This is a genomic window from Plesiomonas sp. ZOR0011 (assembly GCF_000800945.1).
Classification (GTDB): Bacteria; Pseudomonadota; Gammaproteobacteria; order Enterobacterales; family CAMTGL01; genus Plesiomonas; species Plesiomonas shigelloides.
This window is the reverse complement of the sequence record NZ_JRKB01000034.1, coordinates 1-115,343: the sequence shown is the minus strand read 5'-3', so window position 1 is coordinate 115,343 and position 115,343 is coordinate 1. Positions and strand designations below refer to the sequence as shown.

Genomic DNA, 115,343 nt, shown 5'->3' with positions numbered 1-115,343 from the left:
CGCCTTTAGCATCCAACTGTGCTTGCAGCTGCACGATGAACTTGTCGACCACCTGATGGATGATCTCCGGTGTCAGATGGTTAAACCAGATGATGTTGTCCAGACGGTTACGGAACTCTGGCGAAAACACCTTCTTGATTTCGCCCAAGGCATCGATGCTGTTGTCCTGCTGCTTGAAGCCAATGGATTTGCGCTGCGTTTCCTGCACACCGGCGTTGGTGGTCATCACCAACACGACGTTACGAAAATCCGCTTTGCGGCCATTGTTATCGGTCAGCGTACCGTTATCCATCACCTGCAACAGCAGGTTAAAGACATCAGGGTGCGCTTTTTCGATTTCATCCAGCAAAACCACCGAGTGAGGATGCTTGATCACCGCATCGGTCAGCAAACCGCCCTGATCAAAGCCGACATAACCTGGAGGCGCACCAATCAGGCGACTGACTGTGTGACGCTCCATGTATTCGGACATATCAAAGCGCAGCAGCTCAATCCCCATGGCGCGCGCCAGCTGTACGGTGACTTCGGTTTTACCCACCCCAGTTGGGCCAGCAAACAAGAATGAACCCACCGGTTTGTTGTCTTGTGACAACCCCGCACGGCTCATCTTGATGGCTTCAGTCAGCACTTCAATAGCTTTATCTTGACCAAAGACCAGCATTTTCAGCTTGTCATCCAACGAGCGCAGGATATCGCGATCACTGGAAGACACTGATTTTTCTGGAATGCGGGCAATACGCGCTACTACCGATTCAATGTCGCTGACGTTAACGGTTTTCTTGCGTTTGCCGGCTGGGGCTAAACGGCAACGAGCACCGGCTTCGTCAATCACGTCAATCGCCTTATCCGGCAGATGACGCTCATTAATGTACTTAGCGGACAGCTCCACCGCAGCACGGATCGCTTTGCTGGTATAGCGAACATCATGGTGCGCTTCGTATTTTGGCTTCAAGCCCATCAGGATCTTCGTGGTTTCGTCTACTGACGGCTCAATCACATCAATCTTCTGGAAGCGACGCGCCAGAGCACGGTCTTTTTCGAAGATGTTCGAAAATTCCTGATACGTGGTAGAGCCCATCACCCGAATCTTACCGCCCGAGAGCAGCGGTTTAATCAGGTTCGCGGCATCCACTTGTCCACCCGAGGCCGCCCCAGCACCGATGATGGTATGAATTTCATCGATAAACAGGATGGCGTTCTCTTCCCGCTCCAGTTGACGCAAGATGGTTTTAAAGCGTTTTTCAAAATCGCCACGGTATTTGGTACCCGCCAGCAACGAGCCGATATCCAGTGAGTAAATCACGCAGTTGAGCATGATTTCCGGCACATCGCCTTCCACTATCCGCCAGGCCAGACCTTCGGCAATCGCGGTTTTACCCACCCCAGCCTCACCGACCAACAACGGGTTATTTTTACGGCGACGGCACAATACCTGAACAGTACGCTCCAGCTCTTTATCGCGGCCGATCAACGGATCAATACCGCCAACACGGGCCAGCTGGTTCAAGTTAGTGGCAAAGCTTTCCAGACGCTCTTCGCCCTCTTCGCCAGAATTGGCGGCCGACGCAGCGTTGCCCGGCGCACTGCTGCTACCGGTGGAATTGCTTTGATTAGGTGCTTCTTTACGAATGCCGTGCGAAATGAAGTTCACGACATCCAGACGGCTGACATCGTATTTTTTGAGCAGGTAAGCGGCCTGAGATTCTTGTTCGCTAAAGATAGCCACCAGCACATTAGCGCCGGAGACTTCACTACGACCGGAAGACTGCACGTGGAAAACCGCACGCTGCAGTACTCGTTGAAAACTTAAGGTCGGCTGCGTTTCACGCTCACTGTCTTCTTCGGCAATGAGTGGTGTGGTCTGTTCGATAAACACCGACAGATCGTTACGCAGCATATCCAGATTGACGGAGCAGGCTTCCAATGCCTCACGGGCTGAACTGTTATCAATCAGTGCGAGCAAAAGGTGCTCGACGGTCATGAACTCATGCCGTTGCTCACGCGCTTTGGCAAATGCGAGGTTCAGACTTAATTCAAGTTCTTTATTGAGCATAGGCACCTCCCCTAGACGCCGAGATAGATGCCGGGAGCATGGCTAACAGCAGTTAACTTTTCAGTTTTCCGGTGTCAGGCTTTTTCCATTGAACACAGCAATGGATGGTCGTGCTCACGGGCATACTGATTAACTTGCACAACTTTTGTCTCTGCTACCTCAGCAGTAAAAATGCCACAAATTGCTTTACCCTGATAGTGCACAGTCAACATTAATTGTGTCGCCTTCTCTATGTCCAAGCTGAAGAACTTAGCCAACACTTCGATAACAAAATCCATCGGGGTATAGTCATCGTTGTTCAGTACAACCTTATACATAGACGGTGGCTTAACCGTTGTTTTTTCTTCGTCCCTGACGAGCTCATCAATTCCAATCCAGTCTAAATTACTCATAACTCTATCGTAGTCTTTACGGTCATCGGATGCGAATGAAATGTTAATTTCGGTGAAATTTTAGTGAAGACATCCTCAATGCGACCTTTGTCGCCTTGACGTTACGATCAATTCTACTAGAGTGTATCGCTAAGTGGTGTGTATATTTCGACCAATCAGTGGCTTTTTGTCTCTGATGGCCGAATTTGTTGTTTTACATCACGGGTATGTCTGTATGGTATCACTCGAGGGATGTAGAGGTATGGAAACGGGTACTGTTAAGTGGTTCAACAATGCCAAGGGATTTGGTTTCATCTGTCCGAGCAATGGTGGTGACGATATCTTCGCCCACTATTCCATCATCCAAATGGATGGCTATCGTACGCTTAAAGCAGGACAAGAGGTGCAATTCGAAATGCACCGCGGCCCCAAAGGTTGTCATGCAACCAATATCATTGTCCCCTCGACAGAAGCTGAGCTGATCAAATAATCGGCGGCTTTCCTGTGTCATTCAAAAAAGCAGACTTTAGGTCTGCTTTTTTATTATATTATTTTGTTCTTTCGTTAAAGAAAAATAATCTAAACCAACAAGCTGTGCCTTTTAAACACACAAACCAACATAACCGAGCCTAACATCACGCACTGATGTTTCTGTTCTGTGTGTTCTGTTGCCGCGTGTGAAAGCGCTCTTTTCGCGTTGCGCGTGCTTGCATACACTGCCTAGCATCCGGATGATACCGGCGGTCATCACTGCGCCAGTCAGTATTTTAATCAAACCGGTAACACCTTAATTTTGCGCAGACTCTTTAACCCGGAAAGGATCTCTGTAATGAAACCTTCGCTGTCTGAGATTTATGTACACCCCATCAAATCCACCCGCGGCATTGAGGTATCCAGTGCCCAAGTGGTGGAAAGTGGTTTGGCGTTTGATCGCATGATGATGCTGGCCGATCCCGATGGGCGTTTTGTGACCGCGCGTGAGATGCCGCAATTGGTGTTGTTCCAAACAGCGCTATTACCAGATGGTGTGGTGATTCATAGTCCGGATGGCGACAGTATCGCGGTGTTTTATCGCGATTTTACTCAGCGAGCCCCTTCCGAAGTGTGGGGAAACCATTTCGCCTCATTGGTAGCGCCAGAGACGGTGAATCTGTGGCTGAGCGAGAAACTCGGACGCGCACTTTGTTTGCGCTGGACCGGTTTTCATTCCGAACGACGGGTGGAAGGTCACGCCGAGCAACCGCTCTCGTATGCCGATGGTTATCCGCTGCTGCTGATTTCTGCTGCCTCCCTTGACGCTTTACAGCAGCGCTGCTCACCGCCTCTTACGATGCGCCAGTTCCGCCCGAATTTGGTGGTGCGCGATACTGAGCCATTTGCTGAAGATAGCTGGAAGGTGATCCGTATTGGCGAGGTAATTTTTGATGTGGTCCAACCCTGTGGCCGTTGCATTCTGACGACGGTGAATCCGGCCGATGGTACGCTACATAACCAACGCGAGCCGCTGCATACGCTGACCCAATTTCGCCGTTACGGTAATGATGTCGATTTTGGCCAAAACCTGATTGCCCGTAATCAAGGGTTGGTGCGTTTAGATATGCCGGTCGAAGTGCTGGAAACCGCCGAGCCGCGCGTTTATCCGGATAATGCCCATCCGCTACCGGCGCATACACACGAAGAGCGTCTGGAACCTCTGCATTCGGTGTTAATCGAAACCCACGGGATTGCCAGCGGAGATATCGCGTTTACCGGCAACAATCACCACACGCTGCTCGATCAGCTGGAAGCACACAATGTGCCTATTCCGTCATCATGCCGCGCAGGACTGTGTGGCACGTGCCGTGTTACGCTGTTGTCTGGTGAAGTGACCGCGCTGACCAATTCAGCCGTACGCGGGGATAAAATTTTGGCCTGTAGCTGTATTCCTCGCACCAATTTACAATTGAAATTGCGCCGTAAAGTGCGTGAGTAATTGAGCATTAGAGCAGTAAACCGACGCAGAAGCGCGGATAACCGAGAGCAAGCATGCAATTAAAACCCTTACACAAAGGACGCTTTCAGGATCACTGGCAAGATAATCATTCCCTGATTGAGCAGGTGGTGCTTAGCTGTATTTCTGAAGAGAAAATCATCGAAGAAAAGTCGCCACTGATGAGTCAGGGGCAACAGCTAAATTATCTGACGCTGGTGCGAAGCGGTAAGGTGTCGATCGGTTACACCGCGCAAAATGGGCGCAGCTTTCAGCTCGGCACCATGGAGTGCGATTATCAGGTTTTCGGGGAGATGGAGTTTTTTAGCGGCTATCGCTGTCAGCTCGATATCATCGCCGAAGAGACGCTGACAGTAGCCTTTATCTGCGCCGATAAATTGCAGCAGGCGTTGGTGAAAAATCCACAAGTCGCCCTGTTCTTTGCCAGCGCCATTGCGATCGATTATCAGGATACGGTGAATATTCTGATCCATCGCATGCTCTATCCTATCGCTTATAACGTGGCTTACGATCTGTACCAGCAATATCTGCGGGATTTCCCTGTCGGCGGTTTTACCAAAAGCTATATGGAAGCCGAACGTTTCGGGACGACCGATCGCGTTTATCGCCGCGCCGTAAAAGAGCTGACTGACTTAGGATTGGTGGAGCGCAGCAAGCAAGGGCTCAGTATCACGGATATCGACGCCCTTAAGCGTTATCTGGCGCTCTAGCTGCTCCTGTGGTGTACAGCGAAGTATTATCTGCGCAGCTATCACCTATGCAGTGATGCAAATGGCATGCGTTCGCACTGGCTTTTCATCCCTTCCCTAACAAAAACACCGGCCAAAAGCCGGTGTTTGTTTTTTGCAGTTATCGCATAGCAGCTTAAATCAGTTCGCGGCCTGCTGCGGCTGTGGCGAAGCGGCTTTATGCAGACGGAATGAACCAAGCAGCATCAACAAGATCACCGCGTACAGCATTGGGATAGCGTACATCACCGCTTGCAAACCAATCACTTTTTCAAACACTGCACTGATTGCGGGGCTGAACATGGCACCGGCACTGCCACTGATCAAAATGTACGACACGTTCTTGCTGCTTGGTTGACGCACAAACGACACGCCATAAGCGATAAAAGCGTTATACAGCGCAGCGCAGACAAAACCGTAGCCGTAGGTGTAGTAAGACAGCATGCCCACATCAGACGTGTTCACAATCAAGGTGGTGATCACCAGTGCCAGCGCAATCACTGCTAGCAGAAAGTGATGGATCTTAACGCGCGTTACAATGGCAGTAGATGCCAGTGCGCCCAGCAAGGCGGCGGCCCAATATTGCGTGATGATGTTGCCGGCATCTTCAAACGGAATATCGAACTTTTGCTTAACAAACAGCGGCGCCCAAGTCAGGAAGGTATACAGCGCCAGCATGCCCAAGAACAAGCCAAAGCCACCGCTTAACAGGCCAAAATTCCACTCCGATTTGGCGTTATCACTGCTTTCGGCACTTTGCTCACAGCGGCGGAAGTTAGTGAGCGCGGCAATCAGCATGGTGACTAGCGCTACGCCGCCCACGGTCAGGTAGCTGTAGCTCCATGACATAGAACGGGTCAGTGTATAGGTGGTCACCAGTGGGAATACGACCCCTGCCACGTTAAAGGTAGCATCTTGTACCACCAGCATGGTACTTTGCAGTTTATCTTTCCATACTGCCACCACAATGGTACCGGCAATACACAAGCCAACACCGCCGCAAAAACCGATCACGGTCATAGCAGCCATCACGACGGCCAGCGATCCGGTAAGATGCAGGGTCAAGGCGCTCAGCGCAATCAGTGTATAGCTGAGTAAGGTAATGCGTTTGATACCGATTTTTTCAATCAGGAAAAAGGCGGCGATGGTGCCCGCCAGAGCGCCGCCATTAAGCAGCGAGAAAATGGCCGCCACATCGTTCACCGGCGCAGCAAATTTTGCAGCAATCGGCTCTATCAGCATGCCAAACTGGGTGGCAAACCCGGCCATAACAAAGTTTGCCAAGAAACTGATGGCGGTAAGTGAGAGTTTGTTTTTCATTGTTATTATCCCGTACTGATGTTGAAGGGTACGATATGGCGACCTTAGCTATCGCGACATTAGCGCGACAAATTAGCAGGACAACGCCGTCTCCAGCGCCAACTCAATCATGTGATTGAATGACAGCTGACGCTCTTCGGCGGTGGTCTCTTCGCCTGTCAGACAGTGGTCAGACACGGTGAGGATCGCCAGCGCTTCGATACCCTGCTGATGCGCCAGACCGTACAGACCGGCCACTTCCATATCGATACCCAGTACGCCAAATTTCTCCAGCGCAGGGATCAGATTTTCGTCTGGATCGTAGTAGAGATCGCCAGTGAAGACGTTACCGGCACGCACCGGGATCTCCTTTTCCTTCGCTAAGGTGTAGGCGCGGTGCAGCAGGTTGAAATCTGCAGAGGTAGCCATGTGGTATCCGGCACTGCGCTTGGCGTTGGTTGGCGAGTCAGTACCGGCGGCTACGGCCAGAATCACATCACGCATCTGCACATCACGCTGGGTCGCGCCTAGGCTTCCGATACGGATGATACGCTTGACGTTAAAATCATTCACCAGCTCATGGGCGTACAGCACCATGGAAGGGATCCCCATGCCGTGGCCCATCACAGAGATCCGCTGACCTTGATAAAAACCGGTATAACCAAGCATGTTACGGACATTGGTCACTTCACGAGCGTCGGTCAGGTAAGTTTCGGCAATATAGCGGGCGCGCAGTGGGTCACCCGGCATAATCACGGTTTCGGCAAAATCACCTGGCTGAGCATTGATATGTGCTGTCATTTACTTCATTCCTCTTACAACCAATTCGGTGCATCTCTACCGGTTATCTATACCCTTCCTACTTGAAGTGTTTGGGTATGCAGCGTGTTTGCTTTGCTAAAAACACGAATAAAACACACGAAAGAGCAGATACATCACTCGGTAGCGCGAACATGGCTGCAGTGTACGGCTGCCCTGACTGCGTTGCAGAGGACATATGTCCTGTCTGGCGGATCGGCCTCTCATTTCACGGATTTTATTCCGCATTGCAGCCAAATCACCGGATAAATGAGAGATTCAGTGGAAAGGGAAAGATGAGAAAGCAACGGCGGCCCATGAAAGCGCCGCCGTTGTCTTACATTGAGTTAATGTGTTTTACACTTCAAGCGCCTACCCTAAGCCTCGCCCTGTGCACGCATGATGGCAATTATGTATGTCATGTATGAGGTGAGTTGCGCTATGGCGAGTAGCGCGGTGGTGAGTCAGCCTCAGGCCTTAACCGGTTCGCCGGACACCGTTTTATGCCCTTCTTGCAAATGCACCACATCCACCAAATCATCACTACTGACTTGGAACGCCTGACCAAATCCTTTCACGTACAGACCTTGCTCTGGCACCATGCGGAACAGGATAAAGTCTGCCATTTGCGACAAATTGGCCACGATATCACCGTGACGAGCTTCCAGCGCTGCAACGGCCTCTTGCCAACTTGCTGTATCACGCTCCACTTTCTCAACACGCGCATCGAACGTCAGACGCTTACGGGCAAACAGCTGGCGCGACTGACTTTCATCCTCAATCATCATCAACGACGTACGCGGCACCTGCTGTAAATTGCGCGCATGCCGTGCAATTTCTGAAATCAGCACATAATAGCCATCCGCCAGTTGCACAAAGGGCGCGTAGCTGACATTCGGCATGCCATCGGCATCCACGGTCGCCAGCACCACGGTGCGGCATTCGTTACGAAACTCAGCGATTTCTGGTTGCAGGCGATTTTGCAGACGCTCTTGACGTTCGTTGGTCATGACAATGTCTTCCTTCATTCAATACTTATTAGTCTAATTTACTGCCCTGATAAGGCTATTCACGTTGTCGATTTTTATTATCATTCGCGTTGTTTGGCCCGGCGCAACGCCGAGCCAAACAACGCGAGGTATCCAACCCGATAGATGCCACTTAATAGCGATGTCACTTAAGCGAGCGCGATTAGTCTGCTGCCGGCTGCGGCTGGGCAATCAAGCGCACACGCAGCTGCTCAAACAGCGCAACTTGTTCCGGCAACAGCTGACGCTGTTTGTCTCGGCCTAAGTACACTTTGAACATAGTGCGGCCGTTAGCAGCAAAGAATTGCAGGCTATAACTGGCCTTGCCCATAAACGGTTTGGCCAGCAACGCGATGTGTGACACTTGCGATAACAGCAGGTGGCCATGCAAACCGGTTCCCTCTTTGGAGTACAGGTTGAAATAGCCGTGCCCCGGTTTACCGGCAGGGAATGCCCCTTTGAATTCAAAAATGCTGCCTTCGGACTCCACGATGGTGGTCAGTGGGCCCCAACCGGTCAGCTCTTCCAGCAGCGATTGCGCCCAGCTACCATGCGCCATCACCGCCATCTCTTCGGGCAGTGCAGCAACCAGCTGATATTCACTGACGCCAAAGCGCGCAGCTAACTCTTGTGTACTGGCACTCATCTCTTTTTCTGACAGCTCCGCCAATTGGCGGCACAGCTGACTGTGAACGGCATCATTTTTCGTGCCTGCATCCGCTTTAGGCGCGGTGTCAGCCAGTACATCCGTATGAGACATGTTTTCTCTCCGTATTCATTCAGGTTTCATTGCGACCCGATGAGAGCGCAATTTTTGCGCTCTCATCGGGTCAGAAAAAGGGGGACAAAATAGCCGTAACTGGTCACTCAGGCGGCTAAGGGCGGCGATAAACGCAATGCGTTAATCAGCCCTTGTGCCATGTTGATATTCCAGAAACTACCGGCCGTGGTTAGACGCGCTTGGTCTGCCTCTAACGCCAACAGCCCACGCTCTTGCCACTGTGTTAAAAGTGGGCTGACGTAGTCATACAGCGCCATACCACTTAGGCTATCTAACTCGCTGCGTTGCAGTCGGCCACGATCGAAACCGGCTTTAATAGCACAGTGCAGCGCATGCTGCGGATTAGGGCTCATCATCATCGCCACCGGATAACGCTCTTCGCGGATGGCTTGGTGATAGCTCTCAAGATCGCGAGTTTGCATCAGGGCAAAACCGTCAATAAAGCCACCCGCGCCAGCCCCCGCCGGCAACACATCGGCGGTCGTTTTCGCCAGATGGTTGTAGCGGCTGCGTTCGCGTGCATCGCGCGTCCAGTGATTGACACTGATTTGCTGAATGCCGTGCTGCTGCATAAACGCGACGCCTTGGGCGTACATACGCGATTTTTCAGGTGTCGCGGCCGGTGACGGCAGACGGTTTTCCTCCACCAAACGCGCCATCGGAGTGCCTTGCATCTCAATCAGCTGATACAGGTCTACCCCATGTGCGCCGCTGTGTAGGAAGTCCTGCAGGTCTTGCTGCCACGCCGTGGCCGATTGATGCGGTAAACCAAACATCAGATCGACGATAATCGGCGCACGGTCCAGTGCCACCAGATGACTCACGGTCTCCAGCAACTTTTCGCGCGGATCGAGCCGCTTGGCTTTACGTCGAACATCGGTATCGAAACTCTGCACCCCGAACGAGAAACGGTTCACGCCGCCATCAACTGCAGCATGGTATTTCTCATCGCTAAAGCGATTGAGGCGGCCTTCCAGCGTAATCTCACAATCGTCGGTCAGCGGGAAATGCGCTTTAATCAGCTGGCCGAGGGCAAAAATTTGCTCGGCAGTCAGATCCGTCGGCGTACCGCCACCAATGTATACGGCGGAAAACGGTGCGGCTTGTGTCCACGGCATCGCCGCTTTGCGTTTTAGCTCTTCGCTCAGCGCCGCGAAATATTCGGCCACCAGCGCAGGACTGGCGGCATACTGAAAGAACGAGCAAAAGGTGCAGCGCACCCGACAAAACGGGATATGGATGTACAAACAGCGCGGACGAATCGCCGGCGTGTCTTGCATCAATAACTGCTGCAGTTGCCCTTGCGCCGCCGGAGGTGGCAGCGGTCGCCCGCTGCCTCCAGCATGTGCCTGACGTTTGCCGGTAAAGGCATACGCCAGAGGGTCTGGGCTGTGATGGCCCAGAATGGAGTCATCCAAAACAGATAAATCAATCATCATCAGAAGGAATACCGCACACCAACCTTAAAGTTACGACCGGCGGAATAGAGCTGGTCAAAGGCCTGACGGTAATATTCGTCAGTCACGTTATCGATACCCACATCGACTTTGACTGCTTTGAGCGCGCCCGTTTGTGGCTGCCAAGTGGTGTAGAGATCCACCAAGGTGTAGGACGGATACACATTGGTCACGTTAGATGGCAATTCATCTTGTGATTCGTAATGGCTGACGTTCACGCCCGCTTTCAGGTCGCGATCCATAAAGTAGTGGCTCACGCCCAATACCCACTTATGCGCCGGTATGTTATTCAACGGCTGGTTGGTTTTCTTGTCGCGCCCTTCTGTCTGGGCATAGCTCAGGCTGGTTTCCAGATCGCGCCAGTTATAACGCGCGTCTAACTCAACCCCACGCAAACGCGCATCGGTCACGTTCACGTATTGGGTGGTGAACATGTTGACCTGCTGGTCAATGTAGTTGCTGACGTTGTTATGGAAGTAAGTCGCGCCAAACGCTAACTCATCGTCGGCCAGCACGTTGTTAAAGCGCATCTGTGCTGAGATTTCTTTGTTTTTGGCGGTTTCCGGTTTCAAATCGGGATTGGCTTTAAACACGTTGCAGCCCATCGGGCCCATGCAGAAGTGAGTACCGGTGGTGTACATCTCTTCCATGCTCGGAGCACGGAACGCTTCGTCGTAACGGGCATTTAAGGTCAGCCAATCGGTCGCCGCCCAGCGCAGGCCAACGGATGGTGACAGGTGATCTTCGCTACGCTCGGAGCCGGCGATATTCTTGTCTTCGGCGGTAAAGTGGTCATAACGCAGACCCGGTAACAAGTTCCACTGGCTACCTAATGGAATATCGGCCTGAACATAACTGCCCCAGACTTTGCTGCGGCCATCGGCTGGAATCGGGCGATTCTTCCCTTCCCGCTCGCCTTGGGTTTTATCTTCATAAATATCGCCGCCATAGGTCAGGCTCAGCAGATCAAACTGCGAATGGTTACTGATATTCAGACCCAGTGTGCGGTAATCCACCTTATCGCTTTGCTTTTTCGTGACGCGATATTCATCAAATTCCGTTTTGTTCACATAGGCAGTTACGCGTGCGTCCAACCAACGGCTATCGGTTGGATTCAAGCGATAATCCAAGGTGGTATTGAAATCACGGGTTTTCTGCTGCACCAGCGGCACTGAGGTACTGACCATCTGTGATGGGTTGCTCGGTGCGTTCTGATGGGTTTCGGCTTGGCGAACTGACAGCTCCAGACGCTGCGCGTCATCTGCCTGCCAGCCCAATTTGGCTAACCCACCCTGATTGCGATAGGCCGAGTCAATCAGGTGCTCGCCGTTCCCCAAACGCAGGTTATTAGCATCGGCGTAGTAGCCGTTCAGCAAGAAATCGACGGAATCCCCCAACAGGCCATACACAGCACCGCTGGTTTTGGTTTCATCATTGGCGCTGGCGTAACCTTGTTTCAGATAGCCACCCACACTCTGATCGCCTTGCAGCATATCGGGGGCAGAAATAGTTTGCTGCGCGACCACGCCACCCAGTGCGCCACTACCCCACAGGGAGCTGGTCGGCCCTTTGATCACTTCGATGGATGACAACATTTCAGGATCCATGAAATAAGTCGCACGGTGTCCCGAGGTAGTGTTCTGACGCACGCCATCCACCACCTGCAAAATGCGGTTGCCACTTAAACCCCGTACTGACTGGCTTTGCGCATTAGCACGAGGACCGCCACTGACATCCACGTTAGGAATGTACTTCAGTGCTTCAGCCACGCTGGCCGGTTGTTGTTGCTGAATTTGTGCCTGCGTCACCACCGCAACCGAGCGCGTTTCTTGTGACAGCGCTTTATTTTCACGGGTTGCCGTAACCAGGACTTCATTGAGCTGAGTCTGAGGCTCAGCCGGTGCGGCGTTGGCGGCAAATGAAACCGCCACGCTGTTCAGAATTAACAGACTCAGTGCAGAGCGTTTAAAGCCGGAGTGTTTAGCGGTCATCGCGGCTGTCGCGCTGGACAGTCGACCGGAAGATTGCAGATGGTTGGCCACTGGCATTAATTCCTTTTAGTTCATGATGAAAAGAGGAAAAACAAGCAATGTGTTAGCGGTGGCGAAGCGTAACCGATCATTGAATGCGAATGCAAATAATTTTCATTTGATCTCAAGTGTCATCAAAATGTATAGTGCAGCCATTCTTGATTACTGACTGTTTTCTTTGCTGATAAGTCTGGAAGACCGGAGTTACCCATGCCGCTGACGTTGCTTACTGCTGGCGCTCACCTTCGCCGCAATAAACGCCTTTTACTGGCGTCAGGTTTATGTATGTCTGCCCACGCCGCCTTACTGCTGTTTGGACTGCAGCCAACCCAAACCCGCGCCGTCACCTTGGACTCGCTCAGTGCAGGCCCCGCATTGGTGCTCAATTTGGCCGTCACCGGCGCACAAAGCGGTGCCGCAGCCTTAGCCGACGTACAGCCTGCGCCACAAAAGACTGAGCAGAGAAAAGTCGTTGAACCGAGCGCCGTGCCAGCCAAAGCCGCTGAAACAGCAAAAACCGAGCAAGCTAAACCCAAGCAAGCTAAACCGGTCTTGAAAAAAGAACCTGCGCATAAAAAAGTAGCGCCGAAAATTCCAGAAGAAAAAGCCCCAAAAAAGACAGTTAAAAAGACAGAGAGAAAATCAACAGACAACACAGGACAGCACAATCCTGTCACGGCTAGCGCAAGTGCGACTACAGCTCACTCGTCGGCCACCACGCAGTCAGCTAGCGGAGCATCGAATACCGCCTCCCGCACTGCACCAACCTCGGCCGCACAAGCCCGTGGCAGCAACAGTGAACCGCGTTTTCGCTTTCCCCCTTCGGCGCCGGAATACCCGAAAGCCTCACGCATGCGCCGTCAAGAAGGCACTGTATTGCTGGAAGTGAAATTGGGAACTCAAGGCGAGCAATTGCAAGTCGTACTGCTGAAAAGTAGCGGTTTCCCCCTACTGGATCGCTCGGCATTAAAAGCCGTAAAGGGATGGCAATTCTTGCCACAAGAAATCAACGGCCAAGGTGTCAGCCATGTGGTGCGAATTCCCGTGCGCTTTGAGCTGACCTAAAGCTGACATAAAGACACAAAATTACGTACACCCACTTCTATTTAGACTTAAACAGGCTGTAAACCATGATTCTTGCGCAACTTGAACACCAACTCGGCAGCATGATGTGGCCGCTGCTGACCTGCTCTTTTCTGACCGGCGTGATTTTGCTGGATCGGCTGTTTCGCCTGCTGCAAGCCGGTCGACTTGGCCAACATCATCTGACCGCGCAGCTGTTACCCGGGCATAGCAATACCCTTAATAGTGTATCGGCCAGCCAGCTAGATACGATGCAGCAATCATTGCAGCAACGCCGCTCGTTATTACTGCAAGGGGTCGCACTGCTGCTAACGCATCGCAACGAAAATAAAGCCTTACGCGAAGAAATTGCCGCGATCTGGCTGCAATCTAAGCGCCGTCAGCTCAGTAGTGGTCTGAAATTACTTAATCTGATTGCCGCCATCAGCCCGCTTCTAGGTCTGCTGGGCACCATTTTGGGTTTGATTCAGATGTTTCAGGATATCGGCGCGAGCAACAGTCCAGTGACTCCTGCGTTACTGGCCGATGGTTTAGGCGTTGCGATGTACACCACCGCCGCCGGTCTGTTTATTGCGCTACCGGCGCTGGTGGGTGCACAGCTGATCAGTTTATGGATTGATCGCCTGATTAACGGCGCCGAACACGGCATGAACCAATACAACTTGTGGCTGGAAGGGATCCCGCTGTGTGAGGATTTCACGTCATGATCCGCGATCGCTCAGCGCCAGAAAGCAGCAGCCTGGGGATAGATCTCACCCCACTGCTCGACATCATCTTTATCGTACTGGTGTTTTTATTGCTGACCGCCAATGTACGTATTCAGAGCATGGACATCACCTTGCCGGAAGTGGCTGATAGCACCCAACCGGCACAAACGGTACCGGAAAGTCTGACATTACACCTGTTTGCCGATGCGCCTTACTGGGCGCTGGGCGAGCAAAAATTCACGGATTGGGATGCCTTCAGCAACGCTATTTTGACCGCACGCGCCCAGCCGCATACCTCCGGCGCTCAGCCAGAGATTATTATCGCCGCCGATCGCGATGCCAGTACTGAACGCTTATTGAATTTACTCAATTTCCTGCAGCGACAGAACATTCCTGCCGCGCAGATTTTAACCAAGGGATCAGAATGAAACAGATGCGCCTTTCTCGCTACGCCCTGCTGGCTTGCCTCAGCCTACCAACCGTTACTTTGCACGCGGCACCTACCGATAGCGCGGCAACAAACACACATCCCGTTACAGCTTCTGCCATACCACCTACTGGACCACAGAGCACGCCTAAGATCGCGCCAACGCGCGTGATCAGTGCTGGCAGTAATGTGACAGAAATTATTGTGGCGCTGGGCGCTGGCGATGTACTGGTGGGGGTTGATAGCAGCAGCCGTCTTCCTGCCGACAGCAAAGCCGCAACGCTGGGCTATATCCGTCAATTACCGGCCGAAGGCATGCTCGCCCTGCGTCCTGATTATGTGATTGGCTCAGATGAAATGGCACCAGCCTCGGCACTGACAGCACTGCAACAGGCCAAAATTCCCCTGACCGTGTTGCCGTCCGATACCACACCAGAAGCGCTCAAAGCGCAAGTGACGCAAATTGCTGCCCTGCTACATAAAGAAGCCGCAGGCCAAACACTGCAAACTAAAATCGATCAGCAGCTCGAACAACTCGCACAAACGCGTGCTCAGTTGCAGAGCAAGCAACACGGCAAACCGCTCAAAGCCGTGTATCTGCTGCTGCATGATGGTCGCCCACCGATGATTGCAGGCGGCAATACTCCCGCCGATACTCTACTGACCTTAGCCGGCGCCGTGAATCCGGCCGCTTCGGTGCGTAATTACCAAACGGTGTCAGCCGAAAGTCTGCTGGCCATGCAGCCGGATTTGATTGTAGTTAGCGAGCGCAATTGGACTGGCGATGCCGACTCTCTGCTGGCCAAACAACCGTTACTGCAAAACACACCGGCTGGACGCAATAAAGCGGTGCTACCGATTAACGGTAAAGCGTTGATTGGTGGGATCGGCCTGAGCACCTTGAGCGAAGCCCAGCGTCTGGCCAATCACCTGAATCAGCAGTAAACGGAACGCCCGATGTTACGACTGAAACTCTCTTTGCTCGGTAGCAGTGGCTTGCTGCTACTGAGCTTCATGTTGCTGCTGTCAATTGCCACCGGTCCGGTGCGCCTGCCGTTAAGTGAGAGCCTGCACGCGCTGCTCTCGTTACCGAGCCACGCCAACGATCTGAGCACACAGCAATTGATTATTCAGACCATCCGTCTGCCGCGCACCCTGCTGTGCATCAGTGTGGGGGCGATTTTGGCACTGGCGGGCGCGGTGTTGCAGGGGCTCTTTCGTAACCCCTTGGCTGATCCGGGCATTATCGGTGTCAGTGGCGGCGCGGCGCTGGGGGCGGGATTGTCGATTGTTTTGCTTCCTGCCGGCGTGTCGCTGGCCGGTTTGAGTATCGCCGGTTTCAGTCTGGGTTGGTTGTCGCTCGGTTATACCGCGCTGTGTGCGTTTTTATGTGGGATGCTGACCACGCTGCTGGTCTACCGTATCGGGCGCACACCGTTTGGCACCTCGGTCAATATGATGTTATTGGCCGGCGTGGCCATCGGCGCAATCGCATTTTCCGGTCTGGGATTATTGAGCTATCTGGCCGATGATCAGCAACTGCGCGATCTGTCGCTTTGGCAGATGGGCTCCCTCGCCGGTGCCCGTTGGGACACCTTACTGCTCAGTAGCCTCACCCTGCTGGTGTTGCTGGTCGGGTTTTATCGACAAGCCCCTGCGCTCAATGCCCTGCTGCTGGGGGAGTCCGAAGCACGGCATCTGGGCGTTAATGTCGAGCGGCTCAAACGTCGCTTGATCATCGGCTGTGCGGTGGGTATTGGCGTTTCAGTGTCAGTCTCAGGGATGATTGGGTTTATCGGTCTGATCGTGCCCCATCTGGTGCGCATGCTGTGCGGCCCGGATTATCGTAATTTGCTGCCGCTGAGTGCGCTGTGTGGCGCAATCTTATTGCTACTTGCTGACTTACTGGCGCGCCAACTGGCGGCACCGGCAGAAATTCCGGTCGGGATCATCACCGCGCTACTCGGCGCACCGTTTTTCATCTGGCTGCTGATCCAACAAAAAAGGAGCGCCGCATGACCGTGGTCGAATTGCGCAATCTGACCTTACAACGTGGTCGACGCCAGATTTTATCGCAGCTGTCGTTAGACTTGCGAGCCGGTGAGCTCACCGTACTGCTCGGCCCAAACGGCACCGGTAAATCCACCTTACTCAAGTGCATCAGTGGCGAAATGGCGGCACAAGGTGAAATTCGATTGTTTGGTCGACCGCAGTCGCAGTGGCCAGCATCCATACTCGCCCGCCGGATGGCCATCTTGCCGCAAAGCTCGGCACTGTCATTTTCGTTTTTAGCCCGCGAAGTGGTGGCGTTAGGTCGTTTGCCGCATGCATCAGGCAAAATCGCCGATGAGGCCATTATCCAGCGCTGCCTGCAAGCGGTCGGGGCGGAACATCTCGCCGATAGCGCCTATACCGTGCTCTCCGGCGGGGAAAAACAGCGCATTCACTTTGCGCGCGTCCTCGCACAGCTCGATGAGCATATAACGGAGTCGCCGCAGACCGAGCGCGAGCCTACTGCCGCAGCACCGAAACTCTTAATGTTGGATGAACCGACGTCGGCACTGGATTTAAGCCACCAGCATCAGACACTGCAAACGGCGCAGCGCCGCGCGCGACAGGGTGATGCGGTGCTGGTGATTTTGCACGATTTAAATCTGACGGCGCGCTATGCCGATCGGGTATTGCTGCTCAATCATGGGAAGATTCAGGCCGATGGCTCACCAGAAGAGGTGTTGACTGCTGAGTGTATTAAGCAAATTTTCGCTTTCGACGCGCAGGTGTTCCGTCATCCAGAAACCGGGCGCCTGCATATCAGCTAACGCGCCAACATAGCGATAACGCAGCGCAGGCGACAAAATTGAGCGCTAAAAATACAAAAGGTGGACAGCATCCTCATGCCATCCACCTTTTTTCATTGTGCTGTGTGAAAGTACTTTTTGTATATTTAGCAAGCTATTTAGTCAGCTATCTAGTGAGCTATCTATCGTAAGCACGGCACGAATAGCGCGTGATTAACCTTCGAGCAGTTTAGTTAACAGCACGCCACTGTAGAGCGACTCTTTCACCAACCCCGCCCCCGGCATGGTGCCTTCGTTATAAAAACGGGTCGGCTCCAACGTGAGGTTTTGCGTATACAGTGGATAGGCATTGGCTTCCAACGTGCGCATAATCACCGGAAACATAATTGACTGCGCCTGACTCAACGGCGAGCCAAACAGTACTTTTTCTGGATGGAACAGGTTCACCAACATGCTGAGCAGCACACCAATGCGCTCTGCCGCTTCGGTAAGTAAATTCAGTGCCAGCACATCACCGTTTAATGCCGCTTGGCACAGGTTCGACACGTTCAGCGTCTGATGTCGCAACACGCTCTCTTCGCCGCACTCTAAACGCTGCCGCGCTTTACGCAGCAATGCTTGAATATTGATTTCCGTTTCCAGACAGCCACGATGCCCACACTCACACTGCTCCCCTTGCGGGTTCACCACGATATGGCCAGCTTCAATCAGATTACGGTATTGGCCGTGGATCAGTTTACCATCAATCATCACCCCAACGCCGACGCCATGATTGATGCTTAGCTGAACCACGTTCTGACAGCCTTGTGAAGGCCCAAACAGCGCTTCGGCCATCGTCCACGCACACACATCATGTCGCAGCAGCACTGGCAGACCGGTTTTCTGCTCCAGCTCCGCCGCCAGCGGCATATCCTTCACATGGTAATATGGCATCTGGTGCACAATGCCGCGCGTCGCATCAATGACGCCGGGCAACGTAATCGCAATGGCGCTCAAACGCTCCAATTTGTCCTGATGACGGGTAAAGAACAGGTCAATTTCACTGACTAAACGCTTTAATAAAGCCGATTGCTCGCGCTCAATAATATCCAGCCGCTCTTCAATCAGCAGTTCGCTGCTCAGCTCATGCAATGCGAGGGTGAGATAGCCGCGTCCAAGACGCGCGGAGAGAAAATGCCAGCCTTCCGTATCCAAAATCAACCCGACCGCTGGGCGGCCACGGCTACCCGGTTCTTGGAATTCATCTTCCTTAATCAGGTGTGCATCCAACAACTCACGGGTGATTTTGGTAATACTGGCCGGAGCCAGATTAGCCTGCTTCGATAACTCAATACGGGAAATGGGTCCCAACTGATCAATCAGGCGATACACAGCTCCGGCATTAATTTGTTTTATTTGATCGATATGTCCGGGATTGTGCCCTTCCGCCATTTTAGTCCACTCCGACAGGGTATTTCATACCTCGAAATAATTAAGCCGTCATGGTGTTGGCTTTAAGGAACAGCGTCAACCCCGCTATCGTTGAAGCGTGACCAAGTTTACAACCAGCGCACCTTCTCGCCTTTCGACCACTGGCGGACCGCTTCGTTATAGCGCTGTTCGACCTTGTGCCGACGTAATTTCAGTGTCGGGGTCAGATCGCCACTGTCGATAGTCCACGGCTCGGAAATCACCGCAATCCCACTCAGTACCTCGTGCGGTTCGAGCTGCGCATTCACGCTTTCTAGATGTTCGGTCAACGCTTTGGCCAACATCTCCCGTGGCAATGCCAAAGAACTGGCCGACAGTTGCACCAAGCCCACCGGCTGCGGTAAGCCGCTGCCAATCACACACAACTGCTCAATAATCTCCAACGAAGCCAGTTTAGCTTCCAACACCACCGGCGAGACATATTTGCCTTTTTCGGTTTTAAAGATGTCTTTCAAGCGACCAGTAATCCGCACATAGCCTTGCGCATCAATTTCACCCAGATCGCCGGTATACAGCCACTCATCTTTGATCGCCAAAGCGGTTGAGATGTCATCCAGATAATAGCCCAACATGGTGCCGGGGCTGCGGGTCATGATCTCCCCTTCCTCCGACAACATCACTTCCACGCCTTTCGAGGCATGGCCAATCGAGCCAATTTTATCAGCACGGAACGGATAATTGATGGTGCCGTAAGCTAAGTTTTCCGTCATCCCCCACGCTTCGGTGATATTCATCCCCAAACGGTGATACCAATGCAGCAGCGATGGCGCAACCGGCGCGGAGCCGCAGCCCAACACACGGGCGCGGTGCAAGCCTAATTTGCGTTGGATGACGTACTTAATCAGGTTATTGACCAGCGGAATAGACAGCAGGCGCTCCAACTTCTCTTCCGGCATTTTTTCCAAGATGCGCGAACGGAATGCTGACCACAACCGCGGTACAGAGATAAAGATGGTTGGTGCGGTGGCCTTGATGTCATCGACAAACGTATCTAGCGACTCAGGGAACGAAATCGTGCAACCACCATACAAGCTGCCACCGAGGATATACACCCGCTCGGTGATGTGAGACAGCGGCAGATAAGAAAAACCGCGATCATTCGGGCCTAATTGCACGGTTTGCGCCACCGATTTAGCCGCCCAGCCAAAGCGCTCATGACTGTGCATCACCGCCTTAGGCCGACCGGTACTGCCGGAGGTATACACCAGTGACATCAAGCTTTCCGGCTCAGGGATCGGACTTTCTTCCAGTGGCAGGAAATCATTAAGTAGCGCTTGCCACTGATACTGGCAAGGCGCGGTCGGATACGGGAAAGCGATACGTAAAATGTCCGGCGGCAATACCGCTTCGACATTTTCTGGATGATCTAATTTGCCGATAAAAATGGCTTTACTCTCGGAGTGCTCCAGCACATAGCGAATGGTTTCGCTGTTCGCCGTTGGATAGATAGGAACACTAACAAACCCGCCCATCATCATGGCGAAATCGGCGATAAACCATTCGGCACAGTTTTTCGAGAGCAAGGCTACCCGATCGCCCGGCGCAAGCCCCAAGCCACGCAGTGCGCTGGCAATCACCCGCGCTTGACGTGCCACTTCTTTCCACGAGTAGCAATTAAAATGACGATTAACCGGCTGGCGCAGATAGGTTTCATCTGGACGATGCGATTCCCAGTAGTAGAGCATTTCCAGCGGTTGTTTTCTGATGATACTCATAAATGCCCCCGATCACTGGTGTGGTAAAATCGACTTCATGGTTAATCTTTATTTAACATTATAATCACCATTAATCTACTTATGGCAATGAGTCACAACGGTTTTTCACGCTCTTTCCGCTATCCGTTAGCTGACTCGAATCAGGTTGCGATTTATTTGGTAACTTGCCCTCATCTCACCACTAAGCATGCGCATGCATAGCGCAAGCCGCCATCGGCATAGATCACAACCTACAGGTTACGGTAGTCAGGGGGCGATGGGTTTGCGATAATCCGCGACTTGTGCTCAGACTATTCAACCACAGGCTTATTGATCCAGATGCTGTATCCGATTAATGAAGTATTTCAGACGCTGCAGGGTGAAGGGGTATATACCGGCGTTCCTGCGATTTTTGTCCGTTTGCAGGGCTGTCCGGTGGAATGCAGCTGGTGTGATACCAAACACACGTGGCAGCTTGATGCCGATCAACGCTTGTCTGATCCCGCGCTGATCTTAAAAACTGAAGATTCGGCCAGCTGGTGCTCAATGACCATCAGCGATTTACAAACGCTGTTTACCGAGCAGGGCTATACCGCCAAGCATGTGGTGATCACCGGCGGTGAGCCATGCCTGTATGACCTCACCCCGCTGACTACGCAGTTAGAAGCAGCCGGATTCCAGTGCCAGATTGAAACCAGTGGCACTTACGAGATTCGTTGCTCAGAACAGACGTGGGTGACCGTGTCGCCGAAAGTGGGTATGCGTGGCGGCTGCCAAGTACGCACGGATGCCTTGCTACGTGCCGATGAAATCAAACATCCGGTCGCACGCGAAAGTGATATTGAAGCACTGGATCAACTGTTAGCACAGCGCGAGCAAAGCCTCGGCGCCGATGCGGCAAGTGCCCACAGCAAAACACCGGTGATCTGTTTGCAGCCGATCAGTCAAAAGCCGCAAGCCACCGAGCTGTGTATCCGCACCTGTATCGCCCGTAACTGGCGTTTATCAGTGCAAACACACAAATACCTGTCGATTGCCTAACGCATAAAAAAACGGTGTCGCCCACACGAAGTAGGCAGACACCGTTTTTTTGCAGTGCAGTTCGCGAACATAACTCTTCGCGAAAATGGCTCTTCGCAAGAAAATCACTCGCCGCGATAAGTACAACCTGACGTGCAGGTTTCCTTGATCATCACCGCTGACAGCAATGGCAGCTGTGGTTTGAGTTTGTCCCAAATCCAACGCGACAACACTTCACTGGTCGGGTTTTCCAGCCCTTCAATATCATTCAGATAATAGTGATCCAGCTGGTCATAAATCGGCTTAAACACCTGCTTGATGTCACCGAAATCCATAATCCATCCGGTGTGCGGGTCAACTTCACCGCTGATCTCAATGCGCACGGTAAAGGAGTGGCCATGCAGGCGTCCGCACTTGTGCCCTTCAGGGACATGCGGCAGGCGGTGCGCCGCTTCAAACATAAAGTCTTTGAACAAAGTGGTGGTCATCACTCTATTCCTATACAGCAATATAAAGGAACGGCGATGTTACCAGAATTCGTGGGGATGTGCGCCCGTTTGCAGACGCCTTTGCCACCCCATTTATCGAAGCGCGCAGATCTAATCCAACGTTTTGCGAAAGCGGCGCGTCGCAATCAGTAGGCCAAGGATAAAAAAGATCGCCAGCCACAGCAGCTCAAAACGCATATCCCACAGCCCCGCATCGCGCAGCACCACAGCGCGGATCACGCGGATAAAATGCGTCGCTGGTAGCACTTCGGCAATCCACTGCGCAGGCTGAGGCATGCCCTCAAACGGGAACATAAAGCCACTCAATAAAATTGACGGCAACAAGATAAAAACCGTCATCTGCATCGATTGCAACTGCGTTTTCGCCAGCGTGGAGATAATCAAGCCTAAGGTCAAACTGGCGCAAATAAACAGCAACGAAGACAAAAAAATCGCATAAGCTGGGCCGGTAATCGGCACATCAAAAATCAAATGCCCTAACCCCAACACGATCATGACCTGAATCAGCCCCACCAGAATGTAGGGAATGATTTTCCCTAGCATCAGTTCCAGTGGCCGGATCGGGGTGTTGATCAGCAGCTCCATATTGCCGCGCTCGCGCTCACGCACAATCGCCGCTGACGTGAACATAATCATGGTCATGGTCAAGATAATGGCCGTCAGACTCGGTACCACATTCACCGCGCTACGCTGCTCAGGGTTGTAATATTGCGCGACAGCAAACACCGGCACCTGCAAGTTCGGATTCTGATTTTGCAGTTCTGCCAGCGACATATTGCGCAGCTGACGTACCGCCGAGGCCACCATCAAATCCGAGCCGTCCACCAGCCATTGGCCTATCGGTTGCACCGTATTTTGCGTACTAAGCGCAAAGTGTTGTGGTGTCTGCACATAATCGTTATAACGGCGCTCCAGATCTGGCGGTAGCACCAATACCGCACGTACTTTTCCCTGTCGTAAGGCGTTTTCTGCATCGGGAACTTGAATGTAATGCGCCTTGATATCCACCACCTGCGTCACCGCCACCATCTGCTGCAAGATCCGACTCAGCGAAGTCTGGCTTTGATCCACCACCGCAATCGGAATGTGCCGCACATTGGTGTTAATGGCATAGCCGAATAGAAACAGCTGAATCAGCGGGATCATGATCACCATGCCAAAAGTCATGCGATCGCGCGATAACTGACGCAGCTCTTTGCGCACCACGGCGCTCATCCGCAGTAAAAATAAGCGTAACCCGCAGATCATTGGGGAATCAGACATTTGAGTTGTCTCCCCTGTCTCGCTTAGTGTTATCTGAGGGTTTATCTGAGATTATCGCCTCACGCGATCCTACTGAAGACATAGTTTGCGGGCCGGTCGCCAGCACAAACACGTCTTCTAGACTGGGGCGAACTGGCTGAATGGTGCGAGCGTCAGAATCAGCGTGCATGCTGTTAGCAACTATCTCAGCATGATGTTGGGCATCCATCTGAGTATCAAATTGCCGCACCTGCTGCTGTAAAAATGTCAGCGGCTCAGCTTCAGCATGGCTCACCAAGACCCGTAACCGCGCCCCCAGTTGCGCGGCAGAAATCACCGACGTTAGCCCCAATAAATGCAGTTTGAGCTGACGCAAATGCGCGCCATCAATCTCAAAGACCGCCCCGCCCATCTCACTCATCAACTGCGCTGGCGCGCCGGTCAAACGCATGCGGCCATCTTGCATGATGCCGATGCGATGGCAGCGTTCGGCTTCGTCCATATAATGGGTAGCGACCAAAATCGTGGTCCCCGCGGCGGACAGGTCAAACAGTTGCTCCCAAAATTCCCGCCGATTTTGCGGATCAACCGCAGCCGTCGGCTCATCCAAAAATAACAACTCGGGTTGATGGATAACTGCTGCGGCAAGGGCCAAGCGCTGTTTTTGTCCACCACTGAGACTCCCCGCCAATCGGCGTTGTAACGCCTCTAGTTCATACTGACGACACAGTTCGGCCACCCGCGCTTTACGCACGGCGCCGCGTAAGCCATACACTTCGCCGATAAAATGCAGGTTTTCGGCAACGGTCAGATCGTCATACAGGGAAAACTTTTGCGTCATGTAGCCAATGCGCGTGCGCACCCGCTCACCACCTTGGGGTAGAGATTGACCCAGCACCTGCACACAGCCCTCGCTCGGCGACAGCAAACCGGTCAACATGCGGATAGTGGTGGATTTGCCACAGCCATTCGGGCCGAGAAAGCCAAATATTTCTCCGCGCCGAATATGCAGGTTCAGATTATCTACCGCCGTAAACGCACCGAAACGACGCGTCATTCCTTGTGTATCAATGACGGTATCGATAATGGTTTTAGGCACTGCATCTGCAGTATCCGATGCGCTCACGGCCCCCATCATGGCAAGATCACCTGCGCCGGAATACCCGACGGCAAATCACTATGCTCTGGCGACAGTTGCACTTCGGCCAAATACACCAAACGCGCTCGATCTTCGCGATTGAGGGCATAGTAAGGGGTAAACGCCGGATCATGGGCAATTTTGCGTACCTTGCCGGTCATCGGCTCGTTGATGCCATCGACCCGTACTGGCAACGTCATGCCCACATGGATCTGCGTGCGAAATGGCTCGGGAATATAGACGCGCGCATAAGGCGCTTGGTCGGCCAACATCACCACCAGCGTATTACCGGTTACCGGACGGTCGCCCAAATGAAATGGCAAACTTTCAACGATTCCGTCACGTGTCGCCACCACCGACAGCTGTTGCAGTGCAATCTGACTTTCGGCCAATTTAGCCTGTGCGGCAGCAACATTAGCGCGCGCCTGCGCAATATCTTCCGGACGTGACCCATTTTTCAGCGCCAGCCACTGCTGATAAGCCGCATTAACCTGCGCTTGGCTGTTATTGCGCGAGGCCAAAGCCTGATCCAACTCCGCTTGCCCCACCGCTTTACGCGAAAACAGCTGCACCATGCGCTGATATTGCAAGATACTTTCTTTTTCCAACGCTTGCGTACCGCGCCAATGCGCCTCCGCGGCCGCAATATCTTCACTGCGCGCACCTTGCTCTAATTTTTGTAAATTCGCCTGCGCGGCTTGCAGTGAGGCGGAAGCTTGCTCGACCAAAGTTTGCTGATGCGCGGAGTCTAACTGCACTAGTAATGTTCCGCGCGTCACAACCTGCCCTTCTTGCACCGGCATGGCAATCACGGTTTCGGCGGCCATCGCCGGATAAGTTAGTCGATCGCGCTCCAAGGTTCCCAGTGCTTGTGAGGATGGCGCAAAATCGCATCCCCCCAATAACAGCAAACACAACGCTGCGAATACTCCGCGTTTCAGATAATCACGTTTCACAGTACGCATTTCATTACGCATCACTGTTGTCCTTGCTTACGCCTATCAATACAAAACGAATTGGCACACAACAAAAAAGCCGCATCGTCAGCAGATGCGGCTTTTATCACTCTCTATCCATCACGGATGCACGCAGCTACCTCGCTTTGTGCATACTATAGACGGTTGATTTTCTGACGTCCTGTTGCTGATTCACATTTTATGTTGCATTTAAAGTGATCATTATGAGCGCTGTATGTCTTTCGCCATGCGCAGGCCATTGGCAATTACCAGCAAACTCGCCCCCACATCGGCGAATACCGCCATCCACAAGGTTGCAACACCGGCCATCGCGAGGGCAAAAAAGACCGCTTTAATGCCCAGCGCCATGGCGATGTTAGCTTTTAACACGCGCGACGTACGACGCGCATGGGCAAACAGATCCGGTAATTTATCCAACCGATCTTCCATCAGCGCGACCCCCGCGGTTTCCAACGCAGTATCGGAGCCAGCTGCGCCCATGGCGATCCCCAAATCAGCATGCGCCAGCGCAGGAGCATCATTCACGCCATCACCAATCATGGCGACTTGCTGATAGCGCCCTTGCAACTCGGTAATCCGCTCCAGCTTATCTTGCGGTAACAACTCACCTTGCGCCTCTTCCACGCCAATCTGGCGGGCAACCGCCGACGCTACGCCCTGATGATCCCCTGACAGCATAACGGTATGGATCCCCTGCTGGTTCAACCGACGGATCACCTGCGCCGCTTCCGGGCGAATTTTATCGGCGACAGTTAGAATCCCCAGCAGTTGCGTGGCTGACATCAGCAACAACAAGCCCTGACCTTGCGCTTCCAGCGCGCTTAACTCCGCAGCTTGCGCCGCGGTCAGCACCTGGCGACGCTCCGCCAGACGACGGCTGCCTAGCCAGTAAGCATTGCCTTCGATATGCCCTTGTACGCCAAAACCAACCAGCTCCTGAATCTCACTCGCGTGCGGATTATTCTGCTCACTCGGCTCTTTGCTCAGCGCCTGACGGGCAGCAGCGGCGCGCAATACCGCACTGGCCAATGGGTGTGTGGAGTGCGCATCTAACGCTGCGGCTAACGCCAGAATACGGTTTTCAGTCAGCGAACTGCCTTGTGGGACAATCACCTGTGTCACCTCTGGCTCGCCCAACGTCAGGGTACCGGTTTTATCAAAGGCGATGGCATTGATTTTGGCCGCCATCTCCAGCGGCGCACCGCCTTTAATCAACATGCCGTAACGGGCCGACGACGCCAACGCACTGACCAAGGTCACTGGCGTAGCAATCACCAGCGCACACGGGCACGCAATCACCAGCATCACCAAGGCGGTATACACCGATGATTTCAGCGGCATCACCCCGAACAGCGGTAACAGCACCGCCACCAGCACTGCAGCGACCACCACGGTCGGCGTATAGAAACGGGCAAAACGGTCAATAAAACGCTGAATCGGTGCTTTGCTGGCCTGAGCATCACGCACGGTGGTAATAATGCGCGCGAGCACGCTGCCGCTAGCAGCTGCGGTAGTCTGGATCTCCACTACGCCATCACCATTAATACTACCGGCAAACACCGTGCTGTTAGGCTCTTTACTGACCGGCAAACTTTCACCGGTGATCGGCGCTTCGTTAAAGTGGCTGGTGCCGCTAACAATCATGCCATCTAACGGCACCCGCTCTCCTGGGCGCACGCGCACGCGGGTACCCACCGCCACCTCGGCCACGGGCACTTCAACCCAATTACCCTCGCGCTGAATCCACGCCGTTTCCGGTGCCAAAGCCATCAAGGATTTCACCGCTTCGCCGGCACGCGTCAGTGACATATCCTCCAGCTTTTCGGCCACGGCGAACAAGAACAGCACCATCGCCGCTTCCGGCCACTGGCCAATGGCAATTGCGCCAATAACGGCTACTGACATCAAAAAATGAATGTTCATGCTACCGGTTTTCAAGGCAATCCAGCCTTTCTTTAAGATAGGCAGGCCGCCACAGGCAATCGACGCCAATGCCAGCAGCGCAATCCACACACTGGTATCAGAGCCACTTATGATGGCAACCGCTTCTGCACCAGCGGCAAACACCCCAGATAACGCGAACAAACCACGTTGACGCCAGCTGATTTTACGCTCGGCAGGCATGGCGGCGGCTTGCTCTGCGGTCAGCTCTACCGCTTCCATGCCAACTCCGCGAATGGCGCGAACCACGGGCGTCACGTCATCTAAATCATGACCCATCACCATCACGCGCTCGATGTAGTTAAACTCTAACGTGCGCACACCACTGACTTTGCTCAGCGCCTTTTCAATCAAGCCTGACTCGGTTGGGCAATCCATCGCCAAAATTTGAAATTTAGTCAGGAAACGGGCATCGCCGCCCTCGCCCAAGCTCACACGGCTGGTTGCAGCATGCGGCGCATGATCATGGCCGCAGCATCCGCCATGGGCATGAGTATGTGTATGTTCATGATTGTGCTCGTGCGCATGGTCATGGTCATGGTCATGGTCATGGTCATGGTCATGGTCAGCAGCATGTTGGCCGCACGCGTGCTCATGCGCCGTGGCGACGGTTTGAGTCGCCGCGGTGTTAGTGATTGAACAGCAGGCTCCCGCGCTCTGCTTTTGTGCGGCGTTTGCCGCAGACGTGGCACAGCAAGTACCGGCGTTGGCAGCCTCGCGCATCTGATTATTTTTCTGGCAGCATGAAGTCATTGTCGGCTCCTTCGAAAGGTTTTATGCTTATTCCACACCCTGAAGTCACTTCAGGGTCAAGGCTTTTCGCAAGAAAATTCGGAGGGAAAGATGAGAATCGGTGAACTGGCTCGACAGGCGGGAACGGAAGTCGAAACTATCCGCTACTACGAGAAAGAAGGCTTGCTGTCAGCGCCGGCACGCAATGCGTCGGGCTATCGCATGTACCAATCTCAGCATTTGTCCGAGCTGAATTTTATTTTGCACTGTCGCTCGCTGGATATGTCTCTGGCGGAGATCCGGCAATTGGCCAACTACCGAGATAATCCTGCCCTTGGCTGCGCAGAAACCAATGCGATGATCGACCAGCATATTCAAAATGTGCATCAGCAATTGGATAAGCTACACCGCTTAGAGCAGCAGCTCATTATGCTGCGCGAACGCTGCACTGATGAGTATCCGGCTAATAAGCAATGTGGGATTTTGCAAACCCTGCTCACCGCCGCCGAGCAAGCCCCATCGCCGTGTAAGTGTCGCGGCGTACTGAATTCATTAATTGCCGCAGCTGAAGGTGAGTCTTGCCCTTGTCACAGCGCAGAAAGCTGTTCTCTGCAGCGTGAAGCCGAACGCTGCAGCCATACCGCCTGCCAACACGAATAAAAAACGGCCTTCGCATCCCATCCTTTATCACAAGCAATGTGAATGCGAAGACCGTGGTGATTTTCCGCTTCAATCTACAGCGGCAATGCCGTGCTAACACTCAGTATGGGTTAAACGAGTAACCGCGACTGAACAGAACGGCTTCAGCGAAACTGTTTCATCCGCTGAATAAACTGGTCAATTTGTTCGCGGCCAGTGGCCGGATTCATAAAGACCGCTTTCTCTCCCGGGATATAGGCATACGCGCCTTTAGCGTTGTAAGACGAACGCGCAATAAATTCGACCCAGTTGGTGTACAAACCAAACTTGCCACGCTGCATAAACTGCTCACGGTGGTAATGGCTATTGCGTTTCATCCGCTCCATCGCCTGCGGATCGGTCATGCAGCTTTGCTCCAGCAAAAACTCGGCTTCTGGATCTTGCACGCAATTTGGGTCATACACTTTAAAGCCCACGCTTGGGCCTTGGTTTTCCGGCACCATCAATTTCACATTGCCCAATTGCTGCAGCTGATGACGGAAGTAGTTCGCGTTTTGCAGGCAGTGCGCCAGAATAATCTGATAGCCTTCAATCCCCATATGCTGCAGCGCCGAAAACGCCCCAAACATACCGGCCGCCCCGCGTGAACACTCGATAGTTGATTGCAAGTGAGTTTGACCTTGCAAGTCATGCTCAAAATACGAGAAGTTTTCTGGATCGTTTTCCAGCGCATGCATGTCATCGCGATTTTTGATCATCACCAGACTGGAGGTGTACGGGACATATCCCCACTTCTGGAAATCGACAGTAAACGAATCGGCATATTTAACTTCGCGGAAACGCTCAACATTATGGCGAATCCCCGCTAAGGTCGATTCATTGATCTCCAATGGGTTACGATCAAAATCATAATCAAGGAAGAACAGCATCGACCAACCAACTGCCGCATCTGCGTGAATGTGCGGTTTCACCGCAATATCATATTCATCACACAGACGATTGCGCAGATCATATACAGGCTTGATGCGGTCAACGCCGAACGTATCGGTCGTACCCAGCGTCAACATGATGGCCGGAATTTTACAGTGCACATCAAAGCAAGCACGCATCTGGCGCTCTAAATCCACCAAATCGATGTCATTACTTTCGGTGACTTTGATACGAATGGTTTTATGGCGGATATCGACCCCCAGCAATGACAAGTTCGTCATGTTGGAGTAGTGACCACCTTGGGAATTGATGATGCGATAATCCTGATCGACCCCCATCCCCAAGGTCCGCGCTTCGGGTAGCGATTTACGAATACCCAGCAGATAGCCGTACAGGTTACAGAACGTACCGCCTTGGGTGAACACACCGGTCGCTTGCGCGGGATCATACCCCGCCAGCGTCGCCACTTGGCGGATCACCGTTTTTTCCAAATGGTCCGCCATCCCCGCATATTCGCAATATGCCAAATTCGGGTTAGCCAACGAGCACATCATCGCGCCATACACCGCCGGATCACACGGCATCGTGATGACGTTCTCGACAGAACTTGGGTTTTCCCAATCTTTAGACATCGCCGCCGCAAAGGTCAGCAGCGGATCTGGGCCACTCCCCGGCTGGTGCATTCCCGATTTAACCGCACTGAGAGATTCAATCTCAGCAAAAAACCGCTCCCCTTGCGGATAAGCGCCCAACCGCTCAGCAGGAGCGAGATGTTTTTGACGAAATGCGTTGATTTGCTGGAATCCGGGGTCTTGATACACCGGCCAATGTTTAGGATCACGGCTGAAGAACCAGTCCATCACCTGACGGTAACGACCTGAAAAATAAGATGAAACGTCATTCGCTTCGGCAGAGTTTAGCCACATATCGTGCTGATTCATGAGCATTTATATCCTTGTATCTGAAGCTGCCAAACATCAACAGCCATAACTTTAGCGCTCTAGCACGATTCACTATATACACATCAAATAAACAAAACAATGAATGGCATTTAAACATTATTTCAGCTTATTACTTTGATATAAAAACAAGTTCTAGACATATAAACCACTAAAAACTCAATAACCAGCAACTCCTGCCAAGATCACGGCTAAAAAGTCTCGCAAACAGCAAATCGATGCTGAAAACGACAAAACGCACTTTTAAAATACAATTAGCAGGAATTTGTACTTGAGTCCTGCTGATCGGCAGGTAACATAAGCAGTTATCCTTGCTGAGCACATTCAGTGCCAAACAAAAAGCAAAAATTGGAGTATGAGAACATTATGAGCGTAATGCCTGTAGTTGATGTGTTGCGCGGCCAAGCCCCGGTTGACAGTGAAGTCACCGTGAAGGGTTGGGTGCGCACCCGTCGAGATTCCAAAGCAGGAATCTCATTCCTTGCCGTTTATGACGGTTCTTGTTTTGACCCGCTGCAGGCTGTCATTGCTAATACTCTGCCTAATTACGAGAGCGAAGTACTGCGCCTGACAACCGGCTGTTCTGTTGAAGTCACCGGTAAAGTGGTTGCTTCCATGGGTCAAGGCCAAGCGTTTGAAGTGCAAGCCACTTCTATTACCGTTCTGGGTTGGGTTGAAGATCCGGATACTTACCCGATGGCGGCCAAGCGTCACTCTATTGAATACCTGCGTGAAGTCGGCCACCTGCGTGCCCGTACCAACATCGTGGGGGCTGTGACCCGTGTGCGTAACACCCTGGCACAAGCTATCCACCGTTTCTTCCATGAGAACGGCTATCTGTGGATCTCTACGCCACTGATCACTGCTTCTGACTGTGAAGGCGCCGGTGAAATGTTCCGCGTATCCACGCTGGATATGGAAAACCTGCCACGTACCGATAAAGGCACCGTGGATTACAGCGAAGACTTCTTCGGTAAAGAAGCGTTCCTGACAGTATCTGGTCAGCTGAACGTTGAAACCTATGCGTGTGCGCTGTCTAAGGTATATACCTTTGGCCCAACCTTCCGCGCAGAAAACTCTAACACCACTCGCCACTTGGCTGAGTTCTGGATGGTAGAGCCAGAGATCGCATTCGCGAACTTGGACGATGCTGCCGGTCTGGCTGAGCAACTGCTGAAGTACGTATTCAAAGCGGTACTCGACGAGCGTATGGACGACATGAAGTTCTTCGCCGAGCGTGTAGATAAAGATGCCATTGCGCGTCTGGAGCGCTTCATCGCTTCTGACTTTGCGCAGATTGACTACACCGACGCGATTAAGATCCTGGAAACTTGCGGTAAGCAGTTCGAAAACCCTGTGTTCTGGGGTGTCGATATGGCTTCTGAGCACGAGCGTTATCTGGCGGAAGAGCACTTCCAGTCCCCTGTAGTCGTGAAGAACTACCCGAAAGACATCAAAGCCTTCTACATGCGTATGAACGAAGACGGTAAGACCGTGGCAGCGATGGACGTTCTGGCTCCGGGAATCGGTGAAATCATCGGTGGTTCACAGCGTGAAGAGCGTCTGGATGTTCTGGATGCCCGTCTGGATGAAATGGGTCTGAACAAAGAAGACTACTGGTGGTATCGCGATCTGCGCCGTTACGGCACCGTGCCACACGCAGGTTTCGGTCTGGGCTTCGAGCGTCTGGTGGTTTATGTCACCGGTATGCAAAACGTTCGTGACGTGATCCCATTCCCACGGACTCCGCGTAACGCGCTGTTCTAATACGGTTTATCACATCAGGTCATCCAGTCTTATCGTGTTGAACTGAGACTGCTAAGATTAGACCGTAGAGACGCGTAGATAATAAAAGCCGGCATTGTCCGGCTTTTATTTTTAGATATCACCCTGTTGAGACTATTGGCGAATCATGTCTCACACTCATCATAAACAAAAATGAATAAACCGGATTTATCAATACGCCCGCTATTCGTTTGCACTGCAATTAAAGTGACGAGCCCTTTCATCCCTCTTTTATTTACATTCACAATTATCGAACGCTCATGTTTTATTCAATACGGGTATAAGTCACGAGATTTAAAACGAGATGTCTTCTTTTGATGATGTGAACAAATATTTTCAACGCGAAAGTAAAAGCATTAAATTGATAATTCGCAAAATAAGAGAAGTCGCAATATCAAATAAGTTTCATCGGGGACACAATTAATTACAGTCGGTTTCTCGCTGCAAAGACTGATACGGATGGATGCAATTAGTGACTAGCATCACATCATCACAAATGCGACATTACGCCTCAAGGAAAGTTCCGCACTAATGAGAATGAAGCGGAACTCTACGTCACTGAATGAGGAAATAGCATGAAACGTACTGTTCTTGCAGCCATGATCCCAGCACTGCTGGTAGCAGGCGCAGCTAATGCCGCAGTAATCTACGATCAGAATAACAACAAACTGGATCTGTACGGCAAAATTGCTGGTGAATACCATTTCGTATCTAACCACAATGCTAAAAATATCTATAAGCGTGGTGATGCAAGCTACGTTCGTTTGGGTCTGAACGGCACCACTCAAATCAACGATCACCTGCAAGGTTTCGGTCAAGTTGAATACAACTTGGCGTCAAACGAAGACAACAACTTCAACGGCCCTAACCAAATGCGTCTGGCCTTTGCTGGCCTGAAAGATGACCGTTACGGTAGCATCAGCTACGGTCGTAACTGGGGTGTATCTTATGACGTAACTGGCTTCACTGATATGCTGCCAGAATGGGGTGAAGATACCCAAGGTTACATGCCTGAAGCAACCAACAACTACAGCGGCTCTGCGCCAACCCTGTTCGGTAACGGTCGTTCTGACGGCGTTCTGCAGTATCGTAATAGCTGGGATGGTTTCAACCTGGCACTGCAACTGCTGGCACCAAACGATTCTTATGATGGCGACAGCTCCAACCACAGTTATTCTCAACTGATCGAGAACGGCACTGGTTACGGTATCGCGATGACTTACGACGCCGGCATGGGCGTAACTCTGGGTGCGACTTACAACAACGCGCAGAAATCTGATTGGCAGAAACAAAACCTGGCCAACGATAAAAACGCACAGCTGTGGTCAGTGGGTGCTAAGTACGATGCTAACAACATCTATGCAGCAATCAACTATACCCAAACCAAAAACCAGATGGCTTACAGTATGAAGCCTATCACCGGTAAGAGTGGAAACATCGGTGACGTAAACAGCATCAACGAAAACGCATTTGCTTCTACCAGCCAAGCAGTGTTCGCGGTTGCTCAATACAACTTCGACAACGGCCTGACTCCAAGCATCGGTTATGCTCAAGGCTGGCTGCGTCATCCAAATGGTTACGTAGGCAACCAAGACTACAGCAAGTATGTTGACCTGGCTCTGACTTATAACTTCAACGCTAACATGAATGCGTATGTTGACTATAAGATCAACCTGCTGGACAACAACGAATACACTGCCAACAACGCTCTGTACACTAACAACGTTGCTGCTGTGGGCCTGCAATACACCTTCTAATTTCTCGCTACGCGAAAAATTTAGATATTGCGAGCTGCGCCGATCTCCTACGGGAGATCGGCTTTTTTCGTTAGCCCGCCATGAAGAACCATAATCTCGCTATCAATTCCTTTCTTGCTCACCTTTTGCGCAATAAATAACTTACCAACCACCATTTCTCAGCATGTAATCCTAAGTTTACAGCTGTCATCACACAAATTTGCACGACGTAAAATTTCAGGCTATGTATTCACTGTTTATAGCAATTTAAAGGCATTTAATTTTGATAACTTGGATATAAAAACCGTTTATTCTATTTAGATGCGAAATTCATGGTTTTTATCACTGGCTTAGTCAAATGCGCTCAACAGATACAGCGAGTACTATGCACGTAAAGATTAACCACCTCGGAAACCGTCATGAAATCCGCTGTAGCACTATCCCCTACCGAATCAAAAACTCTCGCTTGGTCCAAGCAAGACTCGCATTGGGTCTTTAGCCTGTTTGGTACTGCCGTTGGCGCCGGCATTTTATTCCTGCCTATCAATCTGGGGATTGGCGGTTTCTGGCCACTGCTGATTCTGGCAGCACTGGCATACCCGATGATCTATCTGGCCCATCGTGGTCTTGCACGCTTTGTACACTCTTCCGCCAATGCTGAAGCAGATTTTACCGATGTGGTGGATGAGCATTTCGGAGCGCGTTTTGGCCGCTTGGTTACCTTGCTCTATTTTCTGTCAATCTTCCCCATCCTGATGATTTACGGTGTTGCGATCACCAATACCACGGATAGTTTTCTGGTCAATCAGCTTGGCATGGCTTCGCCACCACGCGCGCTGCTGTCGGGTGGCCTGATTTTCGCTCTGATTGCTATCATGATTGCCGGCGAAAAAGTGTTGCTAAAAAGTTTTGAAGTAATGGTGTATCCACTCGCCGGTATTTTGGGCCTGCTCTCTTTGTATTTGATCCCACATTGGCAAATGCCAGCACTGAGTATGCCGTCAGCTAAAGATTTTATGACCACATTGTGGCTGGCCATTCCGGTCGTGGTATTTTCATTCAGCTACACCCCGGCAGTCTCTTATTTTGCCAAAGTACAACGCCAACGCTATGGCGCACACTCTGAGGCGAAAACAGATAGCATCATGCGTCGTACCACTACCATGCTGGTCGGTTTTGTGCTGCTGTTTGTGTTCTCTTGCGTACTGACCTTGTCACCGGCTCAACTGGCACAGGCCAAAGCCGAAAACGTGTCGATTTTGTCTTATCTGGCCAACATCATGCACAATCCCGTACTGGGTTTACTGGGGCCGTTGGTTGCGTTTATTGCTATTACCTCTTCATTCCTAGGCCATTTCCTTGGTGCGCGCGAAAGTCTGAATGGCTTGTTGACCAAAAATACTCGCTTATCACTACGGCATGCTGACAAACTAAGCATTGTGATCCTGTTTCTGGCTATCTGGGTCTCTGCTATCCAAAACCCAAGCATTCTGGGCGTAATGGAAGCGCTGTCTGGTCCGGTGATCGCGATTATCCTGTTTATCATGCCGGTGTATGCGGTTTATAACGTCAAATCACTGCATGCCTATCGTCACCGTTTTGGTACCTACTTTACCTTGGCCGTTGGTCTGCTGGCGGTATCTGCGTTAGTGTTTAATTTGTTGTTCTAACCGCATTCCTCTCATCTCCTAGCGAGTTTTTTATCGCGCCCCTTTTTGGGGCGTTTTCATTCTTTGACTCTTCACTTTCTTAGCTATTTTAAGTTTTTCTTCATTTTTAATTTATGCTCGCGCCTTCCTTTTCATTCCTCTTGTTTTTTCATCCTCTATCCCACGCTATTTACTTTCTCTCCTTGCTTTATTTTTCGCATATTTTCCATGCATTCATGAGATTGGATCTAAATAGGGCAATGTGTTTTAAATGGCGAATTTACCAACCCCTTCTATTCTTATTAATGCAACGGCGAATTTGGAATGTACGCCGCAATAAAGCTGTGGTGGGTGCAAAACACCCTAAAAATACAAGGGGTTTAACCATGAAATACAATTCTCTTGCCGTAGTTTTACCTGCTCTTTTGCTATCGTCCACCAGCTATGCTGTTGAACTGTATAACAAAGATGGGAATACCATTGATTTCTATGGGTATGTCATGGGGGATTATCACTTCTCCAAGAAAAATGACATTTCCACACACGGGGATCAGAGTAACTCCCGCTTTGGTATCAAAGGCACAACAGAAATTAATCCTGAATTGAAAGGCTTTGGGCATTTTGAATATAACCAGCCAATCAATAATAACGAAAACTCATTTTGGGGCGAAGAAGGTGAAGTTCGCTTAGGCTATGCCGGCTTAACCCATGATACCTATGGCACCATTCAATACGGTCATAACTGGTCTGTGATGTATGACGTGACCCAGTATGCCGATATGCTGCCAGAATTTGGCGAAGATACGCTGGGTTACTTCTCCGAAGTCTCAGGCAGTACCGTGATAGATCCAGATTCAATGTTCGGTTCAGGCCGTGGTAACGGTATGCTGCAATACCGCTACAGCTATGCTGGTTTTGATATGGGTCTGCAATATCTGGCTAGCAGTACCGGCGTACAGGGCGAAGGTGCCGGCGCCTCATTGCAATACACCTTCGATTCGGTCGGCATCACCTTAGGTGGTGCATATAACGCCGGTAGCAAAGATGTGCAGGCCATTCGTAATCTCGGTGCTCCACTGGCACCAGACTTCAATGAAAGCCGCGCACATATGTGGGCTCTGGGCGCAAAATACGATCTTAACAACATCTACCTGTCAGCGGTGTATGCCGAAACCGACAATCAGCAACCGTATGTTGATATCAACAATAACAACAACTTTGCTGACAAAACACAAGCCTATTTCCTGACCGCGCAATACACCTTCGACATGGGCCTGACCCCAGGTATTGCCTATGCGCAAGGTAAAGCGAAAAGCTTAAACGGTTATGGCGATCAGGATTACAGTAAATATGTCGACTTATCGCTGAACTACGCGATCAATAACCACTTCACCACCTATGTGGATTACAAAATCAATCTGCTCGACAACAACGAGTATACTCGTCAAAACAGTGTGCTCACCGATGATGTGGTCGCCGTTGCGTTCCAGTACAACTTCTGACCAATTCAGCAGATTAACAACAGGGTGACATAAAGGCGCTACGGCGCCTTTTCTTGTGTTTTTTCTTGGCCGGATTGATTGTCAAGACACTATGCAAAAGGTATAAGGATAAAGGAACTTTGTATTACTTGCATGGATGTCACCACATATGTTTGAACACATCATTGCCGCTCCGGCAGATCCAATTCTCGGCCTCGCCGATACCTTCCGCGCCGATCCACGAGCTCACAAAATTAACCTTAGCGTTGGTGTTTACAAGGATGATGCCGGCCAAACCCCGGTACTGCACAGCGTGAAAAAAGCGGAAAAACGTCTGCTGGAAGAAGAAAGCAGCAAAAACTATCTGGGCATTGATGGCCTAGCCAGTTTTGCCGCCTGCACTCAAGCGCTGCTGTTTGGTGCTGACAGCTCCATTGTGCGGGAAAAGCGAGCCAAAACCGCACAAACACCTGGTGGTACAGGTGCACTGCGTGTTGCTGCGGAATTCATCGCTCGCCAAACCTCTGCGAGCACGATTTGGATCAGCAATCCAACTTGGCCTAACCACGCGAGCGTGTTTAAAGCGGCCGGTCTGGAAGTACGTGAGTACGGTTATTTTGATGCCGCCAATATGGCGCTCGACTTTGATGCCATGCTGACCTCACTGGAGCAAGCCAAAGCGGGTGATGTGGTGTTATTCCACGGTTGCTGCCACAACCCAACCGGTATTGACCCAACGCCAGCGCAGTGGGATCAACTGGCCAAGCTGTCAGCAGCCAAAGGCTGGTTGCCACTGTTTGACTTCGCCTATCAAGGCTTTGCTCGTGGTCTGGAAGAAGATGCCTACGGCCTGCGCGCGTTCTGCGCCAACCACAGCGAATTGTTGGTAGCCAGCTCCTTCTCTAAAAACTTCGGCCTGTACAACGAGCGCGTCGGTGCTTGTACTTTGGTCGCGGCCGATCAGGAAACCGCGGAGCGTGCGTTTAGCCAAGTCAAATCGGTGATCCGTGCTAACTACTCCAACCCACCTGCACACGGTGCTGCCGTTGTTGCGTTGATCCTGTCTGACCCGCAGCTGAAGGCAGAGTGGGAAGCAGAACTGACTGAGATGCGTGGTCGCATTCATCAGATGCGAGAACTGTTTGTCGCCAAGCTGCAAGCACTGGGCGCTAACCGTGATTTCAGCTTCATCGCACGCCAAAATGGCATGTTCTCTTTCAGTGGCCTGAATCCACAGCAGGTTGCCCGTTTGAAAGATGAATTTGCAATTTATGCTGTCGGCTCCGGTCGTATCAACGTGGCAGGGATCACCTCCTCCAACATTGATCCGCTGTGTCAGGCAATTGCTCAAGTACTGTAAGTCTGTCGAGCGAGTACTTCTTGAGCGCTCACCTTTGACGCTCACCTAAGATCACCTCGCGCTATTACGGTCAGCTAACGCTGGCCGTAATATTTTGCCTCTAATCCATTCACGCTAGACGCTTCTGACCTATTACCCCGCACACTCACCACGTCGCCTTTCTGAGGGCACAGCTCTAACGTTGCGTACTTTTATCAGCCAGCCAGTGTTTAGCTCGCCACCATAACTCAAGCTAAACAGACATTTTGTCTGCAACGATCTTTTGCACGCAAAAATAACTGTGAAGAACTTCTCAAAATGACACAGATACTTCCATACTCATAACACGCTTGTCATTCAGGAGAGGCCGATGGAAAGTTTGCACATGCGCCCCGTGATCAAAAAGCATTGTCTGACGCTGCTGCTAAGCGGCACCTTACTCTGCTTCTCGGCAGTGTTCCTGATGTATATCAGCGAGCATGGCTGGCTGTTTCTCCTGCTGATGCTGTTTCCAGCCATTTACCTGTCATGGCATGGCTTTAAACGTTGGTTAGAGCCGGATATTGGGCTGACACTGTCGGTCGGGCACATTCAATATCATCACCGCCATGGCGGCTGGGCATTACCGTGGCAGGAAATTCAGAGTATTGGTGTACCACGCCAGCAAGTGGGGCTGGATTGGCAACCGCTGGACTATCTCGGCGTGCGTGTTAGAAACTACACCGCGATTTTAGATCGCATCAGCCCTGATTTGATCAATAGTCTGATTAGCGAACAACGCGATCTGATTGATATTGGTATGTCGCAAGAGGAGTTTAGCGTCCCGTATGACGGCACGCTGCTGTATGACGACACACCAGTGGTGCTGCAGCAAGAAATTTACACCGGTACAGAAGCCATGCTGCTGAACCGGATGCGCCACTGCCGGCGTTTACTAGGCTACGATCTTTATATCCCCATCACTGCGCTGGATCGCTCCGCGCAGGAAGTGATTACCCTCTCGCGCAGCTATCGTGAACACGCCGAGCGCAGTGCTTATCAGTATGCTGACGGACAGGTGATCCCCGCCGCCGAATCCGGCTTAGCGCTACAACACCTGCACACTGATCAGCATACTGAATAATCATCGCGTAAGACGATGCACAGTCTTACCAGGCTGGCATATCCTCACCGACAAAAGGATTTGTCCGTTTCTCATGACCGATGGTGGATGACGGACCATGCCCCGGCACAAACACCGTATCATCACTCAATGACCACAATTCACTGCGGATCGACGCCAGCAGCTGCGCATGATCGCCCATCGGGAAATCCGTGCGACCAATACCGCCTTTGAACAACACATCGCCAACGAACGCCATCTTCTCAGCCTGATTCACAAACACCACGTGACCTGGTGTATGACCTGGGCAATGACGCACTTCTAAGGTCATTTGACCGATACGAATTTCATCGCCGCCATTCAGCCAATGATCTGGTGTCAACGCGCCACAATCGGCCAAACCAAACATCTGCGCCTGCTGCGATAACCCATCCAGCCAAAACTTATCCGCCATCTGCGGGCCATAAACCGGCACTCCATAATGGCCAGCCAATTCCGCCGCTGCGCCCACATGATCCAGATGACCGTGCGTCAGCAAGATATGCGTCAGGGTTACACCGGTCTGTTCAATAGCGCGTTTTAAGGCTGGGGCATCACCACCTGGGTCAATTAACGCCGCTTGCAGCGTCTGCGAACACCAGATCAGGGAACAGTTTTGTTGAAACGCGGTAACCGGCAAAATCGTAAATTTCATGCTAAACCTGAGAAGAAAAAAGATCTGAATTCAGATTCTGCAATTTTCTGTCCCCGAAAAGCAATTTCTTCTACCACTTTTCCTGTCCTGCTCCATAGTATTAACGTGGATAAAAGGAATTTGTGCCATGTTTGATGCAGGTTATACAGAACAAGCCGTGCCGGCCGCTGAAATGCAATACTGCATCAGTATGGCTAGCCGTCTCTACAACGTACCGGGCATTTTGCTCAAAGCCATTTCACAAGTGGAAGGCGGCAAGAAAGGCACCATCAGTAAAAACAGTAATGGCTCTTACGATTTGGGGCCCATGCAGATTAACACCATACATTTACCTCGCTTAGAAGCGCAGTTTCCCGGCCTAACGTGGAAAGCGCTTGCTAGCAATACCTGCCTGAATGTGGCGGTCGCGGGCGCACTCTTGCGTGAACACCTGACCCAATGTCAGGAGGATGTGTGGTGCGCGGTGGGTAACTACCACTCCAAAACGCCCAAATACCACATTACCTATCGCACCAAAGTGGTCAATGCCTACCTCAGCTTGCTCATTGCCAAGCAAAACAAAAATACGGTCAAAAAAGCACGCCCTCGCCCCGATACTCAATCTTAATACCTAAAAAGCCCCATAGCCGTAGGTATTGATACACGCGTTCAGGCGTTTTCTATATACCCAAACAACTTGAAGTTGCAGGTAGGCGGCAAGTGAGTGAACCCCCATGAGCATAGGCAAACTATGTGATTGGGGTGAACGAACGCAGCCAACACCGCTGCAACTTCAAGTAGGAAGGGTATAGATTGAAACGCGAACTGCACCATTAATTTGGCCATAGCCGTTATTTTGACCTAAGCCGTCCCTATCATAATAACGGTGGCTAGCGCGTTATTTTTTATTCCGGAGCGAGAGACAAAAATAACGCGAATTTCTCATTCCCTCAGCACTCTCAATTTTTTTCGCCAATTTTTGTTAACGAATATTTATTGCACTACTCTGCTACCAAAATCCCTGTAACATTAACGGATATGTCATATTTTTAACGTAAATAATATCCGTTACTGCCGCTGACTTGGAGCTTAGGGATGATTAATGTGGATGATGTACTTCATAAATACGCACCAACACTACCACAGCGTACATGGCTGTACCGCCCGGTGAGTTCCGTGCTGAAAAATCTGCTGCATGAAGACGATTTTCAGCAATTTGCGCGCACCTATCCGGACGTCACCGGATTTGAGTTTGTTGAGCAGGTTTTACGCTATTTTGATTTTCACGCTACGGTTCGCGATAACGCTCTAGAAAATATACCGGTCACGGGCCGAGTCGTTATCATTGCTAACCACCCTATCGGCTCATTGGATGGCCTTACTCTGCTGCGTTTGGTTGGTCAGCTGCGTAAAGATGTCAAAATCATCGCCAATAACATGTTGATGCAATTAGCACCGCTGGAGCCATTATTGCTGCCGGTTAATAACATGGGCGGCAAAACACCGAAAGAAAACCTTAACCAGATCCACCAGTGGCTAGAGCATGAAGGCGCGGTGATTATTTTCCCTGCCGGTGAAGTATCACGTCTGCGCCCTAACGGGGTGCGCGATACACGCTGGCATAGTGGCTTTTTGCGGATCGCCAGCCGCGCTCAAGCGCCAGTGGTGCCCATTTATATTAAAGGCCGTAACTCAGCGCTGTTTTACGGCACGTCGATGGTATACAAACCGCTGGCCACGTTATTGCTGGTCAAAGAGATGTTTAATCAAACCCATAAAGGGATCCAGATTAATATCGGTGCACCTATTCCCTATCGCAGTTATCACACCCTTTGCCATTTACCAACACCGACGCGGATCAAACTGTTTCGCAAACACCTGTATCAGCTCGGCTCCAATAAAGCAGGCGTGTTACCCACTGAAATCCCGATTGCCCATCCGGAAAATCGCGTGACGCTGCGTAAAGAGATCCAAGAGTGTGATTTGCTCGGTACGAGCAGTGATGACAAGAAAATCTACCTGTATCGCTACAGCGAAAACTCCGCCATCATGCGCGAAATTGGTCGCTTGCGTGAAGTGGCGTTTCGCGCTGTAGGTGAAGGCTCTGGGCAACGGTATGACATCGATGGCTATGATCGCCACTATGTCCACATTGTGCTGTGGGATGATCAAGATCTGGAGATTGTCGGTGCCTACCGATTGTGCGATACCGCCACCACCTTACGCGAAAAAGGCTTAGACGGCATCTATACCCACTCGCTCTTTCAATACGATGAAGGGATGACGCCTATCTTGCAGCAAGGGCTGGAGTTGGGGCGCAGCTTCGTACAGCCGCGCTACTGGGGTTTACGCAGCTTAGATTATCTGTGGCTAGGCATCGGGGCATTTTTAGCGCGCAATCCGCATTTTCGCTATCTGTTCGGACCGGTCAGCATCAGTAATGGTTTACCACCGGAAGCAAAAAACCTGCTGGTCTACTTCTATCAAACCTATTTTGCCGCTCACCAGAGCATTGCCCGCTCACGTCGCCCTTACCAGCTGACGAACGAGCTGCAAAAAGAACTACAGCAACAGTTTTGTGGCACGGACTACCTTAAAGATCTCACGACCCTTAAATCGCTGATGCACCATTTTGGCGTGCAGATCCCGACCTTGTACAAACAGTACAGTGAACTGTGTGAACCTGGTGGCGTGCAATTCTTGGATTTTGGTACGGATCCGGACTTTGCTGACTGTATTGATGGCTTAGTACTGGTTGATACCAACAAGCTGAAAGAGAAAAAACGCGCTCGCTACATCACGCCACATTTGAAGGCATCATCTCAGGAAGCGCCGCAGGGTGACGCGAAGACACAAAACACGAGCCTAACCACTCAATCGACTAAATCATAGCCAGTTACACAAGCCATAGGCGTGCGGCAATCAGCACCATCCAGTAGCGTTAAATAGCACAAAGCCCGAAACTCAGTTCGGGCTTTGTCATTATGCTGCAAGCAGATTTACCATGCGCGTACAGGGCCGGTATCCACATGCACAAAATTGCTTTTTGGATAGTAGCCCACACCGCCGGCTTTCATTTTCATGGCCGCTTTGCGGACATTACTCAATGATGCGCCTTCGATGCGAAAATCCACGGCACGTGCCAGAGTATGGTAGCTATGCTTAGCCACACCCCGAGAATGTTTGCGCAGATTTTTATTGGTTTTCGGTGAACGGTAGCCAGAAATCAGTTGGATTTCCCCACGTGCGCCGACCATCAGTTGAATGCGGTATAGTTGATCAAACAATCGTTTATCAATCTTGGTAACCTGATTGGCTCGGTAATCACGCAACAAAAAATTCAGGCGTGACAACTCTTCCGAGACGTAGTTTTTACCATCAAAAAACTCGGCCCGAACCTTTTCCCCGGTATTGATGTTATTCAATGTCAGGATCTTTGGTTTAGACGTAGATAATGAGGCCAAAGCTTGCCCGGGAAGCAGCGCACAACCGAGTACTACGCCACCTAAAGCAAGCCACTTACGACGACTGTGATCAATCCCTTGCTCAAGATCTTGCATAATTTAAGTGATTACTATCCGGTTAATTATAAGGAAACGCTATAAACCCAACGCGATGCACCTTAACCGCACAGGCAAAGTCAGTCAACCTATACGGCAGCACAAAGATCTGACAGATCCCTCTGACGCTGACCTATTTAAGACCGGATGTCAGTAGAAAGATTCGGATAAGCACCCATTTTCATGAACTTAATCACAAAATAAGTTTCTTCAGACAGAACATATCGAGATGTATCACAATATGACAGGGCGGAAATGATTTTTCTGATTCTGTTACTCAGATTCAGCTTTCGCCATCAATGTTCTGACAATACATCTGCGGTAAATTCTGGATATCAGAAAATATCGTGCTATGACACGATTTCAGATTTATGTCGTGCTACCGCGCCCCTTCACGCTGAACCCAACTCGGGTATACGCCAATCAGGAACACTCTCAGTAGCCGCGTAAAATAACGGCATAAATAGCGCCGTCATGCATGATGCAAAACTGCCAGATGAACAAGACTTGAAAACAAAAAAAGAGAAGCCAAAGCTTCTCTTTTTTGAGGTCAGATATATGGGTGTCGCGCTCAGTAATCCGCTTAATTGAGTAGCTGGCGCAGGTTACGCTGCACCACCGCACTTGGGCGTGGCACCTTATCGTAATCGTAAATATCGGTACGGTATTGCACCTGACCATCATCCCCAACCCAAGAAGAGAGATAATAGATCTGCACCGGCACACGATTACGGATTGTCACGTACTGAGTCTTGCCCTTGTTCAGCGAGTTTTCAATGCGGCTTTGATTCCAACCGACCTCGCCCAACAGCATATCAGCCAGCTCAGCCGCTTTATTCACCCGCACACAGCCTGAGCTGAGCGCACGGATATCTTTACCGAACAGCCCTTTGGATGGCGTATCGTGCAGGTATATAGCCTCAGAGTTTGGCATGTTGAATTTATAGCGACCCAACGAGTTACCATCTCCCGGCGCTTGCTTGAGGCGATACGGGAAGTTCTTCGCTGACATCATGCTCCAATCGATATCATAGGGCGAAATTTCGTAAGCATTCTCGGTCCAGTCACTCAAGATCACATAGCCATGCTGTGCCAAGTAGCTCGGATTTTGCTTCACTTTCGGGATGATATCTTCACGGATCAGCTTAGTCGGTACCGACCAAGGCGGGTTCAGCACCACATTATTCAGCTGACTGTGCATGAACGGCGTTTTACGCGCCGGACGGCCGACAATCACTTTCGAGTCCAGCACCTTTTTACCGTCGCGGAAGTAATCCAGACGATAATCTGGGATGTTGACCCAAATACCATTGGTTTTCTCTGCCGGTAACAAACGCAGACGCTGCATGTTTAACGCCAGCAAGGTCGCGCGAGCTTGTGGATCTTGGTTTAACCAAAAACGTGTCCGTGGACCAATAACGCCATCAGTCGCCAACCCATGACGGGCTTGGAAACTCTCGACCGCGCTGACCAAGGTCGCGTTATACAAGTCATCACCGTTATCCTGATAATCGGCAGGCAAATCGCCGGTTAAACGCAGGATCTGCGCCAGAGCAATCACCATTGGGCTGTATTCACCCGGACGCAAGGTTGTCGAGGTGACCAGCTGCGGCCATCCCTTTTCATGCTGCTCTTCCAGCAAAGTATGCAGCGCTTTTTGCATCTTCGGATATTGCGGATTCATGGGCGCTAGCGAATCAATAAACGCCGTCAGGCGATTTTGGTCTTTGGCTTTCAGCCAAGCCAGAACACGCTCTGGTGATGGTGCCGGTAGGCGTGCCATCTTGTTGTTGCCATACAGCCAGACACTGCCGTTAGCCCCCACATTCTGCACATAGCCCAGATAACCCAGCATCGCATCAGACAGCAGTTTATCGCGTGCCATCTCTGATAAATGGGTATTGCTGATCTCTTTGACCCACTGAGTAAAGCGCGGATTGATCCCCGCCAAAGCCAGTTCATTCAGCTGCACCAAAAAGGCGCGTGTTGCCTCTTCGTTTTGCCACAATGGCTGCATATTACTGGCGGCGTACAGCTTATTGACCTGCTGTGGGAAGTTAAGCTCCACATGCTGCGGTAAACCCTGCTGCACAGGTCCGGCGACATTTGCTGTGTCTGCCGCATTGGCGGCCGCCGCAACGCCAAAAGGCTGCACCAATAATGCAGAAACCAATAAACAACCAGCGGCTTGAGTGACTTTCGATGGACGCATCTGAATTCGGCTCTTTAAGCGAGATTATCCGCACAAATAATGTGCAGGTTGGATGTTATTAAAATATAGGATAAAAAAAGCATACTCCAATCATGCGCGGTAATCTATTTTTAACCTCATCATTTATTTACAACACATTGCTGATAATAAAAGAAAAAGCTGCGCATGACGGATTATCATGCACAGCTTTTTATTAAAATTCTACCGAAAAATTAACCGTTCAGTATCACAAGATCTCGGCACTCTCTGGCGCTGCTTGCGGCGCGCTTTGCGGTAACTCGGCCCCAAAGCCACGCAGCCCCACCACATGCACATGCTCGTGGTTTTGGAAAATCTTACGTACCAGTTTGTAGGTGGTCCCCTTCTCTGGGCTGATGTTTTCTGGCGCTGCAATCAGCAGCTGCATATCCAGACGCTCACACAGCTCAAACAAGGTGGCGATAGATTTCGCATCAAGACGCGCAGCTTCATCGAGGAACAACAAACGGCATGGTGCAATATCTTTACCACGCAGACGGCGCGACTCTTCTTCCCAGCTTTGTACGACCATCAGCAAGATAGCCATACCGGTACCAATCGCCTCACCGGTAGACAACGCACCACTTTCGGCGCGCAGCCAACCATCCGAGCCACGGAAGACTTCCACTTCCAGATCCAAGTAGTTACGGTAATCCAGCAACTCTTCACCGATAGTCTGCGGCGTGCGCTGACCCATATCGATGTGCGGATTCAGGCGCTGATACAGCTTCGCCAACGCTTCAGAGAAGGTCAGACGATTATTAGAGAACAAGTCCTGATGCTGCTCTTGCTGATCAGACAAGCCGCTCAACAACATGGCGTGACTATCACGGATATTCACTGACAGTCGAACGCTTTGTACCTGACCAAACGAGATATTCTGCAGGCCTTGGTTCAGCATGCGAATACGGTTTTGCTCGCGCTGAATGGTCTTACGCATGATGTTGGCTACCGCTTCGGAGCTAATTGCCAGCTTCTGTTCGCGGCTAGTCAGCTCTTCGGTCAGACGCGCCAGCTCGATTTCCATCTGCTCGATAGCATCCACCGGATCGTCGGTTCGGATGATGTCCTGACGAATGCGCTCACGCAGGTGCTGATACACGGCAATGTAGAACAGCACTTTCTTCTGTGGATAACGCGAATCTTCTGACGCACGCAGCACATCGCGCAGCATCTCGTTATTCGCCACGGCTTGACGCAACGTACCCAGCGCTTTATCCGACATCGAGCGCAGCTCGTCTGCTGACAAGTAAGCCAGTTCACGACGGTGCAAACGACGCTCCACATCGTTATCGCGCGCCAGACGCAATACCGCGCACCATTCCGCTTTGGCTTGCACCACTTGCTGACGCAGGCTCAGATATTCACGCTCCAGCTTACGCAGACGTTTTTGCTGGCCATCCATTTCGGCCTCCAGCGTCGCGATCTGTTTTTCCAGCTGGCTGCAGCGCTGGCGGTTGTTGCTCAGCTGGGCATGCAGCTCATCGCGGCGGTTACGTGCGCGGGCTTCCGCATCGGCATCAGCGCGCACGCCAATGTCTTGCATCTCTTGCTCCAGCTCTGCCAGCATGTCGCGCTTAGCATCGTGCGAGCTGCGTAACGAAGCAAACACCTGATGATATTGGCTGTGCTGACTTTGCAGCTGACGCAGGCGATCGCGCTGACGGCTACGCTCAGCTTCGGCATGCGCCAGTTGCTCACGCAGTTTTTCGGTCAGACCGGAGGACTCACCAGCCATGCCCACGGAGTCGGCATAAGCAAAATAAGCGCGGCGCTGCACCACTTCAGACAAGGCAAACAGCTTTTGCTTAGCTTCACGCTGCTGGTTTTGCGCCTGCTGATAATCGGCTTGTAAGCTATCTTGCTGCTGCGGGTCATTTTGTAGTACCGACAACAACGGCTCTAATTGTTGCAACTGCGCGCCGTATTGCTGGATATAACGCTGGGCCTCCAACGCCGCATCCAACTCTTCGCGCAGCACTTCTGTGCGATCAATAAGATCTTCATCGGCCAGCAACGCGGTCAACGGCACCAAGCGATTGAGCAGGTTCAGTTGTTCACGCAGTTGCTCTTGTGACGTGCGCAGCTGTTTTTCAATGGCATCGGCCTGCGCCAGCTCACGTTCGATATCACTGCGCTGCTGATTCAGCAGACGAATTTCTTCTTCTGGATCAGACTCAAACGCTACCGCCAGATGCTCACCGACAAAGCGGCTAAACGCCTGATGCAGACGTTGCAGTTTTTGCACGTCAAATGACAGCGTGGCGTAACGCTCAGCTAACTCTTCACGCTCCGCGCGCAACGTTTCCAGACGGCTTTCGCGTGCGGCACGACCAAACAGCGGTACGGCTGGGAAGCGCGAATAACGCAGCTGACGCTCGGAGATCTGCACCACCACTGCGCCTTCGAGCTCTTGCGTTTCAAAAACGCTGTCATCGAACGACTGCGGATCGCCTTCAATCAGATACAAGTCTTCTGGGCAGTCATCCACCAGCTCAGGCAGCAGCTCACGTACCGCAGAAAGATCTTGCACCACGATGCCATGACGCGCCGGACCATACAGCGCCGAGAAGTACGGCGCATCATCCAGCGTCACATCATCATAAATCTCGGACAGCAATACACCGCCCAAACGCTCCGCCAGCGCAACCAGACGGCTATCTTCCGCCCCGCCCGGTTGTGCCAAACGTTCGATTTGCGCTTCGATAACGGCCTTTTTCGCGGCCACCTGATCGCGCGCCACGGTGCGCTCACGCTCTTGCTCCAGCAGATTTTGCATCTGCTGCATCACGGCTTGCGCATCTTCCAGTGGCTGTTCAATCTGGGTGCTTAAGGTATTCAGGGCATCTTGCGCGGTCAGCCACTGCGGCGCACGCTTCGACAGCGCGGCAATCTGACCGGCAAACTGCTCGCGTTGCTGACGCAAGCTGCTACGCTGCTCCAGATGCTCAGACAGCTCCGCCGAAACCGTTTCAGCTTGCAGATCTAAACGCGCTTGCTCTTCGGCCAGCTCAGCCGGATGATCAATGCGACTGCCACTACGACGGATAAAATCATTGAGCAGACGCTCAGCATCTTGCTGACTACGCAAACGCTGCTCTAGCTCGGCCAACTGACTGCGCAGCGGGGAAACTCGCTCGGCCAAATGCTGTTGCGAAGGCAAATCACGCAGCAGCTCACGGGCGGTTTGCCACGCATCACTGCGCGCCACTTCACCGGCAATGCGGCAAACCAGCTGATACGCGCGATCAAATTGACCGGCCGCGGCTTGCTCCACGTTCACTTTCTGTTCAAGGCTCAGCAGGCGCTCGGTGGCTTCCTGTTCACGGGCCACAAACTCCTCTTGCCACTCGGCTGCATTGTCGGCAGTCAGCTCTGGCAATGCACACAGCGCGCGCGCTTTTTCCAGCGCCTGCACCGCTTGCTGATATTGCAGGGCTCGGGTTTGCTGGGAATCCAGAGCTTGCTGGTAATCGGCCAACTGAGACTTAAGATCGTCCACCTCAATTTCTGCGCCTTCAGCCAGCTCTTCAGCTTCGGCCAGCGCTTCGGTGGATTCGGCGACCACTTCGTTCTGCTCTTCCAGACGAACCGACAGCTCTTCTAAATCATCGCGATAACGCTCGATTTTTTCTTGCTGACGCAGAGCGGTGATCACCAAGTTCAGGTGATCACTGGCCGCCTGATGATCGGCTTCCAGATCGTTTTCGGCGCCTTTATGCTCTGCCAGCTCGCGGCCCATCTCGACCAGACGATACTGCTGGTTAACCAGCTCACCGCGAACACCGAACCATTCACGGCGCAGATTCAGCACATCTTCCAAATGCTGACGGCGCTCGTTGGCATGTCGCATGTAGTCCGCCGCCACGTAGTTGGTGGCTTCGGCAATCAACTGCTTAAACATGTCACGGTCAGACTGGGTGACGCGAATCGCTTCCAGCGTCATGCGGTTTTCACGCAGCGCCGCTTCCATATCTTGGAAGGCTTTGCGCACGCCAACGTTTTCTGGCAGCAAATAATCGCGCAGAGAACGGGTAATGGCGCTGGAAATACCACCGTACAGAGACGCTTCAATCAGACGATAGAACTTACTGCGATCAGATGAAGAGCGCAGACGTTTCGGGATCACGCCCATGTCGAACATCAGGCTGTGATAATCAGCAATCGAGTTGAATTGCTTAAACTGCACGCCTTCCAACTCATCGACTAAATCACGCACTTCTTGCAGCTGGCGAACACGCGCTTTGGAGTCTGACAGTTTTTCGGTCAGCAAATCGGTCGGATTGGTGGCCATCGGCAAGCCTTGAATCGCAAACGGCTTGATATCCACCTTGCGATCACGACCAGCGACTTGCTGCAAACGCACACCAATCAGCATACGTTGATTGCGTGAGTTCAGCGTATCAATAGCGGCATAACAGACACCGGCTTTCAGCTTACCGTACAGACCTTTATCGCGAGAGCCTGAGGTCGCGCCCGCTTCGGTGGTGTTACGAAAGTGCAGTAACGTCAGATCGGGGATCAAGGTGGTGACAAAGGCCGCCATGGTGGTGGACTTACCCGCACCGTTACCGCCGGACAACGTCGTGACCAGATCATCAAGATCAAAAGTTCGAGCAAAGAAGCCGTTCCAGTTAACCAGTGTTAATGAGCGAAATTTTCCGCGTTCGATCATGTTCGATTATTCCTCACCATCATCGACGATGGTTTCGCCCGCATCGTCCACAGCATCATCTAATGACAACGTGTCTGCCGCCATCGCTTCCCCATCACGGATCATGCGCAACTGCGCTTCGCGTGGATCATCGCCGCTACGTACATCCGCGCCAAAACGGAATACCGCTTCAGAGATACGGAATTTGCCACTGTCACCAATCATCACCAACATGCCCAGACGGCGCAGGCGGTTCAGGGAGGTATTCACCTTCTCCTGCAGCTTTTTGCGGTCCAGATCCGAGCCGGTCGAGCGGTTATTCACCAACTTGAGCAACTTAGTTTCGTCGGCCAGATTCAGCAGCTCGTCATACAGGTCGGCTACGGTAAAAATACCTTCTTGTGCCAAACGCTCAGGGCTGAGGTAGAGGTAACACAATACCTTACCGACCATCATGTCGAGCTCAGACAGTACGCTTCGCGCGATCAAGGTGGTTGAGCGTGGGCGCAGATAGAAGAACCCTTCCGGCGCGCGGATTAACTCCACGTTATAGCGACGGTAAAACTCATCCAGCTCACCTTGGAAATCCATCAGGAAGGCATGGTTATCCAGATCTTCCAAACCGATGTGACGACCGGCGCGCAGCTGGCTGTCGAGGACAGGGAAAATCGGATTAGCAATCGCCTGTGCCATACGCACAGGAATATATTGATCAATATTCATCGATGACATGGGCCTGAACCTTGGCTCCGTGGTCGTTAATGGCCTGCCATTCTGGCTGCAGGCCGGCAAAATCGGCTTTCGCTACCCCAAGGCGTACCGCTTGGTCAACAAGCAGACGCGATACATCAAAGTGACGCGCACCTGGGAAGCGTCGTAAGAAGTCTTTCAGCACCGCCGCCAAATCAAGCGGACGCTGCTGCTGGCGATACTCAATCAGCAAGTTTTCAATGCTGGCGGCCAGTTGCTCGTTCAGATCGCTTAAGCTTTCATACTCCAGCTCTGGCGGTAAATCCCCCACCGCAATCTCGTTACGCAGCGCCATCTCTTCGTCGCGCATATCCAGCAGACGATCGGCGTTAGCGTGATACAGCACCCACGGCATATCAAAGTAATCTCGGATAGACTGGCGCAAACGCTGAGCAAAGATCCGGTTTTTATCCATATCAATTGCGGTACGGATAAATTTATGGACGTGGCGGTCATAGCCAATCCAAAGATCAATGGCTTGCTGACCCCAGCTGATAATGCGGTCTAGCTTGGCTTGCAAGTCCAGCACCAGTTGATCGACAAACGCCAGATCATCGTGGCCTAAAGTGGCATCTTGAATGCGCAGCAAACGGGCTTGCAGCTTGTCGCCGGCAGCTTCCAGTGTATCTTGCAGTTCGCGCAGGTTACCGGAGGTTTGATCCAGCAACGTTTCACAGCTGCTGATCGCCGCCCGCCAATCTTTGCTCAGTAGCGCGGCAATATCGTCTTTCACCGCTTGCTGATGGTCATCCATCAGACGCTGGGTCAGGTCGATACTGTCAAAAATTTCGGCTACGGAATATTTGAGCGGTGCATAGACATTACGCCGCCAGTGGGCGTCATCCCCGTTCTCTTCTGCCGCTTCCGCCGCACGCTGGATCTCATCCGCCACAATCGACAGCTGGACAGACAAACGCAACGCTGAAAATTCACGCTGACGAATATAGTAATCGGTAATGCCAATGCCGAGCGGGGTCAGGCGATAAATTGACTGCCCTTCCATCACTTCGCTGGTAAAACGGCTCAGTAAACGCTGGCGAACCAGATCGTTAATGGCGTTGTTGGCGCGCTGATTCAGGGTTTCATTGGCCAGACTGAAGCTTTCGCTCACATGACGAAACGCATCGACCAGTTCCCCTTCTGACATTTCGCCATCAAAACGCTCGGTATTGAGGGTGGCAATGGCAAGCAGAAAAGCCAGACGCTCCACCGGCAATGCAATGGAGAAGTCATTTTTCCTCGCCCAGGCGACCAGCTCAGGTACGGTCTGGGAAAATTCACTCATGCAATGTCCCTTAAAATTTCATCTCAGGCTTGCGTGCCATGACATGAATGTAACGGCCAAGACTAATATAAGGCTCTTGCCGGCAATAACGCTGCTCCATTTCCAGCAGCAGCTCAAATTTGGTTTCCTGCTGTGATTTATCACGCAGATAATCATGCAATACGCGCACACCGGTCTTGCCGACAATGCGTAGCTGCAAATCGGTTAACCATTGATACACCTGCTCAGGGTGGCGCGGATGAGTCGGCACTAAAGATTTTTTACGTCGCCGCGGCATGCCCGCATTCACGTAATCAAAGTTGCCGCCAATCAGGTGATGATGCAGCATGCCATTGTAGTTATAAAACATTAATGACAGCGCGCCGCCCGGCACCAGCTGCTCCGCCAAACGCGTCAGCACATCAACCGGATCTTCGACCCATTCCAGCACAGCATGGAACAATATCAGATCTACTGGAGCGTCTAAATGCTCTCCCACCTGTTGTGCCGGACAGTGCACAAACTGCATGCGATCAGACAGCCCTTCGGCAGCCGCCGCAGCGGCAGCACTTTCTAGCATCTCTTGCGAAATATCGCACAAGGTAACGAAATGCCCTTGTGACGCCAGAAAACGAGACAACTGCCCCATACCACCACCGGCATCCAAGATCCGTAGCGGACGCGCAGGCAACTGCGCCAGCAGATGATTTAAATCTTGCTGCAGAACGGCTTCACGGATCCGCCCTTTAGTCGAACCGTAAATATTCTGTGCGAACTTATCGACAATGCCGTCAAAATTCTGATCTTCAGACACCGCTGGCACCCACTCATGCATGAAAGGTCCTATTTTGACATATTCTGCGCGGAAAAATGCCCTTTGCCGGTCTGATCGGTTTTTTATTATTCAATTATGACGTTGTGCACGGGAAGAGAGGTGGAAAGCGGATTTTTTGCGATCGTTTTGCGCGATTTTAAAAGGAAATAACCGCTGGTAAAGGGGTGTCTGCAAAGCAATACGGCGACAAAAACTGCGTTCTGTCGCCGCATGAGACCATACACATGAAGCCCACAAGCATAAAACAACAGGTTTGTGGCGCATCCTTAGCGTGGCGTTTAGTTAACTTTTGCTACTGGTTGCCGCATGAGCGCTATCGACAGCAGCAGCACTGTGTTTTTTCGCCGCCACATAGGTGTACAGCGGAATGGTGATCAGCACCATCAAAATGCCCCAGTACAGCGAGTTACTGCCAGAGCCCAACAAGGCATACAGGCAGAATACAATCCCGATTAACACCAATCCGGTATACACGCGAAACGTACGGGTTGCAGCCATATCACGGTTAATCATCAAAATAGGCAGAGAAATAATTGCGTAGATATACGGCAATAACGAGGCAAAAACTGACAACAGAATCACAATCTCAAACTGTTTCGCCAGATTTGGCGATGCGGTCATGAATAACACCAGACTCATCAGCACACCGGTAAACACCAGACTTTTTACCGGCACGTTGTTTTTATTGGTCTCAGCAAAAAACGCAGGAAAGATGCCATCTTTGGCCGCGGCACGCGGCGCTTCCGATTGCAAAATCAACCAACCCGACAATGAACCAAAGCACGCAATGATACTCAATGCTGATGCCACTTTACCGGCCAACGGACCAAACATATAGCTGGCCGCCGACGCAAACGGCGCTGGCGAATGCACCAGCACTTCGTGCGGCACGATCCCCATGATTACGGTACAACTGCTGACATAGCAAATGGCAGTGATCAGCAAACCAAACACGGTGGCTTTTGGCACGGTACGTTCAGGATCTTTGACCTGACCGGTTGATACCACGGCCGACTCCACGCCAAGAAAGCCCCACAACGCAATAGATGCTGCGCTCATCACGGCCTGCAAATCGCTTTTGCCGGTAGCGTTATACACCTGAGTAAAGTTATCCGGTTTAAACCAGAACCAGCCGATAAATCCAACCCCAAGCACCACAATCAGCATACAGGTGGCAGTAAATGACTGAGAGCGACCCGCAATATCCGCGCCAAATGAGCCTAATAAAACAAATGCCCACAAAATGACGATGGAGGTAATGCAGCTATACACGGGGTCATGCAGTGCGGGGAAGAAATAACTCAAATAGCCCACCCCAGCAACTAACAAAGCAACATTACCAATCCAGGCACTTATCCAATAACAGATGGTGGATTGAAAACCCACAAACGGCCCGAAAGCATCTTTGGCATAAGACACTATCCCGCCGATACGTGGGTTAATTAGACTGGACTTGGCAAATACTAATGCTAAGGCAATAACGCCAATAATCGTAATGACCCATCCCCATAGAGAGATATAACCGACCCCGGCTAAGTTAGTCGGTAACATAAAAACACCGGAGCCCATCATATTAGATGCCGTCACCAGTGTTAGTGCTGCAAGGCCGATTTTATGCGCACTGCTCCCTGACATTTCAGCCATCATTATCACCTTTAATTTTCGGTTTCAGCGCACACCCGATAACAAAACCTCTCAACCCAGACAGTGAATATCACTGACGACAAAAAGTTTTGCTATCGGGTGTAATAAGCGGAAATTCACTTGTTATTTAGACAGACGCGGTAAATTACGATCCGCCAGCCATTCATTTAACTGCATATTATTCAGGCTATGGAAGCCACTGGTTGGGATCGCATTACGCGCCAAGGTCGCATAAGGGGCGCAAGTCAAGGCAGTACCAATTTCACCCGGTTTCATGATGGTATAAGAAAAGCCAACATACGTGCGGTCAAACAACACGTGGGAGTCTTTACCACAGGCAATCACTGACCACGCTACCGAGGTACGGTGCTCTTCGAGGAATTTTTTCAAATCCGCTTCGCTATCGTTTTTGGTCCAGATACCGGCATCTTCAATGAATAAATCTGCGCAGTTATCGCGGTCATGCGACAGCGAAATCGCAATAAATGACCACACGCCATACGCTTCGCCTTCATGCAGCACATCGTCTTTCGGACGATACGCGGTCACACTCTTGTTGGCGCAAATAACATGCGCGCCCGGCAACAGCGGGAAGCGGCGATTAGACTCGGTACCAAACAACTCTTTACCAGCATCCAGCAATGGCTGAGCATCGAAAACATCCAGCATCGTGCCGTCATATTGTTCAATGGATAATACCGGCTTGATTTTATTGTCATGGATATCTTCATGCACCGCTAAATCGTGTCCCCACACTTGACCGGCCAAGCCACAGAAGCTTGAGGCCGTCAGCATATTAATCTGGCCTACATACGCATCATTACATTCAGCGCGGTCATAGGCCACGATCCCATCTAGCAGGTCATCATCGGTTTTATATACGCTACCAGAAGAGACTTTCAGAACGGACACATACCCTAGCCCTTGAGCACCTGGCGCACCATAACCATCACAATATTGGTCAAATGGACTGATCGCCGTTTTATCAATTTTAGGAGCTCGCATAATTTCACCCTCAGCGTAGATAGATATTCATTAAACTGGGGAGTAAATTAATCGATTTATCCTGCTGAATCGTGACTCTAATCACACATATAACTCTGTTACATTCGCAAGCGTAAGAAAACAATTCTCACTGTAATCTTTTTGCGTATTTGATGGCGAAAGAATTATATGGAAATCGCATTGACATATTTTTTATTCCCTTCCCATTTTATTTTTACCTTTCCACTATTACATGTTTAAACAGTATGACAATATTAAACATGCCCATTTAATTTTCAGCATACGACTTACTTCAACGATAATTCATCAACGAGAATTTGGTTATAGACTAATATAGTTAAAATCAAAGACTGACAGGAAGACAACCCCAAATTACCAACAACACCAGCCTACAAAGGAATAAGAGAACTAAAGGAACAAAAAACTAAATACTGCGCATAGCTCAGCTTCACCCCTAGGTGTAACGGTGTTCGTTTTTCATACAGCAAGTTGCGAGCAAGGCGAGATTGTAGGCACACAACTTCGTCACAAGGAGCCTAATCTGGCGTATGTGGTTATTTTTTCAGGCTTAATCGACTATCATGGCAGAAAATAATGTCTACGGGGATGCTATGTCTGCATTCGGAATGTTTGAACTGAAAAAACTGATTGGCGCATTGGTCATGCCGTTACCGGCCATGCTGCTGCTGATCTTGCTCGGGTTATTGCTGCTGTGGTTTACCCGCTGGCAAAAAACGGGCAAAACCCTGATCTCTGCGGGATGGATTGTTTTGTTGCTGCTTTCCTTCCAGCCGGTGGCCGATGCACTGCTGCGCCCCACCGAAAACAAATACCCGACTTATCAACCCAATGGCGATGTCAGCTTTGTCATAGTGCTCGGCGGCTCTTACTCTTATGATCCGCTGCTACCGCCAAGTGCGCAAGTTGGCCGTAATACGCTGGCACGTATTGCTGAAGGGATCCGTATTTACCGCATGCACCCCAAAGCCAAGCTGGTGTTTAGCGGCGCTCCGGCAGCATCAGAGGTCAGTAGCGCGCGTGTCGCGGCACAGGTGGCCTCCAGCCTGGGGGTACCTAAAGAAGACATGGTACTGATTGAAACCCCGCGTGATACCGAAGATGAAGCGCTGGCAATGAAAGCGTTGATCAAAGATCAGCCTGCAGTACTGGTCACCTCCGCCAGCCATTTGCCGCGCGCGATGCGCCTGTTTGCTGATAACGGCATGCACCCCATCCCCGCACCGGCCAACCAGCTAACGTCTGATGGCCATGCTAATTTCTGGGAGACTTACTTCCCCGCCGCTTCGTACCTTGAGCGCAGTGAACGCGCATGGTATGAGCTACTGGGTGAATGGTGGTTAACCCTCAAAGGTAAGCACTAATTATAGGCGAGGAATAACCGCTGCACTGGCGGTTATTCCAACCACGGGATCAAGTTTTGGCTGTAGGCCGCCAACCGCTCATGGTTCATCTTGCCACAACGTAAACCCGCCGCCACTTCATCCCACACTTTATAAAGCCAACGCCGCGCGGCAAATTGCTCCGCCACAGGGGCGCGTTTGAGGTAAGTGGACAGCACTTTCTCGGCAAAGGGATCGTCACACAGGTGCATCAAATCATATTCGCGTGGTGCCGCTTGGATCTCGCCCGGATCGAGTACCGCTAAGAGCTGATCCGTTTTCACATCTTTAAGCAGGTTACGTAAGCGAAAATCGCCGTGCACCAACACACAAGTATCATCAAACTCACTAAACAGGCGCGACGTTTTCTCCAGTGAACGGTACAAAATCACCCGCTCGGCATAATCGCAATCGGTAAAGGCTTCCAGCTGGTTCCACAGCTGCACTTGATAGCGGGTATACCACTCCGTCCATCCTTGCTCTTTGAGATCGCCACTGATCCCCGTAAAACCTTGGCTATCAATACGGTGCCAACTCAACAAGCAATCTACGATATGTTCACTTAATGCCTGAGAGCGATCAGTGCTGCGACAAGGGGCTGAAACCGTGATCCCCGGTAAACGCTCCAACAATAAGATTTCTTTATAGAGGGATGTTCGGGTCGGACAATACACGCTGTGCACCGCGGGCACGCGAACCCAAGAGTGACGAGACAACAACAACAGCTTGTTCATCTCATTTTGCGCCACCCCCGCCACAGGGTAAGCTTTCGCTACCACAGGGAAGGTGCGGTTTTGACTGTCGTACAAGGCATACACGGTCGCCACCTGACCACGGCCAATCACTTCCGCCCGTGACACTGGCTCTCCCAGCAGCTGACCCAGATCGTCCAGCAAACCTTCCATTTCGTACCTCCTGTACCGCCCTGCATTGTCTGCTTCTTATAAAGATGACACCATTTTTCTTATTGTGGCAAATAAAATATGGCCAATAAAAAACCACCGCAAGGGTGGTTTTTCAGTTTTGTCTGCTCGGTTAAGAATTAACCCGCAATAATCTGGCGCACTTTATCCAGATCTTCGGGGGTATCAACGCCCGCCGGCAAGGCTTCGGATGCCTGTGCGACATGGATCTTCTCGCCGTACCACAGCACGCGCAGCTGCTCAAGGCACTCAATTTGCTCTAACTGGCTCGGCTGCCAATTGATGTACTGACGGATAAAACCGGCGCGGTAGGCATAAATACCCACATGGCGTTGGTAAAAATCGCCAATCTGCTCACGGCTGCGGGCAAAGTTATCGCGATCCCACGGGATGGTGGCGCGTGAGAAATAGAGGGCATAGCCATCTTTGTCGGTCAGCACTTTCACCGCATTAGGATTAAAGGCTTCCTCGGCATCGCGAATCGGCACGGACAGGGTCGCCATACGCGCTTGTGTCGCTTGCGCCAGATTATCCGCGACCTGCCGGATCACCGCCGGCGGGATCAACGGCTCATCGCCCTGCACATTTACTACGATGGCATCATCGGCCAGCCCGTAATGTTCAATCACTTCGGCTAAGCGTTCAGTACCGGAGTTGTGATCAACGCGCGTCATGCAGACTTCACCGCCAGCGACTTTGACCGCTGTCGCAACATCAGGATGATCGGTCGCCACAATCACGCGTTCAGCACCCGATTGCAGTGCCTTTTCCATCACGTGCACCACCATCGGTTTACCACCGATGTCCGCCAGCGGCTTACCCGGCAAACGGGTAGACGCGTAGCGCGCCGGAATAATCACGGTAAAACTCATGACAGGATCTCTTCAGCGGTCAGTTCACGGGCGCGGTTTTCCAGCAATACCGGAATGCCATCGGTCATTGGATAAGCCAGACGGTCCAGTTTGCAAACCAACTCTTGTTTCTCTTTATCGTAATGCAGCTTCCCCTTACAAACCGGGCACGCCACAATTTCAAGCAGACGGTGATCCATACGTCATCTCCTTAGATATGATCGGTTTTTTGCGCTGTGATCTTGGCGATGATCTGCGCCAACAGCACCTGCCCTGCACTTTCCGGCAGCTGAGCACTGACTGGCAAATACCACCAGTTTGGTTGGATAAAATCACGGCATTTGACGGCATCTTTTTCCGTCATCAACAAGGTTTGTTCTGTCGTCGCGAGCGCATTGAGCTGCTCTGCGTGGTAGGCCTGATGATCGGCAAACGCCACGCAGCGTTCAGGCGCAGCACCTAGTTGCTGCAAAGTGGCAAAAAAGCGTGGAGGATGGCCAATACCGGCCATCGCAACAATGTGCGGTAGCGCACTCACTGCGCGGCGCTCTCCAGTCGCCAAATTGATGGCCAAATCGGGCGCTAATTGCATCGGGATTTCGCCGTGCTGCGCATTACCGCCATTCACCACCACCGCGGCTACTGAGCGTAAACGCTGCGGCGTTTCTCGTAGTGGGCCTGCTGGCAGCAAAAAGCCATTTCCGAAGCGACGCACCCCATCGACAATCACGATTTCGATATCGCGCGCCAGCGCATAATGCTGCAACCCATCATCAGTAATGATGACATCAATCTGCTGCGGATAGGTATCAAGCAGCACCTGCACGGCGGCACTGCGCTGCGGCGCTACCGCCACCGGCACCCCAGTGCGCCGATGGATCAGCACCGGCTCATCACCGGCCTGCGCCGTGGACACGTTATCGGTCACCAGCAATGGATAGCGCTCGGCTTTGCCGCCATAACCGCGTGACACAACCCCCGGACGGTAACCTTGCGCCTGCAATTGCTCCACCAGCCAGACAACCATCGGCGTTTTACCGTTACCGCCGACCGTAATATTGCCGACCACCACCACAGGCACCGGCGCACGCCACGCTTTTTTTAGCCCGAAACGAAACGCCAGTCGGCGCACACCACTGATCAGGGCAAACAAGGCGCTGAGCGGCAACAGCAGCCAACACCAAGGCGAGCGGGAAAACCAGAGTTTCTCTATCATCGCCCCGCTCCTCGCATGATGCCTTGCATTATTCCTTTCGGTATCGGCTCCTGAAAGAGCCGCGCAAACGCGGCTCGCTCCAGATATTGCACGGCTTGCATACGCGGTTATTCCCCAAACTGCATGCGATGCAATTGGGCATAGGCACCGTTTCGCGCCAGCAGATCCGCATGTTTGCCACGCTCGACAATCTCGCCTTCATCCACCACCAGAATTTCATCCGCATTTTCGATGGTTGACAGACGGTGAGCAATCACCAGAGCGGTACGGTTCTTCTGCAACTCATCCAGCGCCGCTTGAATAGCGCGCTCCGATTCAGTGTCCAGCGCCGAGGTGGCCTCATCCAGAATCAGAATTGGGCAATCACGCAGCAAGGCTCGGGCAATCGCAATACGCTGACGCTGACCACCGGAAAGCAGCACGCCGTTTTCACCCACCAGCGTATCAAAGCCCTGATCCATCTTCTGGATAAACTCGGAGGCGTGGGCGATTTCTGCCGCTTGCTCCACCTGCTCACGGCTGTACACATCGGTACGAGCATAAGCAATGTTGTTGGCCACGGTGTCATTGAACAGATGCACTTGCTGAGAAACCAGTGCGACCTGATTACGCAGGTCAGACAGCTGATATTCGCGCAGCTCATGACCATCCATCAGGATCTCACCGGCTTGGATGTCATAAAAACGGGTCAGCAAGTTAGCAATGGTCGATTTGCCTGAGCCAGAACGCCCCACCAATGCCACGGTTTTGCCCGCCGGAACGGTAAAGCTGATGTTTTTCAGCGCTGGAGTATCTTTGGTTGGGTAGGTAAAGGTGACATTACGGAACTCGATATCGCCCTTGGCACGCTCCAGACGACGAGTACCGTCATCTTTTTCCGGCTCCATATCCAAAATGGTAAACAGCGTCTGGCACGCGGCCATACCACGCTGGAACTGCGCGTTCACGTTGGTCAGCGATTTAAGCGGACGCAGCAGCGCCATCATAGAAGAGAACACCACCGTGATAGTACCGGCACTCAGCGTCTGCATCACTTCCGGCAATGACGCCACGTACAGCACCACGCACAGCGCACTGGACGCGATGATTTGCACCAGCGGATCAGAAATCGAGGTCGCCGACACCATTTTCATGGACTGCTGACGCATGCGATTACTGACTTCATCAAAGCGTTTGGCTTCCACTTCTTGGCCGCCAAAGCTCAGCACCACTTTATGCCCTTTGAGCATCTGTTCGGCAGAGGCCGTTACATGGCCCATGGTGTTTTGCATATCTTTGCTAAGGGTGCGGAAACGACGGGAAACCACCCGAATCGCCAACGCCACGACCGGCCCAACCACCACCAAAATCAGCGACAGCTGCCAGCTGTTGTAGAACATCATGCCCAGCAGACCGATGATGTACGCCCCTTCGCGCACCACGGTAATCAACGCACCGGAAGAGGATGACGCGACCTGCTCGGAGTCGTAGGTAATACGAGACAGCAGTGTACCGGTCGATTGTTTGTCAAAAAAGGACACCGGCATGTGCATCATGTGCTTGAACAAGCGCTGACGCATATGCATCACCACTTTGCCGGATACCCATGACAAGCCGTAGTTAGACACAAAGTTGGTGACACCGCGCAGCAGCATCAGGCCAAACAGGGCAAACGGCATTACCCGCAAGAAACTGGTATCCGCATTCCCGAAGCCGTCATCCAGCAGCGGCTTTAATAGCGAGATCATCGCGGTATCCGTGCCGGCGTTAATTACCAGCGCGATAGCCGCTACAATCAGTCCCAGACGGAACGGTTTGATCATCGGCCACAGACGGCGGAACGTCTGCCACGTCGTCAGGTCTTTATCATTCAGCATGTATTTCGCCTACTTATCACAATAGCGGGCTATTCTAACCGTTTGATCGGAGTGCGCCAAATAGCTGGCGATACCAAACCGGCGAAATATTCCTGCGATGGGTCAGGATTTGGTAACGGTCGGGGAAAAAATGAACGCTAATCTGCCCATTATCAATGGTATTCCACACGGGGATCTGCTGTTGCTGATAACGCGCTAAGATTTCTGCCCGCGGATGCCGCCACTGATTAAAGCGTCCTGCCGACACCAATGCCGCCTGTGGTTGTACCGCCTGCAAGAAAGCTAAAGTGGATGATGAGCGACTGCCATGATGGGGAATGGTCATGATATCTGCGCGGATATCGCTGCCCTTTTGCACTAACTGCTGCACTGATTGCTGCACAAGCTGCGCCTCGCCAGCGGCATCAATATCGCCCGTCAGCAATACACGAAAGCGCCCATCGGTCACCAGCAAGGTGCACGAATCAGTATTACCGGCTTTCGGCACCTGCTGTAGTGGCCATAGCGGCTGGATCCCAAGGCCCTGCCACTGCCAGTTAAGCCCCCGATGACACGCCCCTGCCCCGCGCACCGCGCCGGATAAACGCAGCCAAGCATCGGGATAAGCACGCTGTAAGTCCGGCAATCCGCCGGCATGGTCGTTATCCTGATGTGAGAGAATAATGCCGTCTAGCGTCAGGCCATGCCAACGCAAAAAAGGCAGTAGCGTCAAGGTCGCCATACTGCCGCCATCCCAACTGCTACCGGTATCGTAGACAATCGCATGCCCATTGCGGCTCAGCACCATCGCTAGCCCTTGGCCAATATCCAACATATCCACGCGCCATAAGGGTTCACGCCGCGCCAGCGGCAACAGCAGTAGCACCACCAGCAACACGCTGGCGACTGGCGCGCTACGGTGTAATCCCAAACGCCAGAGCATTACGCCCGCTAACAACGCCAAACTTAACGGTACGCTGAGCGCCGGTAACCATTGCCATTGCTCGGCCAGTGGCGTCACGACCGGCCACAGCACCCGAATACTGATATCGGCTAATAACCAGCACACACTTGCCACCACTGGCAATGCACTGGTGAGTAACGCCAGTAGCAAAAGCGGAACCGTCACAAAGGTGATCAGGGGAATAGCCAGCACATTGGCTAACAAGCTTTGCAGCGGTAGCCCATGAAACATCGCCAATTGCACCGGCGCTAATAACAGAGTCAACCCCAGTTGAATATGAAACCATTCGGCGGGAATGCGCAGCCAACGATGGTGCTTAAGGGATGGCGGCAACGGAAAGAAATGCCCCAATACCAGCAACACGCTCACCGCCAAACAGGACAGCCAAAAGCTATCCGACAACACAGTGAGTGGGTCAATCAGTAGCAAGAGTGCCATCACTACCAGCAGTAATGTCACCGGCCGCCATTGCCAACGTAAACAGCGCGCCGCTAATACGAGTATCAGGGCAAACAGAGTGCGCTGCGCCGGTAAATTACCTCCGGCCAGCCATACGTAGATGCCTGCCGCCAGCGCTGAGCCAAGTAACGGAAATAAGGGCGTCATCCAACGCATCGGCAGACACCACTGCGCCAAACGACACAGCATAAAGCCACACAGACCGGCAAACAGCACATGTAATCCGGAAATTGCCATCAAATGCGCAATACCGCTGTACTGAAACACTTGCCAACGCACATCGGATATCATGCTGCGCTCACCGAAAGCCAGCGCCAGAAGCACATCCTGATTAGGTAAACCGGCCATCTGTTGCAGGCTGCGGCTGATCAAGCGCTGGCGCAGATCGGGCTCACCACCAATACGGATCCCCTGCTTGATTAAGCCGGTCGCTAAGATATGCTCGGAAATCATCCAACGCTGCGCATCAAAACCGCCTTCATTTTCCCGCCCAGAAAGCGGACGCAACTTAACCTGTAATTGCCAACGCTCACCGGCTTGCATCGGTAATGGCTGTAATACGCTCAATCGCGCCAAAAAAGGCTTTGCTAAACCAGCGCCGGAGAGAACTTCCACCAAAATCGGACGCTCTTTAGGCTCGGTTAACGACGCCGTACTCGGTGCGCGCGGTGGATTTTTTGCTCGACTGTCATTTCGTTTAAGGAGGGGACTTTTAATCTGTGCAATGATGGTAATATAACCGGCGTCAGATTTTAGCTGCTGACTCTCATTCAAGAATTGACGCGCCTCGGTTATTGCCCCTATAAAGGACACCCCCAGAATCAGTAGCGCACCACGCGCAGCAGGTGACGGGAACAACCTGAACAGTAACAGGGGTAACAGCCCGAGCAGCAGTAACCACGAGGGTAAAGCATTGAGCCACACTAAAGGCAAAGTTCCGGCAATAACCGCAACGGCGGCAGTATCCAGTATAAGAAATCGTTTCAACGGTGTGTGACCATGCTTAAACAGTTTATTCAGAAATACCTGCCCTCACAGGAGGCGATGCAGAACCACAAAAGCCTGCGTATTCTTAACCGCTGGCTGCATCATGCCAACCTGTGGAATCTGAATCGTCGATCTGCTTCCGGCGCTTTTGCAGTCGGACTGTTTGTTGCATTCATTCCGTTGCCATGCCAAATGTTGTTGGCGGCGGCGGGCGCTATTTTGCTGCGGGTCAATTTGCCGTTATCAGTCGCACTGGTATGGCTGACTAACCCAGTGACCATGCCGCCTATTTTCTATTGTGCGTATAAAGTCGGCTCGTGGATCTTAGGTACACCGCCGTTCACCGGTGAAGTGCATTTCACGACTGAGTGGATGATGCGACACTTCTCGCACCTGTTTACGCCGTTCTTGTTGGGCAGCTTTGTCTGCGGGATTGTGGCGGCTATTCTGGGGTATTTTGCTATCCGCGGGATCTGGCGTTACTCGGTCACGCGCAACTGGCAAAAGCGTCGCCAGCGTAATCTCAATTCTTAAGCGACCCATCTTAAGCAACCAATAGCTTAATCAACAAAACCGAAGCAACAAAAAGGGCACTCCCTGAGTGCCCGTGGTATGTCTGATTAACTGATTCCGGCTGCGGACTACTGTCACTACTGTCCTAAGAGCATGTTCTGAGGGCAGCCGGGGTGATATCCGGTGTAAATTATTCTCCGATACCGGCAGCCCTATTTAATACCATTTGACGTTCTGTCTTCCATTGCTTCGCGCCAACCGCCTAACCAATGTGATCGCGCATCAAGAGTTTGATACGGGCAAAGCTCTTTCGAACGCCCTTCTAATCCAGCAAAGTAACCACGTGAATGAGCACGTTCCAAACGATCCCGTTTTTGTCTCTTCATTCAGGTTTCCCTCATGTTGGTACGGAAGACTCAGAAGAGGAGTAACTCCTCCCCTCTAAGAATTGAACAATCATGGGATGAATTCAACGCGCAAAATTCAGGCCAATTCGGCTTTTGTGAGGCCTGACACGGGGAAGCGAAAAAGAAAAAGGCCATCATACCGTTCAGCATGATTGCTGAGTATGATGGCCTGATGACAGATTAGCGAAAGAACCGTTACAGATTCAGTCAGTTATTCTGTACTAGCTGTTGTTTTTAATATTTTCCAGCTCTTCCCAACGCTCAAAAGCCGTTTCGAGCTTTTGCTCTACTTCAGCCAATTCATTCAGCACGCGGGATGTTTCCTGATGCGGTTTTTGGAAAAATTCTGGATTTTCCACCTCAGCCTGCAATTCTGCGATGCGAGTTTCGTACTGCTCCAGTAACGCTGGCAACTCATCAAGCTCACGTTGTTGCTTATAGCTCAAACGCACTGTCGAGCTTGTACGACGCGGCTTTTCGGCCACAGGTTTGGCTTCTTCTGCTGGCTTGGCTGCCGCTTTCGGCTGCTGCGCCGCACGAGTGGCAAACACTGCCTCTTGCTGCTGACGCGAGTCATGGTAGCCACCGACATACTCGGAAACCTGACCATCCCCTTCAAACATCCAGCACGTTGTCACTGTGTTATCGACAAACTGACGATCGTGGCTCACCAGCAGCAATGTGCCTTGGTATTCAGCCAACAACTCTTCCAACAGCTCCAGCGTTTCAATGTCCAGATCGTTGGTTGGTTCATCGAGGATCAGCAGATTGTTCGGTTTGAGCAGCAACTTCGCCAACAACAAGCGGTTACGCTCACCACCGGACAACGCTTTGACTGGTGTCATCGCACGGCGTGGATGGAACAGAAAATCTTGCAGATAGCCCAGAATATGACGCGGTTTGCCCGCCACCATCACTTCTTGCTTGCCCTCTGCCACGTTGTCCATCACGGTTTTTTCGGGGTCTAACTCGGCGCGGTACTGGTCAAAGTACGCCACATCGAGCTTAGTCCCGCAACGCACGGTGCCAGTCGTTGGCTGCAGCTCACCCAGCAGCAATTTGATCAGCGTGGTTTTCCCGCAACCGTTAGGCCCTACCAGTGCAATCTTATCGCCACGCATGATGGTAGTGGTGAAGTTCTTCAGCAGAACTTTGCCATCCACTTCGTAGCCCGCATTTTCCAGCTCGAAGACAATTTTGCCGGAGCGAGAAACGTCGTCCACTTGGATGCGCGAAGTGCCCATCACTTCACGACGCTCCGCACGCTCGCGACGTAAGGCTTTCAGTGCCCGCACCCGACCTTCGTTACGGGTACGACGCGCTTTGATCCCCTGACGGATCCACACCTCTTCCTGCGCCAGACGTTTATCGAACTCGGCGTTTTGCTGCTCTTCCACCCGCAAGGCTTCTTCTTTGCCTTCCAGATATTTGTCGTAATCGCCCGGCCATGACACCAAAATGCCACGATCCAGATCGACAATGCGCGTTGCCATGTTACGAATGAACGCACGGTCGTGGGAGATAAAGACAATGCTGCCCTTATACTCTTTGAGGAAGGCTTCTAACCAGCGAATGGTATCCACATCCAAGTGGTTGGTCGGTTCATCCAGCAGCAGGACATCAGGGTCAGAAACCAGCGCACGCGCCAGCGCCGCTTTACGCAGCCAACCGCCAGAGAGCTCTGACAGCGCCATATCCTCTTTCAGATTGAGCTGCTCCATCACCTGATGAATACGGCTTTCAAAACGCCAGCCATCGCAGTGATCCAGCGCTTCTTGCAAACGAGCCATTTTCGCCAGATTCTGCTCTGACGGATCAGTAGCAATCTTCAGCGAAATGTCGTGGTAATCTTTGAGTTGCTGAGCAACTTTTTCTACGCCTTCGGCGACATAGTCAAACACGCTACCTTGCGCATCACGCGGTGGATCTTGCTCCAAACGCGCAACCACAACATCTTGCTGCACCTGCAAGCGGCCATCATCGAGCTTCTGCTCGCCAGCCAGCACTTTCATCAGGGTCGACTTACCGGCTCCGTTACGGCCAACTAAACAAACCCGCTCGTTCGGCTCAATATGCAGTTCGGTATGATCCAGCAGCGGCGCATCGCTGTAAGAAAGGTATGCGCCGGTGAGGTTAATCAGCGCCATGGGCTAACCACTCCTGTAATCGTTGTAAATCAAACGGCCAGCCCAATTCCCGGCCAGCCGGATCGCGTAATACCGGGATGCGGATGCCATAGTCAGCTTCCAGCGCCTCGTCTCCCGCGATATCAATCTGTTCACAGTCCGGCGCAAGGCCAGCCTGAACAATCAGTGCCCACGCCATCTCACAAAGATGGCAAAACTCCGTGTGGTAAAGCCGATATGGCATGAATACATCCTTGAATTGGCACGATGCCGGAATCCTACGAGTCCGGCATCGTCAGTGTTGCTGTGTTACGCTTTGTGGCGGATCAGCCAGCAGTTGTGGATATGCTTGTTACGGGAGAAATCCGGTGACTGAGAGCGTGCGGTAATGTTTTCCGCTTCCAAGCCCAGCTCCGCCATGCCTTCCATATCCATCTTGAAACCGCGTTTGTTGTTGGAGAACACCAAGGTTCCACCCGCTGCCAACAGACGCTTGAGATGCTCCATCAGTTTCAGGTGATCGCGCTGCACATCAAACGAATCTTCCATGCGCTTGGAGTTCGAGAAAGTTGGCGGATCGATAAAGATCAGATCAAACTGCTCATCCGCATTTTCCAACCAGCGCAAGCAATCGGCCTGAATCAGGCGGTGATTACCGCGAATATCGTTCAGAATCAGGTTCTGCTCAGCCCAGTTCAGATAGGTGTTGGACAGATCCACGGTGGTGGTACTGCGCGCGCCGCCTAATGCCGCATGCACAGTGGCACTGCCGGTGTAGGAGAACAGGTTCAGGAAACGCTTGCCCTGCGCCATTTCGCCCAACATGCGACGAGTCAGACGGTGGTCAAGGAACAGACCGGTATCCAGATAATCGGTCAGGTTGACCCACAGGCTGGCGTTGTATTCGTGCACCACGAAGTACTCGCCTTTTTCCGCCATTTTCTCGTACTGGCTGCTGCCTTTTTTACGCTCACGGACTTTCAGGATAATTTTGTCCGCTTCCACACCGGTGACATCCAGTACTGCCACCACCAGGTCAAACAGGCGATGACGGGCTTTTTGCTCATCGATGTCTTTTGGCGCGGCGTATTCGTTGATCACGATATGATCAAGGTAGCGGTCAATCGCCACGTTGTAATCGGGCAAGTCGGCGTCATACAGACGGTAGGCTTCCAGACCTTCTTTCTCCGCCCACTTGTCGAGCTTTTTGATGTTCTTGCGCAGACGGTTAGCGAAATCTTCCGCCCCTTTGAACGAAGTCGGCGCGCTATCTTGTGTTTGTTCAGCGATTTGGTAGTTCTTCTGCACACAGTCTAACGGGCCGTTTTTAGCCTTGAACTGACGCTCAGCACGCATCTGCAGACAGCTCAGCAACTCAGGCGCGCCACTGAACAAGGATAAACGCCAGCCTGGGAATTGCTGCTTCAAACGACGACCAAACACGGTATGCAGGGCAATCAGCGCCGGCACCGAGCCCAAACGCTCACCGTACGGCGGGTTAGACAATACCGTACCACGCACACCCGCGGCTTTTTGCTCTGCGGTCAGTGGATTTTCCAACGCAACCGCATCGGCACGTCCAACGCTAATCAGACGATTCAGGCCGGCATTACGGATGTTGGTTTTCGCGCGGTCAATCACGCGCTGATCGTTATCGATACCGAAGAACAGCGGCTCGGTACGGCTGATCCCTGCATGTGCACGCGCCTGCGCTTCATCACGAATCGATTTCCAAATATCGCGATCGTGGCCTTTCCACGCTAAAAAGCCCCACTGCTCACGCCACAATGCCGGCGCGACATCCGCTGCCATCATCGCCGCTTCAATCAGCAATGTCCCCGAGCCGCACATTGGATCCACCAGCGGTGTACCAACCTGCCAGCCAGAGCGCAGCACCAGAGCCGCCGCCAAGTTTTCTTTCAATGGCGCAGCGCCGGTACGGTCACGGTAGCCGCGCTGGTGCAGACTGTCGCCACACAAATCCAGTGACATCACCGCTTCATCACGGTTTAAGTACACGTTGATACGGATATCCGCATCCTGACGCTCAACATTCGGGCGCTGGCCAGTTTTACGGCTGAAGTGGTCAACAATCGCATCTTTAACCCGTACCGCACCAAATTGGCTATTACGGATTTCATTGTTGGTACCGGTAAAATCAACGGCGAAGGTATCGTTCACATCGAACATATCCTGCCAGCTCACACTGCCTGCCCCGAGGTAAAGATCCAGCTCGCTGAACACCTTGAAGGTCGCCAGAGGCAGCAAAATACGGGATGCCAGACGGCTCCACATCATGCTGCGGTACATGGTTGCCATGTCCCCTTTGAAATGTACGCCGCCTTGTGTCAGCTTACACTCTTGTGCTCCGAGGCTCTCCAGCTCCGTTTTCAGCAGTTCTTCCAATCCCCGGGCTGTTGTTGCAAACAATGCTTTCATCGTGTCTCTGATTTCAAGAAAAATTGTGGTCTATTATACGCATTCTCGGCTTTAAAGTCCGTGAATAATCGTGTTGTCATCGCGGCCATTCTTGCTCGGCCTATGCGGCTCTAGACGCCGAGAGCCAAAAAGCCGGAAACAGCATGGCTGCGTCCGGCTCTAAGTTCTGCGCTGCCATACGGCAGACGTGTATTCAGCGCATCATACCTTCATTACGATTGCGCTAAGCGGCGTTTACATCATGTCAGTGACATATCGTTGACATAATAGTGCCGATTTGGCCGCTGGCCTAAAATCCCCTGTTCCATCAGCTGGTGGAAAATGCTGTCCACATGCTCGGGCGGCAATTGCAGCTCTTGCGCGACCTGCTTTTTACTGCAGCGTAGATGACCATTGAGCAGCGCATCGCGCACCCGCTCAAACGGCGTTAACACAGGCTCCAGCGGTAATTCAGGCTCCGGCTGAGGTAATTCGGCGGTGTTTGCGGCATCTCGCTCAGCTTGCCGCGTTTTTTCTTGTTGTTCTGCCAGCCAGCGGCGACGGAAGCGATTTTCCTCACCAATCAAGCCAACAAAAAAGGCCGCGAACACATCCAGCAGCAGCGACAAAAAACACACCAGTGCGAACTGCACTTGCGCCACAGACCAATGCAGCCCATCCGCCAGACTGCTCATCAGCCCCAGCATTGACGATTGCTCACTCACCGGGCGCGCATCACGCTCCAATCGCAGTTTATCTTGCTGCAAACGTAAGGCAGTATTCGCCTCTTGCATCCGCTTCACGCCGCTAGAAATGCGATCCAGCTCGATATACTTCATCGCCGCAGTTTCGTTGAGTTTGATCTGTCGCTCAATCGCGGCAATCTGCTCATCATAACGTGCAGTTTCGCGTTGGTGCTGCGCCTGAATGTTCAGTGCCGTATTGGTCGCACTGTTAATACCGCCGATACTGCCGCCAATAGAAATTGCCGCGAGGATGGAATAGAACACCAGCGCCGAAAGCGCGCCGCTGACATCCCGACGCGCGCGCCGTTCGCCAAACTCATACCAGACATAAAACTTACCCAGCTCGAAAATAACAGCCAGCGCCCCGAACAGCCATTTCATCAACGGATTATTGTCGATGGATAAAAACAGCAGCAGGGAAAAAATTATCGAAGCCAAGATCGCGGCACCGGTAAAACTGTAAACAATTGTTAGCGCGAACCATTCTTTCGGGAATCGCACCGGCGCAGATGTGTGTGTGGTCATGAGGGTTACAGCAGAAAATCACGTATGGACAAAGTTGGCTGACGATTATAACCACCTGCCATCACGTTTAAAGGGAAACACTGTAAATTTACCCAGATATACAGTCTTTTGTATATTTTCTGACTCATTAGCTATCGATTACCGCCAATGCCCCTGCTTTAGATGGGTCTATTGAAGGTTAAATCGCCCTTGCACAGCGTAGCGCTTCTCAGCACGCCATCATCGAACCCGCGGCCTGACTCGATTTGGCACGAGTTGTCACCGCTCTTGCTGGGCAATCCCCTAACATCGCGATACCACTTTACACCCCACTCAATCGCCATGCGCAACACTCGCAGGCAAAACAAAATCAGTAAGCCTCACGTGACAATACACACCACCAGCAATATATAAGACATTTAAGTAAATAAAGTCACATATTGGATAAATGATAATAAAAACAAGGCTAGACATTTTACCGGAATACCATTTAATTAAATAACGCAACACTTGGTGTCACTTTAAAACCTGACAATCATAATTATTTATTTGCATTCCGCTTTGCAAAAAACAGGTTCATCGTACACGCTTTTGATAGCGCCAAATAAAAGCACGCTAATTTTTCTGACAAGAGTCTGGTTAACATACCGGATTTTAAAACAAAGCCTACTTACGGAGTCATTCGCGCTCCGTATATATGACGTAATGTATTTATTTCGGCGATCACAAACGCAGGACGATTCATGTATTAACGAAAAATGAAACCGGAGCGCATATATGTCATCTGATAGCACCAAAAGAATAGGCTTAATTGCCTGTACCGGCCTTGTCGCCGGTAATATGATGGGCAGTGGTATCGCATTATTGCCCTCCAGTCTGGCTGCATACGGTTCGATTACCATTTTCAGCTGGATGATTTCACTGGTGGGTGCACTGGCCCTGGCTTATGTTTATGCACGGATGGCCACCACCAACCCGCAAGCCGGTGGTCCGGTGGCGTATGCCGGTGAAGTCGCCCCGATTTTCGGTTTCCAAACCGGGGTTCTTTACTACCATGCGAACTGGATCGGTAACTTGGCAATCGCCATCACGGCGGTATCCTACCTGTCCACCTTCTTCCCTATTCTGAACGAGCACATCCCTGCCGCTATCGCCTCGATCGCGATTGTTTGGTTCTTTACTTTCGTCAACCTGTTAGGCGGTGGCTTCGTCAGCCGACTGACAACCATGGGCGTTGTACTGGTGCTGATCCCGGTCGTGGGTACCGCGCTGTTTGGCTGGTTCTGGTTCGATCCACACACCTATGCCGCCAGCTGGAACGTCTCGGCGAAACCTGATTCAACCGCAATTACTCAGGCCGTTATTCTGTGTCTGTGGGCCTTTATTGGGGTGGAATCGGCCTCTGTGAGTACCGGATTGGTGGATAATCCGAAGCGTACTGTGCCACTGGCAACCATGCTGGGTACGGCTTTAGCCGGTATCGTGTACATCGCGGCAACGCAAGCAATTAGCGGTATGTTCCCTGCTGAAGAGTTGGCTAAATCCGGTGCGCCGTTCGGGATGGCAGCCTCTTTGATGGTCGGTAACTGGGCTAACGGCGTGGTATCTCTGTTTACCGCTCTGGCCTGCTTAACCTCACTGGGTTCGTGGATGATGCTGGTAGGTCAAGCCGGTGCGCGTGCTGCGAAAGACGGTAACTTCCCAGCCGTGTACGGTGAAATGTCTGAATCAGGCATTCCACGTAAAGGGCTGATTCTGGCCTCAATCAAAATGACTGTACTGATGATTCTGGTGGCCTTCTTAGGCGCCCAAGGCGGCAGCGCAGCCAACCTGTTTACTCAAATCACCAGCATCGCGGTACTGCTGACCATGCTGCCGTACTTCTACTCCTGTATCAACCTGATCCGGATGGAAGGCGCAAACGTGAAGAACATGCTCAGTTTGGCTGCCGGTGTATTAGGTAGTGCCTTCTGTTTCATCGCGCTGGCCGGTGGTGAACAAGGCCCTCTGGCCGGCACCTTTATCGTTTCCCTGATTATCTTAATGTTTTATGTCCGCAAAGTGGCAAAACGCGAAGCCGCTAAACAGCCACAAGCGTAAATGTAAATCCGGAAATTACGTTTATACCGGCGGCCTGATTCAGGCCGCCATAAACATGCGAGGGATTTAGATGAACATCGTTGCCATTTTAAGTAATGTGGATGCCTACTTTAAAGAAGCGCCATTACAAGAGCTCGACATTGAACTCCAAAAACGCGGATTCCATGTTATTTATCCTTCCGATGCGGCTGACTTATTAAAAGTTATCGAAAATAACCCGCGTATTTGTGGTGTTATTTTCGACTGGGATAAATATGGTTTGGATCTGTGCAAAGATATCAGTGCCATAAACGAGAATTTACCACTGCATGCCTTTGCCAATAATAATTCCGTACTGGATATTAAACTTGGCCACTTGCGGTTGAATTTAAGTTTCTTTGAATATCATCTGGATATCGCAGATGATATCGCATTGAAAATCGGGCAAAAACGCGACGAATATGTCGACCGTATTCTGCCGCCATTAACCAAGGCGCTGTTTAAATATGTACATGACGGTAAGTACACCTTCTGTACACCCGGCCACATGGGCGGCACCGCCTACCTGAAAAGCCCCGTCGGCAGCATTTTCTACGACTTCTACGGTGCCAATACCCTGAAAGCAGATATCTCGATCTCCGTCGCCGAATTGGGTTCACTCTTGGATCACTCTGGTCCGCACAAAGAAGCGGAAGAGTACATCGCGCGGGTCTTTAACGCCGATGCCAGCTACATCGTCACCAACGGTACCTCTACCGCCAACAAAATTGTCGGCATGTTCTCTGCCCCATCAGGCAGCACCGTGCTGATTGACCGTAACTGCCATAAATCGCTGACCCACCTCATGATGATGAGCAACGTCACGCCGATTTATTTCCGCCCGACCCGTAACGCCTACGGTATTCTCGGTGGGATCCCGCAAAGCGAATTCAAGCGCGAAACCATTGAAGCCAAGATCAAAACCACGCCGAATGCGCAGTGGCCTATCTATGCGGTTGTGACCAACAGTACCTATGACGGTCTGCTGTATAACACCGGCTTTATCAAAGATACGCTCGATACCAAGTTCATCCACTTTGACAGTGCTTGGGTGCCTTACACCAACTTCCACCCGATCTATCAAGGCAAGTACGGCATGAGCGGCGGTGGTATTCCGGGTAAAGTGGTGTATGAAACCCAATCCACCCACAAATTGTTGGCGGCGTTCTCACAGGCCTCGATGATCCACATTAAAGGTGAAGTGGATAAAGAGATCTTCAACGAAGCCTTTATGATGCACACCTCAACCTCGCCGCATTACGGGATCGTGGCCTCCACCGAAACCGCCGCTGCGATGATGAAAGGCAATACCGGACGCGCCTTAATTGACGCCTCGGTACAGCGTGCAGTGCGCTTTCGTAAAGAGATCAAAAAGCTGCGGGCGGAATCCGACACCTGGTTCTTTGATGTGTGGCAGCCGGATGAAATTCAAGATGCCGAGTGCTGGAACCTCAGTCCAAATGATAAGTGGCACGGCTTCAAAGATATCGATGCCGACCACATGTACCTCGACCCGATTAAAGTCACTATCCTGACCCCTGGGTTAGATAAAGACGGTAATCTGGAAGAAACCGGCATTCCGGCCGCTCTGGTGTCCAAGTTCCTTGATGAACAAGGCATTATCGTTGAAAAAACCGGCCCGTATAACATTCTGTTCTTGTTCAGTATCGGTATTGATAAGCCTAAAGCGATGCAGCTGCTGCGCGGCCTGACCGACTTTAAACGCGGTTACGATCTGAACCTGAAAGTGAAAACCATGCTGCCTTCCCTGCATGCCGATTCACCGCACTTCTACAAAGATATGCGGATCCAAGAGCTGGCGCAGGGCATTCACAAACTGACCATTAAACATGATCTGCCGAAGATTATGTTCCATGCGTTTGAAGTGCTGCCGCAGATGGTGATCCCGCCTTATCAAGCGTTCCAAGAAGTGCTGCAAGGCAACACGGTGGAAGTGCCATTAGAGGATATGGTGGGCAAAATCAACGCCAACATGATCCTGCCTTATCCACCGGGCGTACCGTTAATTATGCCGGGAGAAATGGTGACCGAGGAAAGTAAACCGGTATTGGAATTCTTGAAAATGCTGGTGGAAATCGGACGCCACTATCCGGGCTTTGAAACCGATATCCACGGTTGTCACCCACACGACGACGGCCGTTACATGGTGAGCGTGCTCAAACGCTAGCCTAAAACATCGGCGTCATTTAACCACTAGTCATAACCGGTTGCGCTGCAACCGGTTATTTTTTCATCTGTCGCACATATTTTTCACCCATAGCACATCCGGCACCTATACATCTGCAAAACCACTGATAATATATCCAGTCATTTTCCTGCATACTGTTGTTATCATCATGACGGCTCAAGGGCATCTGCTGTTTTCTGTTGCTTGTATCGTTCTGGCCAAAAAAGCTGGGATCACCCCCGAACTGGTGCACCTCGATTGGTGGCATGCCATTCCGGCGACCTTGCTGGGCTCCTTGCTGCCGGACATTGATCATCCACGATCTTTTTTAGGCCAACATCTACGCTGGATTTCTGTGCCTATTGCGAAGGTTTTCGGCCATCGCGGTTTTACGCACAGTCTGTTAGCCGTTGCATTGGCGTTATGGTGTCTGCTGTATAAACTGCCCGCCAGCGTTCCCGTGCCGGTTGGCATGGTCGATGCGTTTATTGTCGGTTATCTGAGTCATTTGCTGGGCGACGCCCTCACCCCCGCAGGCGTCCCGCTATTCTGGCCGGTCAAACAGCGATTTCGTTTGCCACTGCTTAACTTTCGCACCGGCAGTCATGCGGAAACCATTATCTGCGTACTGATGGTGGCCGGTTCATTGTGGTGGCGGCACTGAGTATCACAATCATCAGTAGCTCGAGCAGAACAACCAATCCCCTTGGGTTATCACTGACACGTTAGCCAATTCAGCCTAGCGCAAGCGCATAAAACAGCGACCCCGTGATGTCTCGATTGACATCACGGGGTCAGTTATCAGCAAGAATCCCTTTTTATAACTTTGATAACAACAGCGATTATGACGGGTACTCTGCACGCAACTCACGTGCCGCTTGCACCATGTTGGCCAGCGCCAAGCGCGTCTCTTCCCAGCCCCGCGTTTTCAAGCCGCAATCAGGGTTAACCCACAGCCGCGCTGGCGGGATTTTCTCGGCCGCTTTGCGCAGCAAATCCTGAATCCACGCCACGGGTGGGATATTTGGCGAATGGATGTCATACACCCCCGGGCCAATCTCATTCGGATAAGCAAAGTGCTCAAATGCATCCAGCAAATCCATATCAGAGCGCGAGGTTTCGATAGTGATCACATCCGCATCGAGCGCGGCGATCGATGCCATCACATCGTTAAATTCGCAATAACACATGTGGGTATGAATTTGTGTATCGTCGGCCACACCGGCTGCGGTGATACGAAACGCATCAACGGCCCATTGCAGATATTCAGCGTGTGCCGATTCACGCAGTGGCAATCCTTCACGCAGCGCCGGTTCATCTATCTGGATAATACCGATACCGGCTTTTTCCAAATCAGTCACCTCATCGCGTAATGCTAAGGCCAATTGCAGCGCGATCGTTTTGCGATCCACATCTTCGCGCGGGAATGACCAGCACAAAATCGTCACTGGGCCTGTCAGCATGCCCTTTACCGGTTTGTCGGTCAGCGACTGCGCATATTCACTCCACGCGACCGTCATCGGTGCCGGACGGGAAATGTCGCCTACCACAATCGGCGGTTTCACGCAGCGCGAGCCGTAACTTTGCACCCAGCCATTGCGGGTAAAAGCAAAACCTTCCAGCAACTCGCCAAAATACTCCACCATGTCATTACGCTCAGCCTCGCCATGCACCAGCACATCCAACCCGAGCGCTTCTTGCTCTGCAATCGCACGAGCAATTTCGGCTTGTAAGCCTTCACGGTAGGCTTGCGCAGACAAACTGCCTTTTTTGTAGTCACGCCGCAGTGTTCGGATCTCACCGGTTTGTGGGAATGAACCGATCGTCGTGGTTGGCCATAGCGGCAGAGGGAAACGCTGCTTTTGAGCTTGTGCGCGAACCGGATAGGCGGAGTTTCGCTCAGCGTCATGGGGTTGTAAGGCCGCGACCCGCGCTTGAACCTGCGCATTATTCACCCGCGCCGACGTGCGTCGCGCCTGCACCGGCGCGCTGTACTCCAGCAATAACGTCTGCAGCTGAACGTCCGCCGGTTGGTTTAAGGCTTGAGTCAGTAATCCCAACTCTTGGCACTTTTGCCGTGCGAATGCCAACCAGCTATACACTTCGGCATCCAGCGCCGTTTCGGCCAGTAAATCGACCGGTGAATGCAGCAGTGAGCTGGATGTGCCAAGCCACAAACGTCCCGTTAACTGTGGCAGCAAGGGTTGCAAACGTTGCCAGCACTGCGCCAAATCGGCACGCCACACGTTGCGCCCGTTAATCACACCCAGAGAAATCACACGATCAGCGGGTAATGCGGCGATCACTTGCGCTAAATCGGCACTTCCCGCCACCGCATCTAAATGCCAACCGGCGACCGGCAGATCGGCCAACGCATCCAACTGATGCGCAATGCTGCCAAAATAGGTCGTAAGTAGCAGTTTTGGCGTTTTACCGGCCAGCTGACGATAAGCCTGCTGATAGGCAGCTAACCACTGCACCGGTAAATCCAGCACCAATGCAGGTTCATCGATTTGCACCCATTCAACGCCTTTAGCTGCTAATTGCGCTAAGACCTGCTGATAAACCGCCAGCAATGAAGGCAACAAACTCAAGCGATCAAACGGCTCGCCTTTGGTTTTCCCCAGCCACAAATACGTCAGCGGCCCCAGTAATACCGGTTTTACCGAGTGTCCTGCCTGCAACGCTTCATCGGTTTCATCCAGCAGCTGCGTCCATGCTGGGTAGAATTTCTGCCCTTGATAGAATTCCGGCACGATGTAGTGATAGTTAGTATTAAACCACTTAGTCATCTCACCCGCTGCCGCTTGGTGGCCTGACGGCGCACGGCCACGTGCGACGCGAAACAGCGTATCCAAATCGATGCGACCATCAGGGCGCAAATGTCGCTGTGGCACATTGCCCACCATCAAACTGGTACCCAATACATGGTCATACCAAGCAAAATCACCCACCGGCAGTAAATCGACGCCCGCCTCTTTTTGCAATGCCCAGTGACGCGCTCGTAATTGTTGGCCACATGCCAATAATGCAGCCTGATCAATCTCACCGGCCCAATACTGCTCTAATGCTTTTTTCAGTTCGCGATGCAATCCAATACGCGGAAATCCGAGGGTATGACTATGAATACTCATGCTTAACTCCATTTAGCCGTCCAGATGTTTACACATCTATAATTCACGGTTATGGTAAAACCAACAAACGGAAGTTATTCATGTGCATCATGAGCGAAATTCATGATGAGCCTTATTTGGTCAGGGAGACGCAACACCATGATCGAGCTGCGCCATCTCAGAACGCTGCAAACCCTGCGCGATAGCGGAAGCCTCACCGCAGCCGCGCAGCAGCTGCATCAGACTCAATCGGCCCTATCTCACCAGCTCAATGAGCTAGAGCAACGGCTCGGCCATCCTCTGTTTATCCGCAAAACAAGGCCGGTAAAATTTACGCCGCAAGGAGAGCAACTGCTGACACTGGCAAGCTCAATCTTGCCGCAAGTCAGTCTGGTTGAAGAGGCGCTACGTCAGCACAACACCGCGCTGCGCCCAGCGCTGGCATTGGCGATTGAGTGCCATAGCTGCATTCAATGGCTCATGCCGACGCTTACTCGTTTCGGGCAAGAAGCCCCGCAAACCGAGGTGCGTTTTACGGCTGCCACCGCTTTTGATCCGCAGCCACGCTTGCTGCAAGGTGAGCTCGATATGGTGATCACCAGTGATGTGCAAGCGCGCGCGGGGATCTACTATGCCCCACTGTTTGATTTCGAGATCCGCTGGGTCATGGCGCCACAGCATCGTTTAGCCACACACGCCACTGTTGATGTGGCAGAGCTGCAAGATGAGCGTCTGCTGGTCTATCCCGTACCCAAACAGCGTTTGGATATCTGGCGCTACGTGTTGCAACCGGCGCAAATGACGCCAACACTCAAACCGGTCGAGAATACGCTGCTGCAATTGCAAATGGTGGCAGCAGGTATGGGGATCGCCGCGCTGCCGCATTGGGCGGTCTTCGATGCCGAACAGCAAGGGCTGCTCTGTAGCCGCCAGATTGGTGATAAAGGATTATGGCGGCGCTTATATCTAGCAGTCAGGGAAAATGAACGCAGCGATCCGGCGATCAGCCATTTCCTGCACTGCGCGCGTGAGCAAACCGCCTTTTTGCCACATTGCCGCGCGGTGTAAGGCACTATCACTATATTGATGGAAAGATGGAAAAACAGCGCACTCCATAACGATACCGATAACTAAATAGGTCGAGAAATCACTAGAGAAAGAGATAGAAAAAAGCAGTCTTTTTAGAAAGGAAAAACCGGCGCCTAACGCCGGTTTTCTTCTGTCATGTATCAGCTCGAACACCGCTTACCGAGCATCTCCTCGCCAAGCAGGCCTAGAAAGTGATCAGGTCACTGGCGCTGAACGTAAGCGAAAATAGCGGCTTACTTGCAGCGAAAGCAGGATCAAAATCCCTCCAGCGGCTAAACGTAACCAATCAGGATGCTGATTCCAGAGCGCAAAATTCACCAGCAATCCGGCGGGAACCAACGCATTATTCATCACCGCCAACGTACCGGTATCCACTTGGGTCGCGCCTTTATTCCACATAAAGTATCCCAGACCTGAAGCCACCAGCCCTAACCACATGAGAACGCCCCACTGCACTGGCGTATGCGGCAAGCGGCTGAGATCGCCAAATAGAGCAAATGCGATCACCCCTACTACCGACGCTCCGGCATAAAACCAAGCAAACACCGCATGTTGGGAAATTGGCTGCGGCTGCCGTTCAACCCAGTATTTATAACCCACTTGGCCGATGGCAAAACAAATATTGGCGGCCTGCACCACCAAAAAACCCAAAACAAACTGGCTGCTGACCGCGCCATAGCGGATCACCAAAGCCCCGGCGACTGCCAATGCCGCACTCACAAAATAACCGCGACTAAAACGGCGTTGCAGCAAATCGTAGATCAGCGTGACATACAGCGGAGTGAGGATGGTAAACAGCACCACTTCCGGCACCGTCAGCAATAAAAAGGCATGGTAGTAGAACAGATACATGATCCCAAGCTGGCAAGCGCCTAACGCCATGAGCGTCAGCCGATCGCGCATCGGCACCAAACGTGGACGCAAAAACGGCAGCATCACCAACAGCGCCAACAGCACGCGCATCAATACCGAAAACCAAGTATCCACCTGACCGGCCAGATAAACGCCAATCAGACTAAATGAGAAAGCCCACAACACGGTGGTCAAAATGAGAAGTAGCACGTTTGCCTACGCTCCAAGGATAAATTCGCGCGGATTGTAACAGGCCGTACCGGTGATTGTCGTCGGATCTGTTTTCGGTTCAGTCTCAAGTTCAGTTTTCAGAACAGCCATCGTGCAGGCAGGCCACTGAACCCAACAAACAATGCAAAACAAGAACAACAACGGAGTGTGTCTGCGTCGGATTGAATAGATCACTGACGCCCGACACACTTCGCGAGTTACATGCGGGAAAAATCCCTGCGGGAGGAAAAATTATTTACTCGCACGACGAGCGCGTACCGAGGCCGCCAGATGCCGCAGAACATTCTCGGTATCATCCCAGCCAATACAAGCATCGGTGATACTCTGGCCAAACGTTAACGGCTGACCCGGCACCAAATCCTGACGACCTTCCACCAGATGACTTTCAATCATCACCCCGAAGATCGCCTGCTGACCGGCCGCGATCTGCGCGCCTACGTCCTCAGCCACCGCATTTTGACGTTGATACTGTTTAGCACTGTTGGCATGGCTAAAATCAATCATCACTTTCGGTGGTAGACCGTTTTTCTCCAGCTCACGCAGCACCACGCTGACATGAGCGGCACTGTAATTCGGCTCTTTACCGCCACGCAGAATAATGTGGCAATCTTGATTACCGGCCGTCGATACAATGGCTGAATGACCAAACTTGGTCACCGACAAGAAATGGTGCGAAGAGCCTGCTGCGGCGATCGCATCAATCGCTACTTTGATGGTGCCATCGGTGCCATTTTTAAAGCCAACCGGACACGACAGGCCAGAGGCCAGCTCACGATGAACTTGAGATTCTGTTGTTCGTGCCCCGATCGCGCCCCAACTCATCAAATCCGCCATATACTGCGGCGTGATCATATCCAAAAACTCACCCGCGGTTGGCATGCCTAAGTCATTAATGTCCAACAGCAGCTTACGGGCAATGCGCAGGCCATCATTAATCTGGTAACTGTCGTCCAGATACGGATCGTTAATCAGCCCTTTCCAACCAACCGTGGTACGCGGCTTTTCAAAATACACCCGCATCACCACTTCTAAGTCATCAGACAGCTCTTCGCGCAGCTCTAACAGACGCTTGCTGTATTCCAGCGCGGCGGCCGGATCGTGAATGGAACAAGGACCAATCACCACTAGCAAGCGGTCATCTTCGCTTTGCAAAATCTGATGAATCGCCTGACGGGCATTGAACACCGTTGCCGCAGCCTTATCAGTAACAGCAAACTTCTCCAGCAACGCAACCGGTGGAAGTAACTCTTTGATTTCCTTTATTCTTATATCATCATTCTGATAAGTCATTATCTTTACATCCTGTCCCTAAATACTGCGATTTACACCCAACCGGCAAAGTGCCTTCCTTTCAATCTGCCTGATCTCTGCGCGGCTGTAAATCTCTTTGCCACCTGAGCAGTCCTCCGAGCACACAGGTGCATGAACAGCGCTAACTGCATCAAAGCACACAAAAAACAGCCTGTCGTAACTGACCATTATTGAATAAGGATAAATAGCTGAATTAAAGATAACGGGTTGAATAAGGATAAATGGTTGGATAAATATCGTGGGATAAAAAAAAGGATGCGGTAAGCAAGCGAAAAAACAGAGCAGAAAGCAAAATGAGAGGTAAGGGAAAGCTTGGCGAGCTAAGGGGGTACATCCCGGTACCCATACTGAATCAGGGATTCAATGTCATCCGAAAAGTCACATCCTCAATCAGCAAATTGGCGGAAGCATGAGTGACACACAAACACATCACACCATAGCTCATCCAACTTTTTCAACGGTGATACTGTTCCGTTCTTCATGCAATACTGGCACAGACGCTGACATTTTCTAACTTTCATTGCAACCTGACTCCTCAGTTTTGCCATCACACAGCGAAACACATAAAAATACCGATTACAAACAACCGGAAGGTTAACTTGAGTGATCAACTTCATAGTGACTCTAGTTCAGCTTAACGCCAGCAAATAAAACACAACGTTTCTTTTTGGTGGCGTGAGATTTCAAAATATAAACGGCTTACATTCTGAATAAGTCTCTGGCGGACTTATTTCGCAAAGCAAATCTAGCACGGCGTTGCACTGTTTTTTTGACATAAAGTGGCGCGCGAAGTTGCATAACGTGCGGATTAATTAAAATATCTGTTTACATCCCTCGCCACGGCGCACTATTATGCTAGTACACAAAGACGGACACTCAGTATCCAGTCGTATTTTCATAAGGAATGTGTCTATGAGTCAGCAAGAGGTCATCACACCAACCATGGCAAAACGTCCCTCCGTATTAGGCGGCGCCATGATCATAGCCGGAACCGCTGTAGGTGCCGGAATGTTCTCCCTCCCAGTCGTAACTGCCGGTGTCTGGTTTACCGGCTCCGTGGTGATCTTGTTGTTTACCTGGCTGTGCATGTATCTGTCAGGCCTGATGATCTTAGAAGCCAACCTGAACTACAAAGTCGGCGCGAGCTTTGACACTATGGTCAAAGGGCTGCTGGGAAAAGGCTGGAATGTGGTTAACGGTCTGACCGTTGCGTTCGTGCTCTATATTCTGACTTACGCCTACATCTCGGGCGGTGGCTCGATTATCAGCCATACCCTGAATGCCGCGTTTGGGATCAGCATGAACCAAACCGCCGCCGGATTGCTGTTTGCCTTGGGATTGGCCTTTTTCGTCTGGATCTCCACCAAAGCGGTAGACCGCCTGACCACCGTCTTAATCGGCGGCATGGTGATCACCTTTTTGCTCTCCACCTTTGATCTGATCCAACACGTACAACCGGCGATTTTGTTTAATACCGGCGATGCTGATGCAAGCTACCTGCCATTTGCTCTGGCGGCACTGCCTTACTGTCTGGCCTCCTTCGGTTACCACGGTAACGTACCGAGCTTGGTCAAATACTATGGCAAAGACTCCGGCTCAGTGGTGAAAAGCTTGCTGTTCGGTACGCTGATTGCGCTGGTCATTTATGTGTTGTGGCAGCTGTCTATCCTCGGCAATATTTCGCGCGAGGAGTTCAAGGGCATCATCGGTCAGGGCGGCAACATCGGTAACTTGCTGAGTGCGTTAAGTGGCGTGGTATCGACCCAAACTATCGACAAACTGCTGACTGCGTTCTCTTACATGGCCGTTGCCAGCTCATTCCTTGGCGTGACGCTGGGTCTGTTCGACTATATTGCAGATCTCTTGAAGTTTGACGACAGCTTATTAGGCCGCACCAAGACCGCGGTGGTGACCTTCCTGCCGCCAACCATTGGTGGCCTGATGTTCCCAGATGGCTTTATCTACGCGATTGGTTTTGCCGGACTGGCTGCCGCTATCTGGGCAGCGATTATTCCAGCGATGATGGCGCGTGCTAGCCGCAAAAAATTTGGCAGCCCGGATTACCGCGCGCCAGGTGGCAATGCTGGCATCATTTTGGTCTTGCTGTTCGGTCTGACCAACCTGATTGTGCAAATTCTGGCGATGTTCAATCTGTTACCAGTCTACAAATAACCAGACGCTAATACTGATACATATCAACGTATCAACACATCGTTAATGCACTCCCGACAGGCCGGTTTTACCGGCCTGTTTTATTCAAAGGATGTATCCGCTGCCCTTCTCATTCTCAACCATCTCATTCTTTGCTATCTCATTGTTTGTCATCTGAAGCTCAGCCAATCCAATCACCGAAATCACGGGGCGACTGTCATTCATGCAGACTTTCCGTTAAGGTGGATGTACACATGGAAACAATACCCGTTATCATTTCCTCACCGCATTTTCCTGTTTTAGCGATACGGACCGGATACCACAGTGATTAAGACAAACCTGATTACCGGCTTTCTTGGCAGTGGCAAAACCACCACGTTGCGTCACCTGCTGGCACACAAACCGGCGGATGAAAAATGGGCCATTTTGGTCAACGAATTTGGCGAAATCGGCATCGATGGAGCATTGCTTGCTGGGCAAGGTGCCGCGATTAAAGAGATCCCCGGTGGTTGCTTGTGCTGCGTAGCCGGATTACCGATGCAAATCGGCTTGAATATGCTGATTAGCCGCGAAAAACCGGATCGGTTGCTGATTGAACCAACGGGCCTTGGTCATCCGAAACAGGTCTTGAGCATGCTCAGCGGCGAACACTACGAAACCGTGCTCGACCTGCGTGCGACGCTGTGTGTACTGGATGCTCGCCAGCTTGCTGATCCGCGTTATCGTGATAACGAAAATTTCCGAGAGCAACTTGCCGCGGCCGATGTGCTGATTGCCAATAAAGCTGACGTCTATCAACCCGCCGACCATGCCGCGCTCGCCGCTTTACTGGCTGAACGGCATGATTTAAGCGCCCATCAGGTCGTGGCTCAAGGTGCCATTAATCCTGAATTGCTTGATTTACCTTGTCATCAGCATCAACTCACAGACTCGGCTACCCATAACGCCGCGCGCCAGCATGCCGCAGCCAAGCCGCTCTCGGCGGTGATGAGCTTACAAAGCCACGAACGTTGGCGACGGGCAGAGAATCAAGGGCAAGGCTATTACAGTTGTGGCTGGATTTTCGATCACGATACCGTGTTTGATATGACGCAAATTCTCGAATGGGCACGTACCGCGCCGGTGCAACGGGCCAAAGGGATGGTGCGAATTGCCGGCGGCACGTTGCGTTTTAATCGCCAACAGCATGAATTTGAAATTGAAACCGCAGACAGCGCGCCAGCAGATAGCCGAGTGGAGTTGATTGATACCGCACGCGGCCCATGGAACAGCCTACAAACCGCTCTGTTGGCGGCGCGCCAATAAGCGCGGAGAGAAATGCTGTATTAAGCGCAGCCTTATTTACAAGGTTCTAGCACAAACAAAAACGGCGACAGAATCTATCGGTCGCCGTTTTTCTTGTCTAATCCGAACTATTTTTCAGTCTTTTAGTTCAGCTCGTCATCTGGCCAGTATTTGTAGCCTTGCACCATCGCTTGCAAGGCTAAACCGTGCTCCGTGAGCTGGTAGATGGTGACGCCATTAAAGTCAGCAGCAACGGTCTGATTACCAGCATCGCCCTTTTCTTTCCATTTAGCCGCCGCATCAGCACCGGCAGACGCATCCCAGCCATGCTGGATAAAGTTTTGCATCGTCTTACGATCATGGAAAATCGCCACAAAGCGAATGTCTTGAATGCCTAGCCCAACACCGGCCCCTACGCTCATCATCCGCATATAGGTATTTTTGCCCGTGCGGTTATCACGCACAACGCCAAAACCATGGCCAATACCGATAAGGCCCAGCTTGTTACTTTTGTTGGAAAACACAGCATAGCCTTGTGCTTTGCGGATCGCAGTACGCGCTTTTGGCTGCTCACGATATAATTTTTGCAGCGTATCTTGTCGCATCTGATGAATAGCATTGCGCTTTTGTGCCGGCGTATCACCACGCGCACCACAACCGACTAATGCCAACGCCAAGACCACTCCGGCGACCATTTTAACTGCCTGATTTAACCGCATGCTGAATCTGTTTCCCTGATAAAAACGCAGACTATAAAGCAAGTAAGCCTGTTTGTTTTGCCTCTCTGTGCCACCGCGCTCATATCAGGCCGCTACAAAGCATCTAAACCCTCTGACCATGCTCACCGAACCGAATCCTCCCAAACAAAAAGCCGCCCCAAGGGACGGCTTTTTCGGTTACAGCAATCAGTTACCGCAATCAATGCGTAGCCTTATAACAGGCTGACACAGTGGATTACAGGAACATCATGATAATCATGGCAACCACACCACCTGTCGCACCGATGATGGTTTCCATCACGGTCCAGGTTTGCAGAGTTTGCTTCTCTGTCAGACCTAAGTAGCGGTTAGCCAGCCAGAAACCAGAGTCGTTCACGTGAGACAGAACAATCGCACCACCACCGATAGCAATAGTGATTGCTGCCAGCTGAGCACCGTTCATACCCAGACCTTCCAGCATTGGCAGGATCAGGCCACACGAGGTCAGCATCGCAACGGTTGCCGAACCTTGAATCACACGTACCGCAGCCGCCAGAATGAACGCCAGCGCCACGATTGGCAGACCAGAGCCAGCCAGAATGTTACCCAGTGCCGCACCTACGCCAGAATCAACCAGTACTTGCTTGAACACACCGCCCGCACCGGTTACCAGAATGATGATACCGGCAGGCTGCAGCGCAGAACCACACACACTCATCACTTCATCACGGCTCATACCGCGGCGAATACCCAGCAAATAGAACGCAGCCAGACACGCAACCATGATAGCGGTGAACGGGTGACCAATGAACTCCAGCCAGTTGTACAGATCAGAGCCTTTCTCAACAAAACGCGCCGCAATGGTTTTCAGACCAATCATCAGCAGTGGCAGACCAATCAGGCCCATCGCCAGACCGAAAGATGGCAGTTCACCACGGTTGGTATCATCGTTCTGCGCGTGCTCTGGCAACGGCACATCAACCACTTTCGAGATCATGGAGCCGAACAGTGGACCAGCCAGAATCATCGCAGGGATAGACGCCAGCAGACCGAACAGGATCATATAACCGAAGTCAGCACCCAGCTGTGAAGCCACCAGGATTGGGCCCGGTGCTGGGATCAAGAATGCCTGACAGGTCGCGATACCGGCCAGCAGCGCGATACCGATTTTCACGACACTACCACCACCACGGCGGACAATCGCGAATGCAACACCAATCAGCAGTACCACGGCAACGTCAAAGAACAGTGGCAGTGCACAGATAAAGCCGGTGATGGTGATCGCCCAGTTAGCACGGTCTTTACCGAACTTACCCAGCAGGGTTTGTGCGATACGATCCAGTGCACCGGTGGTTTCCATCACTTTACCGAACATAGCACCCAACGCTACCACCACGGCAACGAAACCTAAGGTACCGCCCATCCCTTTTTGGATAGTTGCGGCGATATCGGCGGGGTTCATTCCAGAGAATAAACCGGCAATCATCGATACCAGAATCAGCGCCACCACGGCATGCAGCCGCACCTTCATTACCAAGAACAGCAGCAGAATGATCGATCCCGCGGCGGTCATAATCAATGACATATCAGACATAGTGTTCATCCCAGGTTAGCTGTGTTTTACATCACAGTTTTTGTAGTTACCGGTAACATGTTACCCGTAACGTGCTATCGTAGATACAGCTAAACACAAGCAACTTTCAAAATTGAGATTGAGGTCAAACTATGGCAGGTCGCAGCATTATCGTGATGGGTGTTTCCGCGTGTGGTAAGTCAAGTGTGGGTGCCGCACTGGCAAATGCACTGAATGCCAAGTTCATTGATGGTGATGATTTGCACCCAAAAGCAAACATCCTAAAAATGAGCGGTGGCAATCCACTGAATGATGATGATCGTGCTCCGTGGTTAGAACGTATTCGTGATGCGGTTTTCAGCATTGAGATGAAAAATGAAACCGGAATCATCGTCTGTTCAGCACTCAAGCGTAAGTATCGTGATATGATTCGTGAAGGGAATCAAAATGTGACTTTCGTCTACTTGGACGGTACTTACGATGTCATCCTGGAGCGTATCCGTCAGCGCAGCGGTCATTTCCAGAAGGAAAACATGCTGCAAAGCCAGTTCGAGACGCTGGAATGTCCAGTTGCCACCGGCGAGTCCGGCATTCTGCGTATCGATGTAAACGCACCGTTTGATGAGGTTGTTGAGCGTGCCGTCGCAGCTGTTAAAGGGGCCAATTGATGCATCCAGTTATTAACCAGGTTACCGCACGCATCGCGGAGCGCAGCGCGGAGTCCCGCGCGCGTTATCTGGCGCAGATCCAATCTCAGGCAGCACAAGGCAAAAACCGCGCGGCACTGGCCTGCGGTAACTTGGCGCATGCCGTCGCGGCCTGTTCCAGCCAGCAAAAGCACAACATTCTGGATATGACCCGTGCCAACATCGGCATCGTGACTGCATACAACGATATGCTGTCTGCGCATCAGCCATACCAGCACTATCCAGATCAAATTAAAGCCGTACTGGCAGAACTGGGTCACAGTGCCCAAGTTGCCGGTGGCGTACCTGCTATGTGTGATGGTGTAACGCAAGGCCAGCCGGGCATGGATATGTCTCTGTTCTCGCGCGATCTGATTGCACAAGCAACCGCAGTCTCACTCAGCCACAATACCTTTGACGGTACTTTGCTGCTCGGCATCTGCGATAAAATCGCACCAGGCCAACTGATGGGCGCACTGACCTTTGGTCACCTGCCTACTGCATTTGTTCCTGCCGGCCCAATGCCGACCGGTATCAGCAATGACGAGAAAGTTAAAATTCGTCAAGAATATGCTGCCGGTAAATTAGGCCGTGAAGCACTGCTGGACATGGAGTGTGGTGCCTACCACGCCCCGGGCACCTGTACATTCTATGGCACCGCCAACACCAACCAATTGGTGTTTGAAGCTATGGGTCTGATGCTGCCTGGTTCCGCCTTTATCGCCCCGAACACCGAACTGCGCGCGGCGCTGACTGATGATGCCGCACGCAAGATTGCCGGTATGGTTCAAGGCAGCAGCACCTACCGCCCACTGGCGGACGTGGTTGACGCACGTGCTATGGTCAACGGTCTGGTCGCCCTGCTGGCTTCCGGCGGTAGCACCAACCACACACTGCACATGATTGCTGTCGCTCGCGCTGCGGGTCTGATTGTGACTTGGGATGACTTCAGCGATCTGTCTGATGTGGTACCATTGATGACTCGTGTGTACCCGAACGGCCCAGCCGACATCAACGCCTTCCACGAAGCCGGTGGTGTACCACTGCTGCTGCGTAAGCTGGCAGATCGCGGTCTGCTGCATATGGATGCCACGCCGGTATTCGGTAGCATGGAAGACTACCTGTCTGAGCCAGTGCTGGAAAACGGTCAGCTGAGCTGGGTTCCGGTGACTGAAACCCGTAATCCAGACGTCATTGCCGCAGGCGATGGTGTATTCAACGCAACGGGCGGCCTGAAAGTGCTGTCTGGTAATTTGGGCCGTGGCGTGATTAAAGTCAGCGCCGTAGCGCCAGAGCACCATATCATCAGTGCACCGGTTGAGATTTTTGAATCTCAGCACGATGTTGAAGCCGCGTACAAAGCCGGTCTTCTGAACCGCGATGTGATTGTGGTGGTTCGCCACAACGGTCCGGGTGCCAACGGCATGCCTGAGCTGCATAAACTGATGCCAATTCTGGGGAATATCCAGAAAGCCGGCTTCAAAGTGGCGCTGGTGACCGATGGTCGTCTGTCCGGTGCCTCCGGTAAAATTCCAGCCGCTATCCACGTAACACCGGAAGCGAGCAAAAATGGTCCGCTGGCCTTCTTACAAAATGGCGATATCATTACGCTGAATGCCAAAGAAGGCACGCTCAGCACAGAAGCCGATTTGAGCCAGCGTACCGCGTATCATCCTGACCTGAGCGCAGAGCAGACCGGTTTTGGCCGTAATCTGTTCCATGTATTCCGCCAGGCGGTCTCCAGTGCCGAAACCGGCGCGACCGTTATCGAGTGATACTGAACGACCTGAACGCACGTCTTAGACGTGCGTTTTTACTGCTTTTTAGACTGCCGTGTGGCAGCGATTGATTAAAGGAATCCCCATGAACTGGACTGTATCCCCTGCTGAGGTTTTTGCCGCATCACCGGTTGTTCCTGTAATGGTTATCAACAAGGTGGAAGACGCTGTTCCTATGGCCAAAGCACTGGCTGATGGCGGGATCACCGTATTCGAAGTTACCCTGCGTACTGATGCTGCTCTGGAAGCTATCCGTGCGATTGCCGATGCAATGCCAGAAGCGATGATCGGTGCCGGTACCGTAATCAATCCAGAACAATATGATGCTGCGGTTGCCGCGGGTGCCAAGTTTGTTATCAGCCCAGGGTTCACCCACGAGCTGCTGGCGCACGCGAAAAAGCACAGCACGGCGCTGATCCCAGGTGTTGCAACGCCTTCTGAAGTGATGCAAGCGCTGGCTCAAGGCTATACTCACCTGAAATTCTTCCCAGCTGAAGCCAATGGCGGCGCAGCCGCGCTGAAATCTATCGCAGCGCCGCTGCCACAGATTCGTTTCTGCCCTACTGGCGGTATCAGCCCGAAAAACGTGCATGAGTACCTGTCTGCCAAGTGCGTAGCTACTGTGGGTGGCTCTTGGATGCTGCCAGCAGATCTGATTGCTGCCGGTGATTGGGCGGGCATTACGCGTCTGGCGGCTGACGCTGTAGCGCTGGTGTCTAAAGCATAATAGCTTTCACTCTGAATTTGAGTGCGCTAGAAGCCTAGAAACCTAGGGTTCTAGCAAACAAACATAAAAAATCCGGTCTAACGCTTTAGCGTGACCGGATTTTTTTATTTATTAGATGGCATAACAAGCATTACATGACTAGCGTATCACCTGCGCGCACCAAACCCTTACAGGCTTTCACCGGTTTCGAGGGTATAGCCTAAGTCCAACACCGGCTCCGCAATGGCTTCACGCTGCAATCGCGCTAACAGCATCTCTGCTGCGCGCTTGCCCATCTCTTTACGTGGCGTATGCACACTGGCTAAGCGCGGGACAATCGTCTGTCCGATATCGTGACCGTGGAAACCGGCAATGGCGATATCTTGCGGAATATGAATGCCTAAACGTTGGCAGGCAAAAATCGCCCCAACCGCCAAGTCATCGTTGGTACAAAAAATGCCATCGGTTTCAGGATAACGCCGACGCGTTTCTTCCAACAATTCAGCCCCCAGCGAGTAAGACGAAGCAGCCTCCGTCATCACTTGACGCGGTGTCAGCCCATAAGCTTGCATGGCTTGGCTGTAGCCTTCCAGACGCTGCTGGGTACGCACGTCCATCCGCGCGCCAAGGTAAACAATGTTGCGGTAACCTTTTTCCAGCATCAAGGTGGTCATGGCACAACCGGCAGCCACATTATCCAACCCGACCGCCAATTCAATGCACGGCGAACGGGTATCCATGATTTCTACCACCGGCACCCCTGCCGTTTCAATCATCTTCAACGTGCGCGGCGTGTGGTAGCTTTCGGAGAGGATCAGCCCATCTACGTTATAAGACAGCAACGATGCAATACGTTGCTCCTCCATTTGAGGGCTATACCCGTAGTGCGCCAACATGGTTTGGTAACCGCGATCTTCCGTGACCGACTCGATGCCACGCAATACCTCAGCAAATACTTGGTTGGTCAATGAGGGTAATAAGATCCCTATCGCCTGACTTTTTGCGTTAGATAAAATATCCGGAGCTCGGTTAGGAATATAGCCGAGCGTATCCAACGCACGGGCTATTTTGCTCTGCACCGAAGCAGAAACTTGCGACGGATCTCGCATATAACGGCTGACCGTCATTTTAGTTACGCCGACGATGTCAGCTACGTCCTGTAATGTTGGGCGTTTTTTCTTCATTTTACCGCGAAAATAGCTGTAATGTTACCTGTAACATAGCACATTTTATCGTATTTACCCAGCGCTTCAGATGTGACTCATCACGTAAAAAGTGGAGAATAAACACCATCTTAATAACCACAATAAATGTGTTGGTATAAATCTGATAACAGCTGAATATAAGATTCTTCTGCTATTTACAAGTCGGCTGCGTAATTGTTATTTACATTTGCAATTTACTTTAAGTATAAAAATAAGTTGCTCATAACATTTGTCTCTGACTATTATTAACAGCTCAACAAACAGCCTTTTAGCGCACATTACGATAACTTGACTGTTTATCGTTTACATTTTTGAACGAGGCATTTATATAACGCATCGTCATTATATAAAACTACGCTCAGCCAATTGTTTTTATCCCTTGGCAAATAAGTTAAATCTATTGAATGGATCGCAAAATTTAAATATGCAACTGGCACCACCGGTAAGCAGGTGAAATACTGTCCTCATTATTTTCATGGATAAGCCCTATGTTTTTTACTCTGATAGATAAAGCGACCGACGAGCGGGACGATGATATGCAGGAAAGAAGTTTCTATATCCCAGGCCGTGAAGTCCCTTTTTTTGATTCGAGAATCGATGACACGGTGCTGCTGGTCGAAGAGCCAGAAAAGGAACTGGAGATGATCATTGGAATCGAAAACATGCAGGGTAAAGTGTACCGTGAAATCACAGTGTACTCGTTCGATAATTTTTCTGACCTGATTGACCAGTTAGCCGGCATCAATTTGGTGGATGTTTTTCCCGCCACCTACTATACCCACAGCGGCTACGACAGCCGATTACGGCTGGCTCACTGAGCCGCCATTGGCAAGTATCGTGAGTACTGGTGAATAGCATCAAACAAATACTGTTGCATAACAGTTATGATATCCCGCCACATGATACGTTCTGAACTTACCACGCCCTAGTAAGATGCAGTTTTGAAATACGATTGTTAAGCAGCCTGTATTTCGAATCAAAAAATAAGATCCGCAATTCCCCGCATAATTTTTACCACATCAATATTACATTAATGTGAATACACGTCTATTTTAGGTTATTCTCTGCCTCTTTTTATGAATAACAAAATAACCCCTCCATCCATCTATATCTCTATTTTCACGCTCATGTAGCAGCACTCTTTCTGTTCAGAAATTGCAGAGTGCTACTTATATATCCTTTTTTCAGCTAAAAGTTACGCTATGCGGAAAACCCTTTAAGCGCGATGCAACTGCCAATGGCCGGGAAAAAAGTGATGCACCGGACCATGCCCTTGACCGACTCGCAACAGATCGGCATAGGCTAACGCAGCGCCGATATAGTCTTTTGCCTGCGCAACCGCTTGTGCTAGCGGATAACCCTGCGCCAAATAAGACGCTATCGCCGCCGACAATGTACAACCCGTTCCGTGGGTATTACGGGTTAGGATGCGCGGTGCATGAAAATAAGCAGACTCTGCAGCAGTAATCAGCACATCATCACTGTGATTTTCATCGGTCAGATGGCCGCCTTTAAGCAATACCGCGGCGGTACCTAATGTGGTACTTAGCGCGCGTAATTCTTCAATCATAGCGGCCATATCAGACTCAGACGCCTGCGATAGACGTGGATGACGCCCAACCGCGTGGCCAATCAATACTGCCGCCTCGGGTAAGTTAGGAGTAATAATATCCGCCAGTGGCAACAATTGTTCTTTCAATACGCTAATCGCTTGCGGCTCTAGCAGCACATCTCCGCTGGTTGCCACCATCACCGGATCCAACACGATATGCGCCGGTCGATAACGTTGCAGACCTTGTGCCACGGCCTCAATGATCTCGGCGTTTCCCAACATACCGATTTTTACCGCCGCAATGTTTAAATCAGAAAACACCGCATCGAGCTGCGCCGTAATACCTTTCGCTGATACGGGAAAGACACCGCTGACGCCTAAGGTATTTTGGGCCGTAATTGCCGTAATAACCGAGCAAGCATAACTGCCAGTAGCAGAAATCGCTTTGATGTCGGCTTGGATCCCCGCCCCGCCGCTGCTGTCAGAGCCGGCAATAGTTAGCACAATCGGAACATCCGCCGCGGAGGGCATCGTCTGTTCTGCCGATTTAGGGTGTGTCTTGGCTGATGGTGTATCCAGTACGGCATCTGGGGAGGAAAAGTGGTGTGTCGAACAAGGCATATTGGCTCCTGTAATTCGACGACAGGAACCTTATCTTGCAGACTTGCGTGTGGTGGTGGGAATGTCATGACTGGCAGCCAGTATTAGCTGCCGATGCCAGACTCCACTCCTGCCTAATGAGTTGCCGAAATGGGTTCACCTATGCGGCATTGAACCTGCGACATGGCGTCTCAGAGGCAGAGATGCAAGATGCGGATAGTTCCCTACGTCAGTACAAACTGAATCAGGTTCTACGGGTCTCGCATACGCGATCTCAGCCTCGCAATGACATCATGGCTTACCGCCTTGTGTCACACCGAGGTTCCCCGACTATTCTCAGATGACAGCATAGCAATAGAGAGACAGACAACACCAGCGGAATATTCAGACGATTAAAGTAATCGCTGACGCACAACAGAGCAAAAAACAAACAATCAAGACATACCAAACTTACATTTGTATTATAATTGAGCATTTAACACCTATATTGACGATATCTTCTTAATATTACGCCCCCTTTGTCGCCATACAAATGGACATAGTAATCGTGACAGTATCACTGATTATCATTTTGCGCTCGCTGCTGCGCAAATAACGAACAAAGGAAAACCTGAACTGATATGCTTAAAAAAATGTCCATCATACAAAAAGTTGTAGCAGCTTTTTCTCTCCTGTTTGTTGTCATGCTCATCATGAGATTTTCCTCTGCTCATGAATTGCGCTATATGTACAATCAAACACAAAACATGACTAAAAACTCAATCCCTGCGCTAAATGATACGTCGCACATTCAAATTTCAATTGGCGAAGCACGGCGTTTACAGTTAAGTATGCTTTTAGCCGCGCTGGATAATAATACTGAACGCTTAAACGACAACATTCGTGAGTTCGAAATAGAAAAAAACGAATTCTATAAAGCCATGGATGAGTACAAATCTTTAGGTAATCATTCTGCACAAGCGCTTAGCTTGTATAACAAGATCAATGAATCAGCGACTATCTTTTTTAAGCTTCATGATCAACTACAGCAAGCTTTGTTGAGCAACAACATTCCCTTAGCAAATCAGCTAAGAAACATGCCAGCGCGTCGACAAGCTATCAGTGATGTATCGAACTACTCTGAGCAGCTTAAACAAAGAAATGAAAACTTTACACATCGCCTAAGTGCTGAGTTTACTAACACATATGATTACTCAATCAACTTGAGCATTATCGTTACCTTAATCGTATTTTTCATTTTCGCCGCAATCACCTTGATGATCACTAAAAGTATCAAAAATCCACTGAGTATTTTAATGGAGCAAATTGATAAAGTATCTAAAGGGGATCTGATCGAAAAAATAGACCTGACTAAGTTTAATAAAGACGAGTTTGGTCTTTTAGCTAAAGGTGTGGCAAGCATGCAGAATAACTTGCACAATTTAGTGAACAACATTTCTAACTCTATCTCTCAGCTCACATCAGCCTCAGAGGAGCTTAGCCAAGTTGCGACTCTTTCGGCAGAGAACATGACTCGCCAAAAAGATGAGTTAAACCAACTATCGACGGCAATGACGGAGATGCAATCCACGGTTCAAGAAGTTGCTCGTAACACCAATGACGCAGCAAATTCGGCCAATCAAGCCAATGAGCAGACATCTGCGGGAACAGATACCGTGCGCACGTCTATCGAGAGCATCAATAAAGTTGCCACATCCATCGAAGAAACCGCTGAATCTATCCACCAGCTAGATAATGATAGTCGTAGTATTGAAGTGGTTATTGAAGTAATTCGCGATATCGCCGAACAAACTAACTTATTGGCATTAAATGCGGCCATTGAAGCGGCTCGAGCGGGTGAACAAGGTCGTGGATTTGCCGTTGTAGCGGATGAAGTCAGAACCTTGGCTAAACGGACCCAAGATTCAACCAGTCAAATTAATGAGATTATTTTAAAGCTCCAACATCGCGCTAAAAAATCATCCGAGACCATGAAACAAAGCCAAGAGATGATGCAATATACTGTCAACATCTCCAATAATGTGGGCACACTCATTGATGATGTTAGCAAAGCCATTGCCGAAATCTCGCAAACAAGCATTCAAATAGCTACGGCTACTGAGCAGCAAGGTTCAGTTACCGAGGATTTAAACAAAAACATTCTTAATATTAATGCTGCATCGGAAGAGGTTTCCAACGGTGCAAATCAGATGGCAAGCTCTAGTCGTATACTGATGGATTTGTCTTATCAGTTACAAACGTTGATTCAAAACTTTCGGTTAAATTAACTTTTATTTAATAGCCATTAATTTAGCTATCACATTGAAGAGCGTCACCAATAAACGATAGCGAGCTAAGTATCAACAATGAATGTTATATCATAACTTTACTATTCATCGCTCATAATATGGCAGGATCAAAAAAGGGCTCATACGAGCCCTTTTCACTGTTACATTAACCGCAACAATATCTGCGAATTATGCTTTAGCGCACTATTACGCTTTATCACACTGCTCGACGATATCACGCGCAACGGCTTCGGCCACTTTGATGCCATCAATACCCGCCGACAAAATACCACCCGCGTAGCCCGCGCCTTCCCCTGCTGGGTAGAAACCTTTGAGATTGATACTTTGGTAATCTTTACCGCGCTTGATGCACACCGGAGAGGAGGTACGCGTTTCTACGCCTGTCAGCAGACCATCTTCAGAGGCAAAGCCTTTGATTTGACGATCGAAGGCCGGAATGGCTTCGCGGATGGCATCAATTGCAAATGCTGGCAGCGCCTTAGAGAGATCGGTCAGCTTAATACCTGGGGTGAATGATGGCTGCACATCGCCCAGTTCGCTTGGATCTCGCCCTTTCAGGAAATCACCAATTTTCTGCGCTGGCGCATCATAGTTTTCACCGCCCAGCTTATAGGCATTCGCTTCCAGCTCACGCTGTAGACGAATACCGGCCAGCGGATCGCCCGGATAATCTTGCTCAGGAGAAATCCCGACCACGATAGCACTGTTGGCATTACGCTCTGCGCGGGAGTATTGGCTCATACCGTTGGTCACCACGCGGCCTTCTTCAGAGGTCGCCGCCACCACGGTGCCGCCAGGGCACATACAGAAGCTGTATACGGTGCGGCCATTTTTACAATGGTGCACCAGTTTATAATCTGCCGCGCCTAACAGTGGATGGCCGGCATTTTTGCCAAAACGCGCTTCATCAATCATCGATTGCTTGTGCTCAATACGGAAACCGACCGAGAACGGTTTGGCTTCCATATACACGCCGCGCTCGTGCAGCATCTCAAAGGTATCGCGTGCACTGTGGCCGACCGCCAGCACCACATGGCGCGATTTGATCTCTTCGCCATTGGACAGAGTCACACCGGTGATTTGTCCATCCTCAATATGGATGTCATCCACACGGGTGCTAAAGCGAATTTCGCCACCCAATTCGATGATTTTGGCGCGCATTTTTTCAATCATGGTCACGAGTTTAAAGGTGCCGATATGCGGCTTGCTCACATAGAGAATTTCTTCTGGTGCGCCAGCTTCCACAAATTCAGTGACCACTTTACGGCCATAGAAATTAGGGTCTTTAACTTGGCTATACAGCTTGCCATCAGAGAACGTACCCGCGCCGCCCTCACCAAACTGCACGTTGGACTCAGGGTTGAGGGTACGTTTACGCCAAAAACCGAAGGTATCTTTAGTGCGCTCACGCACCTCTTTACCGCGCTCTACGATAATCGGCTTAAAGCCCATTTGAGCCAGCACTAACGCGGCAAACAGACCACAAGGCCCAAAACCAATCACCAACGGACGCTCTTGCAAATTTGCTGGCGCTTGTGCCACAAATTTATAAGACATATCTGGGGTTGGGCGTACGTGCTGATCTTTTTCGAATTTAGCCAGCAGTTTTTCGGCATTGGCAACCTCAACATCCACGGTATAAATCAGTTGGATATCGTTTTTCTTACGAGCATCATAGCCACGTTTAAACACGTTGAAAGAGATCACTTGCTGGGCTGGGATTTTCAACTTTGCCGCAATAGCGTCAAGTAGCGCACCGTCCTCATGATTGAGAGGCAGCTTAATTTCAGTTAAACGTATCATGGAATGTCTCGTGGATAAGAGGTGTCTTAGCCGGAACACGGCGTGTGGCGGCTCACAATGGCGCGCATTTTACGAGAATTCGCATTCACTGTCATACTAAAACTGGGATTGCTGCGCAAATCGGCGCTGACACGGCGTACACAAGCAATAACAAGGCCTTTGTTGAATTTTGGCGACAGCGCAGTATCATCCCCATTCTTGATTTTTCGTACACGCCACTCAACGCCTGAACGTGTGCGAAACCGCAAACTAGATTAGAGCGAACTGTCATGGCTTTTGTCGTCACCGATAACTGTATCCAATGTAAATACACCGACTGTGTAGCGGTATGCCCTGCCGATGCGTTTCATGAAGGGCCTAATTTTATGGTGATTAACCCTATCGAGTGCATCGACTGCGGGTTATGCGTATCAGAATGTACGGCACAAGCGATTTTTCAAGAAGACGAACTGGTAGGCGACCAACGGATCTTTATCGAACTGAATGCCGAGTTAGCTGAACATTGGCCCAATCTGACGGAAGTCAAAGCGCCAATGGACGACGCCGCTAAGTGGGATGGCGTACCCAACAAGCTGGATATGTTAGAAAGATAAAACAAAAAAACGTCGGATTATCCGACGCTTTTTTGTTATGACTGTTATGACTACACGCATTCAATATTAGCCGTGCAGACGGCGAATATTGTCCAAAATAATTCCGGTAGCCATCGCGACATTCAGTGATTCTGCGCCGCCAAAGGCGGGAATGGTCACTTTATCCGTCACATACTGCGCCGCTTGTTCACGAATGCCGTGTGACTCACTGCCCATCAGCAAAATCCCTTCGGCTTTAAATGCGGTTTTATGTACGCTCTCGCCTTCTAAGAACGCCCCATACACCGGCAAGTTCGCCTTGGCTAGATAGTCAGGTAAATCCACCAGAGTCACTTGAACGCGGCCAAAGCTCCCCATTGTCGCGCTGATGGTTTTCGGGTTATACGGATCAGCACAGTCATGGCTGGCCACAATATGTTGGATGCCATACCAGTCCGCAACACGGATAATGGTTCCCAAGTTACCCGGGTCGGAGACACCATCTAAGGCAATCATCAGACCTTGCGCTTGCGGTACGTTGGTTTGCGGGATCTCAACCACCGCGATAGCGGCATTGTTACTTACCAGCGTGCTGGCTTTGGTAAGGTCATCTTGCGACGTAGGGATACATTCATACTGCCCTAAGGTCGCCGCATGCTGCTCTAAAAACTCAGGAGTAGCAAAGATCTGCTTGACGGTGAGCGAGCTATTAACCAACTCCAAGACGTTTTTCTCACCTTGAACCAGGAATAAGCCGTGTACCTTGCGCTGTTTCTTCTGCCCTAAAGCACGAAGCAATTTGAGTTGGTTTTTCGAAATCATTCTGTTATCCCAGATAAAAGCGGGGAAATTATAGTGCAAAGCCCCTACTAATACCATGCACGCAACGCTGCTTTGGCTGGTCTGACTTGGACTTTGTCAGCATAAAACGTTGGTCTAGCCTTGCCCTGTTGCCACTCTCAATCGGCATATCTGCATTGATTGCGTTGGCGATTGATATTTGGGTGTACTTTTGCCATGCTCCTGCCATCAACCTTTAGGGGAAAAGTAGTATGACAACGAAAACCTTAACGCCACAAGAACAAGCGATAGCCGATGAACTCGCATTAGAGCGCATACAAGCCTTAAACAGTGATGAATATCTGGTACAGGTTGTCGATGCTAAGATTCATCGACTGGAAAGCCATGTGAAAGCCTATTTTGAACAGCGTTTTGCATTTCACAGCAAGCAACGCGATAACGATCAGGCTTGAAGATGATGCGAGTGTCCACCTGCAACAATGCAGGTGGATTGATCTCTTGCTCATCGGATACCCAAGCTCAGCAGCTAAAGGTTATTTCCAGCCTATCCTCTTTCATCCTATGCTCATTATTCCCGCAGGGCTGACAGCACATTCACTACGTAAGTAAGAGTACTTTACCGACCGGATCGCGATTTTAGCTTTAATGCTCATCCACTCATCAGCACCGTGCTGCGTGCCTCTTGTATTCGCAGATACTTTCTTGCCCCTTACAACTACAACACAAAAGGATTATGCAAAATACTCGCAGCATATGCATTCAGTAGTTGGTAACGGGAAAGATATTCAGAAAAGTGAATAAAGCAAAAAATCATTTTAGGAAACATTTTCGGAAAATAACCGGAGTAGTTAATTTAGAGCGACATTATGATTGATTGGAATATGGTTAATTTTGCGGCTTTAGATGGGATGTTTTGGCGTGATGCGCATAACTTACTGATTTTAAGACACAAAAAAACCACCTTACGGTGGTTGATTTGTTGTTCAGCATGCTTGGCGGGTGTCTAATCAAATCTTCGCAAACGCCGAATTAAAGTTTTTCGAGTGTTGATGAAATCTCACGTGGCCTTTCTGATCCAGTTTAACGCGTCCTTGAAATGCGGGAGTAATGTACCCCCAATTACCAGCGCGCGAGAAATACAGCACATAGTCAATTTTATCTCTGGGCCATTGAGCTTCAACCACTGTGCTTTCATCGCTGGTTTGCACTGACTTCACCTGGATGCGGTAAAACGCCTTTCCATCGGAGATAAGTAAGTCCGTTTTACTGCCATGATCAGTAAGAGGCATAAACACTTCCCAGCCATCAGCTTGCAGCCAGGACGCAGCTAAAGTTTCATAAGAGACATTTTTGAAAAACTGAGCAGTTTTAGCCGGAGTATAGGTTTGTTTGATGGGCATAATGATGATCCTGAATTAATACCCCGTCGGCTAATGGCTGCTCGAACGGTGCAGAAAGCCCCAAAAGGAGTCTTTCAATCAGGATCCACAACTACGCATCTTGCAATAGTCCATGGCAAGGCGGCCAAGCCTGGATTTCGGAACGCCCCATACTTTCCATAAATGCCAATTCAGTGTCACACTGGTGGATCGCGGTGTAATGTTACGGCTAAAAATATAATTGGCTATTATGCCACCGTCAAGTCCACTAACTGGCAGATGCCGCATCGTTTCTTTACCGGCCGTTGGTGTAGCTAGGTGTAGTCGTCTGTGGACCTTAACATCCAATCCCAAAGTCTGCCAACGTCCGCGAAAGTCTACGCTTGTCTGCTGAATCTCCAGGTTAAATTAAAAACCACATTGCTGGGTCTATCATCGATTTTGCTGCCAATTTTGATAAATTTTTGTCCAAGAAGGAGACGTAACTTGATTCAACAGCTTCGGTCTTAATTTCTCTGGGACATAATGACCATCACGAAAACGACCACATAGCTTGCAGTTCCTTTCCAAGAGATCTCGCATGTCATCATTGAGTTCTGGTAGATGTTTTCTGCCTATACCTGCTTTAGTTACCCGATCAATACCGCCTGCAACTGCGCATGGGTAGTAGCCCTGAGGAGTTAAACCCAAGCCACAACTATGCATAATGTCACATCCATTTTTGAAGTTTGAATACCGGTATTTAGCGTCGTCACAAGGGGCAGAGTTAAAAGGACCAAAGGTTGGTTGGATATTGTTATTCTTGGCAGAGTTTTCGATGTCGATATTCGCTGGAAGGCTTGCCAAGACTTTAGCTACTTTGGGGCCAAACCCGTTGGTTACTAATTGAATAACATCAGCAAGGCCATGATGCTGTAGCTTTGATAGCTCTTCGATAATTTCGTGAAAGTCGGGGTGTAGCGTCGGTTCCCCGCCTAATACGCGAATCCTTCGCCAGAACCTTTTTTTTTCAATAGATTCAGCCACAAAGTCTTTAACAAGTCCAACAGATATATGTTTTGCTTCGGGTGCTTGTGCAGAAGAGCGATTGCAGTTTATACAGCGCAGATTACATTGGTAAGTGATATCAATTTCAATCAGATCATTTGATGGTGAATATTGGTATCCAATAGCTTTTGTCGTGACCTTCAGTACCCGAAACCAACGGTACAATGCTTGAATCTTGAACTTGATTTTCACCAGCCATACCATTCGAGTCGGGTAGTTTCTCGGATAGTAAAACCCCCCTAGCCTTGGCTTTCTGAATAGCATATCCCCCCCTATAATCGCTAAGCTCTACAAAAGATAAATAATGATATAGTGGCTGACGTAACATTTAAATAAAGAAGATGGATGTCTTTGTAGAAAACACTATGAAGCATTCCAGCCCACGCATTTTATAAAGCAGGTAATGGATTCAGAGGGACAACATTGCTATTAGTAGCTCCCAAATAGTGTCGTAAAGCTAACAGGCTGGTACAGAAAGGATTTGTTGTGGCAAAATCACGACTTAACCTCATGCCGAGTTTTGATTGGGAGTGCGCCCGGGGTGGCCGTCGAAAAGAATATTTTGAGTAACTTGTCTTTTCTTAAAGAACACGAAGATGTTTTTTTTGAACTTGCCTATGGGGCTGAGCGCTCTTTCTCCTCCGAACCAAACACCACATTAGTCAAACTCAGACAACTAGCCGAGGCCTTCACTCAGGATATCGCTGCTCGCTGTTGTCTGACCTTTGATGAGCAAACCACTCAGGCCGACTTGTTATTTCTTGTTGGTCGGCAACTCCAGCTGGAACCTTTGGTGCTCAAACTGTTCCATGGTCTGCGTAAAGCGGGCAATCTGGCGGTGCACCAATTTAAAACTCAACACAAAGAGGCGCTGGCAGGACTTAAAGTAGGTCGCGATTTGGCGGTTTGGTTTCATCACACCTTTGGCTCGGGAGGTGAATCTTTTACGCCGGTTCCCTTCGTTACGCCTAAAGATCCCAGTGAAGAGCTCAGTGCACTGCAGGACCAAATTGCCCAGCTGAAAAACCAGCTATTGCAAGCCAATTGCAAACTTGAACAGAATACCGAGCTGACAGGACTATTACAGCAGGAAAAAGCTGAATATCAGCAACTGGCTGAATTAATGGATACCGAGTCAAAAGCACTCGAGCTCCAGGCCAAGACTCACGAGGACGAACTCAAGCAAGAAAGCTTTGGTTACCTAAAGCTGCATCCCTACCAGCAAAAAGCTATCGAAAAGGTTGAGATAGCGCTTGAAGCCGAACAGCGCGAATGTTTACTAGCAATGGCTACAGGTACCGGTAAAACCCGTACCATCATTGGCCTCATGTATCGCTTCTTAAAAACTGAGCGATTCAAACGCATTCTGTTTTTGGTCGAGAGAACTGCATTGGGTGAGCAGGCCACAGATGCCTTTAAAGAGGCAAAGCTTGAGCAGAACAAGACGCTGTCCACCATCTATAACATCGCCGACCTGGAAGACATGGCGGCTGAGGCTGAAACCCGCGTTCAGGTCGCTACTGTGCAGGCCATGGTTAAGCGCATTTTTGCCAGTGATGAGCCGCCCACGGTGGATGAGTTTGACTGTATTATCGTCGATGAAGCGCACCGCGGTTACACTCTCGACCAAGAGATGACCGACGGCGAAATCGAAATCCGTGATGTCGACCAATATCTGTCCAGCTATCGTCGGGTACTGGAGTATTTTGACGCCATCAAGATAGGCCTCACCGCCACACCGGCAAAGCACACCTGTGAGATTTTCGGCAAACCTGTCTACCTCTATTCCTATCGTGAAGCAGTGGCCGATGACTGGCTCATCGACCATGAACCGCCCATCCGTTATCAAACTATCCTCAGTCAAAATGGCATCAACTTTGAGAAGGGTGAAACTGTCACTTCAATCGATATTGCCACAGGCACTATCGAGTCGGCAGAGCTTGAAGATGAGCTGAACTTCGATGTAAACGCCTTTAACAATAGGGTGATTAACAAGAATTTTAATCGGGTTATCTGTCAGGCACTGGTGAAGGAGCTGGACCCCTTCGGTGACGAAAAAACCATGATTTTTTGCGCCACCGATCTGCATGAAGACATGGTTAAACGCATTCTGGATGAAGAGTTTCAGGCCATCTATGAGGGTGACTACAAGCAGGCTGCCGTGGCCAAAATTACCGGTAAGAGCGACAAGGTCTCCGAGCTTATCCGTCGTTACAAAAACGAGCGTTATCCCAATATCGCCATCACAGTAGATCTGCTCACCACAGGTATCGACGTCCCCAAAATTTGTCATCTGGTGTTTATGCCTCGGGTCAAGTCACGCATTTTGTACGAACAAATGGTTGGCCGCACCACTCGTCGCTGCGACGAAATAGGTAAAACCGTATTTAAAATCTATGACCCGGTAGACATTTGCGCAGCACTCGCCGAAGTCAACACTATGAAGCCGCGGGTGAAAAACCCAAATATCACGATTGAGCAGCTGATTAACGAGTTAACCGATGACACCCTGCTTACCAAGGCAATGTCAGTGCCGGGAGATATCTCCGGTGAATCTCAGGCCGACTCAGTACTCAGTCAGCTCAGCCAAAAGCTGATGCGGGTACTGCGCAAGGCTGAAAACAAGGCCGAGCGTTATCCAGCACTGAGGCAAAAACTCGCAGACCTAGGTAATAGTTGGGGGGTTGAGCCCGGAAAACTCCATCAACACCTGCCCCCGATGGGGCCGAAACAGGCCAGCGATTTTCTCAAACAGCATAGCCTTATCGAGCAGCTCGAGCAGGTGCAGGCATTGGTTGGCAGTGAATATCGCCCTGTGCTGCCAGAACACGAAGATGAATTGACAGATCGCGAACAGACTTACGGCAGTCACAAAAAGTCTGAAGATTATTTGAGTGCCTTTGATGACTATATCCGAGCTCAGATAAACCAGCATGCAGCCTTAATGACGGTAGTTAACCGTCCCAAAGATTTGACCCGCGAACATCTGAAAGAAATTCGCATGCTGCTCGATGGTGCCGGTTACAGTGAGACCAATCTCAACACTGCCTGGCACGGCAAAACCAGTCATGAAATTGCGGCTGGCATCATAGGTCACATTCGCTGGGCAGCATTGGGCGAGCCTCTCATTCCGTTTGATGAACGGGTATCTCACGCCATGCAAAAAATCCATCAGGCCCACGATTGGAATCCCAATCAGCGCAGATGGCCCGACCGGCTAGCCAAACAGTTGGTACATCAGGTCATTCTCGACCGTGAAACCATTAACCAAACACCGGCATTTGAGGGGGGAGCCAAAAGGCTTAACCAGATCTTGGACGATCAGCTCGATACCGTGCAGCAAGAGCTGGGTGAATACCTCTGGGAGGCCGTATGAGCCATCCGCTGGTCGTCTTGCTTGCTTCGCGGCCAACCCTTGAGTACCTGTTAAAAGTTTCGCTGCCAAGTGTGGCAAGCCAATCGCGCCAGCCGGATGAGGTGGTTATTGTTGCTGACAAGACGCCCTTTACCTATGTTCAGCAGCAGGAGATAGCGCAATGCCTGCCCGGTATCAAGATTACATTCCTTCATAACCAAAGAGATCCGGGGGCCGCAGGCACCTGGAATACCGGGCTCGATTATTTGCAGGCCAACTATCCTGAAGCATGGGTCGCCATTTTAGATGATGACGATCTGTGGCAAACTAACCATTTACAGCGTTGTGTTGAGCTGGTGGCGGACGATGTAGACGCGGTTATCTCGGGTATTGAAGTTCGTCGGTACGGTGAAACGCTTGCGTTAAATATACCCAAGGATCTCGAATACACGGATTTTCTGGTGAAAAATCCCGGCTGGCAGGGCTCGAATACCTTTGTCCGCTTAAGCGCCATTCAGGCTGTTGGGGGCTTCACCGATGGTCTGGTGAGTTGTAATGACAGAGACCTCGCTATTCGCATGTTACTGTGTGCACCAGAGCGCTTCCGGTACACAGGTATCATCACCACTATATGGCATTGTAATCAGACAGAATTAGCACTTTCGGCGCCCAACTCACCGCAAAAACGTAAAGGATGTGCCCAGTTTTTATGGTTGCACGGACATCGGATGTCGTCTGCAGATAAGCACGCATTCTTTCTGCGCGTAAATGCGCTGTTTGGAATAAGCGAGTCCGACGTCATAGAAGAACTTCGAGCAATGTATGGATCAATTATCAAACTATCTCCCCAAAGCCCCTGCGGTATATCAAGAAACGCTCTGTAATCGCAATCAAAACAGTCTTCAGCAAGCCGAAGCTGAGTACCGTGCTACGCCGGTACTGATAACCATTGCCCATAAAAACCAACCGCAACTGCTTGTTCGGGCGCTAAAAAGCGCTGTTGCGCAAACCCTAATCCAGCAAAAGAAAGCGCAAATACTGGTGTTGGACGACAGTTCAGAACCTGGCTGGCAAACGCATGTCCAAGAGTATCTGTCACATCCGTCGGTCACCCTCATCAGCGCCGAGTGTGGATCGCCCGCTCGGGCGCGGAATCTGATGCTTGATTGGGCCGACGACAATCCGGCAATTCATTGGGTGGCACGACTCGATGCCGACGATGAACTGGCTTATCCCGACAGTCTCGAACGCCTGTGGCTATCGGCACAGCAGAAGCCGTGCGTTGCCGCCATTGGCAGTAACTACTTGCGGATTGGCGATACAATTCTTGATAGCGCTAATATTGCAGATCCATCCGAGCTATTGTCTCCCCAAGCCCTGGCGGGATTTATCGAAAACTTTGCCGAAGGCCGGCAGCAACGGGAATTACCTTCGTGTAATTTACTCCTCAAAACCGGACTTGGTCTCAGGTATCCCAATATTCGCAGCGCCGAAGATCACTGGTTACTAACCCGCCTGCTGATGCGCTTTGGTAATCAAGTGGCGGTCAACCCTTCACCCGTTTATGCCATCTATTCACTATCAGGTAGCGATACCGAGGCAAATAAACAGCAATCGATTTGGCAGGAACAACGAACCCGCCTGGCCAGTGCGGCCAGCAGCTGGGCAGCGCTTATCAGCCACAAAAGAGATTTGCTTGGTGTCGGTATGGAAGGCGCAGTCTGGCGCCAGCACAATCAGGTGATAAAAGAGTTTTATCCCTGGGCAATAGATGACGCCGACGTCAACCGCTTACAGCAACGCCTTGCCCCCAAAAACCTGCCTATCCCCAAGGTTCGCTGGCGCAAATGTGATGGACGCTGGCAGTATCAAACCCCTTATGTACCCGGCCGACATCCCGGCGAGCGCCTTACCGAATCCCAGGTCAGTGACTTTCTGTTGGCCATGTACCAAAACGGTATCAGCGCCCTCAACATCAAGCGGGAAAACCTGCTGCTGACCCAATCCGGTGAGCTGCTATACATCGACATAGGCAAAGACATCCAGCCCCTCACCAGCTCCAACTTTCAGGACATGTGTGCCCGTCTGTATTCAATCGGCTTACTTGGCAATAAAGATGAGGAATGGGTGCGCAGGCTAAGTTTTCGCCGCCAGGATGAAGCGCTTGAGGCCCTGCCGGGCTTTGCCGCTTTTTACAGTAAACTGATGGCAACCCTGCACCCACATTGCCAGCCCAACACCTTAAGCCACTATGCCTGGGCTACAAATGCGTTTCAGCCTGAATACCAGGCGGTTGCAACCAATGTCAGTCTGCTTATCAAAGCCTGTGGTCAAGATGCCCAAAGCCTGACAGCCCAAGTGCAACACATAGTCACTCATTTGCAATACCCAGTCAGATTTGCCAAAAAGCTGTTGCTGATAGACACCCATAAGGGTGATTTTTTAAGGCAGTATTCTCCGGCAAACCTTGCCGCGGTCATAGCACAGGCCGAAGCTCTGAAACAAGCAGGACTCATCGATGAAGTCCTGCTCTCCCCCAAGTGTCAGCACACTATTGGGGCAACCTATCAGCGCTGGTTTGGGTCAGAAGATAAGCGCGAGCAAACCAATGCCGAGGTTCTCCACACCCACACAAAGGATAACGCGCCGCTCTTTCCCCAAATCTGGGCCTTTGAGCAAATAGGCACCCGTTATGTGCTCCAGTGCGATCTGGATGTCATCATCGGCAAGCGTGACTGGCAGCACGACTACCTGGCCGACATGCTCTATGCTGCCGAGCCTGCTTCTGTGCTAGCCGTGGGCTTTAACATTGCCAAATCCACCACCCAGTTTTTGCCTTACCACGGCGAGCCAGGCGAGTTTGCGCCTGAAGTCAGACTGGGACTGCTGGACCTTGAGCGCATCAAAGCACGGCTGCCCATAGCCAATCCCATCAGCAATGGCAGGTACACGCTAACCTGGCAAAGGGCGCTGCAGGCATACATGAAAACCCACCAGCTTCACGCCCTTCGTGGCGGCGATCCGGCTACCTTCTACGTGCACCCGCGCAATGAGCACAAACATCTGCCTTCTATCGCCGTTGCGGCCGATATCATTGCCCAGGGCCGTGATCCGCTCATCCAGCAAGAAGAGTTTGATTGGCAGCCACAGGCTGGCTGGCACTATCCCAAACGCAGCGAACCCTTGGTGTTCCTACTCAAAGGCCGCTTTACCGACCTAAACTTGCTGGCTCGCTGCCTTAATTCCCTGCGTGCCCAGCACAATCAACACTTCGGCGTGATTCTTATCGATGATGCCAGCAGTTGGGCCCATAACTGGTGTTATCCGCTGTTGTTGCAGGAGTTCTGGCCGCGCACAACCCTGGTGCGTCATTTAAACCATCAGGGGCGCATGCCAAACTTTCTGCAGGCCATCAATGACCTGTGTGAGCACGACAACAGCCTGATTGCGGTATTGGATCAGGATGACTGCCTGATGCACCCAAGGGTGGTGGATTTGTTGCTGAAGGCGAGAGCCGAAGGGGCCGATTTGATTCAAATGCCCATGTATCGCCCCAACAAGCCACTCAGGTTATACCGTCCGGATTATCGTGCGCCTAGGCAGGCTACGGGAGGCAATGTCTGGAGCCACCTGCGGGTGTTTAACAGAGGTTTGTTCCGGCAAGTGCCCTTAGCCTATTTCCAACGGCCCGATGGCGAATGGTTCGATACGGTGACTGACTATCTCACCATGTTGCCCATGGCAGAGCTTGCCTCAAACCCACAGTATCTTGACGATGGTTACGCCTACTGGCACCTGCGCCGTGATTATGGCAGAGAGGAAAAGGCACGGGAGCAGCAGCTTATCAAGGAGATTCTGGCTAAGCCATCCCTGAGCCCACTTAAGCCGCAAGGCCCCGAGAGCGAAGCGCCAGCGTCTGCCACAGCCACGCGAGTGCGTAATGTACCTGACTGACCCAGACCGACACCTCGTTATCGTAAAGCCACCACAGTGAGGTCTTTTGCACATCACGCGGCAGAACAAACAACCTTTCTGCCGCAATCAGTTTATCGAAGCCTGATGTGTTGTTGCCTGATTCTGGGACCTCTGAGTCGATGTCGCCAGAGCCGTTATTGTATGGAGCAGGAGCGCCGCTAAATGCCTCAAGCCAATGGCTGGTGTTGGTGCCGGCCAGTTGCCGCCATAGCTTGCGGCCTTCGGCTTTGTTGCAATGTTCAAGCTGCGTCAGCGCCGCTAAAGGACATGACCTGATAGGAGGCTGCCACCTAGTGGGCGCTTGAGTTATCAGCGCTGGCAGCCAAAAGTCAGGCCAATCAATCACAGCGTGGTCATTACCCGTGCCAAACAGCAAGTCCATTGCCAATCGCCGCTCACCCAGCCAGTTATGGAACGCCGCTGCCAGTGGCATCCGCGCACTTAACTCCGGCGCTCTTATCAGTGATGGCAACAGGTTCATCTGGCAAACGCGCACGTTAAGCCCCGCCTGGCCGTAAAGGCACCCCAGCACCGCAAGGCCGGATGAAGGCCAGGCGCCAAGTATCCTCGTCTGTTTTTGCGCTACTCGGCTTAAGTCTCCAAGCAGCGCCATATCGTTGGCATCAGCGCCGTCTGCTCTCAGGGCAAAGTGCCGTTCATGTCGTGATGCGGACGCCGCCCAGCGCCTGCCAAACTCCCACTGTTCTGTAACCTTAGGCTTATTTTGCTGTCCGGCATATTGGGTAGCGTCAAAGACCGCCGCCTGCGGCAGTTTGGCCAGATACGCACCGGCAAGCTTGCCGTTAAACACCGTCAACGCCCGGGTGCAGCCTGGCTGTTGCCGACCATTAAAACGGATATACAGCGCATCCTGAATGGGGGGCTCTTGCCCCGGACCATTGCCTATGAGCACAACCTGTGCGCCGTCAGTCAAAACCTGCTCCTGCAAGGCCATTACCACTCTCCTATCGTTCACTTTGCCAGTCCAAAGGGATGCCATAGCATCCAATGGATTTATAAGCTCAATTCATTATCTACGCGCCAAAACAGGCCACTTTTCGCCAGCCCCACCAGGGAACTCCTCATGACCAACAACGATATTGTTCAGAAACTCTGGAACCTGTGTGATGTGCTGCGCGACGACGGCATCAACTACTAAGATTACGTCACCGAGTTGGTGCTGTTGCTGTTTATCAAAATGGTGCACGAGAACGAAGAGTCAGACTCCCTCGCGGCTCACACCCTGCCGGAGCATTGCCGCTGGCCGCAGCTCTCTGGCCTGAACCTCTTGAACCACTACCGTCAGATGCTGCTCGATTTGGCCAGAGACGAAGATCTGCTCATTGCCGCCATCTACGCCGACGCGCAAACCCGCCTGCGTGAGCCGCGCCACCTAGAGCAAATTATTCGCTCACTGGATCAAATCGACTGGTTCAGCGCCAGCAAAGATGGCCTTGGCGATCTCTACGAGAGGCTTTTGGAGAAAAACGCCGGCGAAACCAAATCCGGTGCCGGGCAGTACTTTACCCCAAGAGCGCTGATTAACAGCATGGTGCGCTGTATCCGCCCTCAGGCGGGTGAGCTTATCCAGGACCCGGCAGCCGGCACAGCGGGCTTTTTGATTGCTGCCGATCAGTACATCAAGGCTAATACCGACGAGCTGTTTGATTTGACCGCCGATGAGCAGCGCTTTCAGCGCCAAAAAGCCTTTGTCGGCATTGAGCTGGTGCCCACCCCCCGTCGCCTGGCACTGATGAATTGTCTCTTGCACGGCATGGAAGACGACGATGAAGGCGTGGTGCATCTGGGTAACGCCCTTAGCGATGCAGGTAAAAGCCTTAACGCCGCTGATATCATCTTAGCCAACCCACCCTTTGGCACCAGCAAGGGCGGTGAGGCCAGTATCACCCGTGATGACCTTACCTTCGATACCAGCAACAAGCAGTTGGCATTTTTGCAGCACATCTACCGCAACTTAAAGCCCGGTGGCCGCGCCGCCGTGGTGCTGCCCGACAACGTGCTGTTTGAAGCCGGTAAGGGCACCGACATTCGCCGCGACTTAATGGGCAAGTGCAACCTGCATACTATCCTGCGCCTGCCCACCGGCATCTTTTACGCCCAGGGCGTAAAAACCAACGTGCTATTTTTCACCAAAGGCAGCAGCAAAGACAAATACCAGCAAGAAAACTGCACCAAAAATGTCTGGGTCTATGACCTTCGCACCAATATGCCAAACTTTGGCAAACGCCCCCCCTTTGGTAACGCGGATCTGGGTTTTGCAGCTGGTACCTTTGCGACGGACCCACATCTGGGCCCCTTCGAACGGGTCTATGGCGCCCATGCCGATGGCTCCGGCCCGAGGGAAGAAGGAGAGTACAGCTTGGGCGCCGAAGAGGTTGAAATCGCTGACACCGACGAAAATCAGGGCATGGATAACAGGCTGGTACACTCCCGTTGGCGCTGTTTTAGCCGCGACTAGAGCCGTGACCACAAAGGCGACTCGCTGGATATCTCATGGCTTAAAGACAAAGACAGCGTCGATGCCGCCAGCCTGCCCGAGCCCGATGTGCTGGCGCGGGAAACCAAAGCGGAGCTCAGCGCTGCGCTTAAAGTGAATCGCCACCAATAAACTAGACACTTCCCAGTCCTTTCTTTTACCGGAGCTGCTTGCTTACAAAATGGACTTTCCACATCTACTTTAGCCATCAGGTTATCTTTGATTAAAAGATGTGGTTTATCTGATTATCACCGGGTCGAATACATGAGCATGTATATCTCTATTCAGTTCCTCTAGGAGCCACTTTTAGCCACAACAGACTAAGGTTGGCGTATTTAACATCAAAACACATGGCGATACCAGCACGTGGCATACGGCAAACTTCGTAATTACATCAATCTTTCTTATTTTGATAAACTACCTTTATTCAGCGTTGTTTTGGCTGTTTTAGATTTAGCATCAGCCTCCACCTTTTCGATACCTCGAGGAATGAAGAAACGACCTTGCTCAAAATGTTGAGATAACGTTACAGTCTTGATTTCATCCGCAGTGAAATCATGCATGAAATAATTGAAAAATGCGGCAATCAGCGGCGGAGTCTTCTTGGCCTTATCTTGGGCTCCGGAATGAACAACCTTGATGGCAGCTTTATGCGCAATACTGCCCGGTTTTCCTACTGAACCATCATATCCGCCTAAAGCATTGGAAGTCGCTCTCAGATATTGACTGGCTTCAGCATACACTTGAGCGAGCCAGCCCCATTGCTCGTCAATTTGGCTCCGCTTAGCGAAGTCCCATAGGCCCGCATTTCTTTTCAGCTCCATATACTCATGATACTTCTCACCAAGCCAGTCAGCGTAGGCATAAAGGTGGATCTGGAACCCCTCGGGTGAAGGATGACTACCGTAAGGGTACTTAGCTGTAACCCACTTCATATACCCCTCACTAAAATGCTGTACCGAATGCCCTCCCAGACTGTCATGCATAATGAAGTAGCTAGCTATCTTACGTGATGTCTTCTCTAGCGTTCGAAAGTTAGGTAATGGTACTTGAGCAGCGCGGGCAGCGTTATACATCGTGTGCAACGGCACTCGGCAAAGTTCTGCACTGGGGCGTTGTTCGTTAGGCAATAGCCCGCCCGTGACATCTTCACTGATGCCAGGACAAAGCTCTTCTTTCCAGCCGGTCTTTAGTTGACCAAGAGGAAGGAGTGGGCGATACACTCGTCGCTCATGAGCCGCAACTAAATGCAGCGCCCTCTTCACTGCTGAATGAAGTGGTTTGTCAAAGTCGATGATTTTCTCGCCAAATGCTACTGTTAGTGGTTTTGCTGCCTTAACGAACGTTTCAGCTACGTCGGCCAGAATGCTAACGCCCTTTCCAGGGTCCAATCGGCCTCGAGGGCTACAATCAAACAAACCCGCAAAGATAACTTCAACCTTACTGTCTTGATAAAAATAGTCGTTACCGATTTTAGTGCAAACCGACTCCAGTAGCTCATCGACAAATCGGCGCGCCAAGGTTGCGCCTAAATCGGCACCAAAGACAGAGACTTGAATTAACTTAATAGGAAGCTGGTTTAGCTTTTTACTGTCAGCTACGTTTTGCTTAAACTTGTTTTTCGCAAAATCAACCCTCGCATCAACCCCCGTCATGAATGTAGCTGCAATGAGTGAATTATCTCGGATTGGTGCGGCAGCCTCGAGCACTGTACGCGTGGCGCTCTTTTTTAAGGCATCCATAGAGGCATCAAAACTGCTTTTGAGGCTGAGTAAATCACCTAATTTGTTGTGAAGAACTTTACTCCAATCCCCTTTGGTGGCATCAACAGCGGTGTCTTTAACCTGCCCGACGAAACCATCAATATAATCGCCGGCTAACGCTTGTTGCCTAGCATCCATAATACTGTGCAATCGTTCAATAGCAGTATCTTCAAGTAATGTGCCTAGACCAGGAATGTAAATGGCTGAGTAAATATAGTTAGAACTAATTTCTGCCTCTCTACGTTCTGGATGAGCACGGAAAAGCCGACCAACGTTAGTCAGTCGTAAATCATCCTCGTCTGCATAAATATTTCGCTGATTACCATCAAAGAAAAAGCTAATTTGCAAGGCTAATGAGCATGTCCCGATCCCCGCTTGATAAAGACTTTCTTCTCGCGATACTCGGTAGTTCAGATCATCCCTATCCACTATTATTTCCTCTCGCGATAAATCCTAAATACGTCTTGCATATCAATATGACAACTAATGGCCCAACGCACCATGGGGGTATTGTCAGGCAGCATCAAAACACAAAAATCGTTCTGCCCTTTCTCTCGCTTAGGCATGGGCAGGGTAATGGTATGTTTTTCAAATTTGTAACCGGCCTTTTCTTGTTCTTCGGTCATATCAAGCTCCCAGTCGATTTTTACCGTATTGCCTTCAATCCGATAGGGGCCGGCTGTTTTTCCTCCGACATTCCAGCCGTTGAAAGCATCAGTATTTCCGCCCATATTGCCGTTGACATATACATAGCTAATCGGTCTATTCATTACTGACATAATGATCAACGCTGCGCCACCATGGCGCTCTTGTACCAAGAAAACCCATCCCAGCCACAAGACTAGGGCCATGGCTGTAAACCAACGCAGCC

87 protein-coding genes, 1 pseudogene and 1 riboswitch (1 of these 89 running past the window's edge) are annotated in these 115,343 nt (G+C 51.2%); of the genes and pseudogenes, 38 read left to right on the top strand and 50 right to left on the bottom strand.

Annotated features, from left to right (window positions below):
* Both clpA and clpS read right to left on the bottom strand, forming a co-directional pair.
* Positions 1 to 2,053, bottom strand: partial view of an ATP-dependent Clp protease ATP-binding subunit ClpA gene (gene clpA / locus L975_RS06285; protein WP_039045327.1) — the 5' portion only. 251 nt of this gene lie to the left of the window's left edge; the window shows 2,053 of its 2,304 coding nt (coding positions 1-2,053); it begins with the start codon at positions 2,051 to 2,053; its stop codon lies off the left edge, out of view.
* A gap of 74 nt (positions 2,054 to 2,127) precedes the next feature.
* Positions 2,128 to 2,445, bottom strand: coding sequence for an ATP-dependent Clp protease adapter ClpS (clpS, locus tag L975_RS06280; RefSeq protein ID WP_010861788.1), 318 nt, complete (start codon positions 2,443 to 2,445; stop codon positions 2,128 to 2,130).
* 241 nt (positions 2,446 to 2,686) lie between these two features.
* Between clpS and cspD the strand changes: the two genes are divergently transcribed.
* The 3 genes from cspD (at position 2,687) to L975_RS06265 (ending at position 5,124) form a co-directional block, all read left to right on the top strand.
* Positions 2,687 to 2,914 (top strand): cold shock domain-containing protein CspD, encoded by a 228-nt coding sequence (gene cspD / locus L975_RS06275; protein WP_010861789.1) that lies wholly within the window; start codon positions 2,687 to 2,689, stop codon positions 2,912 to 2,914.
* A 339-nt stretch (positions 2,915 to 3,253) separates the two neighbouring features.
* Positions 3,254 to 4,396, top strand: coding sequence for a YcbX family protein (locus tag L975_RS06270; protein WP_047707743.1), 1,143 nt, complete (start codon positions 3,254 to 3,256; stop codon positions 4,394 to 4,396).
* A 53-nt stretch (positions 4,397 to 4,449) separates the two neighbouring features.
* Complete coding sequence (locus tag L975_RS06265; protein WP_047707742.1) at positions 4,450 to 5,124, top strand: Crp/Fnr family transcriptional regulator; 675 nt, start codon at positions 4,450 to 4,452, stop codon at positions 5,122 to 5,124.
* A 159-nt stretch (positions 5,125 to 5,283) separates the two neighbouring features.
* On the opposite strand, the gene tsgA is transcribed toward L975_RS06265, so the two are convergent.
* The 6 genes from tsgA to L975_RS06235 all read right to left on the bottom strand — a co-directional run bounded on the left by tsgA (position 5,284) and on the right by L975_RS06235 (position 12,547).
* Positions 5,284 to 6,462, bottom strand: coding sequence for an MFS transporter TsgA (gene tsgA, locus L975_RS06260; RefSeq protein WP_047707740.1), 1,179 nt, complete (start codon positions 6,460 to 6,462; stop codon positions 5,284 to 5,286).
* A gap of 72 nt (positions 6,463 to 6,534) precedes the next feature.
* Positions 6,535 to 7,242, bottom strand: coding sequence for a purine-nucleoside phosphorylase (deoD, locus tag L975_RS06255; protein ID WP_010861793.1), 708 nt, complete (start codon positions 7,240 to 7,242; stop codon positions 6,535 to 6,537).
* A gap of 467 nt (positions 7,243 to 7,709) precedes the next feature.
* Positions 7,710 to 8,249: a heme utilization protein HutZ gene (gene hutZ / locus L975_RS06250; protein WP_047707738.1), complete on the bottom strand. Its 540-nt coding sequence runs from the start codon at positions 8,247 to 8,249 to the stop codon at positions 7,710 to 7,712.
* A 181-nt stretch (positions 8,250 to 8,430) separates the two neighbouring features.
* Positions 8,431 to 9,027: a heme utilization cystosolic carrier protein HutX gene (gene hutX, locus L975_RS06245; protein ID WP_081995620.1), complete on the bottom strand. Its 597-nt coding sequence runs from the start codon at positions 9,025 to 9,027 to the stop codon at positions 8,431 to 8,433.
* Between the two features lie 107 nt (positions 9,028 to 9,134).
* On the bottom strand, positions 9,135 to 10,487 hold the full coding sequence (gene hutW / locus L975_RS06240) for a heme anaerobic degradation radical SAM methyltransferase ChuW/HutW (protein ID WP_047707737.1): 1,353 nt from the start codon (positions 10,485 to 10,487) through the stop codon (positions 9,135 to 9,137).
* Positions 10,487 to 12,547: a TonB-dependent hemoglobin/transferrin/lactoferrin family receptor gene (locus tag L975_RS06235; protein ID WP_177326622.1), complete on the bottom strand. Its 2,061-nt coding sequence runs from the start codon at positions 12,545 to 12,547 to the stop codon at positions 10,487 to 10,489. The genes hutW and L975_RS06235 overlap by 1 nt, the downstream gene beginning before the upstream one ends.
* A 273-nt stretch (positions 12,548 to 12,820) precedes the next feature.
* Between L975_RS06235 and L975_RS06230 the strand changes: the two genes are divergently transcribed.
* The 6 genes from L975_RS06230 to L975_RS06205 all read left to right on the top strand — a co-directional run bounded on the left by L975_RS06230 (position 12,821) and on the right by L975_RS06205 (position 17,571).
* Positions 12,821 to 13,600: an energy transducer TonB gene (locus L975_RS06230; protein ID WP_177326621.1), complete on the top strand. Its 780-nt coding sequence runs from the start codon at positions 12,821 to 12,823 to the stop codon at positions 13,598 to 13,600.
* Between the two features lie 65 nt (positions 13,601 to 13,665).
* Positions 13,666 to 14,325: a MotA/TolQ/ExbB proton channel family protein gene (locus tag L975_RS06225; protein WP_047707765.1), complete on the top strand. Its 660-nt coding sequence runs from the start codon at positions 13,666 to 13,668 to the stop codon at positions 14,323 to 14,325.
* Positions 14,322 to 14,753 carry a biopolymer transporter ExbD gene (locus L975_RS06220; RefSeq protein ID WP_010861801.1) on the top strand — a complete coding sequence of 144 codons (432 nt, stop codon included), beginning with the start codon at positions 14,322 to 14,324 and terminating at the stop codon, positions 14,751 to 14,753. The genes L975_RS06225 and L975_RS06220 overlap by 4 nt, the downstream gene beginning before the upstream one ends.
* A complete protein-coding gene (locus tag L975_RS06215; protein ID WP_081995619.1) occupies positions 14,750 to 15,697 on the top strand; it encodes a hemin ABC transporter substrate-binding protein in 948 nt (315 codons plus the stop codon). The genes L975_RS06220 and L975_RS06215 overlap by 4 nt, the downstream gene beginning before the upstream one ends.
* Before the next feature lie 12 nt (positions 15,698 to 15,709).
* Entirely contained in the window at positions 15,710 to 16,771 is a 1,062-nt protein-coding gene (locus tag L975_RS06210) for an iron ABC transporter permease (RefSeq protein WP_047707734.1), read from the top strand.
* Positions 16,768 to 17,571: a heme ABC transporter ATP-binding protein gene (locus tag L975_RS06205; RefSeq protein WP_047707732.1), complete on the top strand. Its 804-nt coding sequence runs from the start codon at positions 16,768 to 16,770 to the stop codon at positions 17,569 to 17,571. Before L975_RS06210 ends, L975_RS06205 begins: the two co-directional genes overlap by 4 nt.
* A 192-nt stretch (positions 17,572 to 17,763) precedes the next feature.
* Here the strand turns inward: L975_RS06205 and L975_RS06200 are convergent, their stop codons facing one another.
* Both L975_RS06200 and L975_RS06195 read right to left on the bottom strand, forming a co-directional pair.
* Complete coding sequence (locus L975_RS06200; RefSeq protein ID WP_047707730.1) at positions 17,764 to 18,981, bottom strand: ROK family protein; 1,218 nt, start codon at positions 18,979 to 18,981, stop codon at positions 17,764 to 17,766.
* Between the two features lie 107 nt (positions 18,982 to 19,088).
* Positions 19,089 to 20,735, bottom strand: a complete 1,647-nt coding sequence (locus L975_RS06195; protein ID WP_010861806.1) for an AMP-binding protein — start codon at positions 20,733 to 20,735, stop codon at positions 19,089 to 19,091.
* A 318-nt stretch (positions 20,736 to 21,053) separates the two neighbouring features.
* On the opposite strand from L975_RS06195, the gene queE reads away from it, so the two are divergent.
* Positions 21,054 to 21,755 carry a 7-carboxy-7-deazaguanine synthase QueE gene (gene queE, locus L975_RS06190; RefSeq protein ID WP_010861807.1) on the top strand — a complete coding sequence of 234 codons (702 nt, stop codon included), beginning with the start codon at positions 21,054 to 21,056 and terminating at the stop codon, positions 21,753 to 21,755.
* Positions 21,756 to 21,859: 104 nt separating this feature from the next.
* Here queE and queD read toward each other — a convergent pair whose 3' ends face one another.
* The 5 genes from queD to L975_RS06165 form a co-directional block, all read right to left on the bottom strand.
* On the bottom strand, positions 21,860 to 22,222 hold the full coding sequence (gene queD, locus L975_RS06185; RefSeq protein WP_010861808.1) for a 6-carboxytetrahydropterin synthase QueD: 363 nt from the start codon (positions 22,220 to 22,222) through the stop codon (positions 21,860 to 21,862).
* A 111-nt stretch (positions 22,223 to 22,333) separates the two neighbouring features.
* A complete protein-coding gene (locus L975_RS06180; protein WP_218185570.1) occupies positions 22,334 to 23,506 on the bottom strand; it encodes an ABC transporter permease in 1,173 nt (390 codons plus the stop codon).
* Positions 23,499 to 24,623, bottom strand: a complete 1,125-nt coding sequence (locus tag L975_RS06175) for an ABC transporter ATP-binding protein (protein WP_072033022.1) — start codon at positions 24,621 to 24,623, stop codon at positions 23,499 to 23,501. Before L975_RS06175 ends, L975_RS06180 begins: the two co-directional genes overlap by 8 nt.
* Positions 24,620 to 25,600 (bottom strand): HlyD family secretion protein, encoded by a 981-nt coding sequence (locus tag L975_RS06170; RefSeq protein WP_156121114.1) that lies wholly within the window; start codon positions 25,598 to 25,600, stop codon positions 24,620 to 24,622. Before L975_RS06170 ends, L975_RS06175 begins: the two co-directional genes overlap by 4 nt.
* A 201-nt stretch (positions 25,601 to 25,801) precedes the next feature.
* Entirely contained in the window at positions 25,802 to 28,294 is a 2,493-nt protein-coding gene (locus L975_RS06165) for a heavy metal translocating P-type ATPase (RefSeq protein ID WP_218185569.1), read from the bottom strand.
* 90 nt (positions 28,295 to 28,384) lie between these two features.
* On the opposite strand from L975_RS06165, the gene cadR reads away from it, so the two are divergent.
* Positions 28,385 to 28,933 carry a Cd(II)/Pb(II)-responsive transcriptional regulator gene (cadR, locus tag L975_RS06160; RefSeq protein WP_064977584.1) on the top strand — a complete coding sequence of 183 codons (549 nt, stop codon included), beginning with the start codon at positions 28,385 to 28,387 and terminating at the stop codon, positions 28,931 to 28,933.
* A gap of 143 nt (positions 28,934 to 29,076) precedes the next feature.
* Here the strand turns inward: cadR and L975_RS06155 are convergent, their stop codons facing one another.
* Positions 29,077 to 30,783 (bottom strand): pyridoxal-dependent decarboxylase, encoded by a 1,707-nt coding sequence (locus L975_RS06155; protein WP_047707728.1) that lies wholly within the window; start codon positions 30,781 to 30,783, stop codon positions 29,077 to 29,079.
* A gap of 384 nt (positions 30,784 to 31,167) precedes the next feature.
* On the opposite strand from L975_RS06155, the gene asnS reads away from it, so the two are divergent.
* From asnS to L975_RS17220, 6 genes are all read left to right on the top strand, one after another.
* Positions 31,168 to 32,568 carry an asparagine--tRNA ligase gene (asnS, locus tag L975_RS06150; RefSeq protein ID WP_010861815.1) on the top strand — a complete coding sequence of 467 codons (1,401 nt, stop codon included), beginning with the start codon at positions 31,168 to 31,170 and terminating at the stop codon, positions 32,566 to 32,568.
* 593 nt (positions 32,569 to 33,161) lie between these two features.
* Complete coding sequence (locus L975_RS06145) at positions 33,162 to 34,343, top strand: porin (RefSeq protein WP_039045338.1); 1,182 nt, start codon at positions 33,162 to 33,164, stop codon at positions 34,341 to 34,343.
* 398 nt (positions 34,344 to 34,741) lie between these two features.
* A complete protein-coding gene (locus tag L975_RS06140) occupies positions 34,742 to 35,992 on the top strand; it encodes an aromatic amino acid transport family protein (protein WP_047707726.1) in 1,251 nt (416 codons plus the stop codon).
* A gap of 365 nt (positions 35,993 to 36,357) precedes the next feature.
* The gene (locus tag L975_RS06135) at positions 36,358 to 37,473 is read left to right on the top strand and encodes a porin (protein ID WP_047707725.1); all 1,116 of its coding nucleotides are present in this window, start codon (positions 36,358 to 36,360) and stop codon (positions 37,471 to 37,473) included.
* Positions 37,474 to 37,621: 148 nt separating this feature from the next.
* Positions 37,622 to 38,812, top strand: a complete 1,191-nt coding sequence (locus L975_RS06130) for an amino acid aminotransferase (RefSeq protein ID WP_047707723.1) — start codon at positions 37,622 to 37,624, stop codon at positions 38,810 to 38,812.
* Positions 38,813 to 39,161: 349 nt separating this feature from the next.
* Complete coding sequence (locus L975_RS17220) at positions 39,162 to 39,914, top strand: DUF2982 domain-containing protein (RefSeq protein WP_052181309.1); 753 nt, start codon at positions 39,162 to 39,164, stop codon at positions 39,912 to 39,914.
* 25 nt (positions 39,915 to 39,939) lie between these two features.
* On the opposite strand, the gene L975_RS06120 is transcribed toward L975_RS17220, so the two are convergent.
* Positions 39,940 to 40,587: an MBL fold metallo-hydrolase gene (locus tag L975_RS06120; RefSeq protein WP_047707720.1), complete on the bottom strand. Its 648-nt coding sequence runs from the start codon at positions 40,585 to 40,587 to the stop codon at positions 39,940 to 39,942.
* A 127-nt stretch (positions 40,588 to 40,714) separates the two neighbouring features.
* Between L975_RS06120 and L975_RS06115 the strand changes: the two genes are divergently transcribed.
* Together L975_RS06115 and L975_RS06110 are read left to right on the top strand one after the other, a co-directional pair.
* Complete coding sequence (locus tag L975_RS06115; RefSeq protein WP_052181308.1) at positions 40,715 to 41,194, top strand: lytic transglycosylase domain-containing protein; 480 nt, start codon at positions 40,715 to 40,717, stop codon at positions 41,192 to 41,194.
* A gap of 467 nt (positions 41,195 to 41,661) precedes the next feature.
* Positions 41,662 to 43,458, top strand: coding sequence for a lysophospholipid acyltransferase family protein (locus L975_RS06110; RefSeq protein WP_072033021.1), 1,797 nt, complete (start codon positions 41,662 to 41,664; stop codon positions 43,456 to 43,458).
* Positions 43,459 to 43,565: 107 nt separating this feature from the next.
* Here the strand turns inward: L975_RS06110 and L975_RS06105 are convergent, their stop codons facing one another.
* The 8 genes from L975_RS06105 to hdcA form a co-directional block, all read right to left on the bottom strand.
* On the bottom strand, positions 43,566 to 44,126 hold the full coding sequence (locus tag L975_RS06105; RefSeq protein WP_039045343.1) for a YcbK family protein: 561 nt from the start codon (positions 44,124 to 44,126) through the stop codon (positions 43,566 to 43,568).
* A 583-nt stretch (positions 44,127 to 44,709) separates the two neighbouring features.
* Positions 44,710 to 46,338, bottom strand: coding sequence for a L,D-transpeptidase (gene ldtD / locus L975_RS06100; protein ID WP_052181307.1), 1,629 nt, complete (start codon positions 46,336 to 46,338; stop codon positions 44,710 to 44,712).
* Positions 46,339 to 46,564: 226 nt separating this feature from the next.
* A complete protein-coding gene (gene mukB / locus L975_RS06095; RefSeq protein ID WP_047707718.1) occupies positions 46,565 to 51,031 on the bottom strand; it encodes a chromosome partition protein MukB in 4,467 nt (1,488 codons plus the stop codon).
* Positions 51,032 to 51,037: 6 nt separating this feature from the next.
* Positions 51,038 to 51,742: a chromosome partition protein MukE gene (gene mukE / locus L975_RS06090; RefSeq protein WP_010861827.1), complete on the bottom strand. Its 705-nt coding sequence runs from the start codon at positions 51,740 to 51,742 to the stop codon at positions 51,038 to 51,040.
* Positions 51,723 to 53,045: a chromosome partition protein MukF gene (gene mukF / locus L975_RS06085; protein WP_010861828.1), complete on the bottom strand. Its 1,323-nt coding sequence runs from the start codon at positions 53,043 to 53,045 to the stop codon at positions 51,723 to 51,725. Before mukF ends, mukE begins: the two co-directional genes overlap by 20 nt.
* A gap of 10 nt (positions 53,046 to 53,055) precedes the next feature.
* On the bottom strand, positions 53,056 to 53,859 hold the full coding sequence (gene cmoM, locus L975_RS06080; protein WP_047707716.1) for a tRNA uridine 5-oxyacetic acid(34) methyltransferase CmoM: 804 nt from the start codon (positions 53,857 to 53,859) through the stop codon (positions 53,056 to 53,058).
* Positions 53,860 to 54,141: 282 nt separating this feature from the next.
* The gene (locus tag L975_RS06075; RefSeq protein ID WP_201765049.1) at positions 54,142 to 55,494 is read right to left on the bottom strand and encodes an amino acid permease; all 1,353 of its coding nucleotides are present in this window, start codon (positions 55,492 to 55,494) and stop codon (positions 54,142 to 54,144) included.
* A 132-nt stretch (positions 55,495 to 55,626) separates the two neighbouring features.
* Entirely contained in the window at positions 55,627 to 56,508 is an 882-nt protein-coding gene (gene hdcA / locus L975_RS06070; protein ID WP_047707714.1) for a histidine decarboxylase, pyruvoyl type, read from the bottom strand.
* A gap of 611 nt (positions 56,509 to 57,119) precedes the next feature.
* On the opposite strand from hdcA, the gene elyC reads away from it, so the two are divergent.
* Positions 57,120 to 57,890: an envelope biogenesis factor ElyC gene (elyC, locus tag L975_RS06065; protein WP_225624478.1), complete on the top strand. Its 771-nt coding sequence runs from the start codon at positions 57,120 to 57,122 to the stop codon at positions 57,888 to 57,890.
* 32 nt (positions 57,891 to 57,922) lie between these two features.
* On the opposite strand, the gene L975_RS06060 is transcribed toward elyC, so the two are convergent.
* From L975_RS06060 to L975_RS06035, 6 genes are all read right to left on the bottom strand, one after another.
* Complete coding sequence (locus L975_RS06060) at positions 57,923 to 58,813, bottom strand: phosphotransferase (RefSeq protein ID WP_047707713.1); 891 nt, start codon at positions 58,811 to 58,813, stop codon at positions 57,923 to 57,925.
* A gap of 137 nt (positions 58,814 to 58,950) precedes the next feature.
* On the bottom strand, positions 58,951 to 59,703 hold the full coding sequence (gene kdsB, locus L975_RS06055) for a 3-deoxy-manno-octulosonate cytidylyltransferase (RefSeq protein ID WP_047707712.1): 753 nt from the start codon (positions 59,701 to 59,703) through the stop codon (positions 58,951 to 58,953).
* Positions 59,700 to 59,882, bottom strand: a complete 183-nt coding sequence (locus L975_RS06050; RefSeq protein ID WP_010861835.1) for a Trm112 family protein — start codon at positions 59,880 to 59,882, stop codon at positions 59,700 to 59,702. Before L975_RS06050 ends, kdsB begins: the two co-directional genes overlap by 4 nt.
* 11 nt (positions 59,883 to 59,893) lie before the next feature.
* The gene (gene lpxK, locus L975_RS06045; RefSeq protein ID WP_047707711.1) at positions 59,894 to 60,898 is read right to left on the bottom strand and encodes a tetraacyldisaccharide 4'-kinase; all 1,005 of its coding nucleotides are present in this window, start codon (positions 60,896 to 60,898) and stop codon (positions 59,894 to 59,896) included.
* 107 nt (positions 60,899 to 61,005) lie between these two features.
* Complete coding sequence (gene msbA, locus L975_RS06040; RefSeq protein ID WP_010861837.1) at positions 61,006 to 62,754, bottom strand: lipid A ABC transporter ATP-binding protein/permease MsbA; 1,749 nt, start codon at positions 62,752 to 62,754, stop codon at positions 61,006 to 61,008.
* Positions 62,755 to 62,788: 34 nt separating this feature from the next.
* Positions 62,789 to 65,143 (bottom strand): DNA internalization-related competence protein ComEC/Rec2, encoded by a 2,355-nt coding sequence (locus tag L975_RS06035; RefSeq protein WP_047707709.1) that lies wholly within the window; start codon positions 65,141 to 65,143, stop codon positions 62,789 to 62,791.
* A 12-nt stretch (positions 65,144 to 65,155) separates the two neighbouring features.
* Here L975_RS06035 and L975_RS06030 point away from each other — a divergent pair, with 12 nt between their 5' ends.
* Positions 65,156 to 65,677, top strand: coding sequence for a DUF2062 domain-containing protein (locus L975_RS06030; RefSeq protein ID WP_047707708.1), 522 nt, complete (start codon positions 65,156 to 65,158; stop codon positions 65,675 to 65,677).
* A 191-nt stretch (positions 65,678 to 65,868) separates the two neighbouring features.
* On the opposite strand, the gene rmf is transcribed toward L975_RS06030, so the two are convergent.
* From rmf to L975_RS06010, 5 genes are all read right to left on the bottom strand, one after another.
* Positions 65,869 to 66,042, bottom strand: coding sequence for a ribosome modulation factor (rmf, locus tag L975_RS17575; RefSeq protein WP_010861840.1), 174 nt, complete (start codon positions 66,040 to 66,042; stop codon positions 65,869 to 65,871).
* A gap of 242 nt (positions 66,043 to 66,284) precedes the next feature.
* The gene (locus L975_RS06025; RefSeq protein WP_047707706.1) at positions 66,285 to 68,210 is read right to left on the bottom strand and encodes an ABC transporter ATP-binding protein; all 1,926 of its coding nucleotides are present in this window, start codon (positions 68,208 to 68,210) and stop codon (positions 66,285 to 66,287) included.
* Positions 68,197 to 68,433, bottom strand: coding sequence for a glutaredoxin family protein (locus L975_RS06020; protein WP_036768499.1), 237 nt, complete (start codon positions 68,431 to 68,433; stop codon positions 68,197 to 68,199). Before L975_RS06020 ends, L975_RS06025 begins: the two co-directional genes overlap by 14 nt.
* Before the next feature lie 65 nt (positions 68,434 to 68,498).
* Positions 68,499 to 70,628 carry a bifunctional 23S rRNA (guanine(2069)-N(7))-methyltransferase RlmK/23S rRNA (guanine(2445)-N(2))-methyltransferase RlmL gene (gene rlmKL, locus L975_RS06015; protein ID WP_047707704.1) on the bottom strand — a complete coding sequence of 710 codons (2,130 nt, stop codon included), beginning with the start codon at positions 70,626 to 70,628 and terminating at the stop codon, positions 68,499 to 68,501.
* A gap of 239 nt (positions 70,629 to 70,867) precedes the next feature.
* The gene (locus L975_RS06010) at positions 70,868 to 71,791 is read right to left on the bottom strand and encodes a hypothetical protein (RefSeq protein WP_218185568.1); all 924 of its coding nucleotides are present in this window, start codon (positions 71,789 to 71,791) and stop codon (positions 70,868 to 70,870) included.
* An 843-nt stretch (positions 71,792 to 72,634) separates the two neighbouring features.
* Between L975_RS06010 and cadB the strand changes: the two genes are divergently transcribed.
* The 3 genes from cadB (at position 72,635) to L975_RS05995 (ending at position 76,827) form a co-directional block, all read left to right on the top strand.
* Positions 72,635 to 73,957, top strand: coding sequence for a cadaverine/lysine antiporter (gene cadB / locus L975_RS06005; RefSeq protein WP_010861845.1), 1,323 nt, complete (start codon positions 72,635 to 72,637; stop codon positions 73,955 to 73,957).
* A gap of 70 nt (positions 73,958 to 74,027) precedes the next feature.
* Positions 74,028 to 76,163: a lysine decarboxylase gene (gene cadA, locus L975_RS06000; RefSeq protein ID WP_010861846.1), complete on the top strand. Its 2,136-nt coding sequence runs from the start codon at positions 74,028 to 74,030 to the stop codon at positions 76,161 to 76,163.
* A 169-nt stretch (positions 76,164 to 76,332) separates the two neighbouring features.
* Positions 76,333 to 76,827 carry a metal-dependent hydrolase gene (locus L975_RS05995; protein ID WP_010861847.1) on the top strand — a complete coding sequence of 165 codons (495 nt, stop codon included), beginning with the start codon at positions 76,333 to 76,335 and terminating at the stop codon, positions 76,825 to 76,827.
* A 178-nt stretch (positions 76,828 to 77,005) separates the two neighbouring features.
* Here L975_RS05995 and metE read toward each other — a convergent pair whose 3' ends face one another.
* Positions 77,006 to 79,297, bottom strand: a complete 2,292-nt coding sequence (gene metE, locus L975_RS05990) for a 5-methyltetrahydropteroyltriglutamate--homocysteine S-methyltransferase (protein WP_047707701.1) — start codon at positions 79,295 to 79,297, stop codon at positions 77,006 to 77,008.
* Positions 79,298 to 79,435: 138 nt separating this feature from the next.
* On the opposite strand from metE, the gene L975_RS05985 reads away from it, so the two are divergent.
* A complete protein-coding gene (locus L975_RS05985; RefSeq protein WP_047707699.1) occupies positions 79,436 to 80,344 on the top strand; it encodes a LysR substrate-binding domain-containing protein in 909 nt (302 codons plus the stop codon).
* Between the two features lie 216 nt (positions 80,345 to 80,560).
* On the opposite strand, the gene L975_RS05980 is transcribed toward L975_RS05985, so the two are convergent.
* Positions 80,561 to 81,427, bottom strand: coding sequence for a carboxylate/amino acid/amine transporter (locus L975_RS05980; protein ID WP_047707698.1), 867 nt, complete (start codon positions 81,425 to 81,427; stop codon positions 80,561 to 80,563).
* 252 nt (positions 81,428 to 81,679) lie between these two features.
* Complete coding sequence (gene aroG, locus L975_RS05975) at positions 81,680 to 82,738, bottom strand: 3-deoxy-7-phosphoheptulonate synthase AroG (RefSeq protein ID WP_010861851.1); 1,059 nt, start codon at positions 82,736 to 82,738, stop codon at positions 81,680 to 81,682.
* Between the two features lie 933 nt (positions 82,739 to 83,671).
* On the opposite strand from aroG, the gene mtr reads away from it, so the two are divergent.
* Together mtr and L975_RS05965 are read left to right on the top strand one after the other, a co-directional pair.
* Positions 83,672 to 84,931, top strand: a complete 1,260-nt coding sequence (gene mtr, locus L975_RS05970; protein WP_036768505.1) for a tryptophan permease — start codon at positions 83,672 to 83,674, stop codon at positions 84,929 to 84,931.
* A 303-nt stretch (positions 84,932 to 85,234) separates the two neighbouring features.
* On the top strand, positions 85,235 to 86,215 hold the full coding sequence (locus tag L975_RS05965) for a GTP-binding protein (RefSeq protein ID WP_039045356.1): 981 nt from the start codon (positions 85,235 to 85,237) through the stop codon (positions 86,213 to 86,215).
* 122 nt (positions 86,216 to 86,337) lie between these two features.
* Here L975_RS05965 and L975_RS05960 read toward each other — a convergent pair whose 3' ends face one another.
* Positions 86,338 to 86,913, bottom strand: a complete 576-nt coding sequence (locus tag L975_RS05960; RefSeq protein ID WP_010861854.1) for a lipoprotein — start codon at positions 86,911 to 86,913, stop codon at positions 86,338 to 86,340.
* 235 nt (positions 86,914 to 87,148) lie between these two features.
* Positions 87,149 to 88,486, bottom strand: coding sequence for a gluconate transporter (gene gntU / locus L975_RS05955; protein ID WP_039045357.1), 1,338 nt, complete (start codon positions 88,484 to 88,486; stop codon positions 87,149 to 87,151).
* Positions 88,487 to 88,617: 131 nt separating this feature from the next.
* Between gntU and L975_RS05950 the strand changes: the two genes are divergently transcribed.
* From L975_RS05950 to L975_RS05940, 3 genes are all read left to right on the top strand, one after another.
* Positions 88,618 to 89,133, top strand: a complete 516-nt coding sequence (locus L975_RS05950; RefSeq protein ID WP_010861856.1) for a gluconokinase — start codon at positions 88,618 to 88,620, stop codon at positions 89,131 to 89,133.
* Positions 89,133 to 90,926 carry a phosphogluconate dehydratase gene (edd, locus tag L975_RS05945; protein ID WP_201765043.1) on the top strand — a complete coding sequence of 598 codons (1,794 nt, stop codon included), beginning with the start codon at positions 89,133 to 89,135 and terminating at the stop codon, positions 90,924 to 90,926. The genes L975_RS05950 and edd overlap by 1 nt, the downstream gene beginning before the upstream one ends.
* A gap of 88 nt (positions 90,927 to 91,014) precedes the next feature.
* On the top strand, positions 91,015 to 91,656 hold the full coding sequence (locus L975_RS05940; protein ID WP_047707696.1) for a bifunctional 4-hydroxy-2-oxoglutarate aldolase/2-dehydro-3-deoxy-phosphogluconate aldolase: 642 nt from the start codon (positions 91,015 to 91,017) through the stop codon (positions 91,654 to 91,656).
* 167 nt (positions 91,657 to 91,823) lie between these two features.
* Here the strand turns inward: L975_RS05940 and gntR are convergent, their stop codons facing one another.
* A complete protein-coding gene (gntR, locus tag L975_RS05935; RefSeq protein WP_052181305.1) occupies positions 91,824 to 92,819 on the bottom strand; it encodes a gluconate operon transcriptional repressor GntR in 996 nt (331 codons plus the stop codon).
* Positions 92,820 to 93,328: 509 nt separating this feature from the next.
* Between gntR and L975_RS05930 the strand changes: the two genes are divergently transcribed.
* Positions 93,329 to 93,658, top strand: a complete 330-nt coding sequence (locus L975_RS05930; RefSeq protein ID WP_010861860.1) for a hypothetical protein — start codon at positions 93,329 to 93,331, stop codon at positions 93,656 to 93,658.
* A gap of 398 nt (positions 93,659 to 94,056) precedes the next feature.
* On the opposite strand, the gene thiD is transcribed toward L975_RS05930, so the two are convergent.
* Positions 94,057 to 94,923 (bottom strand): bifunctional hydroxymethylpyrimidine kinase/phosphomethylpyrimidine kinase, encoded by an 867-nt coding sequence (gene thiD / locus L975_RS05925; protein WP_047707692.1) that lies wholly within the window; start codon positions 94,921 to 94,923, stop codon positions 94,057 to 94,059.
* Positions 94,924 to 95,196: 273 nt separating this feature from the next.
* A riboswitch (TPP riboswitch) is annotated at positions 95,197 to 95,331 on the bottom strand.
* A 281-nt stretch (positions 95,332 to 95,612) separates the two neighbouring features.
* On the opposite strand from thiD, the gene L975_RS05920 reads away from it, so the two are divergent.
* Positions 95,613 to 97,259, top strand: coding sequence for a methyl-accepting chemotaxis protein (locus L975_RS05920; protein WP_047707690.1), 1,647 nt, complete (start codon positions 95,613 to 95,615; stop codon positions 97,257 to 97,259).
* A gap of 207 nt (positions 97,260 to 97,466) precedes the next feature.
* Here the strand turns inward: L975_RS05920 and L975_RS05915 are convergent, their stop codons facing one another.
* Positions 97,467 to 99,083: an NAD(P)/FAD-dependent oxidoreductase gene (locus L975_RS05915; RefSeq protein ID WP_010861864.1), complete on the bottom strand. Its 1,617-nt coding sequence runs from the start codon at positions 99,081 to 99,083 to the stop codon at positions 97,467 to 97,469.
* Between the two features lie 269 nt (positions 99,084 to 99,352).
* Between L975_RS05915 and fdxA the strand changes: the two genes are divergently transcribed.
* Positions 99,353 to 99,676 (top strand): ferredoxin FdxA, encoded by a 324-nt coding sequence (fdxA, locus tag L975_RS05910; protein WP_039045362.1) that lies wholly within the window; start codon positions 99,353 to 99,355, stop codon positions 99,674 to 99,676.
* A gap of 66 nt (positions 99,677 to 99,742) precedes the next feature.
* On the opposite strand, the gene L975_RS05905 is transcribed toward fdxA, so the two are convergent.
* A complete protein-coding gene (locus tag L975_RS05905; RefSeq protein WP_039045363.1) occupies positions 99,743 to 100,477 on the bottom strand; it encodes an RNA methyltransferase in 735 nt (244 codons plus the stop codon).
* A 230-nt stretch (positions 100,478 to 100,707) separates the two neighbouring features.
* Here L975_RS05905 and L975_RS05900 point away from each other — a divergent pair, with 230 nt between their 5' ends.
* Positions 100,708 to 100,908, top strand: a complete 201-nt coding sequence (locus L975_RS05900) for a hypothetical protein (RefSeq protein ID WP_039045364.1) — start codon at positions 100,708 to 100,710, stop codon at positions 100,906 to 100,908.
* 555 nt (positions 100,909 to 101,463) lie between these two features.
* Here L975_RS05900 and L975_RS05895 read toward each other — a convergent pair.
* On the bottom strand, positions 101,464 to 101,856 hold the full coding sequence (locus L975_RS05895) for a group I intron-associated PD-(D/E)XK endonuclease (RefSeq protein WP_039045365.1): 393 nt from the start codon (positions 101,854 to 101,856) through the stop codon (positions 101,464 to 101,466).
* Between the two features lie 411 nt (positions 101,857 to 102,267).
* On the bottom strand, positions 102,268 to 103,074 hold the full coding sequence (locus L975_RS05890; RefSeq protein ID WP_218185567.1) for a radical SAM protein: 807 nt from the start codon (positions 103,072 to 103,074) through the stop codon (positions 102,268 to 102,270).
* A 349-nt stretch (positions 103,075 to 103,423) separates the two neighbouring features.
* Between L975_RS05890 and hsdR the strand changes: the two genes are divergently transcribed.
* Genes hsdR through L975_RS05875 form a run of 3 tightly spaced genes read left to right on the top strand, consistent with a single transcriptional unit; the run spans position 103,424 to position 110,191 of the window.
* Positions 103,424 to 106,258, top strand: coding sequence for a type I restriction-modification system endonuclease (gene hsdR / locus L975_RS05885; protein ID WP_047707688.1), 2,835 nt, complete (start codon positions 103,424 to 103,426; stop codon positions 106,256 to 106,258).
* Positions 106,255 to 107,121 carry a glycosyltransferase gene (locus L975_RS05880; RefSeq protein WP_052181303.1) on the top strand — a complete coding sequence of 289 codons (867 nt, stop codon included), beginning with the start codon at positions 106,255 to 106,257 and terminating at the stop codon, positions 107,119 to 107,121. Before hsdR ends, L975_RS05880 begins: the two co-directional genes overlap by 4 nt.
* Positions 107,060 to 110,191 (top strand): glycosyltransferase, encoded by a 3,132-nt coding sequence (locus L975_RS05875; RefSeq protein ID WP_039045368.1) that lies wholly within the window; start codon positions 107,060 to 107,062, stop codon positions 110,189 to 110,191. The genes L975_RS05880 and L975_RS05875 overlap by 62 nt, the downstream gene beginning before the upstream one ends.
* Here L975_RS05875 and L975_RS05870 read toward each other — a convergent pair.
* On the bottom strand, positions 110,118 to 111,167 hold the full coding sequence (locus tag L975_RS05870; protein ID WP_047707686.1) for a hypothetical protein: 1,050 nt from the start codon (positions 111,165 to 111,167) through the stop codon (positions 110,118 to 110,120). The two genes, L975_RS05875 and L975_RS05870, sit on opposite strands and share 74 nt — an antisense overlap.
* A 129-nt stretch (positions 111,168 to 111,296) precedes the next feature.
* Here L975_RS05870 and L975_RS05865 point away from each other — a divergent pair.
* Positions 111,297 to 112,841: pseudogene (locus L975_RS05865) on the top strand (N-6 DNA methylase).
* 272 nt (positions 112,842 to 113,113) lie between these two features.
* Here L975_RS05865 and L975_RS05860 read toward each other — a convergent pair.
* Together L975_RS05860 and L975_RS18310 are read right to left on the bottom strand one after the other, a co-directional pair.
* A complete protein-coding gene (locus tag L975_RS05860; protein WP_230400784.1) occupies positions 113,114 to 114,901 on the bottom strand; it encodes a DUF2235 domain-containing protein in 1,788 nt (595 codons plus the stop codon).
* A 2-nt stretch (positions 114,902 to 114,903) separates the two neighbouring features.
* Positions 114,904 to 115,343 (bottom strand): membrane protein (locus tag L975_RS18310; protein ID WP_047707685.1); only part of this gene is annotated, 440 nt, incomplete at its 5' end.

Bases quoted from the DNA above. Each gene is read 5' to 3' on its own strand.
- edd (WP_201765043.1), top strand. From the start codon at position 89,133: ATGCATCCAGTTATTAACCAGGTTACCGCACGCATCGCGGAGCGCAGC.
- L975_RS05985 (WP_047707699.1), top strand. From the start codon at position 79,436: ATGATCGAGCTGCGCCATCTCAGAACGCTGCAAACCCTGCGCGATAGC.
- queE (WP_010861807.1), top strand. From the start codon at position 21,054: ATGCTGTATCCGATTAATGAAGTATTTCAGACGCTGCAGGGTGAAGGG.
- gntR (WP_052181305.1), bottom strand. From the start codon at position 92,819: ATGAAGAAAAAACGCCCAACATTACAGGACGTAGCTGACATCGTCGGC.
- thiD (WP_047707692.1), bottom strand. From the start codon at position 94,923: ATGCCCTCCGCGGCGGATGTTCCGATTGTGCTAACTATTGCCGGCTCT.
- mukE (WP_010861827.1), bottom strand. From the start codon at position 51,742: ATGTCATCGATGAATATTGATCAATATATTCCTGTGCGTATGGCACAG.
- L975_RS06110 (WP_072033021.1), top strand. From the start codon at position 41,662: ATGATTAATGTGGATGATGTACTTCATAAATACGCACCAACACTACCA.
- L975_RS05960 (WP_010861854.1), bottom strand. From the start codon at position 86,913: ATGCGGTTAAATCAGGCAGTTAAAATGGTCGCCGGAGTGGTCTTGGCG.
- mukB (WP_047707718.1), bottom strand. From the start codon at position 51,031: ATGATCGAACGCGGAAAATTTCGCTCATTAACACTGGTTAACTGGAAC.
- L975_RS06020 (WP_036768499.1), bottom strand. From the start codon at position 68,433: ATGCCATATCGGCTTTACCACACGGAGTTTTGCCATCTTTGTGAGATG.
- L975_RS06200 (WP_047707730.1), bottom strand. From the start codon at position 18,981: ATGGCGGAAGGGCACAATCCCGGACATATCGATCAAATAAAACAAATT.
- L975_RS06130 (WP_047707723.1), top strand. From the start codon at position 37,622: ATGTTTGAACACATCATTGCCGCTCCGGCAGATCCAATTCTCGGCCTC.
- L975_RS05895 (WP_039045365.1), bottom strand. From the start codon at position 101,856: ATGCCCATCAAACAAACCTATACTCCGGCTAAAACTGCTCAGTTTTTC.
- cmoM (WP_047707716.1), bottom strand. From the start codon at position 53,859: ATGCATGAGTGGGTGCCAGCGGTGTCTGAAGATCAGAATTTTGACGGC.
- L975_RS06210 (WP_047707734.1), top strand. From the start codon at position 15,710: ATGTTACGACTGAAACTCTCTTTGCTCGGTAGCAGTGGCTTGCTGCTA.
- L975_RS06220 (WP_010861801.1), top strand. From the start codon at position 14,322: ATGATCCGCGATCGCTCAGCGCCAGAAAGCAGCAGCCTGGGGATAGAT.
- L975_RS06145 (WP_039045338.1), top strand. From the start codon at position 33,162: ATGAAACGTACTGTTCTTGCAGCCATGATCCCAGCACTGCTGGTAGCA.
- aroG (WP_010861851.1), bottom strand. From the start codon at position 82,738: ATGACTTATCAGAATGATGATATAAGAATAAAGGAAATCAAAGAGTTA.
- cspD (WP_010861789.1), top strand. From the start codon at position 2,687: ATGGAAACGGGTACTGTTAAGTGGTTCAACAATGCCAAGGGATTTGGT.
- L975_RS06205 (WP_047707732.1), top strand. From the start codon at position 16,768: ATGACCGTGGTCGAATTGCGCAATCTGACCTTACAACGTGGTCGACGC.
- L975_RS06195 (WP_010861806.1), bottom strand. From the start codon at position 20,735: ATGAGTATCATCAGAAAACAACCGCTGGAAATGCTCTACTACTGGGAA.
- L975_RS06270 (WP_047707743.1), top strand. From the start codon at position 3,254: ATGAAACCTTCGCTGTCTGAGATTTATGTACACCCCATCAAATCCACC.
- deoD (WP_010861793.1), bottom strand. From the start codon at position 7,242: ATGACAGCACATATCAATGCTCAGCCAGGTGATTTTGCCGAAACCGTG.
- cadB (WP_010861845.1), top strand. From the start codon at position 72,635: ATGTCATCTGATAGCACCAAAAGAATAGGCTTAATTGCCTGTACCGGC.
- L975_RS06165 (WP_218185569.1), bottom strand. From the start codon at position 28,294: ATGACTTCATGCTGCCAGAAAAATAATCAGATGCGCGAGGCTGCCAAC.
- mtr (WP_036768505.1), top strand. From the start codon at position 83,672: ATGAGTCAGCAAGAGGTCATCACACCAACCATGGCAAAACGTCCCTCC.
- hutW (WP_047707737.1), bottom strand. From the start codon at position 10,487: ATGATGATTGATTTATCTGTTTTGGATGACTCCATTCTGGGCCATCAC.
- L975_RS06180 (WP_218185570.1), bottom strand. From the start codon at position 23,506: ATGTCTGATTCCCCAATGATCTGCGGGTTACGCTTATTTTTACTGCGG.
- elyC (WP_225624478.1), top strand. From the start codon at position 57,120: ATGTCTGCATTCGGAATGTTTGAACTGAAAAAACTGATTGGCGCATTG.
- fdxA (WP_039045362.1), top strand. From the start codon at position 99,353: ATGGCTTTTGTCGTCACCGATAACTGTATCCAATGTAAATACACCGAC.
- tsgA (WP_047707740.1), bottom strand. From the start codon at position 6,462: ATGAAAAACAAACTCTCACTTACCGCCATCAGTTTCTTGGCAAACTTT.
- L975_RS05905 (WP_039045363.1), bottom strand. From the start codon at position 100,477: ATGATTTCGAAAAACCAACTCAAATTGCTTCGTGCTTTAGGGCAGAAG.
- gntU (WP_039045357.1), bottom strand. From the start codon at position 88,486: ATGTCTGATATGTCATTGATTATGACCGCCGCGGGATCGATCATTCTG.
- L975_RS06265 (WP_047707742.1), top strand. From the start codon at position 4,450: ATGCAATTAAAACCCTTACACAAAGGACGCTTTCAGGATCACTGGCAA.
- L975_RS06155 (WP_047707728.1), bottom strand. From the start codon at position 30,783: ATGAATCAGCACGATATGTGGCTAAACTCTGCCGAAGCGAATGACGTT.
- L975_RS05920 (WP_047707690.1), top strand. From the start codon at position 95,613: ATGCTTAAAAAAATGTCCATCATACAAAAAGTTGTAGCAGCTTTTTCT.
- L975_RS05940 (WP_047707696.1), top strand. From the start codon at position 91,015: ATGAACTGGACTGTATCCCCTGCTGAGGTTTTTGCCGCATCACCGGTT.
- L975_RS06115 (WP_052181308.1), top strand. From the start codon at position 40,715: ATGTTTGATGCAGGTTATACAGAACAAGCCGTGCCGGCCGCTGAAATG.
- L975_RS05870 (WP_047707686.1), bottom strand. From the start codon at position 111,167: ATGGCCTTGCAGGAGCAGGTTTTGACTGACGGCGCACAGGTTGTGCTC.
- L975_RS06225 (WP_047707765.1), top strand. From the start codon at position 13,666: ATGATTCTTGCGCAACTTGAACACCAACTCGGCAGCATGATGTGGCCG.
- L975_RS05930 (WP_010861860.1), top strand. From the start codon at position 93,329: ATGTTTTTTACTCTGATAGATAAAGCGACCGACGAGCGGGACGATGAT.
- hutX (WP_081995620.1), bottom strand. From the start codon at position 9,027: ATGTCTCATACGGATGTACTGGCTGACACCGCGCCTAAAGCGGATGCA.
- L975_RS06175 (WP_072033022.1), bottom strand. From the start codon at position 24,623: ATGATGGGGGCCGTGAGCGCATCGGATACTGCAGATGCAGTGCCTAAA.
- asnS (WP_010861815.1), top strand. From the start codon at position 31,168: ATGAGCGTAATGCCTGTAGTTGATGTGTTGCGCGGCCAAGCCCCGGTT.
- L975_RS06230 (WP_177326621.1), top strand. From the start codon at position 12,821: ATGTCTGCCCACGCCGCCTTACTGCTGTTTGGACTGCAGCCAACCCAA.
- rmf (WP_010861840.1), bottom strand. From the start codon at position 66,042: ATGAAGAGACAAAAACGGGATCGTTTGGAACGTGCTCATTCACGTGGT.
- lpxK (WP_047707711.1), bottom strand. From the start codon at position 60,898: ATGATAGAGAAACTCTGGTTTTCCCGCTCGCCTTGGTGTTGGCTGCTG.
- L975_RS06120 (WP_047707720.1), bottom strand. From the start codon at position 40,587: ATGAAATTTACGATTTTGCCGGTTACCGCGTTTCAACAAAACTGTTCC.
- mukF (WP_010861828.1), bottom strand. From the start codon at position 53,045: ATGAGTGAATTTTCCCAGACCGTACCTGAGCTGGTCGCCTGGGCGAGG.
- rlmKL (WP_047707704.1), bottom strand. From the start codon at position 70,628: ATGAAAGCATTGTTTGCAACAACAGCCCGGGGATTGGAAGAACTGCTG.
- queD (WP_010861808.1), bottom strand. From the start codon at position 22,222: ATGACCACCACTTTGTTCAAAGACTTTATGTTTGAAGCGGCGCACCGC.
- L975_RS05900 (WP_039045364.1), top strand. From the start codon at position 100,708: ATGACAACGAAAACCTTAACGCCACAAGAACAAGCGATAGCCGATGAA.
- L975_RS06215 (WP_081995619.1), top strand. From the start codon at position 14,750: ATGAAACAGATGCGCCTTTCTCGCTACGCCCTGCTGGCTTGCCTCAGC.
- L975_RS17220 (WP_052181309.1), top strand. From the start codon at position 39,162: ATGGAAAGTTTGCACATGCGCCCCGTGATCAAAAAGCATTGTCTGACG.
- L975_RS05875 (WP_039045368.1), top strand. From the start codon at position 107,060: ATGGATCAATTATCAAACTATCTCCCCAAAGCCCCTGCGGTATATCAA.
- clpS (WP_010861788.1), bottom strand. From the start codon at position 2,445: ATGAGTAATTTAGACTGGATTGGAATTGATGAGCTCGTCAGGGACGAA.
- L975_RS06105 (WP_039045343.1), bottom strand. From the start codon at position 44,126: ATGCAAGATCTTGAGCAAGGGATTGATCACAGTCGTCGTAAGTGGCTT.
- L975_RS06050 (WP_010861835.1), bottom strand. From the start codon at position 59,882: ATGGATCACCGTCTGCTTGAAATTGTGGCGTGCCCGGTTTGTAAGGGG.
- hdcA (WP_047707714.1), bottom strand. From the start codon at position 56,508: ATGCGAGCTCCTAAAATTGATAAAACGGCGATCAGTCCATTTGACCAA.
- L975_RS06075 (WP_201765049.1), bottom strand. From the start codon at position 55,494: ATGTCAGGGAGCAGTGCGCATAAAATCGGCCTTGCAGCACTAACACTG.
- L975_RS05995 (WP_010861847.1), top strand. From the start codon at position 76,333: ATGACGGCTCAAGGGCATCTGCTGTTTTCTGTTGCTTGTATCGTTCTG.
- L975_RS06030 (WP_047707708.1), top strand. From the start codon at position 65,156: ATGCTTAAACAGTTTATTCAGAAATACCTGCCCTCACAGGAGGCGATG.
- L975_RS06135 (WP_047707725.1), top strand. From the start codon at position 36,358: ATGAAATACAATTCTCTTGCCGTAGTTTTACCTGCTCTTTTGCTATCG.
- hutZ (WP_047707738.1), bottom strand. From the start codon at position 8,249: ATGACCAACGAACGTCAAGAGCGTCTGCAAAATCGCCTGCAACCAGAA.
- L975_RS05915 (WP_010861864.1), bottom strand. From the start codon at position 99,083: ATGATACGTTTAACTGAAATTAAGCTGCCTCTCAATCATGAGGACGGT.
- L975_RS06170 (WP_156121114.1), bottom strand. From the start codon at position 25,600: ATGCGTAATGAAATGCGTACTGTGAAACGTGATTATCTGAAACGCGGA.
- L975_RS06060 (WP_047707713.1), bottom strand. From the start codon at position 58,813: ATGGAAGGTTTGCTGGACGATCTGGGTCAGCTGCTGGGAGAGCCAGTG.
- L975_RS05950 (WP_010861856.1), top strand. From the start codon at position 88,618: ATGGCAGGTCGCAGCATTATCGTGATGGGTGTTTCCGCGTGTGGTAAG.
- msbA (WP_010861837.1), bottom strand. From the start codon at position 62,754: ATGCTGAATGATAAAGACCTGACGACGTGGCAGACGTTCCGCCGTCTG.
- cadR (WP_064977584.1), top strand. From the start codon at position 28,385: ATGAGAATCGGTGAACTGGCTCGACAGGCGGGAACGGAAGTCGAAACT.
- L975_RS06025 (WP_047707706.1), bottom strand. From the start codon at position 68,210: ATGGCGCTGATTAACCTCACCGGCGCATACCTTTCTTACAGCGATGCG.
- ldtD (WP_052181307.1), bottom strand. From the start codon at position 46,338: ATGCGTCCATCGAAAGTCACTCAAGCCGCTGGTTGTTTATTGGTTTCT.
- L975_RS06140 (WP_047707726.1), top strand. From the start codon at position 34,742: ATGAAATCCGCTGTAGCACTATCCCCTACCGAATCAAAAACTCTCGCT.
- cadA (WP_010861846.1), top strand. From the start codon at position 74,028: ATGAACATCGTTGCCATTTTAAGTAATGTGGATGCCTACTTTAAAGAA.
- kdsB (WP_047707712.1), bottom strand. From the start codon at position 59,703: ATGAGTTTTACCGTGATTATTCCGGCGCGCTACGCGTCTACCCGTTTG.
- metE (WP_047707701.1), bottom strand. From the start codon at position 79,297: ATGAGTATTCATAGTCATACCCTCGGATTTCCGCGTATTGGATTGCAT.
- L975_RS05880 (WP_052181303.1), top strand. From the start codon at position 106,255: ATGAGCCATCCGCTGGTCGTCTTGCTTGCTTCGCGGCCAACCCTTGAG.